Raw genomic sequence first — 108,124 nt, 5'->3', positions numbered from 1 at the left:
GGGTGGGGTGTGCCCCCCCCCCCCCCCCCCGGGGGGCGGTGGGGGGGGGGGGGCGGGGGGGGCCGGGCCGGGGCCCGCGCCGCAATCCCTTTCCCCGGGGCCCCCGCCCCCGCCCCCCTCCCACCCTCCTCCCTCCACCTCCCCACCCCTACCCCCTGCCCACCCCACCTCGTGGAGGGAAGAAGGAGAGCGGGGTCACGGGGGCGGGGCGCGGGGCCCACGGGTGGAGTGCCCCGGGGCGGCATGCCCGGCGCGGGTGCCGTGGGCGGGCTGGGGGTGGACGGCGACAGCGAGGGTGGCCGGGGAGTCGCCGGTCACGGCGACGTCCCCCACCCGGTCCGTACGCAACACCGTGGCGCCCAACGCACGCAGGTGATCGACCGTACGGGGCGACGGATGCCCGTACGGGTTGCCCTCGCCGCAGGAGATCAGGGCGAGTCGGGGCCGCAGGGCACCGGTCAGGTCCCAGTCCTGGTGGGCCGAGCCGTGGTGCGCGACCTTCAGAACGTCCACTCTTCCGAGGCGCCCCAACAGGGCTGACTGGGCGGGTGGTTCGAGGTCGCCGAGCAGCGCCATCCGCAGACCGCCGACCGACGACACCAGCAGTGCCACGCTCGCGTTGTTCGCACCCGGCGCGTCGACGGCCGCCCCGGGAACGGGCGACACCACCTCCCAGGACAACTCCGCGCCGGCCGAGCGCCGTTCACCCCGGCCCGCGCGCAGCAGTGGCACACCGGCCCCCGCCGCCCAGGCCCTCACGCGGGCCGCTTCTCCCGGCGGGTCGTCCAGGACCGTGCCCTCGACCGCACCCACCTGGCGCCCCCGCAACACCCCTGGCAAACCCTCGACATGGTCCGCATGGAAGTGCGTCAGGAGCAGCAGCGGCACGGTCGTGATGCCCAGCTCACGCAGGCACCGGTCGGCGGCGTCCGGGTCTGGCCCGGTGTCGATCACCACCGCGCTGTCCGCCACACCGGTCGCAAGGGCCAACATGTCTCCCTGCCCGACATCGCACATCGCCAGCCGCCACCCCGGCGGCGGCCAGCCCGTGGCGATCCGGGCCAGCTGCGGCGGGCGCAGCAGCACCCCCAACAGCACCACCAGCAGGACACCCGTCACCAACGCCCGGGCCCAGCGGCGACGGACGCCCACGCGACGGCCGGGCTCCGCCCGGCGGGGCAGCAGCAGCGGCGCCGCCCAGCAGGCCGCGATGGTCGCCAGGGAGACCGTCACCACCCCGAACCAGCCTCCGGGCCAGGACAGTTGCCCACCGGGCAGTTCGGCCCCGCGCCGACCGACGAAGGCCAGCCAGCTCGCCGGCACCCCGGCCGGCTCGGCCAGCAGCCGGGCCAGGGACGGGAAGAACGGCTGCAGCACGAGCACCCCGAAGCCGAGCAGCGTCGCCGGGGCCACCGCCAGCTCGGCCAGCAGGTTGCACGGCACCGCGACCAGGCTGATGTGCCCGGACAGCACCACCGTCACCGGCGCGCACAGCGCCTGCGCCGCCGCCGTCGCCGCCAGCGCGCCCGCCAGGTGGTGCGGCCAGCGCCGGGCCCGCAGGGACTCGGCCCAGTGCGGCCCCAGCACGAGCAGCCCGGCGGTGGCGAGCACCGAGAGCAGGAAGCCGAAGGAACGCGCCAGGTACGGGTCCAGCAGCACCAGGACCAGGACGGACCCGGCGAGCGCCGGTACGGCCTGGCGGGGCCGGCCGGTGGCCAGGGCCAGCATGCCGATCAGTCCCGTGCCCGCCGCCCGCAGCACGCTGGGTTCGGGACGGCAGACCGTCACGAAGGCCAGGGTCAGCGCCGTACCGGCCAGGGCACTGGTGCGCAGCGACAGCCCCGACAGCGCGGCCAGCCCGCGCCGCTCCGCTGTGCCGGCCTGCGCCGGTGCGCCCAGCAGCACGCCGAGGACGATCGCCAGGTTGGCCCCGCTGACGGCCACCAGGTGCACCAGGTCGGTGGCACGGAAGGCGTCCACCAGGTCGTCGGGCAGTCGCGAGGTGTCGCCGACGACCAGCCCGGGGAGCAGCCCGCGCGCGTCCGGCGGCAGCCCGTCGCTGGCCGTGCGCAGGCCTTCGCGCAGCCGCCCGGCGATCCGCTGCGGCAGGCTCGGCGGTGCGAGCTGCCGGGGCGGACCGTGGACGAGCAGCAGCGCCGCCGACCCGGTGTCGTAGCCCTCTCCCACCGGCCGCACCTCGGCCTCGACGGCCAGCCGCTCGGACGGCAGCACCCGCAGCCAGGAGTCGCTCTCCGGCCCGCGGACCATGACCGTCACCGGGGTGTGCGTCCGGGTGGCCCGGCCGTCCGGGAGGACGGTCGTGCGGTCGGCCACGGCCTCGACGGTGAGAAGGGTCTGCCCGCCGGTGGTGCCGCCCCGGGAGGTGTGGACCTTCGGGTCCCCCGCGACGGTCAGCTCCGCCTCGACCGCCGTGGCGGGTGTGCCCGGGGCGCGCGGCGGCGCCTGCTCGGCCGCGCGGGCGAGCTCCGGCAGCGGACCCCGGTGCAGGTCGGCGGTGTGCAGCGGGGTCGCGATCGCGGCCGCCGCACCGGTGAGCAGGACGGCCGCCAGCGCCACTGCTGCCCCGCGCCGGGGCAGCAGGCCCGGCCGGACGAGCAGCAGCACGGCCGCGAGCACGGCGACACCGGCCGACAGCAGGATCAGCGGCTCGGACCCTGGTTCCACGGGCAGGAGCACCGCCGTGACCAGCCAGGCCGAGACGGCAGGCAGCAACAGTCGGAAGTCGGCACCCGAGGAGCGGGTGCGCGGGAGCGGCGCGGTGGTGGCGGACACGGCGGTACCTCCTTTCGGCATCGACGACAGGGCCGGCAACGAGGCCGGGGAAGGGAAGGAAAGGGAAGGAAACGGAAGGACGTCAGAGTGTGAGGAGCGGACGGAGCTCGGCGAAGGTGCGGGCACCGATTCCGCTGACCTGCCGGAGCTGGTCGACCGAGCGGAACGAACCGTGCGAGGCGCGGTAGGCGAGGATGCGCTGGGCGAGGGTCGGGCCGACGCCCGGGAGGGCGTCGAGCTGTTCGAGGGTGGCGCGGTTGAGACTGACGGGTGGTCGGGGTGTACCGGCGCCGGGCAGTCCGCCGGCACCCCCGGGAGCGGGGACGGAGACGGGAACGGGCGCCTGCTCACCGACCGTGATCTGCTCACCGTCCATCAGGACGCGGGCCAGGTTGAGGCCCCGGGTGTCCGTCTCCGGCAGCGGACCACCCGCAGCCCGCAGCGCGTCGGCCACCCGCGATCCCCCGGGCAGGGTGTGCAGACCGGGCAGGTGGACCCGGCCGCCGACGTCGATGACGACGGCGGGCTCGGCACCCGGGCCCGCGGAGCCCGTCGGCGGCCCGGCCCCGCTGCCGGGCGGGCCGTCGGTGGCGGGCGGGCCCGACTCCGGCGGCGCCGACGCGGCCGCCAGCGCCGGAACGGCCACCGCCTCCGGCCGGGCCAGCCAGAAGTGCTGCACGGCATAGCCCACCGCGAAGAGGAGCAGGACGGCCAGCCCGGCCACCGCCCGCCGGTCGAGCGCCAGGGCCGAGGCGAACCGCAGCCGCGCCCCGGCGCCCGGCGGATCGGGCAGGTGCACCGGCTCGGGCGGACCCGCCCCCGGCGGCACTGCGGCGGGCGGTACGGCCGCCACCGGACCGCCCTCCGGCGGCTGAGCCGCAGTCGGCTCACAGCCCGCCGACTCACATCCCGCCGACTCACATCCCGCCGACTCACGGCCCGCCGGCTCGCGAACCGCCGGCTCGTCATTCGTCGGTAGCAGCGCCGCCATCCGCAGCCGTACCGTCTCGTCGATTGCTTGGCGCTTCGCCGCGCCCAGGCCCAAGGTCGTCATGGCGAGGACGCTAGGAGCACTTCGCGGAACGCGCGGAAATTTCCGACAGCCTGTGGAAAACCCGGGGGTTGTGGACAAAAACTGTCACTCACACGAGTGGCAGCGCCATCACACGATTGACCCGACCCCGACCCCGGCCCGCCCTCGCCCCCAGCCCGAGCCGCCCCGACCCTCCCCCACCCCGCTTCAGCGCGGCGCGACCACCACCGCCAGCAGCCCCGGCCCGACGTGCGCGCCGATCACCGCCCCGACCTCGCCCACGTACAGCTCCCGCAACCCCGGCACCCGCGCCCGCAGCCGCTCCGCGAGCTGCTCGGCCCGCTCCTCGGCGGCCAGGTGGTGGACGGTGATGTCCACCCCGCCCTCCCCCGAACGCTCGACCGCGATCTCCTCCAGCCGCGCGATCGCCCGCGACGCCGTCCGCACCTTCTCCAGCGGCTCGATCCGCCCCCCGGCCAGGTGCAGCAACGGCTTGACCGCCAGAGCCGAACCGAGCAGCGCCCGCGCCGCCCCGATCCGCCCGCCCCGGCGCAGGTGCTCCAGGGTGTCCACGTAGAAGAAGCCACTGGTCCCGGCCGCCCGCTCGGCCGCCGCCCCGGCCGCCTCCGCGAGGCCCAGCCCGGCCTCGATCGCCTCGGCCGCCGCCAGCACGCCGTACCCGAGGGCCATCCCGACCAGCCGGCTGTCCACCACCCGCACGGGCACCGGCGACTCGACGGCGGCCAGCCGGGCGGCCTCGACCGTGCCGGACAGTTCGCCGGAGATGTGCACCGACACGATCCCCCGCGCCCCAGCCTCGGCGGCCGCCCGGTAGGTGGCAGCGAAGGTCTCCGGGTTGGGCCGGGAGGTGGTCACCCGTTGCTTGCCGCGCAGCGCCTCGGCGACGTCCTTGGGGGAGATCTCGACGCCCTCGCAGCGGACCTCGTCACCGATCGCGACGCTCAGCGGTACCACCGTGATCCCGTGCCGGTCGAGCGCCGCCTGCGGCAGGTAGGCCGTGGAATCGGTGACAAGTGCGAGGTCGGAGGGCATGAGGCGGAGGTTACTCCCCGTTCGTCCGGGATGACAGCAGCTGTCCGCGCGCTCCTGGGCAGGCCCGGCCGCGCACGGGAATCAGCTCGCGGACGGCCCCGTGGAGGGCCCCGCCGACGGCTTCCGCAGCCGCTGCGCCAGCTTCGCCAGCGGATCGGCCAGCCCGAGGAGGTCCTCGGCGCTGGGCCGTCCCCGGCCGTCCGTCAGCCCGGCCCGGGCCGCACCGGCACCGGCACCGGCTCCGGCTCCGGCACCCCCGCCTGCCCCAGCACCCGCACCCGCACCCGCAGCGACACCGGCACCGCCCGCACCGCCAGTACCCGAAGCACCGGTAGCACCGCCCCCCGCCGTGTCCCAGTGCCGCAGCGCCCCGGCCTCGCTCTCGCACTCCTGGCTCAGCCGGCTCAGCTCGTCGTCCGCGAACCGGTGCATCCGGTCCTGGGCCGCCCACCGCATGGTCTCCGCGGCGTGGGTGATCCGCTCCGCGCGCTCCCGCAGTTCCGGCAGCTTGGCCGCGATCCGCGCGGTGTCCGGCTCGCGCTCCAGCACCCGCAGTTCGCCGTCCAGCTCGGCCGCGTGCGCGTCGAGCCGGGTGAGCAGCGCGAGGGACTCACCGAGCTGGCCGTCCTGCTCCAGCCCGCCCTCCAGCACCTGCCGGGTGCCGTCCAGCGAGGTCCGCAGCTTGAGGCGGACGGTGGCGATCTGCGCGGGCGGGCCGACCTTGGTGTACGTCTTCGCCTTGAGGGTGGCGGTCTCGACGGCGCGCCGGGCGTTGGTCTCGTGCTTCTCGACCTTCGCGGCGACGGCCTTGGCCGCCTTGACCGTACCGACCACGGCCAGGACGAGCGTCGCGATCCCGAAGAGCAGGACCAAGCCGATCATCACGCCGAACACGTCCATCGCGCGTCACCTTCCGCCGCCGTTTCGGCCCCCACCGGGCCCAACGCGGGCCGCACTGCCGTGGGTTCCACCGTAGCGGCCGTACCCGGACCCGGAAGGCCCGGAACGGACTCGGCGGACGGAGATCAGGGACAGATCCGGGATCTCCCCGAGGGCCCGGCCCGCACCCCACCTGCGCCCCCGCGCCCCACCTGCGCCCCGCGCCCCGAGCCCGCGCCCCGAGCCCGCGCCCCCGCGCCCCCGCGCCCCCGCGCCCCACCTCCACAGAACACCGGGCGGGCGCCCCGAAGGACACCCGCCCGATCAACTCCAACCCTGGACCCGAACCCAATCAGTCCCGATCCGGATCAGTTCCGCCCCCGAACCGACCTCAGCCGGTCACGATGTTCACCAGCTTCGGCGCCCGCGCGATCACCTTCCGCACCGCCGCGTCACCGATCGCCGCGACCACCGCCGGGTCCGCCAGCGCCAGCGCCTCCAGCTCCGCGTCCGTGATGCTCGGCGCGACCTCCAGCCGGGCCTTGACCTTGCCCTTGATCTGCACCACGCAGGTCACCGACTCGTCGACCACGTACGCCGGGTCCGCGACCGGGTAGTCGGTGTGCGCCAGCGACTCGCCGTGGCCCAGGCGGCGCCACAGCTCCTCGGCGATGTGCGGGGCCAGCGGCGCGACCATCAGCACCAGCTGCTCGGCCACGGCCCGCGGCGTGGAGCCGCGCTTGACCAGGTAGTTGTTCAGCTCGATCGCCTTGGCGACGGCCGTGTTGAAGCGCAGCCCGGCCATGTCGCCGCGGATGCCGTCGATGGCCTTGTGCAGGGCGCGCAGCGTCGCGTCGTCCGGCTCCTCCTCCGTGACGACCAGCTCGCCGGTGGTCTCGGACACGACGTTGCGCCACAGCCGCTGCAGGAAGCGGTAGGAGCCGACGACGGCCCGGGTGTCCCACGGGCGGGAGACGTCCAGCGGGCCCATCGACATCTCGTACAGGCGCAGGGTGTCCGCGCCGTACTCGTCGGCGATCTCGTCCGGGGCGACGGCGTTCTTCAGGGACTTGCCCATCTTGCCGGCCTCGCGCTTGACCGGCTCGCCCTGCCAGAAGTACTTGCCGTCGCGCTCCTCGACCTCGGCGGCGGGCACCGGGAAGCCGCGCTCGTCGCGGTAGACGTCCGCGGTGATCATGCCCTGGTTGAACAGCTTGTGGAACGGCTCGACGGAGGAGACGTGGCCCAGGTCGTGCAGCACCTTGTGCCAGAAGCGGGCGTACAGCAGGTGCAGCACGGCGTGCTCGGCACCGCCGACGTACAGGTCGGCGCCGCCGGCCGGCTTGGCCTCGGTGGGGCCCAGCCAGTAGCGCTCGTTGGCCGGGTCGGCCACCGCCTCGGCGTTGGTCGGGTCGACGTAGCGCAGGTCGTACCAGCAGGAACCCGCCCAGTTGGGCATGGTGTTGGTCTCGCGGCGGTACCTGCGGACGCCGTCGCCCAGGTCCAGCTCGACGTTGACCCAGTCCTCGTTGCGGGACAGCGGGGTCTCCGGCGAGGAGGCGGAGTCGTACGCGTCGTAGGTGCGCGGCGAGTAGTCGTCGACCTCGGGGACCTCGACCGGCAGCATCGACTCGGGCAGCGCGTGCATCACGCCGTCCTCGTCGTAGACGATCGGGAACGGCTCGCCCCAGTACCGCTGACGGCTGAACAGCCAGTCGCGCAGGCGGTAGTTGACGGTGCCCTCACCGATGCCGCGCTCGGCCAGCCAGGCGGTGGCGGCGGCCTTGGCGTCGACCACGCTCAGCCCGTCCAGAGACAGGGACGAGCTCGCGGACGCGGACCCGGAGCCGGACTGCGCCGAATCGCCCTCGGAGCGCACCGAGTTGACGATGACCGAGTCGTAGGTGTCGAAGGCGTCGTCCCACTCCGCCGGGTCCGAGCCGCGCCCGTCGGTGGGCTCGACGACGCAGCGCATCGGCAGCCCGAAGGCACGGGCGAAGGCGAAGTCGCGGTGGTCGTGGGCGGGCACGGCCATGATGGCGCCGGTGCCATAGCCCATCAGCACGTAGTCGGCGATGAACACCGGGACGGACTCGCCGCTGACCGGGTTGACGGCGTAGGCGCCGGTGAAGACACCGGTCTTGACCTTGGCCTCGACCTGGCGCTCGACGTCCGACTTGGCGGCGGCGGCGGCCCGGTAGGCGGCGACGGCCTCGGCGGGGGTGGCGGCGCCGCCGGTCCATTCGGCGGGCACGCCCTCCGGCCAGGCGGCGGGGACGATGGAGTCGACCAGGTCGTGCTCGGGCGCCAGCACCATGTAGGTGGCGCCGAACAGGGTGTCGGGCCGGGTGGTGAAGACGGTGATCTTCCCGCCGTCGACCGCGAAGTCGACCCGGGCGCCCTCGGAGCGGCCGATCCAGTTGCGCTGCTGCAGCTTGATGGCCTCGGGCCAGTCCAGCAGGTCCAGGTCGGCGATCAGGCGGTCGGAGTACGCGGTGATGCGCATCATCCACTGGCGCAGGTTGGACTTGAACACCGGGAAGTTGCCGCGCTCGGAGCGACCGTCCGCGGTGACCTCCTCGTTGGCCAGCACGGTGCCCAGGCCCGGGCACCAGTTGACCGGCACCTCCTTGGCGTACGCCAGGCGGTACTCGCCCAGCACCTCGTCGCGCTCACCGGCGGACAGTTCGGCCCAGGCGCGACCGCCCGGCACCTCACGCGCGCCGGACTCGAACTGGGCGACCAGCTCGGCGATCGGGCGGGCCTTGCCGGCCGCCTCGTCGTACCAGGAGTTGAAGATCTGCAGGAAGATCCACTGCGTCCAGCGGTAGTAGTCCGGGTCGATCGTGGAGATCGAGCGGCGCGGGTCGTGGCCCAGGCCCAGCCGGCGCAGCTGGTGGCGCATGTTGGCGATGTTGGCCTCGGTGGAGACCCGCGGGTGGGTGCCGGTCTGCACCGCGTACTGCTCGGCGGGCAGGCCGAAGGCGTCGTAGCCCAGCGTGTGCAGCACGTTGTGGCCGGTCATCCGCTGGTAGCGGGCGAAGACGTCGGTGGCGATGTAGCCCAGCGGGTGGCCGACGTGCAGGCCCGCACCCGAGGGGTACGGGAACATGTCCATGATGAAGCTGTGCGGCTTCGCGGCGACGTCGCCGGCGGCCGGGTCGGCCAGCTCACCGGTGGGGTTGGGGGCGTGGAAGGTGCCCTCCTTCTCCCAGATGTCCTGCCAGCGGGACTCGATCTCCGCCGCCAGCGCGGCGCTGTACCGGAACGGCTCGGTCGCGGTCTCGGCCGCGCCGGACGCAGGGGTCGTCTCGCTCATGGTCCTTCAAGCTCCATCGGTGTCAGTTGGCGAACCGCGACGCGGCCGACCGTGGACCCGTCCCACGACGCGGGCGGGGGCGGAAAACAAAAAATCCCCTCGCAGGAGGGGACGCCACGCCGACTCCGGCACCGCCCGAGGGCGCGGCCGGTCCTGGTCAGCGCGGCCGGCTAAGGAGCAGGCGCACGGTTCGCATGGGCTCAGGGTACCGCAAGCAGGTCAAGGGTCTCCTGGCCGTCCGCGCCGCCCCGCAGTCCCGCCGTCCCGCACCGCCTACGGCGCAGCCGCCCGCCCCGCCCCGCCGTCCCGCTGCCCCGCCGCACCGCCGTTCCTCAATCCGGCCGCCCCGCCGTCCCGCAGCCCCGCCGCCTCGAAGTCCCGCAGCGCCCTGGCCAGCCGCTCCGACTGCATCCCCGCCGCGAGCGAGCGCGCCAGCCCCGCCGTCCGGGCCGCCTCCCGCTGGTCGCCGAGCCGCCGGTGGGTCTCGGCCAGCCGGACCATCAGCAGCGCCTTGGAACGGGCCCGCCCCGGCCCGAGCCCGGCGACGGCCTCGGCGAGCAGGGCCTTCGCCATCCGGTGCTGACCGAGCGCCAGCCGCCCCTCCCCCACCATCCCGGCGAGGTCGGCCCGGGCCTCCTCGGTACCGGGGACGCCGTCGAGCTCGGCGAAGGCCCGGGCGGCGGCCTCCTCGGCTTGGTCGGCCTCGCCGCGGCGGCCGTGGGCGCGGGCGATCCGGCCGTACTGGCGGGCCCGCCCGGTGGGGCTGAGCGCGGCCCCGTGGGCGTCCAGGGCGGTGCGCAGCGCGGTGACGGCGTCCAGGCCGCGCCCGCCGCTGCCCTGGGTGGCGAGGGCCACCAGCGCGCCGAGCCCGGCGACCCCGAGCCGGACGTCGCCGCTGACGTGGGCGGCGCGCAGCGCGGCGACGAAGGCCCGCTGGGCGGCCGCGTCGTGGCCGAGGTCGAACGCGGCCCAGCCGGCCAGCCGGGCCAGCCTGCTGGCGGTGCCGTACAGTTCGCGGCCGAGTCGTTCGTCGTACGCGCCGAGTTCCAACAGCTTTGCCAGCATGGCGAGTTCGGCGCGGGTGGGGCCGAGGACGAGGCCGCCGCCGCAGGAGCGTTCGAGGCGCTGCTTGCTGCGGTAGGAGAGGCCGAGCTCACCGGCCAGGGTGGGGTCGACGCGCAGCGCGCCCTCGCCGCCGCCGACCGGCGGCGGCGGTGAGGAGAGCCGTTCGGCGGCGTGGTCGAGGTCGGCGCCGCGGAACAGGTCGGTGAGCCGGACCGGTCCGGCGTCGGTGGCGGCCTCGCGCAGCGCGGTCTGGGCGGTGTCGGCGGTCCACGGGTCGGTGAGCAGCCGGGGCGAGAGGATCTTGGCGCCGCGGTGGCCGCCCATCCGGCCCCAGAGCTGCTCGTAGGTGACGGCTATGCCGAGGGTGCGGCTGAGCACCTCGCAGACCGTCTGGTCGTGCGGGCTGCGCGGCACCATGCCGCGGTCGCGCCACTTGTACGGGGCGGTGGAGCTGATCGCCAGGCCCGGCGGGAGGGCGAGGCTCACCTCACGGGCGAGCCGTTCCGGACTCCAGCCGAGCTGGTGCAGTATCCGGGCCAGCTCCTCGTTCCGCCTTCGCTGCAGATCGGCCATGGCACGACGGTAGCGGTCTTTCCCTCCCGCCCGCCGGTGGCATGCACACAACGGCGAAGAGCCGCCCCCCGTAACGGGAGGCGGCTCTCTGTCACTGTGGAGCTATGGGGAATTGAACCCCAGACCTCTTGCATGCCATGCAAGCGCTCTACCAACTGAGCTATAGCCCCTTGACCTGCGATGTCGCCGGGTTTCCCGTCGTTTCCGTCCGGTTTCCCTCGGCGACATCGACTACTTTACACGGTCCTGGGCGTGCTCCTGAAATCCGTTTCCCGAGCCCACCACCGCCGGCCACGGCAGCCGGCACGGCCAACACCGCGCCACCCACGCCACCACCCGCGCCAGCCACCCCGTCAGCGCACCACCCGCACCAGCCACCCCCGTCAGCGCACCGCCCGCCGGCTCCACGCCGCGAACCCCGCCCCGACCAGCACCACCGCGCCGTTGACCGCCAGCGTCACCAGCAGCGCGTGCCCCGACTCCCCGGCCGGCGCCGGCAGGTCCACCTGCCCGAGGAACACCGAGCCGATCACCGCGACCCCGGTCATCTGCCCGAGCTGCAGGACGGTCACCGTCACCCCGCTGGCGTCGGCCGCGTCCTCCGGTGCCACCCCCGCCAGCGCCCGGGCGAACAGCGGGGCGTAGGCGCAGCCGGCGACCAGGCCGAGCGCGGCCGTCTCCACCAGCACCACCGCCCCGATCCCGTCGCCGCCGCCGAGCAGCACCCCCAGCAGCAGGTAGCCGCCGCCGAGCAGTACCCCGGCGAGCACCGGCAGCGGGCCGTGCAGCCGGCCCGGCAGCCGGTGCCAGCGCAGGCTGGCCAGGCCGAAGCCGACCGCGACGGGCGCCGAGCAGAGCCCGGCCCGCAGTGCGCTGTGGCCGAGGGCCGCCTGCTGGTGGAGGGCGAAGGTGAACATGAAGCCCGCGTAGGCGGCCATGATCGTGAAGAGTCCGACGGCGGCGGGGCGCAGCCCGGGGGCGCGCAGCACCCGGCCGGGGATCAGCGGCTGCCCGCCGCGCCGGGCGACCCGGCGCTCGACCGCCACGAACAGGCCGAACAGCAGCGCGCTGCCCGCGATCATCGCCCAGCCCCAGACCGGCCAGCCGAGCTCGTTGCCGAGCACCAGCGGCACCACCAGCAGGCCGAGCGCCGAGCCCAGCACCACCAGTCCGGGGACGTCGAAGCCGCGCGAGGCGTCACCGGGCAGTCTCGGCAGGAGCCGGGCGCCGGCCACCAGCAGCACCAGCCCGATCGGCACGTTGACCAGGAACACCGGCCGCCACCCGGTGCCGAACAGGTCAGCACTGACCAGCACCCCGCCGAGCACCTGCCCGAGCGCGACGCCGACGGCCAGCACCGCCGAGTAGAGGCCGATCGCCCGGGTGCGGGCGGCCCCGGTGAAGGTGCGCTGGAGCAGGCTCATCACCTGCGGCACCATCAGGGCCGCGCCCGCGCCCTGGAGCAGCCGGAAGGCGATCAGCGAGCCGGTGGTCGGGGCGAGTCCGCAGGCCAGCGAGGCGAGGGTGAAGGCGGCCAGGCCCAGTTGGAACAGTCGGCCGAAGCCGTACCGGGCGCCGAGGCGGGCGCCGGTGATGAGCAGGACGGCGTAGGCGACGGTGTAGCCGGCGATCACGAACTGCAGGGCGGCGCCGGAGGCGCCCAGGTCGGTCCGGATGGTCGGCACCGCGACGTTGACGATGGAGCTGTCGAGCACGGCCATGCACTGCCCGCTCAGCACGATCGCGAGGAGCGGCCCGGGCCGTGCGGCCGGTGCCCCGGTGGTGCCTGCGGCCGCGCTGGGCCGGGTCTGGAGGTCGGTCATGGCCACCAGCCTGGGGTGGCGCCGGTACTGGTGGTTAGAGCCTGCCGATCCTGGTACTGGCAGCACCTGTATCGCCCGCGCCCGCTGCGGCACGATGGACGGCATGACCGTGCTGGAGGAGCTCCCCGCCGCGACCGGCGGCCGTGAACGGCGGCGCACCGAGCTGGCCCGCTTCCTGAAGGCCTGCCGGGCGCGGGTCACCCCGGAGGACGTCGGCCTGCCGCCGGGGCTGCGCCGCCGCACCCCGGGGGCTGCGGCGCGAGGAGGTCGCGCAGCTCGCCGGGGTGGGGGTGACCTGGTACACGTGGTTGGAGCAGGGGCGGCCGATCAACGCGAGCGAGCAGGTGCTGCTGGCGGTGGCCCGGGCGCTGCGGCTGGACGGCACCGAGCGCCAGCACCTGTTCCGGCTGGCCGGGGCGACCTCCTCGGCGCTGACCCGGCCGGCCGCGCCGGAGCTGAGCCCGGCGATCCAGGTGATCCTGGACTCACTGGCGCCGCTGCCGGCGGCGGTCTCCAACACCCGGTTCGACGTGCTGAGCTTCAACCGGCCGTACCGCTCGCTGTTCGGCACCGAGCGGATGCGCCCGTCCCACGGGGTGTTCTTCAACAGCCTCTGGTGCATGCTGACCGCGCCGGAGTGCTGCAACCCGTGCGACAACCCGGAGGAGACCCTGCCGCGGATGGTGGCGGTGCTGCGCTCGGCGTACGGCCGGCACGTCGGCGAGCCGGCCTGGGAGGAGCACGTGCGGCAACTGTCGGCCCGCAGCGAGCTGTTCCGGGAGCTGTGGGACCGCCAGGAGGTGGCGCCGCCGAAGACCCTGCTGCGGATCTTCCGCCACCCGGAGCTCGGCGTGATGCGGCTGAACGCCACCTATCTGACGATGCCGGGCGTGCCGGAGTGCTACATCGTCGTGTACGTCCCGGAGGGCCCGGACGACCGCGAGCTGGTGGAGCGGCTCAACTCCCTGCCGCCGGGCGGCTGGCGGCACACCTGCAAGCCCTAAGCGCCGGGACCACGGGGCGCCGGTCCCCCTCCGGGCCCCCGCGGTCCCCGTCGTCCACGGAATCCACGGGAACCACAGAAACCACGAGAGGCCGCCACCCTCGGGTGACGGCCTCTCGAACTGCTGTGGAGCTATGGGGAATTGAACCCCAGACCTCTTGCATGCCATGCAAGCGCTCTACCAACTGAGCTATAGCCCCGCGACACTGGCGACCTGGCTCCGGAACTCCGATGTCCACGACCGCCGATGCGGAGTGGAGCTATGGGGAATTGAACCCCAGACCTCTTGCATGCCATGCAAGCGCTCTACCAACTGAGCTATAGCCCCGCACTCACCGGATCTCCCGCTTCCCTTCCGGGCCGCGTTCCTTCCCTGCGAACGAGGAAGACTCTAGCTGGTCAGGCCCGGAACTGCGAAATCCGCTCCTTCCGGGCCCCCTCGAAGCCTCCGTCACCGGCACCCGCGACGCCCCCGTCACCGGGTGCCTGCCGCCGAGCCCCCGTCGCCGAGTGCCGTCAGGTGTCGTCGCCGATCACCGGCTGCGGGAGCGTGCCCGCGTTGTGCTCCAGCAGCCGCCAACCGCGCGCCCCGCTGCCGAGCACCGACCAGCAGCAGTTGGACAGCCCGCCAAAGCACTCCCACAGGGGAGGCTCCAGGCCCAGCAGCCGCCCGAGCATGGTCCGGATGGTGCCGCCGTGGCTGACCACGACCAGGGTGCCGTTCTCCGGCAGCTTGGCGACCGCCTCCAGCACCACCGGCACCGAGCGGTCGGCGACCTCGGTGGACAGCTCGCCGCCACCGCGGCGCACCGGCTCCCCGGCCGCCCAGGCCGCGTACTCCTCCGGGTGGCGCTCGCGGATCTCGGCGTTGGTCAGGCCCTGCCAGGAGCCCGCGTACGTCTCCCGCAGCCCCTCGTGGTGCTGCACGTCCAGTCCGGTGACCGCGGCCAGCTCGTCGGCGGTGCGCCGGGCGCGCTTGAGGTCCGAGGAGATCAGCAGGTCGGGGCGCAGGCCGGAGAGCAGCCGGGCCGCCCGCTGGGCCTGCAGCACGCCCTGGCCGGTCAGGTCGATGTCCGTGGTGCCCTGGAAGCGCGATTCGAGGTTCCAGGAGGTCTGGCCGTGCCGCCAGAAGACGATGCGCGGGCCGCGCGCGTCCCTACTCAGTGCAGGTCCTCGGGCTTGCCGAAGTCGTCGGCCGGGGCGACGGCGTTGCCGGCGTCGTCGGTGATCGCGTCGGGGCGGTTGCGCGACTCCAGGGCGTCCGCGGGCAGCGGCAGCTCGGGGCAGTCCTTCCAGAGGCGGTCCAGCGAGTAGAAGGAGCGCTCCTCGGAGTGCTGGACGTGCACGACGATGTCCAGGTAGTCGAGCAGGATCCAGCGGCCCTCGCGCTCGCCCTCGCGGCGCACCGGCTTGATGTCCAGCTGCTCGCGCAGCTGGTCCTCGATCTCCTCGGCGATCGAGCGGACCTGGCGGTCGTTGTTCGCGGAGGCGATCAGGAAGGCGTCGGTGATCGACAGCACCTCGCTGACGTCGAAGGCGATGATGTTGTGCGCGAGCTTGTCGGCCGCCGCCTGGGCGGCGACGTTGATGAGCTGCTGGCTGTGGTCGGTGACGGTCACGGTGTTCTTCCGGCTCGGCGGCTTGGGGCGGCCCCCGCGCGGCGGCAGGGGTCGCCTTCCAGGATCTCACGCCGTCCCCGCGGCCTCGGAACGCTTTTCCGGGGCCGCGGGGGCGGGCGAGGGGCCGGAGCCGCTCCGCTACGGGGTCTTCGGCGGCTGGTAGTCCTTGCCGAGCACGACCACCAGGTCCGCGTTCTGGGCGTCGCCGACCTTCTTCACCGCCGTGTCCGGCAGCCCCAGGCTGGTCGCCAGGGACTTCGCCGCGCCCTGCCGGGCGTCGTCGGTGTAGCGGATCTCACTGGTGGCCTGCGGCGCGGTCTTGGCGCCGCCCGGGATGAAGGTCAGGCCCGAGTTGACGATCTGGACCTGGGCCGCGGCGCCCGCCGCGTCGTTGCCGGAGGCGTCCTGGAGGGAGACCCGGGCGGGGGCGTCGCCGGCCGCCGCGGACTTCACGGTGCCGCCGAGCACGTCCTTGACCTGCTTGCCGGCGGTGGCCTCGTCCAGGGTGCCGTCCGGCTTGACGGTCAGCGCGGTGGTGCCGAAGTGGCCGTCCTTGGCCTGCTGGGAGAGCTGGGCGAGCACGCCGGCCAGGGCGTCCTCGGGCAGCGAGGGGTCGAGCACCGCGTTCATCCGGTGCACGTCGTCCTTGGCGTCCTTGAACTGGGTCGGCATGGTGCGCACCACGGCGTCCATGACCTGGCCGAACCGGGCCAGTTGGGCGTCCCGGTTCTCGCCCGGGCCCTGGAGGGTGGCGTAGGCGACCGCGGCCTTCCCGCTGAGCAGGGTGTTCTTGCCCGCCGCGGAGAGCAGCTTGCCGTCCGGCTTGCCGCCCTCGTGGGTCTCGGCGTTGGTGTCCACCCGGACGCCGCCGAGCTGGGAGACCAGTAGTTCCAGGTACGGGGTGTCCAGCCGCCAGGTGCCGGCCACCGGGGCGCCGAGCACGGTGGACAGGCCGTCGCGGGTCGCCGAGGCGCCGATCGCGTCCATGGCCTGGCCGACCGTGGTCACCGGCGGGTCGCCCGGGCCGGGCAGCCGCAGCACGTCGGGCAGCAGCAGCACCGTGCCCTTGTGCCCGGAGGCGTCGTCGACCAGCAGCGCGCTGGACACCTTGCCCTGGAGGTCGCGCAGGTGGACGACGTTGACCTGCCGCCCGCCCGCCGCGGCGGCCGCGGTCGGCTTGTCCCCGGTGAACCACAGGTAGCCGCCGACGCCGCCGGCCGCGAGCGCCAGCACCACGCCGAGGCCGATCAGCCGGTTCTTGAGCTTGCGGCGGCGCTCGGCGCGCACCTCGCTGCGGGACTCGGCGAACTTCAGCCAGTCGATGACGTCCTCGGACTCCTCCGCCTCCTCGTCCACGAAGGTGAACTCGCCCGTCTGGTAGGAGTCCTTGGGCGCCCGGCCGCCGGCCTTCCCGGGCCGGGCCCCGGCCACCTGCTCGGAGGGCGCTTCCGCCGCGGCCGGGGTGGCCTCCGCGGCCGGCCGGGGGGTCCGGCGGCGCGGCGGCGGTACGACGGCGGGCCCCGCCGGGGCGGACGGCTCCGGGGCGGACGGCTGGGGCACGGTCGGCTGCGGCTCGGCGACCACCGGCGCGGCCTGGTACGGCTGCTGGTACCCCTGCTGCCCCTGGTACCCCTGCTGCTGGTAGCCCCCGTACGGGTCCTGCCCGTACACCGGCTGCCCGTACTGGTCGTACGTCTGCGGCTCGTACTGCTGCGGGTCGTACTGCTGCCCGTACCCCTGCTGCTGCGGGAACTGCCCGGTCTGCTGGTAGCCCTGGGCCTGCTGCCCGCCGTACGTGCCCTGCCCGTACACCGGCTGCCCGTACTGGTCGTACTGGTCGTACGCCTGCGGCTCGTACTGCTGCTCGTACTGCTGCCCGTACGCCGGGGGCTGCTGCTGCCCCTGCGGGTGTCCCTGACCCTGGCCCTGCCCCTGGTACGGCTGCTGGTACTGGCCGGTGGACCACTCCTCCGGCTGCTGCCCGCCGTTGCCGCTGCCGTTACCGCTGCGATCGGTCACGCCCGCTCCTGGCTCAGGTCCCGTGCGGCGCGTACAGCGCCCGCTTGTCGATGTAGCGGACCACCCCGTCCGGGACGAGGTACCAGACCGGCTCGCCCTTGGCGACCCGGTTGCGGCAGTCCGTGGAGGAGATGGCCAACGCCGGGACCTCCACCAGGGAGACCCCGCCCACCGGAAGCCCGGCGTCCGACAGAGTGTGCCCCGGACGGGTGCAGCCGATGAAGTGGGCCAGCGAGAAGAGTTCGTCCGAGTCGTGCCAGGACAGGATCTGGGCCAGCGCGTCGGCGCCGGTGATGAAGAAGAGGTCGGCGGCCGGGTGCAGGGCGTGCAGGTCGCGCAGGGTGTCGACGGTGTAGGTCGGGCCCTCGCGGTCGATGTCGATCCGGCTCACCGAGAACTGCGGGTTCTCGGCGGTGGCGATGACCGTCATCAGGTAGCGGTCCTCGGCCGGGGTGACCTGGCGGTCGCTCTTCTGCCAGGGCTCACCGGTCGGGACGAAGATCACCTCGTCCAGGTGGAACGCGCTCGCCACCTCGCTCGCGGCGACCAGGTGGCCGTGGTGGATCGGGTCGAAGGTGCCGCCCATCACTCCGAGGCGCTTCTTCACCGGTTCCGGTCCGCCGGGATTCCCGGCCTGCTCTCCCATGCCGCCACACCTTACGCGACGCCCGTTGCGGTGCGGGAACGCCCGTGTGGGGGTTGCCCGCAGATGCGTGAGGGAGCGGCCGGCGCACTGGCCGGACGCTCCCCGAGCCGTCCCGGGACCGGGCTCAGCGGTCCCGGTTGAAGCGGGTGGTGATGAAGAGCAGGAGCAGCAGGATGAACAGCGCGGCGCCGCCCGTCAGCAGCGGGTTCAGGCTGTCGTGGTTGCCCCCCTCGCCCTCGGCGAGCAGGTTCAGGACGGGGAGTGCGGCAGCAGTGCTCATGGTCGGCGGGACCTTCTCGGCTCGGTGAACGGACCTGGGGGGTGGTTCCGGGCCGGTGAGGGCCCATCCGTCATCGTACGGGGGGTTGCGCGGCAACCGCTCGGCGGCCCACCGCCGCTGACCGGGCGTGAGCGAACCGAGTGGGACGCGGCGGCTACTGGCCCCGGAAGGCGCGGGCCATGATCCAGACCAGCAGTCCGATCCCGACGAAGGAGGCGATCACGATGATCCGCAGGAACAGGCCCGGGCCGGCCTCGTCGGAGATGGGTGTGGCCAGGCTGACCAGCGCTTCGGTGGACATCTGAGGGACTCCTCGAACTGCTCGGTACCGCGGCCGGGTCCGGTCTCGGTTCTCCAGGGCATTCAGGGTAAACCGGCCTCACACCGGCACCGCCCACCGGCCCCCGCGCCGCGCCCGGCCCTCCGCCGGCCCGTCCCCACGCCGCCGCCGACCCCTCCCCCGGCGCCGCTCCGGCCGCCCCCGGGGACGAGTACGCAACCGCGGACGTTGCACAGGCAGTCGTTGCAGACGAGTCACTGCAGGCGAAGACCAGCGGGGGGCCGGGCGCTGCACCGGGACCGCCGTCGACCAGGAGGTACGCAGACCATGACCGACACGACCGCGAACGCACCGAGCCGCCGTCGCCAACGCTTCCCCGAGATCTCCACCCGGGCCTGGGAGCACCCCGCCGACCGCTCGGCGCTGGTCGCCCTGCGCCGGCTCTCCGGCTTCGACGACGTCCTCAGGAAGCTCGCCGGGCTGGTCTCCGAGCGCTCGATCCGGCTGATGTTCCTGGCCACCGCCGTGAAGACCTCCGAGCGCCAGTTCCCCGACCTGTACAGCATGGTCCGCGACGCCGCCTACGTGCTCGACCTGGAGCAGGTCCCGGACCTGTACGTCAGCCAGGACCCGACGGTCAACGCGTTCACCATCGGCATCGACACCCCGATCATCGTGGTCACCAGCGGCCTGGTCGAGCTGCTGGACGAGGAGGAGCTGCGCTCCGTCATCGGCCACGAGGTCGGCCACGCGATGTCCGGCCACGCGGTCTACCGGACGATGCTGATGATCCTCACCAACATCGCCACCCGGATCGCCTGGGTGCCGCTCGGCAACCTGGCGATCATGGCCATCGTCACCGCGCTCAAGGAGTGGTTCCGCAAGGCCGAGCTGTCCAGCGACCGGGCCGGCCTGCTCGCCGGGCAGGACCTCCAGGCGTCCATGCGGGCCCTGATGAAGCTGGCCGGCGGGCACAACCTGGCCGAGATGAACGTCGACGCCTTCCTGGAGCAGGCCGAGGAGTACGAGAAGGCCGGGGACCTGCGCGACGGCGTCCTCAAGCTGCTCCAGCTGCTGCCGCAGACCCACCCGTTCGCGGTGGTCCGGGTCGCCCAGCTCAAGAAGTGGGCGGAGAGCGACGAGTACCGCTCGATCATGGCCGGCGCCTACCCGCGCCGCACCGACGACCGGGACGCCTCGGTCGGCGAGCAGTGGAAGGCCGCCGCCGAGCACTACACGACCTCGGTGAAGGAGAGCAAGGACCCGCTGATGGGCCTGCTGCGGGACGTGGCCGGCGGCGCCGCGACCGTCGGCGGCAAGCTGCGGGACACCTTCACCGGCGGCGGCCGCAACGACTCGGGCCCCCGCAACGGCACCGGGGAGCACGGCGGCTCCGGGAACCGCACCGACGGCTGACCTCGGCAGGGAGCCTCCCCCGCCACCGCTCCGGCACCCACGGCCGGTGACCCGCCCGGGTCACCGGCCGCACTTCGTCCGGTACCGCTCAGCTCCCGGCCAGCACCCCGCACACCTGCCAGGCCGGCCGCGCGTGGTTGCCCGGGTCGACCGGCGTCGGCGCGGCCACCGCCGTGCCCTGCGCGGTGGCCAGCACCGGCTGCAGGAAGCCCGCCATCGAGGTGGTGCACGGCTCCGGGCCGGCCTGCAGCACCGCGTCCACCAGCCGCAGCTGCGCCTGCCCCAGGTCGACCCGGTCGAGCTGGAAGGTCAGCTCGCGCCGCACGGTCTCCAGGGTGACCGGGGCGCCGGCCGGGGCCCCGGCGGGCTTCAACGCGTAGACGAAGGTGTGGTCGGTGGTGATCTGCAGCGTCCCGCCGTCCGACTCGTCGACCCGCATCGCGCCGACCACCTTCACGGTGTCGGAGGCCAGCGCGACCTGCGCCGGGTCGAAGCGGACGATCCAGCCGGTCACCGCGTGGTGCCGGTCGTCCACCGGCTGGGCGACGCTCGCGTCGAACTGGGCCTGCTCACCGGGCGTGACGAAGACCCGCACGTCCGTGGTGGCGCCCTGGACCAGCGCCGCCGGCGTCAGCGAGGAGGCGACCAGGTAGCGCTGCACGGTGTCGAGGGCCTTGGTCACCTCGACCTTGCTGAAGTGCTCGGTGCCCGCGCCGCTCGGGGTGTTCAGTCCGGCCGCCCCGTCGCCGTATCCGGGCGGCAGCGCGGCGAAGGGGTGCGCCGGGTCGGCGACCGGGCGTACGGCCGAAGCCGGGCTCAACGCGACCAGGCTGACGGTCAGTTGACTGCCCTCCGGCCGGGCCGGGATCCCCTTGGGCGAGTTCACCCCGAAGTACACCGCGGCCCCGAAGGCCAGCAGGATGAGCAGCAGCAGGGCCAGCGCCTGACGCGGCACGCTGCCCAGCGGCCCGAGCCGCACCCGGGCGCGGGTGGCCTTGCCGAAGGAGCCCGCGAGCCGCTCCCGGGCGGACAGTTCCTGGATCCGGGCAGCCCGGACGAACGACTCGTCGAAGACGACGGACCGGAACTCGTCCTCATTGCCGGAACCGCCCTCGGGCGTACCCTCAGGAGGCTCGCGCGGGTCACCCATAGCACCAGGGTAGGCGCACACCGGGCCCGCCACGAGGGCCCCGGCGCAGATTGCCGGGAACGCTCCGTGACCACCGCCCCGGGGCGTGCGCCCCTGGACACGTCCCGGAGCCGCGCTACGGAGTCGACGCCACCAGTGACGGCTTGGCCGGCGCCGACCGGGGGTCCGCGCCCGGGCTGCTGCTGCCGGACTCCGGGCGCCGGGGCGCCCCCGAGGAGCCGCCCACGCCCTGGTAGACCGCCGCGACCGCCACCGCCACCAGGCTCACGCCCATGATCACGGCCAGCACCCAGGCCACCGGCCGGTGCCAGCGCTGCTGGGCCACGTACCGCCCGCGGGCCCGCACCGGGTCGTGGCGCCGGCCCCAGCGCCGGCCCTGGCGGCCGGCCGCCCGGCCCGGGCCCGACCAGGGGTCGGGGTAGAGGTGGTCCTCGTCGAGTCCGCTCGGGTACGGGCGCAGCTCCAGCGGCAGCCCGTCCCCGGCCGGCACGTCATAGCTCCAGCCCGGTCCCGCGGAATCCGGCTCGAACCGCGCCTCGGCGGCGGCGAGCTGCCGCTCCTTGGCGGTCGGCTCGTGCACGGCGGCGGACCGGACGAAGGCCTCATCGAAGACCACGGTGGCGAACTCGTCGTCCGCACCACCGTGGTCGGCGCCGTCGGGGTACGGCAAGCCCCCCACATCCTCAGCCACGGATTCAGCGTATTACCGGCCGGGCGATTTGTCTGTGGCTCCCGGCAGTTGGTCCGTCACACGTGTGACGACCGCCCCGCGCGGCGCCCTCACCCGGCGTCCGCGCCCCCGCCCACCGTCTGCGTCGCCTCGCCGCGGACATGCCCGTCACCAGTGACGATGTACTTGGTGCTGGTCAGCTCCGGCAGGCCCATCGGGCCGCGGGCGTGCAGCTTCTGGGTGGAGATGCCGATCTCCGCGCCGAAGCCGAACTCACCGCCGTCGGTGAACCGGGTGGAGGCGTTGACGGCCACCGTGGTCGAGTCCACCAACTGGGTGAACCGGCGGGCGGCGGCCTGCGAGGTGGTGACGATCGCCTCGGTGTGGCCCGAGGACCAGCGGCGGATGTGCTCCACGGCCGCGTCCAGCGAGGGCACCACGGCCGCCGCCAGGTCGTACGAGAGGTACTCGGCGCCCCAGTCCTCGTCGGTGGCGGGCACCGCGGTGACGCCGGTGCCCTCGGCGGCCTTGAGCACCGCCTCGTCACCGTGCACCGTCACCCCGGCCTCGGCCAGGGCGGCCAGCGCGAGCGGCAGGAAGGCGTCCGCGACGTCCTGGTGCACCAGCAGCGTCTCGGCGGAGTTGCAGACGCTGACCCGCTGCGCCTTGGAGTTCAGCAGGATGCCGACGGCCATCGCCAGATCGGTCCGGGCGTCCACGTACACGTGGCAGTTGCCGGTGCCGGTCTCGATCACCGGGACGGTCGAACCCTCGACCACGGTGCGGATCAGCGAGGCGCCGCCGCGCGGGATCAGCACGTCGACCAGGCCGCGGGCGCGCATCAGCTCCTGCACCGAGTCCCGGCTCTCCCCCGGGACGAGCTGGACCACGTCGGCCGGCAGCCCGGCCGCGACGACGGCGTCCCGCAGCACGGCGACCAGCGCGGTGTTGGAGCGGTAGGCGGAGGCGGAGCCGCGCAGCAGCACCGCGTTGCCGGACTTGAGGCAGAGCGCGGCGGCGTCCACGGTGACGTTCGGCCGGGCCTCGTAGATGATGCCGACCACGCCCAGCGGCACCCGCACCTGACGCACGTCCAGGCCGTTCGGCAGGGTGTAGCCGCGCACCACCTCGCCGACCGGGTCGGCCAGGCCGGCCACGTCCCGCACGTCCGAGGCGATCGCGGCGATCCGCTCGCCGGTCAGGCTCAGCCGGTCGACCACCGACTCGGCCGTCCCCGCCGCGCGGGCCCGGGCCACGTCCTCGGCGTTGGCCGCGACGATCTCGGCGCTGCGGGCGACCAGCGCGTCCGCGATCGCCAGCAGCGCGGCGTCCTTGGCCCGGCGCGGCAGCGGGGCGAGCGCGGCGGCCGCCTCCCGGGCACGGCGCGCTACGGCGAGGACGGGGCTGTCGGCGGTGGCGAGGTCGCTGGTCATGCCGCAAGGGTAGCGACTGCACCCGCTCCGCCGAGCCGTCATTTCGCCGGGTGAGACGGCGCACGGACGGCTCCGCGCGCCCTCGGTACGCGGTACGCCCCACCTCAGTACGGGGAGCACCCCGCCCTCGGTACGGGTGCACCCCACCCTCGGTACGCGGTACGCCCCGCCCTCAGTACGGGTGCACCCCGCCCAGGTGCGGCGGCGGATCGCCGAAGCCCTCGGCGACCCGCTTGTGGTACGTCGCCCGGTCGACCACCTCCAGCCCGACGATCTCCCACGGCGGAAGGCTCGCGGTCACCTTGTGCTCGCCCCACAGCCGCAGCGCTATCGCCGCCGCATCGTGCAGGTCCCGGGCCTGCTCCCAGTAGCGGATCTCGGCGTGGTCGGCCGCGTAGCGGGCGGTCAGGAAGAACGAGTGGTCGTGCGCCAGCCGCTCCAGCGAGGCCCGCAGCGCGGACAGCGGCGTGGTCTGCCCGGCCACGCTCAGCACCACGTGCCACAGCCGGGCCTGCTCCGGCACGCTGGGCGGATCCGCCGCCTGCGCGCGCTGCGGCCGCAGCCGGCGCACCCCGCCGGACCCCTGCGACGGCGGACCGGCCGGCTCGGCGGGGCCGTCCCCGCGTCCGCCGTCGATGCTGGTCAGCCGCCGGCCCGCCGTCCCTCCGGTCAGCGCTGCCTCGCGCCTGCGTTCCACCGGCGGCCTCCTGTTCGGCGATCTCGTGTCGTCCCGCACCGGCCCGCCGGCCCCCGGCCGACCGGTACGGCTGCGCCCCTCCTCGCCCGCGGCCGGGCCGCTCCCGGTACGGAGCGGCCCACCGACCGCGCTGCGCCGTCCGGCCGCCGGCCGTAACGGCCGGTCAGCCGTGCAGAACGACCAGGTCGTCGCGGTGGACGACCTCCCGCTCGTACCCGGCGCCGAACTCCTGGGCCAGGTCGCGGGTGGACCGGCCGAGCAGGCGGGGCAACTCCCTCGCATCAAAGTTGACCAGTCCGCGAGCCACGATGTGGCCGTTTTCGGCAAGAAGGTCCACCGGATCACCCGCGGCGAACTCCCCGTCGACCTTGGTCACCCCGGCGGGCAGCAGCGAGGCGCCGCCGGAGACGACCGCCTCGACCGCGCCCGCGTCCAGGTGCAGGGCACCGCGCGGGCTGCTGGCGTGGGCCAGCCAGAGCATCCGGTCGGAGGTGCGGCTGCCGGTGCGCCGGAAGAGCGTCCCGGTGGGTCGCCCGGCCAGCGCGTCGGCGGCGTGGCTGGCGGCGGTGAGCACCACCGGGATGCCCGCGCCGGTGGCGATCCGGGCCGCCTCCACCTTGGTGACCATGCCGCCGGTGCCGACGCCCGCCTTGCCGGCGCTGCCGATCTGGATGCCGTCGAGGTCGTGCGGGCCGCTCACCTCGGCGATCCGGCTGGTGCCGGGCCGGGACGGGTCGCCGTCGTAGAGGCCGTCCACGTCGGAGAGCAGCACCAGCAGGTCGGCCCGGACCAGGTGGGCGACCAGTGCGGCCAGCCGGTCGTTGTCCCCGAACTTGATTTCGGCGGTGGCGACGGTGTCGTTCTCGTTGACGACCGGCATCGCGCCCATCGCCAGCAGCTGGTCCAGCGTCCGGTAGGCGTTGCGGTAGTGGGCGCGGCGGCTGGCGTCCTCGGCGGTGAGCAGCACCTGGCCGACCCGGATGCCGTACCGGGCGAAGGAGGCGGTGTACCGCGCGACCAGCAGCCCCTGGCCGACGCTCGCTGCGGCCTGCTGGCGGGCCAGGTCCTTGGGCCGCCTGTCCAGGCCGAGCGGGGCGAGCCCGGCGGCGATGGCGCCGGAGGAGACGAGCACCACCTCGGGCGCCCCGGGGCGGCTGCGCACCTTGGCGAGCGCGTCCACCAGGGCGTCCACCCGGTCAGCGTCCAGGCCGCCGGCCGCCGTGGTGAGTGAGGAGGAGCCGACCTTGACCACGATCCGCCGTGCGGTCAGCACCTCCTCCCGCAGTGAGTCCTCGCTCATCTCGCTGTACGCCCTTCCGGTGTGGTGCGGGTGCGGCGGGGCCCGGCCCGGCCGTCATGGCCGAAATCTACGCGATCCCCGCAGGTCGTCCCCAAGGGGTTTCACCGGCTGGACTCGCCCCGACCACCGGGCCGGACTCGGCCGAGCTGCTCAACTTCCAGGCCCCGCAGGCGAAGTGAGGGACCGTCACGGCAGAACGAAGCGGACGGCCCCGCCACCTCGACAGGTGGCGGGGCCGTCCGCTGCGCGGCGGGGCCGACTCAGTCGTCCTCGTCGCGGGTGGACTCAGTGGTCCTCGTCGCGGGCCGACTCAGTGGTCCTCGTCGTCCTCGATCGCGGCCTGCCGGCCGCTGGAGAGCGCCTCGAAGGCGAGGAACTCGGCCTCGGCCGCGTCCCGGCCCTTCTGCTTCTCGCGGCGGCGGTCGACCGCCGGGCGCTGGGTCTCCATCCGGTGGTCCTCACCGCGACGGCCGAGCATCTCGGCGCCGGCGGCCATGGTCGGCTCCCAGTCGAAGACGACGGCGTTCTCGTCCGGGCCGATGATGACGGTGTCGCCCTCGTGCGCGCCGACCTTCCACAGCCGGTCCTCGACCCCGAGGCGGGCCAGCCGGTCGGCCAGGTAGCCGACGGCCTCGTCGTTGCTGAAGTCGGTCTGGCGGACCCAGCGCTCCGGCTTGACGCCGCGGATGCGGTAGGCGCCGTCCTCCTCCTCGATGGTGAAGCCCGCGTCGTCGACGGCGGTGGGCCGCAGCACGATCCGGGTGGACTCCTCGACCGGCTTGGCGGCGCGCGCCTCGGCGACGATCTTCGCCACCGCGAAGCTCAGCTCGCGCAGACCCTTGCGGGAGGCGGCGGAGACCTCGAACACCTGGTAGCCGCGCTCCTCCAGCGAGGCGCGGGTCAGGTCGGCGATGTCCTGGCCGTCCGGGACGTCCACCTTGTTGAGCGCGACCAGGCGCGGGCGGTCCTCCAGACCGCCGTACTCGGCGAGCTCGGCCTCGATGGTCTCCAGGTCGGTCAGCGGGTCGCGGCCGGGCTCCAGGGTGGCGCAGTCCAGCACGTGCACCAGCACCGAGCAGCGCTCGACGTGCCGCAGGAACTCCAGGCCCAGGCCCCGGCCCTGGCTGGCGCCCGGGATCAGGCCGGGCACGTCGGCGATGGTGTAGACGGTGTCACCCGCGGTGACCACGCCGAGGTTGGGGACGAGGGTGGTGAACGGGTAGTCCGCGATCTTCGGCTTGGCGGCGGAGAGCACCGAGATCAGCGAGGACTTGCCGGCGCTCGGGTAGCCGACCAGGGCCACGTCGGCGACGGACTTGAGCTCCATCACGATGTCGCGGGACTCGCCGGGCTCGCCGAGCAGCGCGAAGCCGGGGGCCTTGCGGCGGGCCGAGGCGAGCGCGGCGTTGCCAAGGCCGCCGCGGCCGCCCTGGGCGGCGACGAAGCTGGTGCCGTGGCCGACCAGGTCGGCGAGCACGTTGCCCTTGCGGTCCAGCACCACGGTGCCGTCCGGCACCAGCAGGACGAGGTCGTCGCCCTCCGCGCCGGTGCGGTTGCCGCCCGCGCCCGGCTTGCCGTTGGTGGCCTTGCGCTTGGGCGAGTGGTGGTACTCCAGCAGGGTGGTGACCTGGGCGTCGACGGTCAGGATGACACTGCCGCCCTCACCGCCGTTCCCGCCGTCCGGTCCGCCGAGCGGCTTGAACTTCTCACGGTGGACGGAGGCGCAGCCGTGGCCTCCGTTACCCGCGGCGACGTGCAGTTCGACGCGGTCCACGAAGGTGGTCATGGTTGTGCCTCCAGTACGGGGAAGGGTTCTTCTACGTGAAGCGCGAAGGGTGGACCGGAGAATTCCGGCCCACCCTTCAGTGTGAGTCCTCAGCAGACTCGGGAGTCCGTTCGGACTCAGGCCTCGACGGCCACGATGTTGACGACCTTGCGGCCGCGACGGTTGCCGAACTGCACCGCACCGGCGGTCAGCGCGAACAGGGTGTCGTCGCCACCACGGCCGACACCGGCACCCGGGTGGAAGTGGGTGCCACGCTGGCGGACGAGGATCTCGCCGGCCGACACGACCTGGCCACCGAAGCGCTTCACGCCGAGGCGCTGGGCGTTCGAGTCACGGCCGTTACGAGTAGAGCTTGCGCCCTTCTTGTGTGCCATTTTTCGCTATCCCCTTACTTGCTGACCGAGTCGATGCTGGTGATGCGCACCGCGGTGTGCTTCTGACGGTGACCCTGACGACGGCGGTAGCCGGTCTTGTTCTTGTAGCGCAGGATGACGATCTTGTCGCCCTTGGTCTGGTCGACCACCTCGGCGTGAGCCTTCACGCCGGCCAGGACCCACGGGTCGGAGGTGACGGCGTCACCGTCGACGACCAGGATGGTCGAGAGCTCCACCGAGTCACCCGGCTTGGCCTCGATACGGTCGATCTCCAGCACGTCGCCGACGGCGACCTTGTGCTGGCGGCCGCCTGCGCGAACGATCGCGTACATGCGGTACCTACTTTCCCAACTCGGTCGGAACTCCCGACGCCAGCCACCTGGGTACGGACACAGGGGCCTCCCTCCGAACGCGCGCGCACAGGGCGCGGTGCTCTCGGAGAGGTGATGTGCTCGGGAGCGCGGCGTAGACACGCCGATGGTCAAGAATACGGACCGGCCGCCCAGGGGGCAAACCGGCCGGTACGGCCGGGGGGCGGGAAGGACTCCCGCCCCCGGCGTGGGCACTACTCGGCCGCCGTATCACCCTCGGCGGCCGCGGCCTTCTTGGCCGCCGCGCTCGTCCGCTTGGTCGCGGTCTTGCGGGCGGTGGTCTTCTTGGCCGCCGTGGTGGTCTTCTTGGCGGCGGTCTTCTTCGCGGCGGTCTTGCGGGCGGCCCGCTTCTTCGGCGCCGGAGCCTCCTCGGCGGGGGCCTCCGCCACAGGGGCCTCCTCCGCGGCGGGAGCCTCGGCGGCCTCCGCGGCCGGGGCCTCGACGACCTCGGCCTCCACGACGACGGTCCCGGCGGCGGCCTCCGGGGCCACCTCCGCGACAGGCTCGGCCGCGGCCTCGGCCACCGGCTCGGCGGCCGGGGCGGCGGCGGCCAGGGCCGCCTCCAGGGCCGCGTCGGCCTTCGCCTGCAGCACGACGATCTCGGCGGCCTGCGGGGCACCGGCCGGAGCCGTCGCCTTGCGCACCGCGCGGCGGCGCGGACGGCCGGCCGGAGCGGCGGCGGGGGCGGGAGCCTCGGCCACCGGCGCCTCCACGGCCTTCGGCGTCTCGACCACCACGGTCCCGACGGCCGGGGCCTCGACGGCCGGCGCCTCGACGCCCGGGACCTCCAGGGCCAGCTGGCCCTCGATCTCCTCGCGCACCGGCTCGGCCGGCTCCTCGACCGCCTCGGCGACGGCCTCGGCCACCGACCCGGCCTCGACGGCCTGCGGCTCCTCGTGGCCCGCGCCGCCCTTGCCCCGGCGACGGCGCTTGCCGCTGCCCGAGCCCGCCTCGACGGCGGCCGCCGGGGCGTGGACGTGGGCGCTCGGCTGCTCCATGTGCACGATCACGCCGCGGCCGTTGCAGTGCACGCAGGCCTCGGAGAAGGACTCCAGCAGGCCCTGGCCGACCCGCTTGCGGGTCATCTGGACCAGACCCAGCGAGGTGACCTCGGCCACCTGGTGCTTGGTCCGGTCGCGGCCCAGGCACTCCAGCAGTCGGCGCAGCACCAGGTCGCGGTTGGACTCCAGGACCATGTCGATGAAGTCGATCACGATGATGCCGCCGAGGTCGCGCAGCCGCAGCTGGCGCACGATCTCCTCGGCCGCCTCGATGTTGTTCCGGGTGACCGTCTCCTCCAGGTTGCCGCCCTGGCCGACGAACTTCCCGGTGTTGACGTCGATGACGACCATCGCCTCGGTGCGGTCGATCACCAGCGAACCGCCGCTGGGCAGCCAGACCTTGCGGTCCAGCGCCTTCATCAGCTGCTCGTCGATCCGGTAGGTGGCGAACACGTCCACCTCGGAGGTCCACCGCTGGAGCCGCTCGGCGAGGTCCGGGGCCACGTTGGAGACGTACTCGTGGATGGTCTGCCACGCCTCGTCGCCGGAGACGATGACCTTGGTGAAGTCCTCGTTGAAGATGTCGCGGACGACCCGGACGGTCATGTCCGGCTCGCCGTACAGCAGCGCCGGGGCGTTGCCGGTCGCGGCCTTCTTCTGGATGTCCTCCCACTGCTGCTGGAGGCGCTGGACGTCGCGGGTCAGCTCGTCCTCGGAGGCGCCCTCGGCGGCGGTGCGCACGATCACGCCCGCGTCGTCCGGGACGATCTTCTTGAGGATCTGCTTGAGGCGGGCCCGCTCGTTCTCGGGCAGCTTGCGCGAGATGCCGGTCATCGAGCCCTCGGGCACGTACACCAGGTAGCGGCCGGGCAGCGAGATCTGGCTGGTCAGGCGGGCGCCCTTGTGGCCGATCGGGTCCTTGGAGACCTGCACCAGCACGGACTGGCCGGACTTGAGCACCGACTCGATCCGGCGCGGGCCGCCGTGGCCCAGCGCACCGAAGTTGACCTCACCGGCGTACAGCACCGCGTTGCGGCCCTTGCCGATGTCGACGAACGCGGCCTCCATGGACGGCAGCACGTTCTGGACCTTGCCCAGGTAGACGTTGCCGACGTACGAGGTGGCCTGCTCCTTGTTGACGTAGTGCTCGACCAGCACGCCGTCCTCCAGCACGCCGATCTGGGTGCGCAGGCCGTTCTGGCGCACCACCATGACGCGCTCGACCGACTCCCGGCGGGCCAGGAACTCGGCCTCGGTGATGATCGGCACCCGGCGGCGGCCCAGCTCGCGGCCCTCGCGGCGGCGCTGCTTCTTCGCCTCCAGACGGGTGGAGCCCTTGATGGACTGCACCTCGTCCGGGTCGAACGACGGCTCGGTGGAGCGGCGGCGCGGCTCGCGCACCTTCACCACCGTGCGGACGCCGTCCTCGGTGGTCTCGGCGGTCTCGACGGCGCCGGTCTCACCGCTGCGGCGGCGACGGCGGCGACGGCGACGCGACGAGGACAGGCCGGCGGCCAGGTCGTCCTCGTCCTCCTCGTCCTCGTCGGCGACGGCCCGGGCCGGCTCCTCGACGGCGGGCTGCTCGGTCTCGACGGCCTCGGCGGCCTCGAAGTCCTCGGCCTCGCCACGGCGGCGGCGACGGCCGCCCCGACGGCGGCGGCGGGACGGACGGCCGTCCTCCCACTCGTCCTCGGCCTCCGGACCGGCGACGGGGGCCTCCACGACGGGCTCCTCGACGGCCGGAACCTCGACCGGAGCTGCCTTCACGGGGGCGGCCTTCACCTGGGCGGCCTTGGCCGGGGCAGCCTTGGCCTGCGCGGCCTTGGCCGGCGCCTCGGCGGCCGGCTTGCGGCGGTTCGGCTCGACCCGGGTGCGGACCCGGCGGCGGCGGCCGACACCGCTGTACTCGTACTCGTCCTCGTCCTGGCGCTCGGCCTCGACGGCCGGGGCCTCGACCGGCGCCGGGGCGGCGGCGGTCTGCTGCGGCTGCTGCTGCGCGGCGGGCGCGACGTAGGGGGCGGGCTCCTGGAACACCGGAGCCTGGAAGACCGCGGTGGCCGGGCGGACGGCGCGGCGGCGCACCCGGTGGTGCGGCTCGGCCTCGGCGGCCGGGGCGGCGACCGGCTCGGCGGCGGCCGGGGCCTCGGCGACGGCCTCGACGGCCTCCTCCTCGGCGGGCTCCTCCTCGACGGCGGGCTCCTCGGCCACCGGCTCCTCCACCGGGGCCTCGACCACCGGCGCGGCCTCGACCACACGACGGCGGCGCGGGCGGCGGGCCGGAGCGGCCGGGGCCTCCTCGACCACCGGCTCGGCGACCGGCTCGGCCACCGGCTCGGCCACCGGGGCGGGGGCGGCGGCCTCGGCCACCGGCTCCTCGACCGGGGCCTCGGCCTTCTTGCGGGTCCGACGGGCCCGAACGGGCTTCTCCGCCTTCTCCTCGGCCACCGGCTCGGCGGCCTTCTCCTGGGCCTTCGTCCCCTCGGCCTCCGGTGCGGTGACCACGATCGCGGTCTCCTCCGGAGCGCCGGCCGGGGCCTCGGCACGCTTGCGGGTCCGGCGGGCCCGGACCGGCTTCTCGGCCACCGGGGCCGCCTCGACGGGCGCCTCGGCCGCTGCGGCCGGGACGACCGTCGGCTCGGCCGGGACGACCGTCTCGGCCGTCTCGGCGGCCGCACCCTGCGGGGTGCCCGCCGGGCGGGACACCGCGCGGCGACGACGGCGCGGCGGCGCGGCGGACGCGCCCTCACCACCGGTCGCGGCGGTTTCGTTCTGTTCCGTGGCCGCAGCCTGCTGCGGGTCGGTGTTATCGAGCATGCGGGTGGATCTCCCGTCAGGCCCCCGGGCTCCGCATCCGGGCACGGCACGGCACCAGTGGGCGGCCGGCATCGCGAGGATGCTCGGGCCGGACCCTTTGACGGTGCCGCCGTGCGGACGCGAGGCCGCACAGGGGCTCGTAGTCTCGCTCGGCGCCCCGCGTTGCGCGGGGTGTCGAAAGTCTTCTGGTCTGACCAGTCTTCTGAGTTTTTCCCAAGCTGAGCCGTCCCCCAACCCCGGGTGGCTCCCGGACGGGGTCCCGAGCCCACCGACCGTCCTGGTCGGCGGGCCCCGAGTGGCCAGCCTGTGCTGCGACGACGCTCGCTCCCCTGGGGAGCCGCGGCAACCCTGGAGGACCGTCGGGGCCAGTGAGGCACTGGACCCGGCCTCCGCCCCCTAGGCGGACGCGGTAGCGCGCGGCCCGCCGGCCGTTTCTCAGCCGGCCGGGGCCGCGGCGCGGTCGAGCGCCAGCGGGTCGGTCACCGTGCCGGACTCCTCGTCGAGCGGCCCCTGCGCCAGCCTGGTCACCTCTGCGGGGACCGGCGGCGCCAGGTCGGCCGTCGCACGGAGACCGGACAATACGTCGTCGGGTCGTACGGCGGGTGTGGCGTGTCGTACTACCAGGCGCAGTATCGCACAGGGACGGCCCGTCCGAACATCGCGGCCGGTTCCGACCGCCGTGTCCGCACCGCCGTCGACCTGCGGCTCGACGGCTTCGAGCGCCGCCACCGCACCGCGCGCGTCGAAAACCCGCACGCCGTTCTTGGTCCGGCGCTCGACCTCGACCTTCTCCTCGGCCAGGAACACGCGGACCGCCTCGGCGGCCTCGGCCGGCTCGACGCCGTCCAGGCGCACCAGCCACTCGGAGGCCTCCAGGCGCTCCACGAAGTTGGGCGTGCGCACCTCGACCGCGTCGGTCACGTCCAGTCCGTCCGGCAGCGACTCGTCCAGCTGCGCCCGCAGCTGCTCCGGGTCGCGCACGGCGGCCAGGCCGATCTCCAGGTACTCCGCCTCGCTCGCCACCCCGGTCGGGGCGGCGTTGGCGTAGGACACCTTCGGGTGCGGGGTGAAGCCCGCCGAGTAGGCCATCGGAACGGCGGACCGGCGCAGGGCGCGCTCGAAGGCGCGCTGGAAGTCACGGTGGCTGGTGAAGCGGAGCCGGCCGCGCTTGGTGTAGCGGAGACGAATCCGCTGCACCGTCGGCGCGGGCGGCGGACCGTCGGGCGTACGGCGTGCCAGGGTCGCTCAGTCCTTAGTCAGTTCTCCCCGTCCGGCGCGGCGCAAACCCGCCACTGTCCGGACTCTGTCACCCCAAAGGGTACGCGCCCCGCCGCCCCACTCGCTCCGCCCCTGGTCAGCCGCCCACCACCGACCCCCGCCCGGACCACTCCGGCCGGGGGCCGAGCGCCCTGCCCCGACTACTTGTTGACGACCGACAGCGGCAGCAGCTTCTTGCCGGTGGGGCCGATCTGGATCTGGGTGTCCATCTGGGGACAAAAACCGACAGGGCCACATCCGGCGCCCGGCTGCCTCGTTGGTCGGGCTGTGAACACGGAATCGATGCGGCCCGCACCGCAGGCGCACTGGCGCGAGAACGACCTCGCACTCCGCGACGAATTGCTGAAGGAGGAAGAGCGACTGCCTCGAAATGCACCTCGCGCTCTCCTGTCGGTGAGGCTCTCGGCCTTCACCACCGACACCACATCGCCGGTACGCCAGGAACTCGATCTACGGCTACTGGCCCGGGAGCGCGGTTTCCGCGTCGTCGGGGTCGCCAGTGACCTGAACGCCTCCGCGACCCGGGTCCCGCCGTGGAAGCGTCGGCAGCTCGGCCGCTGGCTGAATGACCGGGCCCCCGACTTCGACGTCCTGCTCTTCTGGAAGCTGGACCGCTTCGTCCGCCGTCTGACCGACCTCGACGTCATGATCGCGTGGTGCGCGGACCACGGGAAGAACCTTGTCTCGAAGCACGAGGTCATCGATCTGTCCACGGCCGCGGGCAAAGAACTCGCCAAGGTGATCGGCAGTGTTGCGGAGCTCGAGGCAGGAGGCACCAGCACGCGCATCACCAGTCTCTGGGCGTACGCGAAGACCCAGTCCGACTGGCTTGTCGGCAAACCCCCCTACGGCTACACGACGAACGCCGCCGGGAAGCTCGTCGTGGAGGCCGCAGCCCACCGCGTGCTGCGCTGGTGCTACGGCGCGGCTCTGCGCGGGGTCTCGGCACGCCGGATGGCCGCGGTGCTCCTCCGAGCCGGGATCCCCACCGGCGGCGGAGGACGGTGGACTGCCGCAACGCTCTTGCGGCGGTTGCGGAACCCGGCGCTGCGCGGGTGGCGGGTCGAGATGGACACGGAGGCACGCACCCGCCGGTCGAGAATCGTGCGCGACCGAAACGGCGACCCTGTCCGGGTGGCAGAACCGATCTTCAGCGAGCCGGAGTGGCAGGCGCTGCAGGCGGCCCTCGCCAGCAGGGCCACCCCTCAGCCGCGCCGGAGCCCTGGCGGCGCGACCGAGTTCCTGGGAGTCCTGGTGTGTGCCGACTGCGACACCAACATGACGGTCCAGCGAACGCGGACAAATCAACGCACGTACGCCTATCTGCGCTGCCGCACCTGTCCGAGCGGAGGTCTGGGAGCTCCGCAACCGGGCGCCGTGTACGAAAGACTCTTCGCCGACGTCATGACCAGGCTGGGGGATCTTCCCGTCCACGTTCGGGAGTACCAGACCGGGACGGGCGGGGATGACGGGCCCACGCGACCCTGCTGGACACTGTCATCGAGCGGCGAGACCTTCCGCGACCGGTGGCACCGGGAGGGAACCGCGACGATGGCGGACGACCTTCGTCGGGCGCGGGTCGTCTGTCGTGTCCGTCGAACGAAGGTTTCCGGGCAGCGAGCGCCCGAGGTGGGGTTGGAGTTGGCCGTCCCGCCGGACGCGGAGGAGGGCCTGATCGTCAAGCGGGACGCGTTCGCGGACGGTCCCGTCGACGCCGTCGGCCCCGCATCGGGGCGGGGCCGACGGAACGGGCGCGGCGCTACTTGTTGACGACCGTCAGGGGGAGCAGCTTCTTGCCCGTCGGGCCGATCTGGATGTCGAGGCCGAGCTGGGGGCACACGCCGCAGTCGAAGCACGGCGTCCAGCGGCAGTCGTCGACCTCGACCTCCTCCAGGGCGTCCTGCCAGTCCTCCCACAGCCAGTCCTTGTCGAGGCCGCTGTCCAGGTGGTCCCAGGGCAGCACCTCCTCGTAGGAGCGCTCGCGGGTGGTGTACCAGTCGACGTCGACGCCGGTGCCGGCCAGGCCCTTCTCGGCGGCGAGCATCCAGCGGTCGTACGAGAAGTACTCGCGCCAGCCGTCGAAGCGGCCGCCGTCCTCGTAGACCGCGCGGATGACCGCGCCGATCCGGCGGTCGCCGCGGGAGAGCAGGCCCTCGACGATGCCGGGCTTGCCGTCGTGGTAGCGGTAGCCGATGTTCTTGCCGTACTTGCGGTCACCGCGGATGGAGTCGCGCAGCTTGGCCAGGCGGGCGTCGGTGGCCTCGGCGGACAGCTGCGGGGCCCACTGGAACGGGGTGTGCGGCTTGGGCACGAACCCGCCGATGGAGACGGTGCAGCGGATGTCGTTCTGGCCGGTGACCTCGCGGCCCTTCTGGATGACGTTCTTCGCCATCTCGCCGATCTGGAGCACGTCCTCGTCGGTCTCGGTGGGCAGGCCGCACATGAAGTACAGCTTCACCTGGCGCCAGCCGTTGCCGTACGCGGTGGCGACGGTGCGGATCAGGTCCTCCTCCGACACCATCTTGTTGATCACCTTGCGCATGCGCTCGCTGCCGCCCTCGGGGGCGAAGGTGAGGCCCGAGCGGCGCCCGTTGCGGGACAGCTCGTTGGCGAGGTCGATGTTGAAGGCGTCGACGCGGGTGGACGGCAGCGACAGGCCGATCTTGTCCTCGGTGTAGCGGTCGGCCAGCCCCTTGGCGATGTCACCGATCTCGGTGTGGTCGGCGCTGGACAGCGACAGCAGGCCGACCTCCTCGAAGCCGGTCGCCTTGAGCCCGCGTTCGACCATCTCGCCGATGCCGGTGATGCTTCGCTCCCGCACGGGGCGCGTGATCATGCCGGCCTGGCAGAAGCGGCAGCCGCGGGTGCAGCCGCGGAAGATCTCCACGGACATCCGCTCGTGCACCGTCTCCGCGAGCGGGACCAGCGGCTGCTTGGGGTACGGCCACTCGTCCAGGTCCATCACGGTGTGCTTGGACACCCGCCACGGCACGCCCGGGGCGTTCGGCACGACACGGGCGATCCGGCCGTCGGCCAGGTACTCCACGTCGTAGAACTTCGGCACGTACACCCCGCCGGTGCGCGCCAGGCGCAGCAGCAGCTCGTCGCGCCCGCCCGGGCGGCCCTCGGCCTTCCAGGCGCGGATGATCTCCGTGATGTCGAGGACGGCCTGCTCGCCGTCGCCGATCACCGCGCAGTCCAGGAAGTCCGCGATCGGCTCCGGGTTGAACGCCGCGTGGCCGCCGGCCAGGACGATCGGGTCCTCGTCGGTGCGGTCCTTGGCCTCCAGCGGGATGCCGGCCAGGTCGAGCGCGGTCAGCATGTTGGTGTAGCCGAGCTCGGTGGAGAACGACAGCCCGAACACGTCGAAGGCCTTGACCGGGCGGTGGGCGTCCACCGTGAACTGCGGCACCTGGTGCTCACGCATCAGCGCCTCGAGGTCCGGCCAGACGCTGTAGGTGCGCTCGGCCAGCACGCCCTCGCGCTCGTTCAGCACCTCGTAGAGGATCATGACGCCCTGGTTGGGCAGCCCGACCTCGTAGGCGTCGGGGTACATCAGCGCCCAGCGGACGTCGCAGGCGTCCCAGTCCTTGACGGTCGAGTTGAGCTCGCCGCCGACGTACTGGATCGGCTTCTGGACGTGCGGGAGGAGGGCCTCCAGGCGTGGGAAGACCGATTCGACAGTCATGTACTAGGAACCCTTACGACGTGATTCGGTGCCGCGAGTCGGCACGGGAGGGGTGACCCTCAAGGGTAGCCCAATCCGGGGAACGACCCGCCCGGGGCGGTCGCCCGCCGGTGCGCCCCGGCGCGGTCGGCGCCCGCCGGTGACCGCCCCGGCACGCGCGGTGCGCGCCCGCCGCCCGGCCCGGTCCGCCGTTGACACGCCCGGAACGCCCGTGCGGTACTGACAGGGCCCTGCCCAAGGCCCTGTACCCCTTCCGGAGACGGGAGTTGGGTCGTACGCTCGGCCAACGCCGACTCCCCGGCGGCCCGCTCGCCCCAGCACGCCCTCCCCCGTCCCCGCGCGGCCCCCTCCCCAGGCCCCGCGGAGCCCGTCCCCCCGGCCCGCAGGCCGCGTCCGGCGGCGCGGCACGCCCGCGCGCCCCGGCGGCCGTGCGACCGGTCGCAAGGAGAACCATGACCGACACCGGTCGGCGGGTCCGGCCCCTGGCCCTGCGCGCCCCCGACGCCCGGCCGGCCCGCTACCCGACCGCGGCCCAGGCCGAGAGCGCGGCCCGCCGCCTCGCCCTGCGCCACCCCGACCGCTGCCGGCTGCGCGAGGTGGGCCGCTCCCGGGCCGGGCGCCCGCTGCTGCTGCTCTCGGTGGACCGCGGGCCGCGCGCCGCCCTGGTGGTCGGCGGCCCGCACCCGAACGAGCCGATCGGCACCGCCGCCGCCGTCCGGCTGGCCGAGGTGCTGCTGGAGCACCCCGCCCGGCCCGGCCTGTCCTGGCACCTGCTGCTCTGCCTGGACCCGGACGGCGCCGCCCTCAACGCCGGCTGGCTGGACGGCCCGCTCACCATGCGCCGCCACTACGAGCACTTCTTCCGCCCCGCCTTCGAGGAGCAGCCGGAACTGCTGCCCGCCCCCGACTCCGGCCGCCCGCCGATGCCGGAGAGCCTGGCCCTGACCGGGCTGATCGACGAGCTGCGCCCGTTCCTGCAGTGCTCGCTGCACGGGGTGGACTTCGGCGGCGCCTTCGTCCAGCTGACCGGCCCGGTGCCCGGCCTGGCCGAGCGCTTCGCGCGCTCCGCGGACCGGGCCGGCATCCCGCTCGACGTGGACTCCTACGACGCGGTCGGCTGGTCCAGCCCCGCTCCCGGCACCTATCTGATGCCGCCGCCCGGCAGCGCCGGCACCCCCCGGGCGCTGCCGGACGAGCCCGAGCTGTCCACCTGGTCGTACGCGGCCCGGTACGGCGGGGTGACCGCCGTCCTCGAGGTCCCGATGTGGGCCGTGGACGCGGTCGGCGACGCCCGGATCCATCCGGCCGGGCCGCGGGCCGTCGGCGAGGCGGCCCACGAGCTCACCCTGCGCACCGAGCAGTTGGACGCGCTGCTCGCCCGTGTCCCGGGCCAGGCCCGGGAGGCGTACGGCCCGCTGGTGCGCACCGCCGAGTTCAACCTGGCGGTGGCCCCTCGGATGGCCGCCGAGTGGCTGGAGCTGTGGTGCCCCGGCCCGCTGAGCGCCGCCCGGGCGACCACCGCCGGGCTGGTCGCCGCCCGGCTGCCGCTGCGGGTCGCCTCGGTCCTGCTGCGGCTGCTCGCCGACGCCCGCGGCCCGGCCGCCGAGGCCACCCGGGAGCGCGCCCGCGCCGTCGTCGCGGACAGCCTGGACCGGCTGCGGCACCGCTTCGGTGCCCGTTGGGTGCCGGTCCAGGAGCAGCTGGCCCACCAGACCCGGGCGGTCCTGGCCGCCGCCGACTGCCTGCTGCAAGTCACCTGACGCAGCGTCAACTCCCGCTCCTGGCAAGGCGAAGGGCCGGCCCGGAAGGATCCGGACCGGCCCTGGACTGACGCCCTGGACTGACGGCCCTGGACTGACGGCCCTCGACTGACGGCCCTGGGGAGCCGACAGCCCCAGCGAGCCGACGGCTCAGGCCGCTATCGGCCGCTGGCTGCGCACCGCCTGGAGCAGCCCGATGCCGATCCAGACCGCGAACATCGAGGAGCCGCCGTAGGAGACGAAGGGCAGCGGGATGCCCGCGACCGGCATGATGCCCAGGCACATCCCGATGTTCTCGAAGGCCTGGAAGGAGAACCAAGCGATGATCCCCGCCGCCACGATCGTCCCGTACAGGTCGGTGGCCTGGCGGGCGATCCGGCAGGCCCGCCAGAGGATCACGCCGACCAGCGCGATGATCGCCAGCGCCCCGACGAAGCCCAGCTCCTCACCGGCGACGGTGAACACGAAGTCGGTCTGCTGCTCCGGCACGAACTGCCCGATGGTCTGGGTGCCGTGGAACAGCCCCTTGCCGGTCAGCCCGCCCGAGCCGATCGCGATCCGGGCCTGGGCGGTGTTGTAGCCGACGCCGTTGGGGTCGAGCTGCGGGTTGGCGAAGGCGGCGAAGCGGTCGATCTGGTACTGGCTGAGCAGCCCGAGCTTCCAGATCGCGATGCTCCCGCTGACGCCGAGCGCCAGGATGCCGAGCACCCAGCGGTTGGCGGCGCCGGAGCCGAGCAGGATGCCGAGCACGATCGCGGACATCACCATGACGGACCCGGCGTCCGGCATCAGCAGCACCAGGCCCATCGGCAGGCAGGCCCAGATCAGGCCTCGGAACACCGCCCGGTGCGAGGGGAACTCCCGCTCCCCCGCGTCGACCTGGTCCGACAGCACGACGGCCATCGCCAGCAGGATGGCGACCTTCGCGAACTCGGCCGGCTGGACGGAGAAGCCGCCGCCGAGCTGGATCCACGAGTGGGCGCCGTTGACGGTCGAGCCGATCGGGCTGAGCGTCGCCAGCAGCAGCAGGATCACGCCGACGTAGACGAAGGGCACCAGGGTGCGGACCCGCCGGGCTCCTATCGCTATCACCACGGCGCACAGCACCAGGCCGATCACGAAGTTCGTCAGGTGCCGGTAGAGGAAGTACTGCGGGTCCCCGTGGGTGAGGTTGTCGCGCCCGCGGGTGGCCGACCAGACCAGCAGTGAGCCGACGAGCGAGAGGGCGAGGCCCGCCAACAGCAGTATCCAGTCCAGCCGCCAGAGCGGGGAGTCCTTGGCCAGGGCCTTGGAGACCCCGCTGCGCTGCGGGGTCAGCCGCAGCTGCCGGTACGAGCCGTAGGAGGTCATGCCCGTCCCCTTCCCGGGCGGTTCGGTTCGAGGGCCGCGGCGGCCGCGGTGTACGACGCCGGGCTGTCGGCCGGGGGTGCCGGGTCGAGGAAGGCCGCCGCCGGGGCGGCGTCCGCCTGCGCCGGGGCGGCGTGACCGGCCGCTACAGCCGCTACGGCCGGGGCGAGCGGCGCGAGCTGCGCGCTGGAGGCCCCCTGGGCCGCACCGGCGTCGTACGAGGCCGGCTTGATGATCGCGGTGCCGTCCGGGTTGAACTTCGGCAGCTGGCCCTGCGGCGTGGGCAGCAGCGCCTTGCTGTTGTCGATGTTGCCCTTGTCGTCCACCCCGTACAGCGCCTGGTAGATCCGGCGCACGGCGTCGCCGGAGCCGCCGGAGCCGGTGCCGCCCTGGCTGATCGTCATGACGACGGCGTAGTCCTTGCTGTACGTGGTCAGCCAGGAGGTGGTCTGCTTGCCCTCGACCTCGGCGGTGCCGGTCTTGGCGTGCAGCTCGATCTTGTTCTGCGGCCAGCCGGCCCCGGCGAACTTCCAGGCGGCGGTGCCGCTGGTGATGACGCCGGCGGTGGCCTGGTCGATGTAGCTGAGCAGCTTCTGGTCGCCGGGGAACTTGGCGTCCTCGTGCGGGGCGATGTCACGGACGAGGTCCCCGCCCGGGCTTATCACCGCCTTGGCGATGGTCGGCCGGTAGAAGGTGCCGCCGTTGGCCAGCGCCGAGTAGATCCGGGCCATCTGGACCGGGGTGACGAGGGTGTCGCCCTGGCCGATCGCGAAGTTGACGGCGTCACCGGCGCGCATCTGGTAGCCGTCGACGCAGTTCTCCCGGGCGATCTGGTCCGAGAAGCTGTTGCCGCCCTTCTGCGCCTGGGCGCACCAGGCGTCCTTGTTGTTGTCGTAGAAGGACTGCTTCCACTGCCGGTCCGGCACCCGGCCGGGGACCTCGGCCGGCAGGTCGATGCCGGTCTTGGCGCCGAGGCCGAACTCGTGGGCGGTCTTGAAGAACCAGTCGCCCGGGTTCTTCGGCTTGATGCCGCCGTCCTTCATCCACTGGTCGTACGCCAGGCCGTAGAAGACGGTGTCGCAGGAGACCTCCAGCGCCTTCTCCAGGGAGATGGAGCCGAAGTTCTCGCTCTCGAAGTTCTTGAACTCGCGCCCGCCGATGGTGAGGCTCTTGGGGCACGGGTAGCTGCCGTCCAGCGAGTAGCCGGCCTGCACGGCGGCGGTGGTGGAGACGACCTTGAAGGTCGAGCCGGGGGCGGACTGACCCTGTATGGCCCGGTTCAGCAGCGGGAAGTTGGAGTCCTTGCTGGTCAGCGACTGGTAGTCCTTGCCGCTGATGCCGCCCACCCAGAGGTTGGGGTCGTAGGTCGGGGCGCTGGCCATCGCGACGATCCGGCCGGTGTGCACGTCCATCACGACGGCGGCGCCGGAGTCGGCCTCGTAGTTGCGGTTGGTGACCTTGTCGAAGGTGTTCCGGGCGTCGGTCATGGCCTGCGCCAGGTTGTCCTCGACGACCTTCTGCACCCGGGCGTCGATGCTGGTGACCAGGTTGTTGCCGGTCTGCGGGGCGACGGTGCCGGCGGTGCCGATCACCCGGCCGAGGTTGTCGACCTCCAGCTTGGTGATGCCGGCGGTGCCGCGCAGGTCGCGGTCGTACACCGACTCCAGGCCGGCCCGGCCGATCTGGTCGGCCGGCAGGTAGCGGTCCAGGCCGCTCTTGTCGGCGGTCTTGCTGACCTCGTCGTCGGTGACCGGCGAGAGGTAGCCGAGCACCTGGGCCATGTTGGCGCCCTCGGCGCCGGTGTAGCGGCGTACGGCGGTGGGCTGCGCGGTGACCCCGGGGAAGTCCTCGCGGCGCTCCATTATCTGCATCGCCTGCTGGGTGGTCGCCTCCTTGGTGACCGGGATCGGCTGGTAGGGAGAACCGTTCCAGCAGGGCTGCGGGGTCTTGGCGTCGCAGAGCCGGACCTTCTCCTGGACGTCCTTGGCAGGCATCCCGAGCACGTCGGCGAGCCGGCCGAGCACCCCCTTGCCGCCGTCCTTCTGCTGGAGCAGCGAGGTGCGGCTGACGGAGACCACCAGCCGGGTCTCGTTGCCGGCCAGGATCCGCCCGGAGGCGTCCAGGATCTCGCCGCGGACGGCCGGTTCGACCACCTCGCGGATGTGGTTGCCGGTCGCCTTGGCGGTGTACTCCTTGGCGTTGCGGATCTGCAGGTACCAGAGCCGTCCGCCCAGGGTGGCGAGCAGCGACAGCACCAGGATCTGCAGCACCACCAGACGGATCGTCACCCGCCGGGTACGGCCGGTCTCGGGGATGTTGCTCACGTCTCGTGCGCTCCAGGGGTGCGGGAGGGTCAGGAGGTCTGGGGGCGGGCCTGGACCGGCCGGCTACGGGCGTCGGGCGAAGCCGGGCACGCGCCGCTTCTTGTACGACGGGCCGCTGGAGACCTCGCGGGTGGTGCGGTAGCGGGCCAGCGTGCCCAGACCCGGGCCGCCCTCGTCGTCGTCGCTGGCGGCGGACACCGGGTCGCGGCCGAAACGGCGGCCGAACAGCATCACCAGCGGCACCACGAACGGGGCCAGCAGCAGGTCGTACAGCAGGGCGCTGATCACCAGGCCGCCGAGGCCGACGTGCCGGGCCGCGGTGTCGCCGACCAGGGCGCCGACCATCGCGTACAGCAGGGTGGAGGCGATCGCCGCGGCGCCGACCACCAGCAGCGCGCTGGAGACGGAGCGCTGGCGGCCGTGCTCGGGGCGCAGCAGCCCGGCGGCGTAGCCCATCAGGCAGAGCACCAGGGCGTAGCGGCCGATCGCGTGGTCGGAGGGCGGTGCGAGGTCGGCCAGCAGGCCGGCCGAGAAGCCGACCAGGCAGCCGCCGGTCGGCCCGTAGACCATGGCCAGGCCGACCACGACGAGCAGCAGTATGTCCGGGGTGGCTCCCGGGAGCTGGAGCCGGCCGAGGACGCTGACCTGGAGGATCAGGCCGAGCAGGATCAGGACGGCGGAGACGGGGATGCGGGCGAGGCGCATGGCTCAGTTCCCCCCAGTGGGCTTGGCGGGCGGGGCGGCGGGCGCGGAGGCCTGCGGCTGGGCGGGCGCGGCCGGGGCCTGGCTCTGCCCCGGGGTGGGGGCGGGCGGCAGCACGGCGTCGCGCGGGTCGGTGCGCGGGGGCACGACAACCACGCCGACCAGGTCCAGCCGGGTGAACTGGACGAAGGGCTCGACCAGGACGGTCTTGGTCAGCTGGCCGGCGTTGGCCTGGACCTCGACGACCTTGCCGACCGGGACGCCGGGCACGAACGGGCGGCCGCTCTGCGAGCCGAAGGTGACCAGCCGGTCGCCGGTCTTGACCTGGGCCTTCCCGTTGAGCAGGGAGACCTTCATCGGGCTGTCGCCGCCGCCGGAGGCGAAGCCGATCTCGCCGCTGCCCTCCAGCCGGGTGCCGGCCGAGAAGCCGGGGTCGGAGGCGAGCAGCACGGTGGCGGTGGTCGGGCCGACGGTGGTGATCCGGCCGACCAGGCCCTGGCCGTTGATGACGGTCATGTCGCGGGTGAGGCCGTCGTCGCTGCCGGCGTCGACGGTGATGGTCCAGGAGAAGCCCTGGGCCGGGCCGATCGCGATGACCTGGGCGGCCTTGACGGTGTAGCCGCCGGCGCCGGCGGTGCGCAGCAGGTCGTCCAGCTGCTTGGTGCGCCCGGTGGCCATGTCGGAGGAGGCGAGCTTCTGCCGCAGTTCGGTGTTCTCGCGGGCGAGCTGGTCGGTGCGGCCGCTGTCGGTGGCGGCGTCGCGGAAGGCGCGGACGGTGTTCGCGACCGGGTCCACGACGGTGGCGGCGCCGCGCTCGACCGGGCCGAGAACCTTCGCGGCGGCGTGCCGGGCCGGGCCGAGCGGGGAGTCCTCACCGCCCTTGATGTCCACGGTGATGAGCGCGAAGGCGACGGCCACCAGCAGGATGAGCAGCAGCCGGCTCTCTCGTGTGTCCCTCACGGTGCTGGTACTGCCCCTTCGTACCTGGCGGCCGCCCGGGGCTGTGGGGCCCGGGCGGCGGCCCGTTCAGTTGAGTCTCGGAATGGTCGTCGTGGTGCTAACGGCGCGGAGAGGCGTCCAGTACCTGCTGGAGCGCCTCGAACTCCTCGACGCACTTGCCGGAGCCGAGCGCGACGGAGTCGAGCGGGTTCTCGGCGATGTGGATCGGCATGCCGGTCTCGCGGCGCAGCCGCTCGTCCAGGCCGCGCAGCAGGGCGCCGCCGCCGGTGAGCACGATGCCGCGGTCCATGACGTCGCCGGCCAGTTCGGGCGGGCACTGGTCGAGGGTGGTCTTGACCGCGTCGATGATCGAGTTGACCGGCTCGTCGATGGCGGCGCGGACCTCGGCGGCGGAGATGACGACGGTCTTGGGCAGGCCGCTGACCAGGTCGCGGCCGCGGATCTCGGCGTGCTCGTCCTTCTCGCCCTCCAGGCCGAAGGCGCTGCCGATGCTCATCTTGATCTGTTCGGCGCTGCGCTCGCCGAGGAGGAGCGAGTACTCCTTCTTGATGTGCTGGACGATCGCGTTGTCCAGCTCGTCGCCGGCCACCCGGATGGACTGGGCGGTGACGATGCCGCCGAGGGAGATGACGGCGACCTCGGTGGTGCCGCCGCCGATGTCGACGACCATGTTGCCGGTGGCCTCGTGGACGGGCAGGCCGGCGCCGATCGCGGCGGCCATCGGCTCCTCGATGATGTGGACCTGGCGGGCGCCGGCCTGCGAGGAGGCCTCGATGACGGCGCGGCGCTCGACGCCGGTGATGCCGGAGGGCACGCAGACCACGACCCGCGGGCGGGCCAGGTAGCGGCGGCGGTGGATCTTGAGGATGAAGTAGCGCAGCATCCGCTCGGTGATCTCGAAGTCGGCGATCACGCCGTCCTTGAGCGGGCGGATGGCGACGATGTTGCCGGGCGTGCGGCCGATCATCTTCTTGGCCTCGGCGCCGACCGCCAGGATGCCGCCGGTGTTGGTGTTGACCGCGACGACGGACGGCTCGTTGAGGACGATCCCCTTGCCCCTGACGTACACCAGCGTGTTGGCTGTTCCGAGGTCGATCGCCAAGTCGCGGCCGATGAACGACAGGTTGCTCGCCATGGGGTGTGGGTGCCTTCCCGGGCTCGGAGTTCTTGAGGGTGGACGGATGCGCGCCCACGCTTGGGCGGAGACCAGCTGAGCTGCCGTACCGGGCCCTTGAGTCGCGTCCATCGTAGTCACGCCGCACGGCACGGACATCGACGCGGGGCATACCGTCCATTGTCCGGAGCGTGATCGCTTCTCCGAGCATTGGGACGCCGTGTCGGCGTTCCCAGTTCCCTATTTCACGATAAGAATGCCCCGGCCGGGCCAATGGTCCCGACCGGGGCGGTGCGAAGGTCCTGCCGGGCGTGCCGCCCGCCGGATCAGGCGTGCGCGGGGAAGAAGATCTTGATCTCGCGCTCGGCGGACTCCGGGGAGTCGGAGGCGTGGATCAGGTTCTCGCGGGTGATCGTCGCGTAGTCGCCGCGGATGGTGCCGGAGCCGGCCTCCAGCGGGTTGGTGGCGCCGGCCAGCATCCGGATGCCCTTCACGACCTCCTCGCCCTCGACGATCATCGCGATCGACGGGCCGGAGGTCATGAACTCCAGCAGCGGCTCGTAGAACGGGCGGCCGACGTGCTCGGCGTAGTGCGTCTCCAGGGTCTCCCGGTCGAAGGTGCGCAGCTCGACCGCGGTCAGCTGCCAGCCGGCCTTGCGCTCGATGCGGCTGATGATCTCGCCCGCCAGGCCGCGGCGGACGGCGTCGGGCTTGAGCAGGACGAGAGTGCGCTGGGACACGGTGCGTCTCCTGGTGATCTGGTACGACATGCGGTATGGGGCAGAGGTTACCTTGCGTGAACGACCGGTCGGTCGCGCCCCCGACCGGGGTCAGGCGGCCTGGGCCCCCGACCGGGGCCACACGGCCTGGACCCCCGACCGGGGTCAGGCGGCCTGGGCCTCGGCGGCGCGGGCGGCCTTGAACTCGTCGACCTTGCGGCCGTAGTGCACCGAGCACCACCACAGGCCGGCGAAGACCACGCCGAGGCCGAACATGGTCGGCAGGACGAAGCCGCTGGCGATCAGGCCGATCTGCAGCGCCCAGCCGATCTGCACCGCGCCGGGGCGGTTGATCATGCCGCAGAGCGCGATGCACAGCGCCATCGCGATGCCGCTGACGATCCACACGGTGGCCGTCGAGACGCTGGAGAGCTGCATCGCGACCAGCGCCGCGAACATGATCAGGAGCGCTTCGCCGATCAGCGTCGAGGAGCAGAGCGTCCTCATGTCACTTCCTCCCGAGCAGCAGGCGGGCCTCGCCCACCGTGATGACCGAACCGGTGACCAGCACCCCGGCGCCGCCGAGGTCGCCCTCCTCCTCGGCCAGGGTGACGGCCGCGGCGATGGCGTCGTCGAGGCGGGGCTCGACCTGGACGCGGTCGTCGCCGAAGATCTCCACGGCCAGGGCCGCGAGGGCGTCCACGTCCATGGCGCGGTGGGTGGAGTTCTGGGTGATGACGACCTCGGCCAGGATCGGCTCGAAGGCCTCCAGCACGCCGGCCACGTCCTTGTCCCCCGAGGTCCCGATCACGCCGACCAGGCGGGTGAAGCCGAAGGACTCGGAGATCGCGGCGACGGTGGCCCGGGCGCCGTGCGGGTTGTGCGCGGCGTCCAGGATGATCGTGGGGCTGCGGCGGACGATCTCCAGGCGGCCCGGCGAGGACACGCCGGAGAAGCCCTGGCGGACCTTGTCCACGTCCAGCTGACCGCCGCGGGCGCCGCCGACGCCGAAGAAGGCCTCGACCGCGGCCAGCGCCAGCGCCGCGTTGTGCGCCTGGTACTCGCCGTGCAGCGGGAGGAAGACGTCCTCGTACTCCTCGCCGCCGAGCCCGCGCAGCGTCACCAGCTGGCCGCCGACGGCGAGCTCACGGCGGATCACGCCGAACTCCAGGCCCTCGCGGGCGACCGTGGCGTCCACCTCGACGGCCCGGCGCAGGATGACCTGGGCGGCGTCCAGCTGCTGCTGGGCGACCACGGCGACGGCACCGGACTTGATGATCCCGGACTTCTCGACCGCGATCTCGCCGGTGGTGTTGCCGAGCTTGTCGGTGTGGTCCAGCCCGATCGGGGTGATCACGGCCACGGCGGAGTCGATGACGTTGGTGGCGTCCCAGGAGCCGCCCATGCCGACCTCGACCACCCCGACGTCCACCGGCGCGTCGGCGAAGGCCGCGTAGGCCATGCCGGTGAGCACCTCGAAGAAGGACATCGGGACGGGCTGGGCGGCGTCGACCATCTGCACGTAGGGCTCGATGTCGCGGTAGACCTCGACGAAGCGCTCCGGGCTGATCGGGAGGCCGTCCAGGGTGATCCGCTCGGTGACGCTCTCCACGTGCGGGCTGGTGTAGCGGCCGGTGCGCAGCTCGAAGGTGTTGAGCAGCTGCTCGATCATCCGGGCGGTGGAGGTCTTGCCGTTGGTGCCGGTGATGTGGATGGAGGGGAAGGACCGCTGGGGCTGGCCCAGGATGTCCATCAGCGCCTCGATCCGGTCGAGCGAGGGCTCCAGCTTGTTCTCCGGCCAGCGCTTGGAGAGCTCCAGTTCGACGTCGCGCAGGGCGTCGCCGGTGCTGTCGTCGGAGGGGCGGAGGGTGTACGGATTCGGGTCGGCCTTGTCGCTCACGACCACAGTCTACGGAGCGGCGGCGGCCCGGCCCCACAGGGCGAGGGGTACGGCGCCGACGGGACGGCGGCGCGGCGGGCGACGGGTGAGAACGGCCACTTTGCCCCGTCTTTGCCTTACTTCTTGAGTTTGCTCCCTTTACTATCGATTTGGCGAGTTTTGACGGCAATGGAGCATCGATTCGCAAGCCATAGGAGCCAACAGCCTTTGATCATGAGGAGCACTGCGCCATGCCCGACGCCCTGCACGACTGGATCGTGCTCCGCCAGGACGCCGTCGTCTGGTTCGCCGGACTGATCTCCCTGGCCCTCGTCGGCTACCTGGCCCTCGTCTTCGGACGCTTCCTCGTGTACTGGGCCGGCTCCCGCCACGCCTTCCGGCACAACCGCCCCTCCCCGCCCGGCGACCCCGCCACCCTCCAGTGGCACCTGGTCATCCCCTGCCGCGACGAGGAGGCCGTGGTCACCCAGACCCTGGACGGCCTGCGGGCCAGCGCGCCCGAGGCCCACCTCTGGGTGATCGACGACGACAGCGAGGACGCCACCCGCGAACTCGTCCTCGCCGCCGCGGCCCGCGACCCGCGGATCCACCTCGTCCAGCGCCGCCGCCCGCACGCCCGGATCGGCAAGGGCGCCGCGCTCAACGCCGCCTACCGCGAGATCTCCGCCTGGCTCCCCGAGTCCACCGACCGCTCCGAGGTGGTCATCGGCGTGGTCGACGCCGACGGACAGCTCGACCCCGGCACCCTCGGCCAGGTCTGCAACCCCGAGGCCCTCGGCCGCCCCGACACCGGCGCCGTCCAGATCGGCGTCCGGATGCGCAACGCCGACGACGAACGCCCGCTGCCCGGCCGCGGCCGCACCGCCAACGCCCTCGCCCGCACCCTGGTCCGGATGCAGGACGTCGAGTTCCAGGCCAACAACGCCGGCATGCAGCTGCTGCGCCGCCGCACCGGCAGCGTCGGCCTCGGCGGCAACGGCCAGTTCGTCCGGCTCACCGCCCTCGACTCGCTCACCACCGAGGAGGGCCGGGCCGGCCGCCCCTGGCCCGAGCGCGCCCTCCTGGAGGACTACGAGTCCGGCCTCGAGCTGCGCCTGGCCGGCTGGCGGCTCACCCACGTCACCGAGGCCCAGGTCTCCCAGGAGGGCCTGATCTCCCTGCGCCGCTTCCTCACCCAGCGCACCCGCTGGGCCCAGGGCAACATGCAGTGCCTGCGCTACACCGGCCGGGTGCTGCGCTCCCCGCACTACCGGGCCTGCGGCAAGGCCGAGGTGCTCTACACCTTCCTCCAGCCGGTGGTCTGCGTCCTGCTGGTGCTGCTGTTTCCGCTCTCGCTCGCCATCACCGCCGCCGGGCTGGTGCTCTTCCCCGCCGAGACCATCGAGTTCCAGCTCCGGTTCGGCCCGTGGATGCTGCTCGCCTTCGTGCTCGCCACCCTGCCGATGGTGTTCTGGGGCCTCGCCTACCGCAGGGCCGTCCACCCGGACCGCAGTCGGCTCACCGGACTGCTCTGGGGCGTCCTGGTCTGGCTCTACGCCTACCACCTCTTCGTGGTCGCCGCCCGGGCCGCCGTCCGACTGCTGCTCGGCCGCAACGGCTGGGCCAAGACCCGGCGCAACGCCGAGAAGGTCGCCGTCGGCGCCCCCACCGCGCTCGAATCCTGAACCCCCACTCCCCGCCCCGCGCCGCCTCCCCACCCCCGCGCCGTCCTCCCGGAGCCCCCGCATGAGCATGTGCCTGCCCCCGAACAGCGTCGCCGTCGTCCTCGGCACCCGCCCCGAGCTGGTCAAACTCGCCCCGCTGATCCACGAACTCGGCGAGGCCACCCGGCTGGTGCACACCGGCCAGCACTGGGACGAGGCGATGTCCGGCCGCTTCCTGCGCGACCTCGACCTGCCCGCGCCCGAGCTGCTCACCGGCGTCGGCGGCCGGCCCCGGGCCGGGCAGATCGCCCAGTCCCTCGGCCAGCTGGACGCCGCCTTCGCCGAGGACCGCCCCGCCGCCGTCGTCGTCCAGGGCGACACCAACGCCACCCTCGCCGGGGCGCTGGCCGCCAACGCCCGGGAGATCCCGCTGGTGCACGTCGAGGCCGGGCTGCGCAGCTACGACCGCGCGATGCCCGAGGAGCACAACCGGGTGATGGTCGACCACGTCTCCGACCTGCTCTGCGCCGCCACCGAGGACAACGTCGCCAACCTGCGCGCCGAGTCCCTCGACCGGGGGCGGATCGCGCTCACCGGCAACACCGTCGTCGAGGTGGTCCGCCGTCAACTGCCCGACGCCGACGCCCGCGCCGCGCTGCTCGCCGCGCACGGGCTGCGCCCGGACGGGTACGTGCTGGCCACCGTGCACCGCCCGGAGAACACCGACACCGCCGAGGCGCTCGGCGCCGTGCTCGCCGAGCTGGACCGGATCGCCCGGGCCGGCACCCCGGTGCTGTTCCCGATGCACCCGCGCACCCGGGCCGCCGTCGAGCGCTTCGCCCTGGGCGCCCTGCTGGAGCGCCTGGCCGTCACCGAACCGGTCGGCTACGGCGACTTCCTGGGCCTGGCGAGCCACGCGGCGCTGCTGGTCTCCGACTCCGGCGGCGTACAGGAGGAGTGCACCGTGCTCGGCCGTCCGCTGCTGGTGGTGCGCCGCTCCACCGAGCGCCCGGAGGCCGTCGACGCCGGCTTCGCCGCGCTGGTGCGGCCCGGCGAGGAGCTCGGCGAGCTGGCCCGCGGCTGGCTGTCCGACACCCCCGAGCGGCTGGCCCGGCTGGCCGCCACCCCGAGCCCGTACGGCGACGGCCGCGCCTCGGCCCGGATCGCCGCACTGACCGCCGCCCTGGCCGAGGACGCCGGGGCCGGGGACGCCCTGGCCGAGGACGCCGGGGCCGCCGACCGCGCCACCGTCCAGGCGGCCCCGCTGGCCGCATAGGGACTCCTGACAGCCGGACTGGTGGGTCAGACCCCGGCCCGGGCCTCCGGGACGTGCGCGGAGCCGCCGTGCCGACGGCGCAACTCGGCCGTGATCTCGGCCAGTTCACCCTCGGGCAGCAGCGGCAGCATCATCGCGACGCCCTGCAGCAGACCGCCGAGCAGGAAGGTGGTGTCCGCCGTCGCCGCGACCAGGCCGCGGACCTCGGCCACCCGGCCGTCCGCGACCGCCTCGATCAGCTGGGCCGCGTTCGCGCTCTCCTCGTCCACCTGGACGGCGGCGCTGTCCTGCGGGGCCCGACGGGCCATCGCCCGCAGCACCCGGTCGCCGACCTCGGGGGCGTACGCCTTGCGGACGGCCTCGGCGGCGATCCAGGTGAGCAGGGTGGTCACCTCCCGCTCGGCGTTCTCCGTCATCAGCAGGTCCAACTCGTGGTCGAACGCGAGCTGGTTGCCGTGGCGGAAGGCGAGCAGCAGGGTCGCCGCCCTGGCCTTGGCCTCCTCGACCGCCTCGGCAGGCAGTTCCTGGGCCAACTCCTCGGTCACCACCACCACGCCATGCCTCCCGTCCGTCGCTCAGCAGGAACGCTCAGCAGAAACACCTTCGGAAACTTCGAGCACACCGTACACATCCGACCTGGAAACTTCTGCGAACGCGCGCGGGCAAGACCGGAATCAATTCGCTCGGAATAGGACCTCACCCGGTCCAGGATGAATATTCGCCGGAAGGGAGCAATGTTGCTGCTCTATTAGGCGTAGCGGCCGTTTCGGCGGACCCGGCGAAACGGCGCGCCACAAACGAACGCGCGCCGTCACGAGCGCGCCGGAAGCGGACCCGCCGGAAACGGGCGCCGCGGAAAACGCCGAGGGGCCGCACCCCGCGCGTCGCGGGATGCGGCCCCCGAGGGGCGGTGCGGGCTCAGCCCTGCGGCAGCGCCGCGAGCTGGGCGGTGATCCGGGCGATGTCGGCCTCGGCGGCCTCCTGGCGGCCCCGGATCTTGGCGACCACCTCGTCCGGCGCCTTGGCCAGGAAGGCCTCGTTGCCGAGCTTGGCGGTGGTCTGGGTCTTCTCCTTCTCGGCGGCCGCGAGGTCCTTGGCGAGGCGCTTGCGCTCCGCCGCGACGTCGATGGTGCCGGAGAGGTCCAGCGCGACGGTGGCACCGGCCACCGGCAGCGAGGCGGTGGCCGCGAAGCCCTCCTCGGGGACGGTCAGCCGCAGCAGCGAGCGGATCGCGTCCTCGTGGACGGCCAGCACGGTGCCGGCCAGCTCCAGCTGGGCCGGGACGCGCTGCGCGGGCTGCAGGCCCTGGTCCGAGCGGAACCGGCGGACCTCGGTGACCACCTGCTGCAGCGTGGCGACCTCCGACTCGGCGGCCGCGTCGCGGTAGCCGCTGTCCTTCGGCCACTCGGCGACGACCAGCGACTCGGCGCCGGTGAGCGTGGTCCACAGCGCCTCGGTGACGAACGGGACGACCGGGTGCAGCAGCCGCAGGGTGACGTCCAGGACCTCGCCCAGGACCCGGCGCGAGGCGTCCGCCTGCGGGCCGCCCTTGGCCAGGGTGGTCTTGGAGAGCTCGACGTACCAGTCGAAGACCTCGTCCCAGGCGAAGTGGTACAGCGCGTCCGAGAGCTTGGCGAACTGGTAGTCCTCGTACAGCCCGTCCACCTTGGCGACGGTGGCGTTCAGCCGCGACAGGATCCAGCGGTCGACCGCGGTCATCTCCTCGGGCGCCGGCAGCGGGCCCTCGGTGGTGGCGCCGTTCATCAGCGCGAAGCGGGTCGCGTTCCAGATCTTGTTGCAGAAGTTGCGCGAGCCCTTGACCCAGTCCTCGCCGATCGGCACGTCGGCGCCCGGGTTGGCGCCGCCGGCCAGGGTGAAGCGGACGGCGTCGGCGCCGTAGGCGTCCATCCAGTCCAGCGGGTCCACCGCGGTGCCGGAGGACTTCGACATCTTCTTGCCGAACTCGTCGCGGACCAGACCGGTCAGCGCGACGGTCTTGAACGGCGCCTCGCCGTCCATCGCGTACAGGCCGAACATCATCATCCGGGCGACCCAGAAGAAGATGATGTCGTGGCCCGTCACCAGGACGTCGGTCGGGTAGAACTTCTCCAGGTCGGCGGTCTTCTCCGGCCAGCCCAGCGTGGAGAACGGCCACAGGCCGGAGGAGAACCAGGTGTCCAGGACGTCCGGGTCCTGGTGCCAGCCCTCGCCGGTCGGCGGCTGCTCGTCCGGTCCGACGCAGACGACCTCGCCCTCGGGGCCGTACCAGACCGGGATCCGGTGGCCCCACCAGAGCTGGCGCGAGATGCACCAGTCGTACATGTTGTCGACCCAGTCGAAGTAGCGGCGCTCCAGCTCCTTCGGGTGGATCTCCACCTTGCCGTCGCGGACGGCGTCGCCGGCGGCCTTGGCCAGCGGCTCGACCTTGACCCACCACTGCAGCGACAGCCGCGGCTCGACCACGGTGTGGCAGCGCGAGCAGTGGCCGACGGCGTGCATGTACGGGCGCTTCTCGGCGACGATCCGGCCCTGCTCGCGCAGCGCGCCGACGACGGCCGAGCGGGCCTCCATCCGGTCCAGGCCGAGGAAGGGGCCGTGCACGGTGATCGCACCGCGCTCGTCCATCACCGTCAGGTTCGGCAGGTCGTGGCGCTGGCCGATGGCGAAGTCGTTCGGGTCGTGCGCGGGCGTCACCTTGACGGCGCCGGTGCCGAACTCCGGGTCGACGTGCTCGTCGGCGACGACCGGGATCTCCCGGTCGGTCAGCGGCAGCTTGATGGTCCGGCCGATCAGGTGCTTGTAGCGCTCGTCGTCCGGGTGGACGGCCACCGCGGTGTCGCCCAGCATCGTCTCGGCCCGGGTGGTGGCGACGATGATCGAGTCGTCACCGTCGCCGTAGCGGATCGAGACCAGCTCGCCCGGCGTGTCCTCGTGCTCCACCTCGATGTCGGACAGCGCGGTGAGGCAGCGCGGGCACCAGTTGATGATGCGCTCGGCGCGGTAGATCAGACCGTCGTCGAACAGGCGCTTGAAGATGGTCTGGACGGCCTGGGACAGGCCCTCGTCCATGGTGAAGCGCTCGCGCGACCAGTCCACGCCGTCGCCGAGGCGGCGCATCTGGCCGAGGATGCGGCCGCCGTAGCTCTTCTTCCACTCCCAGACCTTCTCGACGAAGGCCTCGCGGCCCAGGTCGTGGCGGGAGAGGCCGGCCTCGGCGAGCTGCTGCTCGACCTTGTTCTGGGTCGCGATGCCCGCGTGGTCCATGCCGGGCAGCCAGAGCGTCTCGAAGCCCTGCATCCGCTTGCGGCGGGTCAGCGCGTCCATCAGCGTGTGCTGGAAGGCGTGACCCAGGTGCAGGACGCCGGTGACGTTCGGCGGGGGGATGACGATCGTGTACGCGGGCTTGTCGCTCTTCGCGTCCGCGGTGAAGTAGCCACGCTCCACCCAGCGCTCGTACAGCTCGCCCTCTACGTCCGCGGGGGTGTAGGTCGTCGGGAGGGTTGCCGCATCGTCCCCGGTGGTGCTCACGGGGCGCTGGTTCGTCGTGTCGGTCACGACGCACAGTTTACGTAACCGGGGGCGCTGGTTACGAACCGCTTTCGGTCCGCGGACTCGGCCGGTCCGGGCGCTCCCGCCGCCGGTGCCGTGCGGTAGCGTGCCCGGGCACTCGTCCGGGTGACCGGGCGTGCACGGACATACCCATACGAGGATCGGCCGCGGGTGCGGCGGGGGAGCACGAGGACACATGTACGGCCAGGGACAGGGACAGCAGTATCCGCCGCCGCAGGGCCAGCCCTACGGCGGCCAGCCCTACGGCGCGCCGCCGCCACAGCAGCCCTACGGCGCCCCGCAGCCCCAGTACGGGTACCCGCCGCAGCAGCCCTACGGCGCCCCCCAGCCGCAGTACGGCGTGCCCCCGCAGGGCCCGTACGGCCAGCCGGGCTACCCGGCGCCGCCGCGCAAGGGCAAGGGCGGCCTGGTGGTCGGCCTCGTCATCGGCGCCCTGGTGCTCGGCGGCGGCGGCTTCGCCGCCTGGAAGTTCCTCGGCGCCGGCAGCGACTCGGGCGGCCAGTACAAGCTCAGCGCGCCGCAGACGCTGCTGGACGGCTACGTCCAGAAGTCGGCGAAGGAGGAGGCCGCCGACATGAGCAAGCCCGAGGTCGCCAAGATCGGCACCGACCTGCACGGGCTGGGGGCCAGCTACAGCAAGGGCGCCGACGTCAAGAACATGGACTCGCTGTCGATCCTCGGCATCTACGGCTCCCTCAACGACCCCGCGCAGATCATCGCCGACTCCAAGAAGGAGAGCGGCGGCCTGACCTGGTCCACCCCGATGACCGACTTCCCCGCCAAGGACGGCCACGCCTCCGACGGCAAGCTCAGCTGCGGCGTCGCCAGCATCATGGGCAAGCCCGGCCCGACGGTCTGCGTCTGGGCGGACAAGTCCACCTACGGCCGGGTCACCTTCAGCCACCTCAGCCTGAGCACCACCGGCAGCACGGGCGGCAGCGACTCGGGCCTCACCGCCGACCAGGCCGCGGCCAAGACCCGCACCATCCGCGACGCCATGAAGGTCGCCCGCTGACCCTGAACCCCCGCCCGGCCTCCCCGTAGCAGCAGCACAGCAGCAGCACCACCGCAGCAGCACCGCACCGCCGGCACCCCCGGCGGTCTCCCCGCGCGACGTCCCAGAAAGGGCCCCGCATGTCCGACCAGAACCCGTACGGGCCCCCGCCGCAGCCCGGGTACCCGGCGACGCCGCCGCCGGCCGCCCCCGGCTACGGCGGCGTCCCGCCGCAGGCCCCGCCGCCCGGCTACCCCGCACCCGGCGGGCCGGAGGCCGGCGGCTACCCGGGTTACCCGGGCTACCCGGAGGGCGCGCCCGGGGCCTACCCCGGTTACGGCGGGTACGCGCCGGTGCCGCCGCGCAAGTCGCGCCGCACGCTGTGGATCGTGCTCGGCACCGTCGGCGCCGTGCTGGTCGTCCTGATCGGCGTGTTCGGCTACCTCGCCTGGAACGTGACCAGCGGCACGGGCACCCAGAAGCTCGTGATGCCGGCGACCTTCAAGGACCTCAAGGCCAACGACGACCCGGCGGTGACCGGGAAGCTGCAGGACGAGCTGACCTCCAAGATCGGCCAGGGCGACGGCAACTGGAAGCCCACCGGCGTCGCCGGGGTGTACCAGGACTCGGACTCCACCCCGCAGCTGATCGCGGTCGGCGTCTACGGCAAGGTGCTGCTGCCCAAGCAGGAGCTGGACCAGATGTTCGCCGGCTTCTCCGGCGCGGGCGGCACGATCAGCGGCCGGCACTCGGTGGACCCGGGCCCCAAGGGCGGCCAGATGGACTGCGCCACCTCGCAGAACGGCGAGACGAAGCTGTCGCTCTGCGCCTGGGCCGACAAGAGCACCGTCGTCATGGTGCTCAAGGGCTCCGACGACGGCACCCAGCCCGACATCGACAAGCTCGCCGCCGACACCCGCGACCTGCGCGCGGTCGCCGAGGTGCCCAAGTAGGCCCGGCCGGACGGCAGTAGCGAAGGGGCCCCGCACCGGATTCCGGTGCGGGGCCCCTTCGCTGCCGCGGGCCGCAGGCCGTCGGCCCGGGCTCGGACTCGGACTCAGGCGCTCTTGTCGCGGCGCTCGCGCTTAATCATGTCGCGCGGGACGAGGGTGGGGATGGCGTGCTTGGAGACGACGTCCCCGGTGACCACCACGCGGGCGACGTCCTGGCGCGAGGGGACCTCGTACATCACGGACATCAGCACCTCCTCCATGATGGCCCGCAGACCGCGCGCGCCGGTGCCGCGCAGGATCGCCTGGTCGGCGATCGCCTCCAGCGCGTCCCGGGAGAACTCCAGCTCCACGCCGTCCAGTTCGAAGAGCTTGCGGTACTGCTTGACCAGCGCGTTCTTCGGCTCGGTGAGGATCTGCAGCAGCGCCTCGCGGTCCAGGTTGTGCACGCTGGTGATCACCGGCAGACGGCCGATGAACTCGGGGATCATGCCGAACTTCACCAGGTCCTCGGGCATCACCTGGCGGAAGTGGTCGCTGGCGTCCGACTCGCGCTTGGAGCGGATGTTGGCGCCGAAGCCGATGCCCTTGGCACCCGCGCGGCCCTCGATGATCCGCTCCAGGCCGGCGAAGGCACCGCCGACGATGAACAGCACGTTGGTGGTGTCGATCTGGATGAACTCCTGGTGCGGGTGCTTGCGCCCGCCCTGCGGCGGCACCGAGGCGGTGGTGCCCTCCAGGATCTTCAACAGCGCCTGCTGCACGCCCTCGCCGGAGACGTCGCGGGTGATCGACGGGTTCTCGCTCTTGCGCGCGACCTTGTCGATCTCGTCGATGTAGATGATCCCGGTCTCGGCCTTCTTGACGTCGTAGTCGGCCGCCTGGATCAGCTTGAGCAGGATGTTCTCGACGTCCTCGCCGACGTAGCCGGCCTCGGTCAGCGCGGTGGCGTCCGCGATCGCGAAGGGGACGTTCAGCATCCGGGCCAGGGTCTGCGCCAGCAGGGTCTTGCCGGAGCCGGTGGGGCCCAGCAGCAGGATGTTCGACTTGGCCAGCTCGATCGCGTCCTCGCGGCCGTTGCCGCCGCTACGGCCGGCCTCGCCCGCCTGAACCCGCTTGTAGTGGTTGTAGACCGCGACCGACAGCGCCTTCTTGGCGAGGTCCTGGCCGACCACGTACTGGTCCAGGAACTCGTAGATCTCGCGCGGCTTCGGGAGCTCCTCGAAGCGGACCTCGGAGGTCTCGGCGAGTTCCTCCTCGATGATCTCGTTGCACAGGTCGATGCACTCGTCGCAGATGTACACGCCTGGGCCGGCGATCAGCTTCTTCACCTGCTTCTGCGACTTGCCGCAGAACGAGCACTTGAGCAGGTCGCCACCGTCTCCGATGCGTGCCACGAGGTGCTTCCCCTTCGCCAGGGGCCCCGCGGGGGTTCCGGGGCCTGGTGCTGTGGACCGTCCGCGCCGACGGCGCTCGGTCTCGCTATCCGACGGTACTCTGCCGGGCCCGTGATTCCGTCCTCTTCGCCGGGTCTGCCCTACGCCCTGGGCGAATTGATACCGAACAGATGCCGTGACAGCGCCCGCCGACGGGTCGGGGCGGGGCGCGCAACCGGGTGCGCACCCCGCCCCGACGGTGCCGGCCTCAGGAGGTCAGCGAGGTCTTGCGGGTGGAGATGATCTGGTCCACCAGGCCGTACTCGGCGGCCTCCTCGGCGGTCAGGATCTTGTCGCGCTCGATGTCGTCGCGCACCTGCTCCACCGACCTGTTGGAGTGCTTGGAGAGCATCTGCTCCAGCTGCTCGCGCATCCGGAAGATCTCCTTGGCCTGGATCTCCAGGTCGGACACCTGGCCGCGGCCGGTCTCGGTGTACGGCTGGTGGATCAGGATGCGGGCGTTCGGCAGCGCCATCCGCTTGCCGGGGGTGCCGGCGGCGAGCAGCACGGCCGCGGCGGAGGCCGCCTGGCCCATGCAGACCGTGGTGATGTCCGGCTTGACGTACTGCATGGTGTCGTAGATGGCCGTCAGGGCCGTGAACGAGCCGCCGGGCGAGTTGATGTACATCTGGATCTCGCGGTCCGGGTCCATCGACTCCAGGCACAGCAGCTGCGCCATGATGTCGTTCGCCGACACGTCGTCGACCTGCGAGCCGAGGAAGATGATGCGCTCCTCGAACAGCTTGGCGTACGGGTCGTACTCGCGGATGCCCTGCGTGGTGCGCTCGACGAAGCGCGGGACGATGTAGCGACCCTCGGCGCGCATGTCCTCGACGCGGGCCTGGGCGGCCGACAGGCTGGGGATGTTCATGGGGGTTCTTGTCCTCCGGGGCGTTGTGGCTGTGGTCTCGTGGGCCGGGCCGAGGCTCAGGCGCCCGTGCCGCCGCCGCCGGGGACGTCCGCGGCGCTGTGCATGATCGCGTCGATGAGGCCGTACTCCAGGGCCTCCTCGGGGGTGAACCAGCGGTCGCGGTCGGAGTCCCGGGTGATCTGCTCGAAGGACTGGCCGCTGTGGAAGGCGATCAGCTCGGACATCCGCTTCTTGGTGCGGAGCAGCTGCTCGGCCTGGATGCGGATGTCCGTGGCGGAACCGCCGAGGCCCGCGGAGGGCTGGTGCATCAGGATGTTGGCGTTCGGCAGCGAGAAGCGCTTGCCCTTGGCGCCGGCGGTCAGCAGGAACTGGCCCATCGAGGCGGCCATGCCCATCGCGATGGTGACGACGTCGTTCTTGATGTACTGCATGGTGTCGTAGATCGCCATGCCCGCCGAGATCGAGCCGCCCGGGGAGTTGATGTAGAGGAAGATGTCCTTCTCGGGGTCCGCGGCCAGCAGCAGCAGCTGCGCGGTGATCTTGTTGGCGATGTCGTCGTCGACCTGCTGGCCGAGGAAGATGATCCGCTCGTTGAGCAGCCGGTTGTAGACCTGGTCGCCCAGGCCGCCGAGCACGTCACCAGAGGCGGCGTGCGGCGCCATCGGGCCCATCTGCATCTGCGGGAACGTCACTTAGCCACCTGCTCAGTCGATTTGGACGGCCGCCGGGCGGCCGTCACGGTGTCGCACAGCTTCCGGGTATCACGTCGTGATTGTTGCTGTCCAAGGACCCTAACGCGCAGGCCCGGCCGCAGAATCCCTCACGCAGAACTGTTCGCTGTGAGCGCAGGGTCGCGGGGGCACCCGGGTGCCCGGTGGGACGACGACGGGCCCGGACACCGTACGGCGTCCGGGCCCGTTGCAGCGCCTCAGGGGGCTACCGGGGCACTCAGGCCTCGGTGCTCTCCTCGGTCTTCTCCTCGGCGGCGGCCTCGACGGTCTCGGCCGTCTCGTCCTCGTCGTCGAAGTTGATCTCGTTGCCCTCGGTGTCGACGACCTTGGCGGCCTCGACCACGGTGGCCAGCGCCTTGCCGCGGGCGACCTCGCCGACCAGCAGCGGAACCTGGCCGCCCTGGACGACCTGCTGGGCGAACTGGTCCGGGGTGAGGCCGGAGCCGGCCGCACGGCGGATGAGGTGCTCGGTGAGCTCCTCCTGGTTAACACCCAGCTCCTCGTTGGCGACGATCTGGTCCAGGACGAACTGGGTCTTGATGCCCTTCTTCGCCTGCTCCTCGATCTCCGCCTCCCACTCCTCGCGGGTCTTGCCCTGGGTCTCCAGGTAGGTGTCGAGGTTCAGGCCCATCGGCTCGAGCTGGTGGTGCTCGAGGTTGTGCTTGCGGGTCTCGATCTCGTCCTTCAGGAGCTTCTCGGGGTACTCGATCTCAACCAGCGCGAGCAGGGCGTCGAGGACCTTCTCCTGGGCCTGGGTGGCCTGGTCGTACTCCTTCATGCGCTCCAGGCGCTTGCGGGAGTCGGCACGCAGGTCCTCCAGGGTGTCGAACTCGCTGGCCAGCTGGGCGAACTCGTCGTCCAGCTCCGGCAGCTCCTTCTCCTGGACGGCCGTGACGGTGACGGTGACCTCGGAGGTCTTGCCCGCCTGGGTGCCACCCTTGAGCTCGGTCTCGAAGGTCTTCTCCTCGCCGGCCGACAGGCCGAGCACGGCCTCGTCGATGCCGTCGATGAGGCGGCCCGAGCCGATCTCGTAGCTGACGCCCGTGGCGGTGCCGTCGTCCGGCACCTCGCCGTCGACCTTGGCGATCAGGTCGACGACCACGATGTCGCCCTCGGCGGCGGCGCGCTCGACGTCCTTGACCGAGGAGAAGCGCTCGCGCAGCTGCTCGAGGGACTTCTCGATGTCCTCGTCGGAGACGGCGATCGGGTCGACGGTCACCTCGATGGAGGAGAACTCCGGCAGGGTGATCTCCGGACGGATGTCCACCTCGGCGGTGAACTTCAGGTCACCGCCGTCGGCGATCTTCTCGACACCCTCGATGTTGGTGATGTCGGGCTGGCCGAGGACCTCGATCTTGCCCTCGTCGACGGCCTGCGTGTAGAAGCGCGGCAGGGCGTCGTTGACGGCCTCCTCCAGCACGGCACCACGGCCGAAGCGCTGGTCGATGACGCGAGCCGGGATCTTGCCCTTACGGAAGCCCGGAACCGTGACCTGCTGGTTGATCTTCTTGTACGCCGCGTCGAGGCTGGGCTTGAGCTCCTCGAAGGGCACCTCGACGGTGAGTCGAACCCGGGTCGGGTTCAGAGTCTCGACGGCGCTCTTCACGGTTAGGTCTCCTAGGGGCTTGCGGTCAGGTTGTCTCCGCCCGTCCCGCACGCCCGGCCGGAGCCGGTACGGGTGGGTCGGACGAGACGGGCGATGGGCGGTTGGAGCTGCATCTCCCGTGTGGGTGGACGGTGAGCTTGACTCCTCGCCCTCGGGCGGTTGACCTGGGTTGACGCCACAGGGACTACCGCCAGCGCCCCATCCTACCGGTACCACGAAAGGCGGACGCCAGGCGCCACCGTACCGCCCGAACAGAACAGGGCCCCGCCCCGGTGGGCGAGACCCTGCCGCACTGTCGGGGTGACCGGATTCGAACCGACGGCCTTCCGCTCCCAAAGCGGACGCGCTACCAAACTGCGCCACACCCCGTGGTGCCGAGAGGAAGCGTACACGCCGGGCCTGTACGGCTCGTCGACTTATTCGGGGCACGGCGGGAGCGGCGCGGAAGGGGGCGTGCGCGGAATGCGGTGTGCACGGGAGGGACCGGAGCGGGTACGCTGTCTCCCGAACTTCCGGCCGGGAACGGTCGGCGGCTTCGCGCGGGTGTAGCTCAATGGTAGAGCCCTAGTCTTCCAAACTAGTCACGCGAGTTCGATTCTCGTCACCCGCTCTTCCGGCCCGGCCCCGGTGCGCCCAGCGCACCGGGGCCGTCGGCGTTCCCGGGCCCGGGCGGCGCCTCAGAGCCCCAGCCGGGCGGCCCGGGCGGCGGCCCGGTCGAGCAGCAGGTGGACGTCGCCCTCCCGGGTGGTGGGGCGGTCGTTGTACTCGTCCGGGGAGCGCGCCGGGCGGCCGGTGGCGTGCAGCACCTCCATCAGCTGGACCCGGCCGGCCCGCACGGTCGCCGGGGTGCCGTAGCCGTACGCCAGGACGGCGGCCTGGGCGCCGAGCAGGCAGACCCGCCCGGCGGTGTCCCACATCGCGCCCTGCAGCCAGCCGTGGGCGCCGATGTAGCGGGAGGCGAGCCGCAGGTGGTCGGCGGCGGTGACCGGGACGGGCCGGGCGGGGCGGCGCAGCGCCCGGTCGAGCAGGGTGGCCCGGGGCTCCGGGTGGCCGGCGTGCCAGGGGCGCAGGGTGCTCCCGTAGCGGCAGACGTACGGCCCGGGGGTGCGCGCGGGGGCGGGCAGCGAGGCGAGGTAGGCCTCCACCTCGGCGACCAGGCCGGAGCCGTCCGGGCCGGCGAGCAGGTCCGCCAGGGCGGCCGGGTGGGGCGCGGGGGGCGTCGGGGCGGTGCGGGCCATGCGGGCTCTCCAGGGCGGGCGGCTGTCGGTTCCGCTCCCCAAAGTGGGGCATACCAGACAAATCCGCGACCGCAGGGAGAAGGCGTCCGCACGGTTTCCCGCACGGCGGTCGGGCCGATAGCCTCGGCGGCGTTCGAGCGCAGTTCGAGCGCGACCCGTGGCGCCGCGCTCCCGAAGTGGAGGAGTCCCGTGGGTCCGCAGGAGCGACTGGCCGTCATACAGCGCTGTGTGATCCGGGAGATGGCACGACTGGGCCAGGACTTCCACCCGGACGGCGAGGTGGTGCGCGGCCCCGGGACCACCGCGGTGGCGGTGCGCGAGCACCCGGGGGAGGACGGCGGCGCCGGGCACGTGGACCTCGGCTTCGTGCTCCACCTGGGCCGGGCGGACGCCCCGGTGGTGTGGGACTGCGCGCCCGGCCTCGGCAAGACCGAGGAGGAGAAGCTCGCGAACGCGGTGAAGCTGTGGGCGACCACCACCGCCTCGGTACTGGTCGAGCTGGCCGACGGGCGCGGGATCCACGCCGACCGCCCGAACCTGCCCGAACTCCCGGGCTGGCGGGCGGTGCAGGGGCCGGCGGCGGTGTTCGGCTTCGGCAACGAGCACCTGGCGGCCTGGCTCGCCGAGCACCGGGTGCTGTCCGCGCTCGCGCCCGCCCTGGAGCGGGAACTGAGCGGGCCGGGGCCGGTCGGGGTGAAGCTCTTCCTGGGCGGGAAGGCGGGCGACGACGTCGCCGAGGTCCGGGTGGGCGGCGAGGTGTCGGAGGCGGCCTCCGCGGCGCTGCGCGCGCTGGACTGGCCGCGCGGCGAACGGCTGTGCTGGGCGCGGCTGTTCGTGCTGCTGACGGCGGAACGGGCGGCGGCCGCGGCCACGCCGACGGGCGCCCCGGCACCCGTGCCGGTGCGTGCCCCGGCCCCGGCGGCGGCGCGCGCCCGGGGTCTGTTCGCCCGCTGGCGGGAAGCCCGGAGGGCCGGCCGGTAGGCCCCTGGCGGAGGGCGTCCGGCCCTGCCGGTCAGCCCCCCGTGATGCTGGAGATGCTGTGCGCCAGGTTGGCCAGCAGGGAGTTGATGGAGGTCGCCATCGTGGTCTCGTGCAGCATGAAGCCGAACAGGGCGGCGACGATCGCGTGCGGGATCTTCAGCTGCTTGTTCCGGATGAAGATGATGCACAGGATCGCGAACAGGACCAGCGCGGAGACGGAGAGTGCCACCCGGACTCACTTCCTCGTTTCATAGCGTGGCGCCGCCGCCCGGCGGCACCTGCGAAGCCGGACCCCGGCCTGTCCGACGGTCCCGAGGCGGAATCGCGGACCGTCCGGCGCAGCGCCGGCGGAGGTGCACGCACCGGCCCGCTGTCTGGTGTGCCGCACGTGTCGCCCCCCATCCCCCGAATCCTGAACAGTCCCGCCCGGACTCAGTGTGGTCGACCGTGCCGATTGCGTAAAGGTCTGACAGTCAGCCCAACGCCGACATCCTGCGATGCGGGACGAGTTTCCGCCGACCGGGACGATAGCGGAGCCGTTCTGACGAATCGTCGGCGGGGCGCTGCTGAGCGGCCGGGAAACGCCCGGGGGCGCGGAGCGGAGGTCGCGGATCCGCTCAGCCGACGGGCCGTCCGATATGGCCGAAGATCAGCTGCCAGGCTTGACACGACGGCACTGCCGGTGGCACATGACGCGGGCCCGCGCGCGAGTGCCCGCCCCGAGCCGAAGGGGCGCGCCGGTGCCGAAAGGGTGGGCCCCTCCTGCCCGTCGGCGGGCAAGGAGGGCGAGCGAGGAGGCCCGAGGAACGAGGGCATCGGAGCGACGACCGTCGGCACCGGATCCGAGCGCCCCGGAGGCGAGCGGGTGAGTAGCAGCGAGCGGGCGAGTCCCCGCCCCGAGCCGAAGGGGCGCGCCGGTGCCGAAAGCGAGGAGCGAGGAGGCCCGAGGAACGAGGGCATTGGAGCGACGACCGTCGGCACCGGATCCGAGCGCCCCGGAGGCGAGCGGGCGAGTAACAGCGAGCGGGCGAATATCAATCGCGCCAGAGCAGCAGCACGGCTCGGTCGTCGTTGATGTCCCGGGCGACCGTCTCGATCAGCGCGCCCGCCGCGCCCGCTCCGCTGCCCGGGGCGCCGCCGGGGACCAGCCGGTCGGCCTCGCCCATCAGCCGGTCCATGCCCTCGGCGAGGTCCCGGCCGGGCGCCTCGACCATGCCGTCGGTGCACAGCATCAGCACGTCGCCCCGGTTCAGCCGGCCGCGCACACCGTCGAACTTGGCGCCGTCGTAGATCCCGAGCAGCGGGCCCTCGGCCTCCTTGACCTCCCAGCGCCCCTCGCCGGCCAGCCGCTGCATGCCCGGCAGGTGCCCGGCCGAGAGCAGTTCGTACTCGCCGCTGTCCAGGTCCAGCACCAGGTGGACGGCGGTGGCGAAGCCCTCCTCCCAGGACTGGCGCAGCAGGTAGCCGTTGGCGGCGGGCAGGAAGTCGTGCGCGGGCAGCGAGCCGACCAGGCCGCCGAAGGCGCCGGACAGCAGCAGCGCCCGCGAGCCCGCGTCCATGCCCTTGCCGGAGACGTCCGCGAGGACCACCTCCAGCAGCCGCTGGCCGGGGCCGGTGCGGGCGGCCACCACGAAGTCGCCGGAGAAGGACTGGCCGCCGGCCGGGCGCAGCGCCATGTCGGCGTGCCAGCCGGCCGGCAGCTCGGGTACCCGGCTCTGCACCCGCAGCCGCTCGCGCAGGTCGAACAGCATGGTGGAGCCGCCCCACCAGGGGACGCCGACCCGGGCCCGGAACTGGGCCAGCAGCAGGCCGCCCACCCCGGCGGCGCCGACCACCAGGGCCGCGCCGGGGGTGACGCCGTAGACGTAGGCCTCCGGGTTGTCGCTGGCGACCCGCTGGCCGGTGTGGATCACGGACTCGGCGGACAGCCCGAGCGCGGCCAGCGCGTACAGCACCACCAGGGAGCCGGGGCGCAGCAGCAGCGCTCCCGCCAGGATCGGCAGGACCAGGGTGGTGGGCGGGGCCCAGTCCGGGATCCAGATGTTGAGCAGGATCATCAGCGGGACGAGCAGGGCCAGCGCGCAGAGCACCGGCCAGTCGGCGGCGCCGCCGCGGAAGTAGTCCACACCGGCCGTGCGCAGCCTTCGACGGGCCCGGCGGAGCGTCTTGCGCAGCCGGGCCGTCACGGGCTCGGACGCCGGGGCGGCGCCGGGCCTCGTCGCAGTCGTCTGGGGCGGTGCGCCCGGCGGTCTGCCAGCCATGGGGTCCGACCCTATCCACGGGTACGGCCCGGCGTCGACGGCCCGGGGGCGGGCGGTGGCCCCGGCGCGCGGGCCGCTCAGCGGGTTTCGGCCGATCGGGCCGGTGGCGGGCGTGCCGTCAGGAGGCGTGCGCCGGTTGGGCGCAGGGAGCCCGCGGGCAGCGCGTGCGCCCCGCGTGCGCGACCGCGGGTGCGCGGTCGCCTGTGGCCGACGACACAGGCGCCGGGCGACGTACGGACGGCGACGGCCGGCCGCACGGGAGGGTGCGGCCGGCCGTCGGTGGCGGGTGGATCAGCCCTGGGGGTGGTGGGCCGGGATCGGCGGGAGCTCGCCGGTGGTCTCGTACTCGCTCAGCATCTCGATCCGGCGGGTGTGCCGGGCCTCGCCGCTGTAGGGGGTCTTGAGGAAGACCTCGACGAACTCGGTGGCCTCCTCGACGGTGTGCATCCGCCCGCCGATGGAGATGACGTTGGCGTTGTTGTGCTGACGGCCGAGCTCGGCGGTCTGCACGCTCCAGGCCAGCGCCGCACGGACGCCCTTGACCTTGTTGGCGGCGATCGCCTCGCCGTTGCCCGAGCCGCCGATCACGATGCCGAGGGCGTCCGCGTCGGCGGCGGTGCGCTCGGCGGCGCGCAGGCAGAACGGCGGGTAGTCGTCCTCGGCGTCGTAGATGTGCGGCCCGCAGTCGACCGGCTCGTGGCCGGCCCCCTTGAGCCACTCCACGAGGTGGTTCTTCAGTTCGTATCCGGCATGGTCGGAGCCCAGGTACACGCGCATGCCATGAGTGTGGCATGCGGGTGCGCCCGGGCCCGACAACGGGGCCCGGGTCTCAGCGGCGGCCGAGCAGCTTCCAGGCGAGCGGCAGCGCGCCGGCGGCGAAGGCGGCCTTGAGCGCGTCGCCGACCAGGTACGGGTAGAGGCCCAGTTCGGCGGCGCGGGCCAGCGGGACGTGCAGGCTGAACGCCAGGTACGGGACGCCGACCGCGTAGATGGCCAGGCTGCCCAGCCCCATGGTCACCGCGGTGTTCAGCGGGGACCGGTCGGCGCCGCGACGGGCCAGCGCGCCGGTCAGGGCGGCGGCGAGGACAAAGCCGAGCACGTAGCCGAAGGACGGCATGGCCCAACCGGAGGTGCCCTCGGCGAACCAGGGCAGCCCGGCCGCGCCGGCCAGCAGGTAGAGCGCGAGCGAGGCGACGCCGCGGCGGGCGCCGAGCGCGGTGCCGACCAGCAGGGCGGCGAAGGTCTGGCCGGTGACCGGCACCGGCGAGCCGGGCACGTTGACCGACAGCTGAGCGGCCACGCCGGTCAGCGCGGCGCCGCCGACCACCAGGGCCAGGTCGCGGACCTGGGTGCCGAGGCGGGTCGAGGCGACGGGCAGCAGGTCGGCGAGGACGGCGCGGCGCGCTATCGGGGTGGTGGCAGTGGCCATCGGGGCTCCTCCGTGGGGTCCAGGTGAGTGAACACCTGTGAACCTACGCGGTGATCCACTGCGCCGGCCCCACGGTTTCGGACAAAGCACCGCCCACGAAGCTTGTCGGATCCGACTCCTGGCGACTCTCGGCGACCATAACGACACTCATGGTCACCGCCCGGTCCGCATGGTGGTCCCGTGGCGGACATCGTTGGCATGAGCAGCGGGGGCCCCGGATATTGGACAGCTCATGCCGCATTCCGCACAGTCTGGATCCACCTCTATGGCCCCCACCTCCGCGCCCCCGGCGCGCGGGACCACCGACGCTCCCCCGCCGTCCGGTGGCCAGCAGCTCAGCCACGGACTCAAGCAGCGCCACCTGTCGATGATCGCCCTCGGCGGTGTCATCGGCGCCGGCCTGTTCGTGGGCTCCGGCGCCGGCATCGCGGCCGCCGGGCCGGCCATCATCCTGGCCTTCACCCTCTCCGGCCTGCTGGTCATGCTGATCATGCGGATGCTCGGCGAGATGTCCGCCGCCCGCCCGGCCTCCGGCTCCTTCTCGGTGCACGCCGAGAAGGAGATCGGCCCCTGGGCCGGGATCACGGCCGGCTGGATGTACTGGGTGATGCTCTGCTGCGGCGTCGCCGCCGAGGCCACCGCCGCCGGGAAGATCGTCAACGGCTGGATACCCGGGGTCTCCGCCTGGGTCTGGGTCGCTCTGTTCATGGTCTTCTTCTGCGCCAGCAACCTCACCGCGGTGAAGAACTTCGGCGAGTTCGAGTTCTGGTTCGCCACCGTCAAGGTCGCCGCGATCATCGCCTTCCTGGTCATCGGCGGGCTCGGCGTCGCCGGCGTGATCGGCCCCGGCGCCCCCGGCAGCACCAACCTCACCGGCCAGGGCGGCTTCCTGCCCACCGGCGTCAGCGGACTGATCGTCGGCCTGCTCGCCTCGGTCTTCGCGTACGGCGGCCTGGAGACGGTCACCATCGCCGCGGCCGAGTCCGACGACCCCAAGAGGAACGTCGCCAACGCGGTGCGCACCGCCGTGTGGCGGATCGCGATCTTCTACATCGGCTCGATGGCCCTGGTGGTCACCCTGGTCTCCTGGAAGGACCCGTCGGTCGTCGCCGACGGCCCGTACGTCACGGTGCTGCGCCACCTCGGGGTGCCCGGGGCCGGGACGATCATGGAGGTGGTGGTGCTGATCGCGCTGCTGTCCGCGATGAACGCCAACATCTACGGCGCCTCCCGGATGGCGTACTCGCTGGTCGGCCGCGGCCAGGGCCCCAAGGCGCTGACCAAGGTGTCCGGCGGGGTGCCGCGCCGGGCCGTGCTGGCCTCCTGCCTGTTCGGCTTCGGCGCCGTGCTGGCCGCCAAGTTCTGGCCGGACACCGTGTTCACCTGGCTGATGAACACCACCGGCGTCGCCATCCTGGTGGTCTGGCTGTTCATCTGCATCGTCCAGCTGCGGATGCGCCGCCGGCTGGAGCGCGAGGCGCCCGAGCTGCTCACCGTGAAGATGTGGGGCTACCCGTACCTGACCTGGGTCGCGATGGCCGCCGTGGCCGGCATCCTCGCCCTGATGACCACCACCGAGGGCAACCGCCAGCAGCTGTACGCGGCCGGGGTGCTGGTCGCCCTGCTGAGCGCGGCCGGGCTGCTCAAGCAGCGCCGGGACGCGGCCGCGGGACGCTGACGGCACGCACGGCGAAGGCCCGGTACCGGGCCTTCGCCGTGCGTGCCGGGGCCTACTCGAAGGACGGGCCGGCCGTCCGGGTGCGCTTGATCTCGTAGAAGCCCGGGGTGGAGGCCACCAGCAGGGTGCCGTCCCACAGCCGGGCCGCGGCCTCGCCCTTGGGGGCCGGGGTGACCACCGGGCCGAAGAAGGCGACCCGCTCGCCGTCCGCGCCCTCGACCGCGATCACCGGGGTGCCGACGTCCTCGCCGACCAGGGTGATGCCCTCCTTGTGGGAGGCGCGCAGGGCCTCGTCGTACGCGTCGGTGCCGGCCGCGTCCGCCAGCTCGGCGGGCAGGCCCGCGGCCACCAGGGCGGCCTCGATGGTCTCCCGGTTCTGCGGCAGGCCCTGGTTGTGGAAGCGCAGGCCCAGCTCGGTGTAGAGCCGGCCCAGCACCTCGTCGCCGTGCTGCTCGGCGGCCGCGATGCAGACCCGCACCGCGCCCCAGGCGTTGTCCAGCAGCTCGCGGTAGCTCTGCGGCAGGTCGCGGTGCTCGTTGAGCACCGACAGGCTCATCACGTGCCAGCGCACGTCGACCGGACGCAGCTGCTGGACCTCGATCAGCCAGCGGGACGTCATCCACGCCCACGGGCAGGCCGGGTCGAACCAGAAGTCGGCGGTCTTGCGCTCAGCGGCAGTCGTCACTGGGTCTCGTCCTTCGTGAGGTGTTCCGAGGCAGCGGGGCGTCGCCCCACCAGAACCCCAACACCCGCCCGCCGCCGCTGATTCCGGCCCCGGCGCGGCGGCCTGTGCAATGGTACCGGCCGGGGCGGGCGTGAAAGGATGCCCCTGCGTGCGCGACCCACCGACCGCGCACGGAACCGCAGCATCCACGCACGCACCACCGTGCGGGCCGGACAAAGGAGTACCGCCGTGCCGGGCAAGAACCTGAGCCGCGAGGAAGCACAGCAGCGAGCCGGCGTCCTGGCCGTCGACGGCTACACGGTCCGGCTGGACGTGACCTCGGCCCCCGACCCGGCGGCCGCCACCTTCCGCTCCACCACCACCATCGCCTTCCGCTGCAGCCGGCCCGGCGCCGCCACCTTCCTCGACCTGCTGGCCCCCGCCGTCCGCTCGGTCACCCTCAACGGCCGCGCCCTGGACCCGGCCACCGCCTACGACGGCGCCCGGGTGCACATCGACGGACTGGCCGCCGAGAACGTCCTCACCGTCGAGGCCGACTGCGCCTACAGCCGCACCGGCGAGGGCCTGCACCGCTTCGTCGACCCCGCCGACGGCGAGACCTACCTCTACACCCACTACGAGCCGGCCGACGCCCGCCGGGTGTTCGCGACCTTCGAACAGCCCGACCTCAAGGCCCCGTTCACCTTCACGGTGACCGCCCCGGCCGCCTGGGACGTGCGCTCCAACGCCGTGCACGAGCACGTCACCACCCAGGGCGACGCCCGCACCTGGGAGTTCGCGCCGACCAGGCCGATCTCCACCTACCTCACCGCCGTGGTGGCCGGCCCGTACCACGTGGCCACCGACCACTACAGCCGCGAACTCGCCGACGGCACCACCCTGGAGATCCCGCTCTCCGCGATGTGCCGAAAGTCCCTCGCCCCGCACTTCGACGCGGAGGAGATCCTCGGCGTCACCAAGCTCGGACTCGACTTCTTCCACGAGGAGTTCGACTACCCGTACCCCTTCGGCAAGTACGACCAGGCCTTCGTCCCCGAGTACAACATCGGCGCGATGGAGAACCCGGGCTGCGTGACCTTCAAGGAGGAGTTCGTCTTCCGCTCGAAGGTCACCGACGCCGCCTACGAGTCCCGCGCCAACGTCGTCCTGCACGAGATGGCGCACATGTGGTTCGGCGACCTGGTCACCCCGCGCTGGTGGGACGACCTGTGGCTCAAGGAGTCCTTCGCCGACTTCATGGGCTCCTACGGCCTGATCGGCGCCCGCACCCGCTACTCCTCCGCCTGGGTCACCTTCGCCCACCAGCGCAAGGCCTGGGCCTACCGGCAGGACCAGTTCCCCACCACCCACCCGATCACCGCCGACATCCGCGACCTCGAGGACGCCAAGCTCAACTTCGACGGCATCACCTACGCCAAGGGCGCCTCCGTCCTCAAGCAACTGGTCGCCTACGTCGGTTCGGAGGCCTTCTTCGAGGGCGCCCGCCGCTACTTCAAGCGGCACGCCTTCGGCAACACCGAACTCGGCGACCTGCTGGGCGTCCTGGAGGAGACCAGCGGCCGCGACCTCAAGAGCTGGGCCGCCGCCTGGCTGCAGACCGCCGGCGTCAACGCGCTCACCCCGCAGGTCACCACCGACGCCGAGGGCCGGATCACCGAACTCGCCGTCCTCCAGGACGGCACCGCGGACGATTCCGCGACTCCGCCGCGTGGCCTCCGCCCGCACCGGATCGCGATCGGCCTGTACGACCGGGACCCGGACGGGGCCCTGGTGCGCACCGAGCGGATCGAGCTGGACGTCACCGGCGCCCGCACCGTCGTCCCCGAGGCCGTCGGCCGCCCGCGCCCGGCCCTGGTCCTGCTCAACGACGAGGACCTCACCTACTGCAAGATCCGCTTCGACGCCGACTCGCTGGAGACCCTGCGCACCGGCCTCGGCGACATCCGCGACGAGCTGGCCCGGGCGCTCGCCTGGTCCGCGGTCTGGAACCTCACCCGGGACGGCCTGATGCCGGCCCGCGACTACGTCGCCCTGGTGCTGCGCTTCGCCGGCCAGGAGGGCAACATCGGCGTGCTGCAGTCGCTGCACGCCCAGGCCAAGACCGCCGTCGACCTGTACGCCGCCCCCGAGTGGCGCGCCGAGGGCGCCCGCCGGCTCGCCGACGGCGCCCTGCGCGAGCTGCGCGGGGCCGTCCCCGGCAGCGACCACCAGCTCGCCTGGGCCCGCTTCCTGGCCCAGACCGCCGGCGGCGCCGAGCACCTCGGCCTGGTCCGCGGGCTGCTGGCCGGCAGCGCCCGGATCGACGGCCTGGAGGTCGACCAGGAGCTGCGCTGGGCGCTGTGGCTGGCCCTGGCCGCCGCCGGACAGGCCGGTGACGAGGAGCTCGCCGGGGAGCTGGCCGCCGACAACACCGCCGGCGGCAAGCGCCAGTACACCCAGTGCCTGGCCGCCCGGCCCACCCCGGAGGCCAAGGCCGCCGCCTGGTCGGCCGTGATCGACTCGGACGAGCTGCCGAGCGCCCTGGTCGAGGCCAACAGCGCGGGCTTCGCGATCCCCGCCCAGCGCGACCTGACCGCCCTCTACGCGGCGCCGTACTTCAAGCTGCTGGAGAAGGTCTGGGCGGAGCGGACCATCGAGATCGCGATGCGGATCGTCGGCGGCTTCTTCCCGATCGCCCAGACCGACGAGCACACCCTGGCCGAGGCGGACGCCTGGCTGGACGGGCACCCGCAGGCCGCGCCGGCGCTGCGCCGGCTGGTGCTGGAGCGCCGGGACGACCTGGCCCGCGCGCTGCGCGCCCAGGCCTGCGACCGGGCCTGACACCACCCGGAGGGGCCCGCCGACCACGTGTCGGCGGGCCCCTCCGGCATTCCGGTCGGGGCCGGGCCGGTGCCGGGTCGAGGCTGCGGCCGGGGTCAGTCCCGGCGCAGGCCGGGTCAGTCCCGGCGCAGGCCGCGGTCGAGGGCGGCGATCGCACTGCCCTTGGCGTCGTCGCCGTCCAGGGACCAGACCATCACCCCGGCCAGATCGTTCCAGCGCGCGTAGCGGGCCTTCTGGGTGAGCACCTCGGCGGTGTCGTAGCTGTAGAAGGTGGAGCCGTCGTACTTCCAGGACGCGCCGTGGTCACGGTCCACGTACACCGTGCCGGGCAGCGCGTTGAGCTCGGCGTAGGAGTGGTCGGGGGCGGCGGCGGTGGCGCCCTGGTGGAGGCCGCCGCGCCCGCCGGGGGCGACGCCCGTCCAGCCGTGGCCGTACAGCGGGGCGCCGAGGACGAGCTGGCGGGAGGGCAGGCCGCGCTCCTGGTAGTGGGTGACGGCGGCGTCCGCGCTGCGCTGCCGGGCGTCCGGGTCGGCCGGGTCCGAGTAGAGGTTGGCCTGGTGGTCGGTCGGGCCCTTGCCCTCCCAGGGGCCGTGCAGGTCGTAGGTCATCAGGTTGAGCCAGTCCACCGACCGGCTCAGCTCGGGCAGTTCGAGCCGGTCGGCGACCGTCTCGTTGGCGGCGACGGCGGCGGTGAGCAGGTAGTGCCTGCCCTTCCGGCCGCTCAGCGCGTCGAGTTGGCGGCGGAACTCGGCCATCAGCAGGGTGTAGTTGCGGCCGTCCTCGGGGCGGACCACGTTGCCGGCGTCCCCGCCGCCGCCCGGGTACTCCCAGTCGATGTCGATGCCGTCGAAGACGCCGGCGGCCGCGCCCGCGCCGCCCTCCGGGGAGCCGGGCAGGACCGGGAGGTCGCCCTTGAGGTAGAGGTCGATGCAGGAGGAGACGAACTTCTTGCGGGCGGCGTCGGTGGCGGCCGCGTCCGAGAAGTACTTGGACCAGCTCCAGCCGCCCAGCGAGATGACCGTGCGCAGCTGCGGGTTCTTCGCCTTGAGCTTGCGCAGCTGGTTGAGGTGGCCCTTGAGCCGCTGGCCGGGGGCGTCGGCGACGCCGTCCACCGATTCGGCGGCGGAGAAGGCGCGTTGGTAGTCGTCGTGGGCGTCGCCCTGGCCGGAGTCGTTGCTCTCGAAGCAGGTGCCGTCCGCGGAGACGTTGCCGAAGGCGTAGTTGATCACGGTCAGCCTGGCGGCTTGGCCGGAGTCCTGGACGCGCTTGGCGGAGCTGTCGGCGCCCCACTGGGTGAAGTAGCCGACCCGCTGGCCCTTCGGTCCGGGCCCGTGGTGGCCGCTCTGCGCGGCGTTCGCGGCGTTCGCGGCGGTGGGGGCGACGAGCGGGGCGACGAGCAGGGCGGCGACGGTGGTGGCGGCGAGCAGGGCTGAGGCGCGAGTGGGCATACCGGACCCGTTCTCTGAGGCGGCGTCAAATGGTCTGGACCAGATGGCACAGAGGTTTAGTCCATCGACGGCCGACCGCACAAGGGGACGTCCGCTTCCGGTGCAGCATGCAAAAGGGCCGGACCGCGTGGTGCGGTCCGGCCCCTTCGGGTGCTAGCGCGGAGCTCAGCCGATCAGCGAGCGCAGCACGTACTGCAGGATGCCGCCGTTGCGGTAGTAGTCCGCCTCACCGGGGGTGTCGATGCGGACGACCGCGTCGAACTCCTTGTCACCGGCCTTGACCTTGACGGTCTTCGGGGTGCGGCCCTCGTTGAGCTCGGTCACGCCGGTGATGGAGAAGGTCTCCTCGCCGGTCAGGCCGAGGGACTCGGCGTTCTCGCCCTCCGGGAACTGCAGCGGCAGGACGCCCATGCCGATCAGGTTCGAGCGGTGGATGCGCTCGTAGGACTCGGCGATGACGGCCTTGACGCCGAGCAGCGCGGTGCCCTTGGCGGCCCAGTCGCGGGACGAGCCGGAGCCGTACTCCTTGCCCGCCAGGACGACCAGCGGGATGCCGGCGGCCTGGTAGTTCTGCGAGGCGTCGTAGATGAACGACACCGGGGCGTCGGCCTGGGTGAAGTCGCGGGTGTAGCCGCCCTCGGTGCCCGGCGCGATCTGGTTGCGCAGACGGATGTTGGCGAAGGTGCCGCGGATCATGACCTCGTGGTTGCCACGGCGCGAGCCGTAGGAGTTGAAGTCACGCTTCTCGACGCCGTTGGCGGTCAGGTACTGCGCCGCCGGGGTGCCCGGCTTGATGTTGCCGGCCGGGGAGATGTGGTCGGTGGTGACCGAGTCGCCCAGCTTGGCCAGGACGCGGGCGCCGGCGATGTCGGTCACCGGGCTCGGGGTCTTGGCCATGCCCTCGAAGTACGGGGGCTTGCGGACGTAGGTGGACTCGGCGTCCCACTCGAAGGTGTTGCCGGTCGGGACCGGGAGCGACTGCCAGCGGTGGTCACCGGCGAAGACGTCCTGGTAGCCCTTGTCGAACATGGCCTCGTCGATGGAGCCGGCGACGGTGTCGGCGACCTCCTGCTCGGTCGGCCAGATGTCGGCGAGGAAGACGTCGTTGCCGTCGGCGTCCTGGCCCAGGGCGTCCTTGGTGATGTCGACGTTCATGTTGCCGGCGAGGGCGTAGGCGACCACCAGCGGCGGGGAGGCCAGGTAGTTCATCTTGACGTCGGGGTTGATCCGACCCTCGAAGTTGCGGTTGCCGGAGAGCACCGAGACGACCGCGAGGTCGGCCTCGTTGACGGCGGCCGAGACCTCCTCGGGCAGCGGGCCCGAGTTGCCGATGCAGGTGACGCAGCCGTAGCCGACCAGGTTGAAGCCCAGCTTCTCCATGTACGGGAGCAGGCCGGCCTTCTCGTAGTAGTCCATGACGACCTTGGAGCCGGGCGCCAGGGTGGTCTTGACCCAGGGCTTGACCGTCAGGCCCTTCTCCACGGCCTTCTTCGCCAGCAGGGCGGCGCCCAGCATGACGGAGGGGTTGGAGGTGTTGGTGCAGGAGGTGATCGAGGCGATCACGACCGCGCCGTTGTCGATCTCGTAGGTCGAGCCGTCGGGGGCGGTGACGGCGGTCGGCTTCGAGGCCTCGGCGGAGTAGGTCGGCAGCGCCTCGGCGAACCGCTCGGCGGCCTCGGCCAGGATCACGCGGTCCTGCGGGCGCTTCGGGCCGGAGATCGACGGGACGACGGTGGAGACGTCCAGCTCCAGGTACTCCGAGTAGACCGGCTCGTGCGCCGGGTTGTGCCAGAGGCCCTGCTCCTTGGCGTACGCCTCGACCAGGGCGAGCTGCTGCTCGTCGCGGCCGGTGAGCTTGAGGTAGTTGATGGTCTCGGCGTCGATCGGGAAGATCGCACAGGTCGAGCCGAACTCCGGCGACATGTTGCCGATGGTGGCGCGGTTGGCCAGCGGGATGGCGCCGATGCCGTCGCCGTAGAACTCGACGAACTTGCCGACCACACCGTGCTTGCGCAGCATCTCGGTGATGGTGAGCACCAGGTCGGTGGCGGTGGTGCCGGCCGGCAGCTCGCCGGTCAGCTTGAAGCCGACGACGCGCGGGATCAGCATGGAGACCGGCTGGCCGAGCATCGCGGCCTCGGCCTCGATGCCGCCGACGCCCCAGCCCAGCACGCCCAGGCCGTTGACCATGGTGGTGTGCGAGTCGGTGCCGACGCAGGTGTCCGGGTAGGCCTGGCCGCCCCGGACCATGACGGTGCGGGCCAGGTGCTCGATGTTCACCTGGTGGACGATGCCGGTGCCCGGCGGGACGACCTTGAACTCGTCGAAGGCGGTCTGGCCCCAGCGCAGGAACTGGTAGCGCTCCTTGTTGCGGCCGTACTCGATCTCGACGTTCTGGGTGAACGCGTCCTTGGTGCCGAACTTGTCGGCGATGACCGAGTGGTCGATGACCAGCTCGGCCGGGGCCAGCGGGTTGATCTTGGCCGGGTCGCCGCCCAGCTCCTTGACGGCCTCGCGCATGGTGGCGAGGTCCACCACGCAGGGGACGCCGGTGAAGTCCTGCATGATCACGCGGGCGGGCGTGAACTGGATCTCCTGGCTCGGCTGGGCGTTCTCGTCCCAGCTGCCGAGCGCGCGGATGTGGTCGGCGGTGATGTTCGCGCCGTCCTCCGTGCGGAGCAGGTTCTCCAGCAGCACCTTGAGGCTGTAGGGCAGCCGCTCGGAACCCTCGACGGCGGAGAGCTTGAAGATCTCGTACGACTCGTCGCCCACCTGCAGCGAGCTGCGGGCGTCGAAGCTGTTCGCGGACACGACTGACTCCTTCTGGGTGCTTCGTGCGATATCCGGCCGCCACGCTGGTAAGGTCAGCCTTACTTAGGCTTACCTTGCCGCATCGCCGGTGAGCGCCTCTCGGCAAGTATCTTGATGTCGAGATATATCGTAAGGGGCAGTTATCTCGATGTCGAGATAAACCTTAGTGCATGCCGCCGTGATCACCACCGCAGGCATGCCCCGACGCGTTTCGGTGCAGGTCAGCGGCCGTCCGGGCCGCGGCGCTTGCGCTCCAGCCGGATCAGCCAGACCGCCCCCGCCACGATCGCGGCAGCCACCAGCAGCACCGCCACCAGCTCACCGCCGGAACCGCTGATCGGCTCGGGAGCGACGTCGGCCAGCAGGGTCGTCGTCCTCATACCTTCACCTCCTTTCCTCCGGTCCGCACCCGGTCCGCCTCCGGGTCCGGGGGTCGGGCCCGGAAGCGGCCCCGACTTTCGCCCAGGCCCCGACTTTCGCCCAGGCCTCGGCCCTCGCCCAGGCCGAGCAGCAGCACCAGCAGCACCGGGAACTCCAGATACGCGTGGTAACTCGCCAACGCCGCGTACACCGAGCGGCCCTGGGCGTAATCCACGGCGAACAACACGGCCAGCAGCGCGCCCGCCGCCACCCCCAGCGCCCACGCCCGGCCGCCCCGCAGACCCGGCACCCGGGCGTCGAAGCGCTCCGCCGCCTCCGGCGCGTACCGCGGCAGGAACCACACCCACACCACGTAGTGCATCGACTGCAGGAAGGCGAACACCGCCAGGAAACGCAGCCCCACCTGCGGCGTCAGCCAGCCCGGCGGGGTGTAGACCGCCGCCAGCCGGTCCGTCCAGCCGCCCGGGCGCTGGGACAGCCAGCCGTCCAGCCACCCGCTCAGCAGCAGCGCCGGCACCAGCAGCACCCAGCCGCACTGCAGCACCAGGAACGCCGCACGCCCCCGCGCCAGCCTGCGCGACCACTCCGCCAGGAACAGCAGCGGCACCACGTTGTGCAGGTGCGCCAGCACCACGAAGTGGTACGCCGGGAAGGCCAGCGAGGCCGAAGCCGCACCCACCAGCCCCGCGCCCGCCACCGCCAGCAGCACCGGACGGCCGCGCAGCCCGTACCGGCAGGCCGCCGCCAGCAGCCCGTACGCCAGCAGGATCTCCGCCGACCGGGACAGCCACGACGCCGGCAGCAGCCGGCACACCACGATCCCGGTCACCAGCACCAGCAGCAGCCGCACCAGCGGACCGGCCAGAACCGCCGCGAACCGGCCCGCCACGTAGCGCAGCTCCAGCACGTTGTGCAGCAGGCCGAACACCGCCAGCCCCAGCACCGCCAGACCCGTCGGCGCGCGCAGCGCCAGCACCAGCGCCACCACCGCCGCCAGCGCGAAACCCGCGAACGGCGCTCCGCCCAGCCGTACCGCCGGACCGGGCGCGGGCCAGGGCCCCGCCGTGGCGCCCGCCCGTACCCCCGTGCTCGCCATGCTCCCCCTCCCCGTGGCACGATCCCCGCCGTGCGCTACCCGGTCGCCCTCGCCCTCACCCTGCTGACCGAGACACCCGTCTACACCGCCGCCCTCACCCGGATCGGGCCCGTGCGCCCCCGGCGGGCGGCGGCCGCCGGCGTGCTCGTCAACCTGGTGACCCACCCGCTGCTCTGGTGGACCCTCCGGCACTGGACCGACGGGCCCGCCGCAGCGTACTGGACCGGCTTCGCACTCAGCGAGATCGCGGTCTGCGCCGCCGAGGCCCTGCTGCTGTGCCCCCTCGCCGGGCTGCGCCCGCGCGACCCGCTGCCCTGGATCGCCTCCGGCACCGCCAACGCCACCTCCCTGCTCGCCGGGCTGCTGCTCGGCGGCTGACCTTCGCCCCGGGAGTGTCCCGGGCGGTCCGGCCGCGTTAGCAGGGTGACCGTCGCCCTGCCCGTGGAAGGCCCGACCGATGCCCGCTCCGCTCGCCGCCGCCCTGCTGCCGCTGGCCCTGCTCGTCCCCGCCGCCCCACCGGTCTCGATCGTGGAGGCGGCCTTCGACCCGGCGACCGCCTTCGTCCCGCCGGCCGCGGTCAGCTACGCCGAGGACCTCGTCCCGTACGGCTCGCACGCCCGGATCGTCACCGACCGCTCGGAGCCCGGGCGGACGGTGCTCACCCTGACGGTCACCGGGCTCGCCCCCGACCACGAATTCCCGGTGCACCTGCACACCGGCACCTGCGGGGCCGACCCGGCCGCCTCCGGGCCGCACTACCAGGACGCGGTCGACCCGGTGCAGCCGTCCACCGACCCGGCGTACGCCAACGACCGCAACGAGCTGCGGCTGGTGCTGCGCACCGACGCCGGGGGCGAGGGCACCGCCACCACCGCGGTGGACTGGCAGCCGCGGCCCGGCGAGGCGCGCTCGCTGGTGCTGCACGCGGGCACCCCGGCCGGCCCGCACGCGGCGGGCGACCGGGTGGGCTGCGTCAAGCTGGACCGGTAGCGCCGGCCCCTCACGAACCGAGGGTGGCGACCAGGACCGCCTTGATGGTGTGCAGGCGGTTCTCGGCCTGGTCGAACACGATGGAGTGCGCCGACTCGAACAGCTCGTCGGTGCACTCCAGCTCGGTCATCCCGGTCGCCTCGTACATCTGCCGCCCGACCACGGTGCCGAGGTCGTGGAAGGCGGGCAGGCAGTGCAGGAACTTCACGTTCGGGTTGCCGGTGGCCCGGACGGTGTCCATGGACACCTGGTACGGCTCGAGCAGCGCGATCCGCTCCGCCCACACCTCCTTGGGCTCACCCATCGAGACCCAGACGTCGGTGTAGAGGAAGTCGGCGCCGGCCACGCCCTCGGCCACCTCCTCGGTCAGCGTGATCCGGGCGCCGGTGCGCCCGGCCAGCTCCTGCGCCGCCTTCTGCACGTCCTCGGCGGGCCACAGGGCGCGCGGGGCGACGATCCGGATGTCCATGCCCAGCAGGGCGCCGGTGACCAGCAGCGAGTTGCCCATGTTGGAACGGGCGTCGCCGAGGTAGGCGAGGGCGACCTCGGTGAGCGGCTTCGCGGTGTGCTCGGTGACGGTGAGCACGTCGGCCAGCATCTGGGTGGGGTGCCACTCGTCGGTCAGGCCGTTCCAGACCGGGACGCCGGCGTGCTCGGCCAGCTCCTCGACGATCTCCTGGCCGTGGCCGCGGTACTCGATCCCGTCGAACATCCGGCCGAGCACCCGGGCGGTGTCCTTGACGGACTCCTTGTGGCCCATCTGCGAACCGGACGGGTCCAGGTAGGTGGTGGTGGCGCCCTGGTCGTGCGCGGCCACCTCGAAGGCGCAGCGGGTGCGGGTGGAGGTCTTCTCGAAGATCAGCGCGAGGTTCTTCCCGCGCAGCCGGGGCTGCTCGGTGCCCGCATACTTGGCGGCCTTGAGCCCGGCCGCGAGGTCCACCAGGAAGCGGAACTCCTGGGGAGTGAAATCGAGCTCCTTGAGGAAGTGCCTGTTCCGGAGGTTGAAGGCCATGCCGGGCTCCTGGGGTGACGGGGCTGGGGGGAAAGTGGCAAGTGTATACGACGCTCGGAATTTCTATACGGAATGGGGGTGAAGGAGGGGAAGCCCCGGGTGGGACTTCCCCTCCTTCGCCCACGGCTGGGGCGCGGCTACAGCCGGGGCGTGCCTACAACCGGGGGTCGACCGGCTCCGACTCCAGGGCGAGCACCGCGAACACCGGCTCGTGCACCCGCCACAGCGGCTCCCCCGCCGCCAGCCGGTCCAGCGCCTCCAGGCCCAGCGCGTACTCGCGCAACGCCAGCGACCGCTTGTGGCCCAGCGAGCGCATCCGCAGCCGCTCCAGGTGCTCGGTGTAGTCCGGGCCGTAGACGATCCGCAGGTACTCCCGCCCGCGGACCTTCACACCCGGCTGCACCAGGCCGCCCGGGCGGCCCTCGCCCCGCACCGTCCGCACCACCGAGGCCAGCGGCTTGACCACCATGCCCTCGCCGCCCGCCATCGTCAGCTCCTCCCACCAGGCGGTGGCGGCCGCCACCGAGGCCTCGTCCCCGGTGTCCACCAGGACCCGGCCGGTGCGGTGCAGCACCGGCGACGCCCCGTCGTCGGCCGCGACCAGGCGGTCGATCAGGGCCAGGTGCTCGTCGTGCGGGCGCACCGCCAGGTTCACCCCCTCCGCCGCCAGCAGCTGGAACGGCGCCAGCCGGATGCCCGACAGGCCCTCGGTCGGCCAGCAGTAGCGCCGGTACGCCTCGGTGAACGCCCGGGCGTCGGCGGCGCGGCGGCGCTGGCGGGCAGTCAGCTCGCCGAGCTCCAGCCCGCGCGCGACCGCCTGCTCCAGCGCCGACAGCACCTCCGGCAGGGCGGCGCCGGCCGCCGCGCCGACCGCGGCGTACTGGCGGCGCAGCAGCTCCACCGCCTTCAACGACCACGGCATCAGCTCGGCGTCCAGCAGCAGCCAGTCGCTGCCCAACTCCTCGAACAGGCCCGACCGTTCGGCCGCCGCCCGGACCCTGCCGAGGACCGCGTCGGTCAGCTCGTCGTCGTCGAGGAAGGCCCGCCCGGTCCTGGTCCAGATCGCCCCCGGGCCGGCCACCCCGAAGCGCCGCTCCAGCGCGGCGGCGTCCCGGGCGACCAGCAGCACCGCGCGCGAGCCCATGTGCTTCTCCTCGCACACCAGGTGCCGGACCCCGTCCGCGCGGTACGCGGCGAAGGCCTCCTCCGGGTGCTCCAGGTAGCCCTCCCGGCGGGAGGTCGGGCTCGGCGCCATGGTCGGCGGCAGGTAGGCGAGCAGCCGCGGGTCCAGCGCGAAGCGGCTCATCACCTCCAGCGCGGCCGCCGCGTTCTCCTCCCGCACCGCCACCCGGCCGTGCAGCGCGGTCTCCACCACCCGGCGCCCCGCCACGTCGGCGAGGTCCAGCGGACGGCCCTCCCGGGCGCCCGGCGCGTCGGTCAGCAGCGGACGCACCGGGGCGTACCACTCCCGCTCCGCGTCGACGCTCACCAGCTCGCGCTCCGGGTAGCGCAGCGCGGTGAGGCTGCCGCCGAAGACGCAGCCGGTGTCCAGGCAGATGGTGTTGTTGAGGAAGCTCGCGCTCGGCACCGGGGTATGGCCGTAGACCACCAACGCCCGGCCCCGGTACTCCTCCGCCCACGGGTAGCGCACCGGCAGGCCGTACTCGTCGGTCTCGCCGGTGGTCTCCCCGTACAGCGCGTGCGAGCGCACCCGGCCGGAGGCCCGGCCGTGGTAGCGCTCCGGCAGGCCGGCGTGGCAGACCACCAGGGCGCCGCCGTCCAGCAGGTAGTGGCTGACCAGGCCGCGCATGAAGGCGCGCACCTCGGCCCGGAACTCCTCGCTCTCCCCGGCCAGTTGGTCCAGCGACTCCTGGAGGCCGTGCGAGACGGTGACCTTCTTGCCGTCCATCGCCCGGCCCAGCTTGTTCTCGTGGTTGCCCGGCACGCAGATCGCGTGACCGGCCGCCACCATGCCCATCACCAGGCGCAGCACACCCGGGGTGTCCGGGCCGCGGTCGACCAGGTCGCCGACGAACACGGCCGTGCGGCCCGCCGGGTGGACGGCGTCCACCGGGCGGCCCTCGGCGTCCCGGGCCAGGGTGTAGCCGAGGCGGGTCAGCAGGGTCTCCAGCTCGGAGCGGCAGCCGTGGACGTCACCGACGATGTCGAACGGGCCGGTGAGGTGGCGCAGGTCGTTGTAGCGCTTCTCCAGCTCGATCACGGCGGCCGCCACCTCGGCCTCGCCGCGCAGCACGTGCACCTTGCGGAAACCCTCGCGCTCCAGGCCCTTGAGGGACCTGCGCAGCTCGCGGTGCTGGCGCGGGACGACGTGCGCGGGCAGCTGGCGGTCCGGGCGGGAGCGGTTGCGCTCGGCGCACACCCCCGGCGGGACGTCCAGCACGATCGCGATCGGCAGCACGTCGTGCGCCCGGGCGATCGCCACCAGCTGGCGGCGGGCCTCCGGCTGCACGTTGGTCGCGTCCACCACGGTGAGGCGGCCGGCGGCCAGGCGCTTGCCGACGATGTAGTGCAGGAGGTCGAAGGCCTCGGCGGACGCCGACTGGTCGTTCTCGTCGTCGGCCACCAGGCCGCGGCAGAAGTCGGAGGAGACCACCTGGGTGGGCAGGAAGTGGCGGCGGGCGAAGCTGGACTTGCCCGCGCCGCTGGTGCCGATCAGGACGACGAGGGAGACGTCGGTGACGGGGAGGCGGCGGGGGGCGGGGGCCTGGTCGGGGGTGTGGTCGGGGGTCCGGTCGGGGGCGGGGGCCTGGTCGGGGGTGTGGGTCGCGTCCTCGGTCATCGGGTCTCGCCTCCTTCGGGCGTGGTGGTGGTTGCGGGGTCGGTGGTGGTGGCGGGGGCGGTTACGGCGTGGGTGTCGGTCGTGGTTGCGGTGTCGGTGGCGGTGCGGAACAGGGCGAGCTGGGTCGGCGGGCCGAGCTCCGGGTCCTCCGGGCCGACCGGGCGCAGCTCCACCGTGTAGCCGTACGCCGCCGCGACCTTCCCCGCCCAGGCACCGAACTCGGCGCGCGACCACTCGAAGCGGTGGTCGGCATGCCGGGTCCGGCCCGCCGGCAGGCTCTCCCAACGGACGTTGTACTCGACGTTGGGCGTGGTGACGACCACCGTCCTCGGGCGGGCCGCGCCGAACACCGCGTACTCCAGGGCCGGCAGCCGCGGCAGGTCCAGGTGCTCGATCACCTCGCACAGCACCGCCGCGTCGTACCCCTTCAAGCGGGCATCGGTGTACGTCAGCGCACCCTGCACCAGCGTCACCCGTGCCGCCAGCCGCTCGGGCAGCCGCTCCAGGTGCAGCCGGCGCTTCGCCGCCTGCAACGCCCGCGCCGACACGTCCACCCCGAGGATCTCGGTGAACCGCGCGTCCTTCATCAGCTCACCGATCAACTCGCCCTGGCCGCAGCCCAGATCGGCGACCCGGGCCGCGCCGCCGTCGCGCAGGGCGGCCAGGATCGCGGCGCGGCGCTGCTCCGCGAGGGACGGCGGCCGGGGCTCCTGCCGGCCGTCCGGCCCGTCCGGGACGGGACCGGCAGCCCCCTGCCCCTCCTCCTCGGGCCGGTCGTCGACCGCGTTGTCGATCTCCTCGACCTCGCGGTCGTCCGCCTCGGCCAGCCGGGCCAGCTCCAGGCGCTCCATCGCGGCCCTGGTCAGCGACCAGCGCCGGGCCAGGTAGCGGCGGGTGATCAGGGCGCGCTCCGGGTGCGCCGCCAACCAGCCCTCACCGGCGGCGAGCAGCTTGTCCACCTCGTCCGGGGCGACCCAGTAGTGCTTCGCACCGTCCAGCACCGGCAGCAGCACGTACAGCTGCTGGAGCGCGTCGGCCAGCCGCACCGACTCCGAGGCGAGCACGACCCGCACGTAGCGGGACTCGCCCCACTCCGGGAAGGCCTCGTCCAGCGGGACCGCCGTCGCCTCTACCCGCCAGCCCAGCGGCTCGAACAGTCGGGCCACCATCGCCGGACCGCCGCCCTCGCCCGCGCCGTTCGCGGGCACCGCGGGCAGCTCGATCCGCAGCGGGCGGACCAGCCCCGGCAGCTCCGGACGAGCCGGGCAGGCGCCCTTCATCGCCGAGCGGAACACCGTCCGCAACGCCACCGCGAGCAGCGAGGACGCGGCGTACGGGCGGTCGTTGACGTACTGGGAGAGCGCGAAGTCGGGCGAGCCGCCGCGCCCCCTGCCGTCGCCCCGGCCCTTGCGGACCAGCGCGATCGGGTCGATGTCCAGCAGCAGCGCCGCGGTGCAGGCCTCGTCCTCCGCCCGGGGGTAGAAAACGTGAGCCTCACCGTGCGACGTCGTGAACCGCTGGACCTTGCCGGGATGCTTGTGCAGCAGGAACCCGAGATCCGTCGCCGGGCTCTCGGCGCTGCCGGTAGTGGAAATCGACATGAACACCCGGCCGAGTATTGCCCAGCGGGAGACGTCCGAGCACCGGGTTTTCCCGCCCCGCGCGGCGCCGGCCTGCGGGTCCGACCCGCCTGTCCGGACGATGGGCGTGTTCGGCGGCCGGGCCCCCCATTGGTTAACGTGCACGGTGTGACTGCTGAATCCACCTCCCTCACCAAGGGCGCCGTGGCCGCCGGCCTGGCCACCATCGCCGCCGACGGCACCGTCCTCGACACCTGGTACCCCGCCCCCGCGCCGGCCGCCGAACCCGGCCCGGCCGGCACCGTGCGCCTGACCGCCGAGCAGGCCGAGGCCGAGCTCGGCACCGGCGCCGCCGAAGCGCTGCGTGCCGACGCCCGCCGCGGCGTCGAGGTGGTCGCCGTGCGCACCACCATCGCCTCGCTCGACGAGAAGCCGCTCGACACCCACGACGTGTACCTGCGTCTGCACCTGCTCAGCCACCGGCTGGTCCGGCCGCACGGCCTGAACCTGGACGGCATCTTCGGCCTGCTCGCCAACGTCGCCTGGACCAGCATCGGCCCCGTCCCGGTCGACCGGGTCGAGCAGGCCCGCCTCGCCGTCCGCGCCCAGGGCGGCCAGCTGGCCGTCTACGGGATCGACAAGTTCCCGCGGATGACCGACTACGTCGCCCCCAGTGGTGTGCGCATCGCCCACGCCGACCGCGTCCGGCTCGGCGCCCACCTCGCCGCCGGCACCACCGTGATGCACGAGGGCTTCGTCAACTTCAACGCCGGCACCCTCGGCACCTCGATGGTCGAGGGCCGGATCAGCGCGGGCGTCGTCGTCGGCGACCACAGCGACATCGGCGGCGGCGCCTCGATCATGGGCACCCTGTCCGGTGGCGGCAAGCAGGTCGTCTCCGTCGGCGAGCGCTGCCTGCTCGGCGCCAACGCGGGCATCGGCATCTCGCTCGGCAGCGACTGCGTCGTCGAGGCCGGCCTCTACGTCACCGCCGGCACCCGGGTCACCACCCCGGACGGCACGGTGGCCAAGGCCGTCGAGCTGTCCGGCCAGGACAACCTGCTGTTCCGCCGCAACTCGCAGACCGGCGCGGTCGAGGTCATCGCCCGCTCCGGCTCCTGGGGCGGCCTGAACGCGGACCTGCACGACCACAACTGACCTGTGGGGCAAGGCTGTTGGGTCGAGGGGCCCGGCGCGGGTGCGCCGGGCCCCTCGGCTTGTGCGGCCCCTTCGGCTCGTGCGGCCCCGGTGGCCCCGGTGGCCCGGGCGGCTTGTGCGGCCACGGTGACTACGGGCGGCGGTGGCGCCCCGGCGCCTTCCGTGGCCGCGGCGCTGCGTACGGAGGCCGCCGTACGCCGTCGCCCTCGATCCCGTGCAGGATCCGCTGGGCGACCGCGTAGTCCTCGGCCACCGCCTCCGGCAGCCACTGGAAACCGTCCCAGCGCACGATCAGCCGTGGCCCGTCCCGCCCCACATGGGCACCTCGCGGCCCCCCACCGCCAAGCGGCACCGCCCTCAACTGTCCCACCGGCCGCAGCCGTTGCTCCCGCCGCTCGGCCCACGCCGCCAGCGGTTCGTCCTCGTCCATCGCCCCAGTCTGGCCCGCGTACGCCGACCACCGACAGCCCCGTCACCCGACCGGGGGACCTCCGGCCCGTACGGACACCGGTCGCCCCCACGCTCGTCAGCGGCCGTCAGTGGCTTTCAGTAGCTGTCAGTGGCTGTGCAGGACGACGAGTTGACGGGTCGCCCTGGTCATCGCGACGTAGCGGTCGACCGCGCCCTCGACACCGTCACCGAACGCCTCCGGATCGACCAGGACCACCAGGTCGAACTCCAACCCCTTGGCCAAATCCGGGGTGAGCGAACGGACCCGCGGCCGCTCCCGGAACCCCGGATCGCCGATGACGCAGGCGACGCCCTCGTCGTGCTCGGCGAGCCAGGAGTCCAGGACCGCCGGCAGCTCCGCCACCGCACCGTGCCGCACCGGCAGGCCGCTACTGCGCACCGAGGTCGGCACGTTGGCGTCCGGCAGCGCCGCCCGGACGACCGGTTCGGCCTCCGCCATCACCTCGGCCGGCGTGCGGTAGTTGATGCTCAGCGAGGCCATCGTGGTGCGGTCGAGGCCGACCCGGTCGAGCCGCTCCTGCCACGACTCGGCGAAGCCGTGCCTGGCCTGGGCCCGGTCCCCGACGATGGTGAAGCTCCGGGACGGGCAGCGCCGCAGCAGCATCTGCCACTCGGCGTCGGTCAGCTCCTGGGCCTCGTCCACCACGATGTGGGCGAACGGGCCCGCCAGCGGCTCCGCGTCGGCGGCGGGCAGCGCGTCCTCGTCGAGCAGGGTGTCCTGGAGGTCCCGGCCGCGCAGCATCGTGACCACGCCCTCGCCGTCGTCGTCGGCCTGGATCAAGTCGCCGATCACGTCCGCCATCCGCTCGCGCTCGGCGGCCGCCGAGGCACGCCGGCGCTGTCGGCGCAGGGTCGCCTCGCGGTCCCCGAGCCGCTGCCGGGCCGCGTCCAGCAGCGGCAGGTCGGAGACCGTCCACGCCTGCGGGGCGTGCTTGCGCTGGAGCGCGCGGACCTGCTCCGGGGTGAGGTGCTGCGCGCACATCCGCAGGTAGGCGGGCACCGACCAGAGGTCACCGACCAGGTCCGCCGCCTCCAGCAGCGGCCACGCCCGGTTGAGCGTGCCGACCAGCTCCCGGTCCTGCCGCAGCGCACGACGGAACAGCTCGGGAGAGACCTCCTCCTCGTCGTCCTGCTCCAGCCGGTCCAGCAGGATCGCCACCAGCTCGTCCCAGATCTGCTCGCGCGCCTCGTTGTGCGGGGTGCCCGGATCCGGGGCGTCGAAGGCCTCGGCCCAGTCCTGGGCACTCAGCCGCAGGTCCGCCCAGGGGGTGCTGACCAGCAACTCCTCGGTCGGCGGCTCCTCGTAGAACCGGACGGCCTTCTCGATCGCCCGCACCAGCTCCACCGAGGACTTCAGCCGCGCCACCTCCCGGTCCGCCTCCTCCGGCGCATCCGCGCCCTCGGGTACCAAGTCCCGCAGGGTGCAGGTGCGCACGCCCTCCTCGCCGAGGCCGGGCAGGACGTCGGCGACGTAGTTCAGGTAGGGCTGGTGCGGGCCGACGAACAGCACCCCGCCACGGCGGTGGCCGAGGCGGGGGTCGGCGTACAGCAGGTAGGCGGAGCGGTGCAGGGCCACCACTGTCTTGCCGGTGCCGGGGCCGCCGTCGACCACCAGGGCCCCGCGCGAGCCGGCCCGGATGATCGCGTCCTGGTCGGCCTGGATGGTGGCCAGCACGTCCCGCATCCGGGCCGAGCGGTTGCCGCCCAGGCTGGCGATGAACGCGGACTGGTCGTCCAGCGCGGCATGCCCGGCGAGGCCCTCCGCGGTGAACACCTCGTCCCAGTAGTCGGAGATCCGGCCTCGGGTCCAGCGGTAGCGACGGCGGCTGGCCAGGCCCATCGGGTCCGCGTGAGTAGCCGCGAAGAACGGCTCGGCGGCGGGCGAGCGCCAGTCGACCAGCAGCCGCCGACCCTCGCTGTCGGTCAGCCCGAGCCGGCCGATGTACAGCGGCTCGGCGCCGTCCTCGGCGACGATGCGCCCCAGGCACAGGTCCAGGCCGTAGCGGCGCAGGGCGCGCAGCCGGCCGCTCAGCCGGTACACCTCGAGGTCGCGGTCCATCGCCGCCTGCCCGGCACCCCCGGGGGCGCGGCGCACGGCGTCGAGCTGGTCGGAGAGCTCGGCGATCGCCCGGGCCAGGCTCTCCGCGATCGCCGCGAAGTGCCGCTCGTCGGCCGCGACGAGCGCGGGGTCGGCCTTGGCGGACAGCCGCTCGGGGAGGTCGAAAGCGCTGGTGGTCAGGGGGTTCATGGCATCAGCTCCGATCTGAGGCCTGCGATTGTGCGCCATCCCGGGGGCCTTGCCGCAAGACCCCCGGTGCGCTATATGTTGAGAGTGGCAAGGGGTGGGTTCTCCCCCTTTCTCCCTTCTCTGGGCTCTCGCATCGGGCCTCTCTCCTGCTCTTCGGGCGCCCGGCGCGGCGTCGGCGCCGCGCCGGGCGCCCCGCTCTTGTTCCTCACCGGTTCTCTGGGGCCCTCCCCCCTCCCCCCTCCCCCTCCGCCCTCCTCCCGCCTCCCGCCTCCCGCCTCCCGCCTCCCGCACGAATAGTCATGAAACATACGCAGGCCGTCGATTGCTGATCACGCTACCCAGGCAGCGGGAGGGAATCCGTCCTCCTGACTGTCCAGCAGCCGGCGGACCACAGTCACGGTGAGCACCGCCCGCTGCGCCATCCGGATCAGCGCGATCCAACTCCCCTGTGCCCACGTGTCGCAGCGCATCGCCGGCCGTTTGACTTCAAGCGCGCTTGAACCGCTTGCCTGGCCACATGAGCCCAGCACACCTGCTCCGTCGGCTGCCCCGAGGCTACCGACCACTCTTCGCCCACCGCCCGTTCCGGCGCCTGCTGCCCGCAGTAGCGATATCCGACCTCGGCGACGGGATGAGCGTGGTCGCGGTGGCATGGCTGGCGGTACAGATCTCCCCGCCCGGCGCGGGCGGCCCGCTGATCGGAGCCGCAGTCGCCGCCTACATCCTGCCGGGCGCCATCGGCGCACTGCTGCTGGGCCGATGGCTGCGCTCCCTTCCCGCACAGCGGTTGATCCGCGCGAACGCCTGGACCCGCGCTCTCTTCCTCGGCTGCATCCCCCTCTCGTGGGCGCTCGGCATACTCCACCCTGCTCTCTACCTCACGCTGCTCGCCGGCTCATCCCTCCTGCACGCCTGGGGCGGCAGTGCCAAGTACGCTTTGGCCGCCCAAGTCCTCCCTGCCGAGCAGCACCTGGCGGCCAACGCACTGCTCAGCGCCAGCACCTGTGCGTCCACGATCGTCGGCCCAGCACTCGCCGGAGTCCTCGCGGCGGCAATCGCCCCGGCCTGGATCATCGGCCTGGACGCCCTGTCCTTCGCCGCACTGGCCTTCCAGAGCGCGCGCCTGGGCGAGCCGGACCCTCCGGCGCCCGCCGGACCTGCCCCCGACACCCGACCGGGCGGAGGCCTGCGCCTCCTACGCGCCCGGCCCGAACTGCTCGGCCTGCTCGCGGTGACCTGGCTGTTCAACCTGTTCTACGGACCCGTCGAAGTTGCCCTGCCCCTGTTCGTCGCCCAAGACCTCCACGCCGGCGCGGGGGCCCTCGGCCTGTACTGGGCCGCATTCGGCATCGGAGCGGTCATCGGCACCCTGGCCGTCGGCACTCTGCGGAACCTGCCGCTGTGGCCGGTCCTGCTGTGCATCATCGCCGGTCACGGCCTGGCCATGCTGCCCTTCGGACTCCACGCACCAGCAGTGCTTTCCCTCGGGGGCTTCGCCCTGGCCGGTGTGATCTACGGCCCCTACAACGCCCTGGCCTTCAAACTGTTCCAGGACCACACCCCGACAACCCTCCTCACCACCGTCCTCGCCCTGCGCGCATCCGTCCTACTGACAGCGTCGCCCGTCGGCGCGGCACTGGGCGGCCCTCTCACCACCGCCCTTGGGGCCCGCCAAGTGCTGACCGGCACAGGCATCGCCATGATCTTCGTCGCCGCCTTCGCTGCAGCACTACGGATCCGCAGCACGAAACGGCACCGGATCCGCACCCATGCACTCCCAGCCGGCGGCCCACGCCCCTAGCCGAGGCCGTGTTGCAGCGGCAACCCCGGATCACTCGAGAGGCTTACGGCGTAACGGAGTTGGACCGCATCGGGTGGTGCGCGGTGACCGGTTGCCGGAACGGTTCGTTGGTCGGTGCGGCACACCGCACCGCCGATCCGAAGAGGTCCCTGTCATGTCCGAACCCTCTGCCACGCCGCCGTTCCCGAGCAGCCCGACCGGCTCGGCCACCGGCGACTCGGCCGGACCCGCGACCCCCAAGACCCTGCTCGAGCAGATGCAGGAACTGCTCGCCTCGGTGACCGCGGACCTCGCCGCACTCCAGTCCAACACCCGGGACATCGCCCCGGCCGCCGCCTATCCCGCCGTCAACGACACCTCCGACTCCGCGTCCGGCACCCGGTAGTCCGGCGCCCGCTCCTCCTCCGTCGGCCCGCCCGCACCCGGCGGGCCGAGCCGGACCACCAGTAACGGCGCGCCCTGACCGTCCGGTTCCGGCTCCGGTTCCGCGCCGCCGAGCACCGAGCGCTCCGCCGCTTCGCCCCGCCCGGTCGCCTCGCGCAATCGCGCGGCCACGTCCTTGCACTCCGACACCGCATCGACCCCGTCGATGCACGTCCAGTACAGGCTCTCGGTGTCCGCGCCACAGGCCAGCACCACGAGCGTCTCCCCGACCTCCCGCAGGAGCTCCTCCAGCGCCCCCAAGGTCGCCGCCGTTTCGCCGAGTTCGGTGAGCCGACCGGCCCTACCGCCGCTCACCAGGGCGTTCGTGGCGACGGACCGCTCCAGGCAGACCGCCGCATGGGCGCCCGCCTCGGAGAGCTGCTGGCCGAGGCCCGTCAGCTCGTCGCTCTCGGACTCCGCCAGCCGGGCGCCCACCGCCTCGGTGAGCAGCGCGGCCTGCCGCGCCTCGGCCAGCACGTCCGGTACGTGCCTGGCCTCGGCCAGGGCGTGCCGGGCCGTCTTGATCAGTCGCAGTGCCTCCATGGCCCCCGCTCCTTCCGCTCGTCGTCGCCGTCGACCAGCACCTCCGCCGGGGCGGTGGGGTGGTCACGGGGAGAGCGTGCGGGGAGGGCGGGGTGGGACGCATCCACCCTTTCTAAAGCTGTGGAAAACCCGGGGGCTGTGGATAACTTCTGTCCCTCACAAGGATGATCAGCCCTTGTCAGGATTGACGTCAGCCGCTTCGCCCGGCACCGGGAAGCGGTGCTCGTTGCGCTCGATCTTGGCCGCGAGCGCCTCCAGCGGGTCCACCCCGACCGCCGTGCAGAACTGCATCAGGTACGCCAGCACGTCCGCGACCTCGTCGCGCACCCGGTGGGCCCGTTCCGGGTCCGTCATCACCGCGGCGGCCTGCTCCGGTGTGAGCCACTGGAAGATCTCCAGCAGTTCCCCGGCCTCCACGCTCAGCGCCGCCGCCAGGTTCTTCGGCGTGTGGTACGGCTCCCACCGCCGGGCCGCCGCGAAGTCCACCAGCCGCTGCCGAAGCTCCTCCAGCGTCGGCTCCCCGACCGACCCGACCGACCCGGCCGACCCGGACACCCCAGGCACCCCGGCTGCCCCGGACACCCCGGCCGACCCAGCCGCCCCAGCCGCCCGGTCCGCCGCCGACTCCCCCGACCTCGTCACTCGCTCGTTCACGCCCCCAGGTCTACCCCATCCGCTCCCCCAGCCGCAGCGGAGCCTCCCCCACCCCCCGCGTCCACCGGGCCCTCCTCCCCGCGCGCGTACTGCACCGGCACCCGGGCCGTCTCCGGCCGCAGCACCGTCGACCCCGTCGCCGGGTCCCGCCGGCACTCGACCAACGCCACCGCCCCCGTCCGCTCCCCGCCCGCCCCGAACGCGTCCCGCGCCGCCGCCGGCTCCTGGAGCGCGGCCACCACCCGCAGCTGGTTGCGCCCCGCCATGTCCCGCGCGAGCCGCAGCAGCGAGGCGGTCTGCTCGGTGGCGAGCCCGGCCCCGAGGTCCTCGGCGAGCACGGTGAGCTGCCGGTGCGCCCACGGCACCTCGGCGGCCACGTCGAGGTCGAGCACCCCCGCCCCGGTCAGCAGCACCGCCGCGAAGGCGAGGTGGCGCAGCATCCCGTCGGAGGCCTGGTCGGCGCCGGTGCGCCCGAGCACGCCCTCGTCGAAGACGGCCAGCACCCGGCGCCCCGTCCGGCTCTCGCGCTCGGCGAGGGTGAGGCCGAGCAGCGGGTGGGGCGCCGCCTCCTGGACGGCCCGCAGCAGTTGCCCGTACCGGCGCGGGCACTCGTGGGCGAGCCGGTTGATCAGGGCCGAGATGTTGGCGGCGTTGCTGCGCAGCCGGGCCTGCGGGTCGGCTCTGGCCCAGCCCCGCATCAGGGCCGGGACGGGGTGCAGCGGGAAGACCTCGCGCAGTGCGGTGAGCAGGTCCTCGGCGGCGGCGAGGACGAGCCGTTCGCCGGTGGAGGAGCCGGCGACCCGGAGCGGCAGTTGGGCGGTGATCATGGTGCTGCTGGGGAACGGCGCCCGGATGTCCCCCTGCCGGGTGTCGTTGTGCCAGCAGACGTTGACGCGCCCGTTGCGGACGTCCTGTTCGCCGGTGTCCACCAGGGTCCGCCCGTCGAGGGTGAGCGACTCCCGGGCGATCCGGACCGCGCCGTCGGTGCGGATCACCAGGTCGAGCCGGATCCGGCCGCGCGGCGAGCGGACGGTGCAGCCGAGGATGACGGCGTCGCGCCCGTGCGGCACGCACCCAGCGAGTCCGCCGCGTACGGGCGTGGCGAGCGGGCCGGTGCGGTCGGGCAGCCCGTCCAGGGAGTCGGGGATCTCCTCGCCGAGGGCGAGCCGGGACAGCACGGCGAGCGCGTCGAGGGCGTTGGACTTGCCGACCCCGGCCGGCCCGTGCAGCACGGTGAGCGGCGCTAGCGGCAGGACGGCCCGCCGGTAGGACTTGAAGGCGGTGAGCCGCAGTTCCTCGACGGTGGGGCGTGGCACTGGCGGCCGTTCGGGGCCGGGGGCGTCGGGGCGCAGTTGGGCCGGCCCGGCGGGCGCGGCGGCGTCGCGGTTCACCCGTCGGACGTTAGCCGCAGCCCGACGGGGCGAAACGTCCCTGCTCACCAGATTCATCCCTACGTGGCGGCCCGTCTCGCGCCGCTGACCCAGGGCGGTCCGCCGCTACGGCCGCCGGTACGCGGCCACCGTCACCGAGGCGGTCACCTCGACCGGCTCGGGCAGTTCGTCCAGGGCGGCGGCGAGCCGGTCGGGGTCGGTGTGCCAGGCGCTCGGCCCCATGCCGACGACGGTCCGCACGTCCTGGGCGGAGAGCCGCAGGGTGAACTCGACCGGCTGCCGGCCGGCCGGCGTGAGGTAGGGGCCGAGCTTCTCGTCGATCCGGCGCTGCTTCTCCTCGTCCACCGACAGCAGGCCGAGGGCGGCGACGAGTTCGCGCAGGTGGCGGGCGGTGGGCGAGACCAGCAGCAGGGTGCCGCCGGGGCGCAGCACGCGGCGGATCTCGGGTCCGTTGCGCGGGGCGAAGACGTTGAGGACCAGGTCGGCGGAGGCGTCGCGCAGCGGCAGCGGGCGCCAGGCGTCGCAGACCACCGCGCCGATCCGGGGGTGGGCCCTGGCGGCGCGGCGCAGCGCGTACTTGGAGATGTCGAGGGCGGCGCCGACCCGGCCGGGCAGGGTGTCCAGGACGTGGGCGAGGTAGTGGCCGGTGCCGGCGCCGAGGTCGGCGACCAGGCCCCGCGAGCCGTCCGCTCCGCCGTCGGCCGCGTCACTCACCGCCCCGTCACTCGCCGCCCCGTCACCCACCGCCGCGGCGGCCGCCGCGGCCAGGGCGTCGGCGATCGGCCGGTAGTGCCCGGCGGCGAGGAAGTCGGCGCGGGCGGCGACCATGTCGGCGGTGTCGCCGGTGCCGGTGTGGGCGTCACCGGCGAGGAGGCTGACGTAGCCCTGCTTGGCGAGGTCGAAGCTGTGCCCGGCGGGGCAGCGCAGGCTGCGCTCGTGCCGGGTGAGGTCCTGCGCGCAGTGGGGGCAGGCCAGGTAGGGCTCGATGTCCTGCAGCAACGTTCCGTCTTCTCTCGCCGTTCGGCCCCGGCCGGTCGGGGGCGCCAGCCAGCCTAACCACCCCGGCCGGTGGTCGGCCGCCCCGCCGGACCGACACCGACACCGACCCCGCGCGCCGCGGCCCGCGCAGCACTGCCCACGCACCGCGGCCCACGCACCGCGGCCTGCGGCCCACGGCCCGGACCCGCCCGCCCTGGTCCACAAGGCACGCCCTAAACCGGAGCCCGCCCCCGCGACCGCTCCGCCGCCACCCGCAGGGCGAGCCCCGCGAGCGCCTCCGGCGCCCCGGGCCGCCCGCGCGCCCCGGGGAAGGCGTTGACGTCGACGATCACCGGCTCGTCGGCCCCGTCCAGCAGGTCGACCCCGTACACCTCCAGCCCGAACACCTCGCCCACCCGCAGGGCGAGCGCGGCCCGCCGGGCGGACGGCTGCCATTCCTCCGCCGCCCCCACCCCCTCGTCGCCGACGGAGAGTTCGGACCGCCGCCGAGCGGCGAAGACCTGTCCGTCGACCACCCAGAGCTTCTGGTCCCAGCCGCTGCCCCGGTAGTACCGCTGGGTGACGACCTCCTCCTGCGGCCAACGCTCGGCGAGTTCCCGCAGCCGGGCCGCGCCGTCGACCAGCGCGACCAGGTCGTGGCGCCGACTGTGCCGGCTCTTCACCACGAACGGGCAGTCCTGGTAGGTGAGTTCGCCCAGCGCGCCGGCCGTGAACGTCGCCGCGAACGGCAGCCCGGCGCCCCGGGCGAGCGCGGCCATCCGCACCCGGTCCTGGCAGAGCCCGGTGGCCGCGGCCGAGTTGACCACCGCCGCCCCGCGCCGCTCCAACTCCCGGGCCAGCGCGAGTGCTTGCGGCGTACGCGCCTTGAGCAGGTAGACATCGGCGAGCGCTCCCCGAGGAACGCGGCCGCCGTCGAGCGGGACGGCCTCCACCCGGCAGCCGCGCCGCTCCAGCACCCCGGCGGCCGCCGCGAGCAGCGGGTGCCCGGGGTTGCCCGTGATCAGTGCGACCCTCACCGCAGCCCGCCGTCCACCAGGTCGCTCCGGCCGTACTCCTCGCCGCCGGCCGGAACCAGCGCGGGCATCGACACGGCCGTACCGCTGCGCGCGAGCCGCAGCACCGCCCGGGCGACCCGCTCCACCGCCTCGGGCACCTGCCGGAAGCTCGGGAAGTCGTTGACGTCCACCACCACCGGCCCGTCCGGCCCGAGCAGCACGTCGACGCCGTACAGGTCGAGCCCGAACACCTCGCCGACCTGCGCGGCGATCCGTGCCACGCTCGCCGGCAGCGGCACCGGCCGCTCGCGCACGCCCTGCCCCGGGTGCAGCGGCGATTCCCGTTCGGTCGCGAAGAGTTCGCCGTCGACGCAGTACACCTTGAGGTCGGTGCCGCTGTTGGGCACGTACGGCTGCGCGATCAGCAGTCCCTCCCCGGCGAGTTCGGGGCCGAGGCCGATCAGGTCGTCGGGTCCGGCCACCAGTCGTACGCCCCGCCCGGAGCTGCCGTCCGCGGGTTTGACGACCAGCGGGTACTCGGCGGCCGGGATCTCGGCGAGCCGCTCCCAGCGGGCGGCTGCGTAGGTGACCGGGGTGGGCAGGCCGCGGGTACGGGCGATCACCGAGGCGAGCGCCTTGTCCCGGACGCCGCGGATCGAGCGGACGTCGTTGACGGTGGTGAGGCCGACCGCGGCGGCCGCCTCCAGCAGGGTGAGCCCGGGTCCGCCGGAGACGGTCTTGAGCACCCAGGCGTCGTGGCTGCCGGCCCGGACCGCCTCGGAGATCGCCAGCAGCGAGTCGCCGGGGCGCAGCACGTCCACCCGGTGCCCCCAGCCGGTGAGTTGACGCGCGACGTCCAGTGGCATGCCGTCCCGCCGGTAGTGCTCCTCCACCAGAAAGCAGAGCCTCATGGGCCTGACTTCCCCCTTGCCTCGCCGAGTGCGGATGTCCGCCGTCCCCCTCGGCAGAGCTGTGAAGGCATCAGCTTGCCCGGCGTACACGCACAAGATCGCCGCGAGCGGGTAAGCGTTCGGCAACAATCGAACGCCGGTCCGCCGCACAAACCGGTGGCGCGCCACCCCGGCCCCTGCTTTGATGCACGCCGTGACTTCTGCTGATCATGCTCCGGCCCCTGCCCTGCTCGACGGGATCGAGCGTTACTACGACGCCGTGCCCCGCAGTGCCGCCACCGCGGAGGACTTCGGCCCGCTGACGCTGTTCGTCCGCCGCGGCGAGACCGGCTGGCACTACTACGCCCGCCCCACCCCCGGCCACGGCGGCCCGGCCGCCACCGCCGACGACGTCCGCCGGGTGCTGGAGCGGCAGCGGGAGCTGGGTCTGCCGGAGGCCTTCGAGTGGGTGGCCGAGCGGAACCCCGAGCTGCGCGCGGCGGTGGAGGCGGCCGGCCTGGCGGTGCACGAGCACCCGCTGCTGGTGCTCGGCCCGCAGGACGCGACGGCCCCGGCGCCGGCGCTCCCGGAGCAGGTGGAGGTACGGGTGCTGGCCGCGGACGCCCCCGAGCTGGCCGACGCGGTGGCCGTCCCGCACGTGGCCTTCGGCACCCCGGGCACCGCCACCGGCAGCGCGGGCGCGGCCGAACTGGCCGTGAGCGCGGCGACGTTGACGTCCGACGGCGGGGTGGCGCGGATCGCGCAGCGGATCACCGACGGGGTCAGCGTGCTGGCGGCCGCGCTGGAGGGCGGCGACGTGCTCTGCGCGGGCCAGCACAACCCGGTGGGCCCGGTCACCGAGGTGGTCGGGGTCGGGACGCTGCCCTCCGCCCGGCGCCGCGGGCTGGCCCTGGCGGTCACCGCGGCCCTGGTGGCGCACGCCCGCGCCAACGGCGTGCGGACGGTGTTCCTGTCCGCCACCGACGAGGACGTCGCCCGGATCTACCGCCGGGCCGGCTTCCGCCCGTTCGCCACGGCCCTCATCGCGGAGCCCGCCGCAGCGGACTCCCCGGCCTAGACCCGCACGGCACAGGCACAGGCACAGGCGCAGGCGCAGGCGCAGGCGCAGGCGCAGGCGCAAGCACGGGCAAGGCCACCGGACGGACGGGGACGCGGCTCAGTCGTCGTCCTCGTCCTCGTCCTCCGCCCCCGTGACGCCCTCCCCCTCGGCCTCGTCGACCACCCAGGCCGCCAGCCGTTCGGCGACCCCGGACACCCCCAGCCGCCCTTCCCGGATGGCCCGGGAGAGGCTGCGCACCTCGCGGGCGGTGGTGGCGACGGTGCAGCCGCTGGCGACGAGGTAGGCGTAGGCGACGGCGGTCGCGAAGAGCTCGTTGGTCTTCTCCAGGGCGGGCACCCGGATCAGCTGGTGCATCAACGCGGCCGCGCGGTCCTGGGGTTCGGGGTAGACGGAGATGTCGAAGATCTCGGCCTGGTGCCGGGTGACGGCCGCGAGCAGGGAGCCGTAGTCGGTGACCTGCGGGTCACCGGGCGTGTACTGCTCGGCGGTCATGAGCAGCCACGAGAGGTCGACCTCCAGTTTCAACGGCGCACGTCCTGGAGCTCGCCCGAGTCCCCGAACTCGGCGAGGAACGACGCCTCGTACTCCTTCATGAACTGTGCGGCGGCGTCGATGAAGGCCCGTCCCGACTCACCCATGTCCTGCTGGACCAGGCGTTCGATGTACTGGTTCATGCTGATCCCCTGCTGCTCCGCCCGTTCCCGGGCCATCTCGGCGGTCGTGGCGTCCACTCGGACGTTCAGCTGCTTCTTGCCCATGCCGTTCAAGCTAGCGCCGAAGTGCTAGCACAACAAGGGCGCACGCACACCGCCCGCACACCTGCCGCACGCCCCCACGCAACCCCTCCGTCACCGAACCGCCAACCGAACCGCAAACCGAGCCGCCCCGCGGACGCCTGCCGAGCCGCTCACCCACCCGCTCCCTACCCCGCCACGGCCTCCGCCACCCGGACCCGCCCGTGCCCGCCGCCGATCGACCCCGTCCCCGCCCCGCCCCCGCACGGATCCGGCACGGCCCCCCGACCCAACCGGGTCTGACTTGAAGAGTCCTGCACCATCCGGGACTCTGAACTCTCCTGAGCGTTCCCCGAGCGGCACCGACCGGTTTTGTGGAGGCCGGCAATGACAGCCATGTTCGACCAGGAGCTGCGCGAGCAGCTCGCCCAGGCCCGGCAGGACCTCGCGGCGGCCCGGGCCGAAGGGGACGCCGACGGCGTCCAGGCGTACGAGGGCCGGGTCGCCTCGCTCCTACGGCTCGCCGCCCAGCACGGCATCGACCTTCCGCACAGCGCCGACGAAGAGGAGCGCAACGAGTAGCGCGCGCCCCGCCCAACGCCGAGGAGGCGGCACCCCGTGACGTACGGGGTGCCGCCTCCTCGGCCGTTCCGGGCGTTCGAAGACCGACGGGGTCAGACCCCGGTCGGCTCCAGGATGGCCACGCACTCGAAGTGGTGGGTCATCGGGAACAGGTCGAAGGCCCGCAGCGAGACCGGCCGGTAGCCGCCCTCGCGGAAGAACCCGAGGTCCCGGGCGAGCGCCGCCGGGTCGCAGGCCACGTACGCGATCCGGCGGGCCTCCAGGCCGACCAGGTGCGCGACGGTCTCACGTCCGGCGCCGGCCCGCGGCGGGTCCAGCACGATCAGGTCGGTGGCGGTGATGCCGGTGCGCGGCAGCAGCGTCTCGACCCGGTCGCACTCGATCCGCACGTTGTCCAGCGCGGCCAGGTTGTGCCGGGCGTCGACGACGGCCTGCTTGGCCGACTCGATGCCGAGCACCGCGCCGTCCTCGCCGACCCGGTCGGCCAGCGCGCCGGCGAACAGGCCGACGCCGCAGTACAGGTCGAGCGCGCTCTCGCCCCACTGCGGGTCCAGACCGTCCAGCACCGCGTCGACCAGGGTGTCCGGCGCCTCCGGGTGGATCTGCCAGAAGCCGCCGTTGCTGACCCGCCAGGTGCGCCCGGCGGCCCGCTCGCGGACGAAGCCGCGCCCGTGCACCTTGTGCACGTCGCCCTGGTCGTCGATCCGGGCGATCGACACCGGCTTGTCCAGCTCGACCAGCGGCAGCTGGGCACCGTCGCGCGGGGTCAGCACCACCTGGCGGTCCGAGGAGCCGGACGCGGCGACCACCTCGACGCTCGCCACCCCCGGCCAGTCGCGGGACTCGATGCCGAGCTCGGTGACGCCCTCGGCGGCGATCAGGCAGCGGTCGATCACCTGGACGCCGTGCGAGCGGTGCTTGCGCAGACCGACCTTGCCGGTCTCCGCGTCCACCGCGTACTGCACCCGGGTGCGCCAGGCCGGCACCTGCCCCGGCGCCAGCTTGCCGCCGACCGGCTCGATGCTGCCGTCCCAGCCGGCCTCGGCCGGGGTCAGCCCGGCGAGCTTCGCCAGCTGCTCGGTCAGCACCGCGGCCTTGAGCTTGCGCTGCCCGCCCGGGGTGACGTGCTGCCAGTCGCAGCCGCCGCACTTGCCCGGCCCGGCGAACGGGCAGGGGGCCTCGATCCGGTCCTTGGCGGGCTCCAGCACCTCCACGGCGTCCGCGCGCAGGAAACGCGAGGTGGTGGTGCCCTCGGTCACCTGCGCGACCACCTTCTCGCCGGGCAGCGCGTGCCGGACGAACAGCACCCGCCCCTCGTGCCGGGCCACGCAGTGCCCGCCGCCGTGCGCGACCGGGCCGACCTCGACCTCGTAGCGCTCGCCGACCAGCGGGTCCCCGGTCGGCGCCTCCGCCCGCCGCGGCCGCGCCGCCCCGGTGGCCGCACCGCGCAGCGCCTTCGGCGGCCGCACCGCCTGCTTGCGCGGCGCCTTCCGGGCGGCCCCGGCCGCGCCCTTCCCGTCCTGGGCGGGCTTCCCCTCGCGAACGGCCTTCCCGTCGCGAACGGCCTTCTCGCCCCGGACGGGCTTCTCGCCCCGGGCCGGCTTGGCGGCCCGTACCGGCTTCTCCTCCGGGGCCTCCCCCGGCACGACCGGCGCGGTGCGCGCCGTCAGCCCGTCACGGTCGGTGGCCTCCGGCCGGTGCGGCTTGCCCCAGCGCGGCCGGGCCACCTGCCCGGGCTGGGAGCCGCCCCGACGGGCGCCCTTGCCCTTGCCGGAGGCGCCGGAGGAGCCCGAGGAGCGGGGCGGAGTGTTGCGCGTCACTGGGAGGAGTCCTTGCTGCGGTCGGAGGTGGCACCGGCGTTGGAACCGGCACGGACGGAATCCTTCGACTTTACGGCCTTCGGCGCCCTCGGCTCGCCACGGCGGACGGATCCGGGCGCCGACCAGGCCTTCTGCGGCCTGCGCCGCTCCGAGGACTCCAGCTGCCACGGCACCGAGGTGACCATCACCCCCGGTTTGAACAGCAGCCGCCCCTTGAGCCGCAGCGCGCTCTGGTTGTGCAGCAGGTGCTCGTACCAGTGGCCGACCACGTACTCCGGGATGTAGACCGCGACCACGTCCCGCGGGCTGCTGCGCCGCAGGTTCTTCACGTAGTCCAGGACCGGCCCGGTGATCTCGCGATAGGGCGAGTCCAGCACCTTGAGCGGCACCTCGATGCCGCGCTCGTCCCACTCCCGCCGCAGCGCCGCCGTGTCCGCCGGATCGACGTTGACGGTGACGGCCTCCAGGGTGTGGGCGTGCGCCAGCCGGGCGTACGCGAGGGCGCGCAGCGCGGGCTTGTGCAGCTTGGAGACCAGCACGATGGCGTGCACCCGGGTGGGCAGCACCACGTCGTCCGGCTCCTCGGCCGCGATGAGCTCCGCGGAGACCCGGTCGTAGTGGCGCCGGATGCCCTTCATCATCACGAACAGCACGGCCATCGCGGCGATCGCGATCCAGGCGTGGCCGATCTTGGTGACCAGGACGACGATCAGCACGGCCATCGTCATCACCAGGCCGAATCCGTTGATTGCCCGGCTGCGCTGCATGTGCCGCCGCTTCGCCGGATCGGTCTCGGTGCGCAGCAGCCGGGTCCAGTGCCGGATCATGCCGGACTGGCTCATGTTGAAGGAGACGAAGACGCCGACGATGTAGAGCTGGATCAGCCGGGTCGGGTCCGCGTTGAAGGCGATGATCAGCAGGATCGCGGCGATGGCCAGCAGGATGATGCCGTTGGAGAAGGCCAGCCGGTCGCCGCGGGTGTGCAGCTGGCGGGGCAGGTAGCGGTCCTGGGCGAGGATCGAGCCGAGCACCGGGAAGCCGTTGAAGGCGGTGTTGGCGGCCAGCACCAGGATCAGGCCGGTGACGGCGGCGACGAAGTAGAAGCCGGGGGTGAAGTTGTTGAAGACGGCCTCGCTGATCTGTGCCAGCGCCGTCTTCTGGTGGTAGCCGGGGCCGGAGCCGACCAGCTGTTCGGCCGGGTTCTCGGCCATCTGCACACCGGTGAGCCGGGCCAGCCAGATGATGCCCATGAACATCACCACGGCGATGCTCGCCATCAGCAGCAGCGTGGTGGCCGCGTTCCTGCTCTTCGGCTTGCGGAAGGCCGGCACGCCGTTGGAGATGGCCTCGACGCCGGTGAGCGCGGCGCAGCCGGAGGAGAAGGACTTGAGCAGCAGGAAGACCAGCGCGAAGCCGGAGAGCGAGTCGTTGCCCGGGGTGGCGGCGAGGTGGAAGCCGGAGCTCTCGGCGGGCATGGACTGGCCGAGCACGAAGTGCCGGAAGACGCCGTAGCCGACCATGCCGATCACGCCGGCCATGAAGGCGTAGGTGGGCACCGCGAAGGCGGAGCCGGATTCGCGCACCCCTCGGAGGTTCATGCCCATCAGCAGCACGACCACGACCACCGAGACGATCATCTCGTGGCCGCGCAGCGCCGGGACGGCGGAGACCACGTTGGCGACGCCGGAGGTGGTGGACACGGCGACGGTGAGCACGTAGTCGACCATCAGGGCCGCGGCGACGACCAGTCCGGCCGCCGGGCCGTGGTTGACGGTCGCCACCTCGTAGTCGCCGCCCCCGCTGGGGTAGGCGTGCACGTTCTGCCGGTAGGAGGCGACAACGGCGAGCATCACGACCGCCACCACGACGCCGATCTGCCAGGAGAAGTGGATCGCCGAGACGCCCGCGACGGAGAGCGTGAGCAGGATCTCCTCAGGGGCGTACGCGACCGAGGAGAGCGCGTCCGAGGCGAAGACGGGCAGCGCGATCCGCTTGGGGAGGAGCGTCTCCCCGAGTTTGTCGCTGCGCAGGGCGCGCCCGATCAGCAGGCGTTTCGGAAGGTCAGTCGGCATAGGCACGTTAAGGAATCGTAGGGGTTTCCCGACGTGGCTTGCGCCGTTCATCCCCCCCTTCGTCGCGACTGTGTTCGGTGGACCGGCTAGCGTGTCGGATACGAGTCGGTGGGCAACACTCTGGTTGTCGAGCGGAGTCCGGCCGACGCCCCACGAGAGCCCTCGCCCCGGAACGCCCGGGCGGGAAAGGGAGATGAACGGTGTTTGCGCAGGTCAAGACCCCTTCGGGACGGGTGAGGTAGCGCCGGTGCACATCGTCATCATGGGCTGCGGCCGCGTGGGCTCCGCCCTCGCGAGAACGCTGGAGAAACAGGGCCACTCGGTGGCCGTGGTCGACCAGGACCCGACCGCCTTCCGTCGGCTGGGCGCCGGGTTCAACGGGCGCCGGGTGACCGGGGTCGGTTTCGACCAGGACACCCTGCGCGAGGCGGGCATCGAGGAGGCCGGCGCCTTCGCCGCCGTCTCCAGCGGTGACAACTCCAACATCATCGCCGCCCGGGTCGCCCGGGAGACCTTCGGCGTCGAGAACGTCGCGGCCCGGATCTACGACCCCCGCCGCGCCGAGGTGTACCAGCGCCTGGGCATCCCGACCGTGGCGACGGTCCGCTGGACCGCCGACCAGATGCTGCGCCGACTGCTGCCGAGCGGCGCCGAGCCGCTGTGGCAGGACCCGAGCGGCAGCGTGCAGCTGGCCGAGGTCGCGTACCACCCGGACTGGGTGGGCCAGCGGATCAGCCGCCTGGAGGAGGCGTCCGGCGCCCGGGTGTCGTTCGTCACCCGGCTCGGTGAAGGGATGCTCCCCTCGCCGCAGATGGTGGTGCAGGAGGGCGACCTGGTGCACGTGATGCTGCGCCGGGCCGACCTGACGGCGGTCGAGGCCGCGTTCGCGCAGGGGCCGAAGGAGGAGGGTCACTGATGCGGGTCGCCATTGCCGGAGCCGGTGCCGTGGGTCGCTCGATCGCGGGCGAGCTGCTGGAGAACGGTCACGAGGTCCTTCTGGTCGACAAGAACCCGAACGCCATCTCGGTGGAGCGGGTGCCCATGGCGGAGTGGCTGCTGGCCGACGCCTGCGAGATCACCTCGCTGGACGAGGCGGCGCTGCAGCGCTGCCACGTGGTGATCGCCGCGACCGGTGACGACAAGGTCAACCTGGTCGTGTCGCTGCTCGCCAAGACCGAGTACGCGGTGCCGCGGGTGGTCGCCCGGGTGAACAACCCGAAGAACGAGTGGCTCTTCAACGAGTCCTGGGGCGTGGACGTGGCCGTCTCCACCCCGCGCCTGATGTCCGCGCTGGTCGAGGAGGCGGTCAGCGTCGGCGACCTGGTCCGCCTGATGCGGTTCAGCCAGGGCAACGCCAACCTGGTCGAGCTGACCCTGGCCGGCGAGGCCGAGCTGGTCGGCACCCGGGTGGGCGACGTCTCCTGGCCGCAGGACACCGCGCTGGTGAGCATCATCCGCGAGGGCCGGGTGCTGGTGCCGGCCAAGGACGACACCCTGGAGGGCGGCGACGAGCTGCTCTTCGTGGCCGCGCAGGAGCGCGAGGAGGAGCTGGAGCAGCTGCTGTCGGCGACCTCCGGCGCCCAGTAGGCAGCGCCCGGCCGAGCGGCGCGCGGCGAACGCGAGTACGGCCGAGGGCCCGCACCCCCTGAACGGGGGTGCGGGCCCTCGGCCGTACGGTGCGCGCGCAGTGCGGTGCAGTGCAGTGCGGGGCGGTGCCGGGCGCGGGAGGAGCGGCTACTTGGCCGGCTCCTCCTCGTCCTCGTCGACCGGCGCCTTGATCGGCGGCGGCGCCTTGAGCAGGATCTGCCAGGTGACGTACATCGCCAGCAGCAGCGGCGGGATGCCGAGGGCGACCTTCAACCAGCCGAGCAGGTTGACGTTGTGGGTGAAGTACAGCGGGAAGAGGATCACCGGCTTGAGGCCCATGATCACCACCCAGGCCCAGGTCGCCTTGGTGTAGGCGGCGAGCCGGCCCGGGTTCTCCTTGCGCCAGGTGAACATCTCGCCGGTGATCGGGCCGAGCATCACCCCGATCATCGGCCAGCGCACCACGGCGGAGACCGCGAGGGCGGTGCAGTAGCCCACGCTCCAGAGCAGGCCGGGCAGGTAGAAGTCCTCGGCCTTGCCGCTCTTCATCGCGATCCAGGCGCCGAGGGCGACGCCGAACACGCCGCTGAAGGCGTGCTGGATGGTCTCCCGCCGGGCCAGCCGCGCCACCACGAACAGGGCGCTGAGCCCGAGCGCGGCCCAGGCGGCGGCGCTGACCTGGTGGGTGAGGTTGTAGGTAACGATGAAGACCAGGCCGGGCAGCGTCATGTCGATCATGCCGCGCACGCCGCCGAAGGCCTGCAGGACGGTATCGGCGGCCTCCTTGGAGGCGGCCTTCCGAGCGGCCTCGTCGGCCGCCGGGTCCAGGGGCCGCTCGGCGGCCGGCGCGGTGCCTTCGATCGACCGGGCGAGTCCGTCCACCGCCTCGGCGGCGGCGGTGTCCTGCCAGGCCGCCACGTCGGCGGCGTCCAGGTCGATCCGGGCGGCGGCGTCTCCGCCGGGGTGGTTGCTCACGCTCATTCGCTCCCGTGTCCGACCGGACGCAGTTCGTAGCGGGGGTTGAACAGCACGCGGCGCCCGCGTGCGTGACTGATCCGGCCGCTGGCGACGAGCCGGCGGCCCGGTTCTATGCCCGCGATCGAGCGGCGGCCCAGCCAGACGACCTCCAGCGCCTCGGTGCCGTCGAAGAGCTCCGCCTCCAGGGCCGGCACCCCGGCCCGCGGGCGGAGCGTCACCGTGCGCAGCGTGCCCGCGACGGTGACCAGCTGCCGGTCGGCGCAGCCGGCGATCGGCGTGCAGCCGGACTCGGCGGCGATCTCCTGGCGCAGGTCCTCGGCGTCCAGTTCCTCGGCCGAGGTGGTCAGCCGACTGAGCATGCGGCGGAATCGCCCCGGCGGCTGGCCACTGCTGTTGTCACCACTCATGTCGGCAGGGTACCGGTTTCGGCGCCCCCGGCGGCAGGCGTCGCCCGCGCCGGGAGCCCGCCAGGAGCTCGCCGGGAGGCCGCCGGGGAGCCGCCGGTCAGCTCTCGAAGCGGTAGCCCATGCCCGGTTCGGTGATGAAGTGGCGCGGGTGCGAAGGGTCGCGTTCCAGCTTGCGGCGCAGCTGGGCGAGGTAGACCCGCAGGTAGTTGGTCTCGGTGCGGTAGGCCGGGCCCCACACCTCCTGGAGCAGCTGGGTCTGGCTGACCAGCCGGCCGGTGTTGCGGACCAGGACCTCCAGCAGGTGCCATTCGGTGGGCGTGAGGCGTACGTCGGTGCCGTCCCGGTTGACCTTCTTGGCGGCGAGGTCGACGGTGAAGCTCTCGGTGACGACCAGCGAGTCGTCCTCCCCGGCGACCGGCTCGGCCCGGCGCACCGCGGCCCGCATCCGGGCGAGCAGTTCGTCCATCCCGAAGGGCTTGGTCACGTAGTCGTCGGCGCCGGCGTCCAGGGCCTCGACCTTCTCGTCGGAGGCGTGCCGGGCCGACAGCACGATGATCGGCACCCGGGTCCAGCCGCGCAGGCCGCGGATCACCTCGACGCCGTCCATGTCGGGCAGGCCCAGGTCGAGGACGACGACGTCGGGATGGCGGGCGGCGGCCAGTTCCAGCGCGCTCGCCCCGTCATGGGCCGCGTCGACCTCGTACTTGCGGGCCTTGAGGTTGATCACCAGTGCGCGGACGATCTGCGGTTCGTCGTCCACGACGAGGACCCGGGTCATTTACGGGCTCCGCCTTTCGGGCTGTCGGATCTTACGGACTGTTGTCTCGGCTGTGCGTACGGCGTGGTTTGTGCGTACGGCGTGGTTGCGCCGGGTCTCAGGTGATCAGTTCGGAGAGCGGGTCGTGGCCCTCGCCGCCCGGCGCGTCCGGGCCGGGCCGCTCCGGCGGCCGTTCCACGGCGGGCAGGCTGACGACCATGGTGAGGCCGCCGCCGGGGGTGTCCTCGGCGGTGACCGTACCGTCCATGGCCTCGACGAACCCGCGCGCCACCGCGAGGCCGAGCCCGACCCCGGCGCCGCGCGGCGCGTCCCCGTAGCGCTGGAAGGGGGCGAAGATCCGCTCCTTGGCGTCCTCGGGGACGCCCGGTCCGCGGTCCACGATCCGCAGCTCGACCCGGCCCGGCCGGCCCGGCTGGTGGAGGGCGTCGGCCTTGACCAGCACTCTGACGCCCTCCGGGCTGTACTTGACGGCGTTCTCGACCAGGTTGGCCAGCGAGCGCTCCAGCAGTCCGCCGTCGGCGCGGATCATCGGCAGCGTCTCCGGCACCTCCAGCCGCACCGACTCCGGCGGGACGCCGCCGAGCGCGTACGGCACCACCTCGTCCAGGTCGGTCTCCTGGATCAGCGGGGTGACGGTGCCGGTCTGGAGCCGGCTCATGTCCAGCAGGTTGTTGATCAGGTGGTCGAGGCGGTCGGCCCCGGCCTCGATGCCGGCCAGCAGTTCGGCCTCGTCCTCCGGGTCCCACTGCACGTCGGCCGAGCGCAGCGAGGTCACCGAGGCCTTGATGCCCGCCAGCGGGGTGCGCAGGTCGTGCGAGACGGCGGCCAGCAGGGCGGTGCGGATCCGGTTGCCCTCGGCCTCGCGGCGGGCCGCGGCGGCCTCCCGGGCCAGCCGGCGGCGCTCCAGCACCACGGCGGCCTGGGCGGCGAACGCCCCCAGCAGGCGGCGGTCGGTGCCGGGCAGCACCCGGCCGCGCAGCACCAGGGCCAGGCTCTCCCCGACCGGGACGTCCACGTCGGCCTCTTCGGGGCGCCCGGGCGGGTGCGGCCCGGCGGTGGCGACCGGCACCCAGCCCCCGGTGGGCTCCGGGCGCTCCAGCAACGCGGCGCTCTCCTGCCCGAAGGTCTCCCGGACCTGCTCCATCAGCGCGGTCAGCACGCCGTCCCCGTTGGGGGCGCCGCGCAGCACCGTGCCGGCCAGCGCGCTGAGCGTCTGCGCCTCGGCCTGGGCGCGGGCCGCCTGGTGGGTGCGCCGGGCCGCCAGGTCCACCACGGAGGCCACCGAGCAGCCGACGATGGTGAATATCGCCACCGCCATGATGTTCTGCGGCTCGTTGATGGAGAAGGTGTGCAGCGGCGGGGTGAAGTAGAAGTTCAGCACCGAGGAGCCGACCAGCGCCGAGCCGATGGCCGGCAGCAGGCCGCCGACCAGTGCCGCGCACACCGTCAGCGACAGGAACAGCAGCATGTCGGTGGACAGGCCCAGCCCGCCGATGGTGGTCAGCACCAGTGCCAGCACCGGCGGGCCGACCAGCCCGACCAGCCAGCCGGCGATGGTCCTGGTCCGGCCCAGGTCGGTGATCCGCCGCACGGGTATCTTGTTGCGCCGCCCGTGCCCGGCGTGCTCGTGGGTGACCATGTGGACGTCGATGTCCCCGGCCTTCTGGGTGACCAGGGTGCCGACGCCCGGCCCGTACACGTACTGCCAACGGGGCCGGCGGCTGATGCCCAGCACGATCTGGGTGGCGTTCACCCCCCGGGCGAAGTCCAGCAGCCCGTCGGCCGGGTCGTCGCCCAGCACGTTGTGGAAGGAACCGCCGAGGCTCTCCACCAGCGCGCGCTGCTCGATCAGCGTCTGCGGGGAGCCGGAGCCGGCCAGCCCGTCGGAGCGGGAGATGTGCACGGCCAGCAGCTCGCCGCCGGAGACCCTGGCCGCGATCCGGGCGGCCCGGCGAATCAGCGTCGCCCCCTCGGGACCGCCGGTCAGGCCGACCACGATCCGCTCCCGGGCCTGCCAGGTGCCGACGATCCCCTGCTCGGCGCGGTACTTCTGCAGGTACTCGTCGACCCGGTCCGCGGTCCACAGCAGCGCCAGCTCGCGCAGCGCGGTCAGGTTGCCCGGCCGGAAGTAGTTGGCGAGCGCGGCGTCGATCTTCTCCGGCATGTACACGTTTCCGTGCGCCAGCCGCCGCCGCAGCGCCTGGGGGGACATGTCCACCAGCTCGATCTGGTCCGCCCGGCGGACCACCTCGTCCGGGACGGTCTCGCGCTGGCGCACCCCGGTGATGCCCTCGACGGCGTCACCGAGCGACTCCAGGTGCTGGACGTTCACGGTGGAGATCACGTCGATCCCGGCCGCGAGCAGCTCCTCGACGTCCTGCCAGCGCTTCTCGTTGCGGCAGCCGGGCACGTTGGTGTGGGCCAGCTCGTCCACCAGCGCCACCTCCGGGCGGCGGGCCAGCACGGCGTCCAGGTCCATCTCGGAGAACCGGGCGCCCCGGTGCACCACCTGCTGCCGGAGCACGACCTCCAGTCCGGCCACCAGGTCCGCGGTCCGTCGCCGGCCGTGGTCCTCCACGAACGCCACCACGACGTCCGTGCCACGCTCCTGCCGCCGGTGCGCCTCGGCGAGCATGGCGTACGTCTTGCCGACCCCGGGGGCCGCCCCGAGGTAGATGCGCAGCCTGCCTCGTCCCATGAGCACCATTCTTGATCCGGCTCTGTCCGGGAGCCACCCCCGGACACCTGTTCCCCCTGCCTTCGAGACTACGGCGTGGGCGGCGGTATTCCGCTGATCGGTGCACTGATCAGGCGGTTTTAGCGGCATATTGACGGAGGAGCAGCCACTCGGCGGGGGTCGGCCAGGGGGCCGCCGGCCCGGCCCAGCCCGGTTTTCCGGGAAACGCGAAAAGGCCCACCCGGTAACCCGGGTGGGCCTTCTCTGAATGATTGTTCGGCGGCGTCCTACTCTCCCACAGGGTCCCCCCTGCAGTACCATCGGCGCTGTGAGGCTTAGCTTCCGGGTTCGGAATGTA

Annotated in this window: 87 protein-coding genes, 5 tRNA genes and 1 rRNA gene; 21 read left to right on the top strand and 72 right to left on the bottom strand. The window is 73.2% G+C overall.

Annotated features, from left to right (window positions below; all coding sequences use genetic code 11):
* Positions 1-195: 195 nt before the first annotated feature.
* The 8 genes from ACIQWA_RS17825 to ACIQWA_RS17790 form a co-directional block, all read right to left on the bottom strand.
* Entirely contained in the window at positions 196-2,793 is a 2,598-nt protein-coding gene (locus tag ACIQWA_RS17825) for a ComEC/Rec2 family competence protein (RefSeq protein WP_402483497.1), read from the bottom strand.
* 82 nt (positions 2,794-2,875) lie between these two features.
* On the bottom strand, positions 2,876-3,646 hold the full coding sequence (locus ACIQWA_RS17820; protein WP_402483494.1) for a helix-hairpin-helix domain-containing protein: 771 nt from the start codon (positions 3,644-3,646) through the stop codon (positions 2,876-2,878).
* Between the two features lie 387 nt (positions 3,647-4,033).
* Entirely contained in the window at positions 4,034-4,879 is an 846-nt protein-coding gene (locus ACIQWA_RS17815) for a DegV family protein (protein ID WP_402483492.1), read from the bottom strand.
* A gap of 81 nt (positions 4,880-4,960) precedes the next feature.
* Positions 4,961-5,779: a hypothetical protein gene (locus ACIQWA_RS17810; protein ID WP_402483489.1), complete on the bottom strand. Its 819-nt coding sequence runs from the start codon at positions 5,777-5,779 to the stop codon at positions 4,961-4,963.
* Positions 5,780-6,149: 370 nt separating this feature from the next.
* A complete protein-coding gene (leuS, locus tag ACIQWA_RS17805) occupies positions 6,150-9,077 on the bottom strand; it encodes a leucine--tRNA ligase (RefSeq protein WP_402483486.1) in 2,928 nt (975 codons plus the stop codon).
* Positions 9,078-9,350: 273 nt separating this feature from the next.
* Positions 9,351-10,715, bottom strand: a complete 1,365-nt coding sequence (locus ACIQWA_RS17800) for a hypothetical protein (protein WP_402483483.1) — start codon at positions 10,713-10,715, stop codon at positions 9,351-9,353.
* A gap of 97 nt (positions 10,716-10,812) precedes the next feature.
* Positions 10,813-10,885, bottom strand: a tRNA-Ala gene (locus ACIQWA_RS17795).
* Between the two features lie 213 nt (positions 10,886-11,098).
* The gene (locus tag ACIQWA_RS17790; RefSeq protein ID WP_402483480.1) at positions 11,099-12,538 is read right to left on the bottom strand and encodes an MFS transporter; all 1,440 of its coding nucleotides are present in this window, start codon (positions 12,536-12,538) and stop codon (positions 11,099-11,101) included.
* Between the two features lie 290 nt (positions 12,539-12,828).
* Between ACIQWA_RS17790 and ACIQWA_RS17785 the strand changes: the two genes are divergently transcribed.
* Positions 12,829-13,542, top strand: a complete 714-nt coding sequence (locus ACIQWA_RS17785) for a helix-turn-helix transcriptional regulator (protein ID WP_402483478.1) — start codon at positions 12,829-12,831, stop codon at positions 13,540-13,542.
* A 126-nt stretch (positions 13,543-13,668) separates the two neighbouring features.
* Here the strand turns inward: ACIQWA_RS17785 and ACIQWA_RS17780 are convergent.
* The 8 genes from ACIQWA_RS17780 to ACIQWA_RS17745 form a co-directional block, all read right to left on the bottom strand.
* A tRNA-Ala gene (locus ACIQWA_RS17780) sits at positions 13,669-13,741 on the bottom strand.
* A 55-nt stretch (positions 13,742-13,796) separates the two neighbouring features.
* A tRNA-Ala gene (locus tag ACIQWA_RS17775) sits at positions 13,797-13,869 on the bottom strand.
* Positions 13,870-14,057: 188 nt separating this feature from the next.
* Positions 14,058-14,705 carry a histidine phosphatase family protein gene (locus ACIQWA_RS17770; RefSeq protein ID WP_360228988.1) on the bottom strand — a complete coding sequence of 216 codons (648 nt, stop codon included), beginning with the start codon at positions 14,703-14,705 and terminating at the stop codon, positions 14,058-14,060.
* A complete protein-coding gene (rsfS, locus tag ACIQWA_RS17765) occupies positions 14,702-15,160 on the bottom strand; it encodes a ribosome silencing factor (protein WP_350505427.1) in 459 nt (152 codons plus the stop codon). The genes ACIQWA_RS17770 and rsfS overlap by 4 nt, the downstream gene beginning before the upstream one ends.
* 138 nt (positions 15,161-15,298) lie before the next feature.
* Entirely contained in the window at positions 15,299-17,179 is a 1,881-nt protein-coding gene (locus ACIQWA_RS17760; protein ID WP_402483475.1) for a LytR C-terminal domain-containing protein, read from the bottom strand.
* 13 nt (positions 17,180-17,192) lie between these two features.
* Positions 17,193-17,825: a nicotinate-nucleotide adenylyltransferase gene (gene nadD, locus ACIQWA_RS17755; RefSeq protein WP_360228853.1), complete on the bottom strand. Its 633-nt coding sequence runs from the start codon at positions 17,823-17,825 to the stop codon at positions 17,193-17,195.
* Positions 17,826-17,949: 124 nt separating this feature from the next.
* Entirely contained in the window at positions 17,950-18,105 is a 156-nt protein-coding gene (locus tag ACIQWA_RS17750) for a hypothetical protein (protein WP_350525618.1), read from the bottom strand.
* A 154-nt stretch (positions 18,106-18,259) separates the two neighbouring features.
* Positions 18,260-18,406, bottom strand: a complete 147-nt coding sequence (locus ACIQWA_RS17745; RefSeq protein ID WP_360228856.1) for a hypothetical protein — start codon at positions 18,404-18,406, stop codon at positions 18,260-18,262.
* A gap of 306 nt (positions 18,407-18,712) precedes the next feature.
* Between ACIQWA_RS17745 and ACIQWA_RS17740 the strand changes: the two genes are divergently transcribed.
* Positions 18,713-19,801, top strand: a complete 1,089-nt coding sequence (locus ACIQWA_RS17740) for a M48 family metallopeptidase (RefSeq protein ID WP_402483470.1) — start codon at positions 18,713-18,715, stop codon at positions 19,799-19,801.
* Positions 19,802-19,889: 88 nt separating this feature from the next.
* On the opposite strand, the gene ACIQWA_RS17735 is transcribed toward ACIQWA_RS17740, so the two are convergent.
* The 10 genes from ACIQWA_RS17735 to ACIQWA_RS17690 all read right to left on the bottom strand — a co-directional run bounded on the left by ACIQWA_RS17735 (position 19,890) and on the right by ACIQWA_RS17690 (position 32,594).
* Positions 19,890-20,951 carry a hypothetical protein gene (locus ACIQWA_RS17735; protein WP_402483467.1) on the bottom strand — a complete coding sequence of 354 codons (1,062 nt, stop codon included), beginning with the start codon at positions 20,949-20,951 and terminating at the stop codon, positions 19,890-19,892.
* Between the two features lie 115 nt (positions 20,952-21,066).
* Complete coding sequence (locus ACIQWA_RS17730) at positions 21,067-21,642, bottom strand: hypothetical protein (protein WP_402483464.1); 576 nt, start codon at positions 21,640-21,642, stop codon at positions 21,067-21,069.
* 89 nt (positions 21,643-21,731) lie between these two features.
* A complete protein-coding gene (locus tag ACIQWA_RS17725; protein ID WP_402483461.1) occupies positions 21,732-23,054 on the bottom strand; it encodes a glutamate-5-semialdehyde dehydrogenase in 1,323 nt (440 codons plus the stop codon).
* 172 nt (positions 23,055-23,226) lie between these two features.
* Positions 23,227-23,751 (bottom strand): hypothetical protein, encoded by a 525-nt coding sequence (locus ACIQWA_RS17720; protein WP_402483458.1) that lies wholly within the window; start codon positions 23,749-23,751, stop codon positions 23,227-23,229.
* 163 nt (positions 23,752-23,914) lie between these two features.
* On the bottom strand, positions 23,915-25,051 hold the full coding sequence (gene proB, locus ACIQWA_RS17715; protein WP_402483456.1) for a glutamate 5-kinase: 1,137 nt from the start codon (positions 25,049-25,051) through the stop codon (positions 23,915-23,917).
* A gap of 310 nt (positions 25,052-25,361) precedes the next feature.
* A complete protein-coding gene (obgE, locus tag ACIQWA_RS17710; RefSeq protein ID WP_360228876.1) occupies positions 25,362-26,837 on the bottom strand; it encodes a GTPase ObgE in 1,476 nt (491 codons plus the stop codon).
* A 116-nt stretch (positions 26,838-26,953) separates the two neighbouring features.
* A complete protein-coding gene (gene rpmA, locus ACIQWA_RS17705; protein WP_030058248.1) occupies positions 26,954-27,211 on the bottom strand; it encodes a 50S ribosomal protein L27 in 258 nt (85 codons plus the stop codon).
* A gap of 14 nt (positions 27,212-27,225) precedes the next feature.
* Positions 27,226-27,543, bottom strand: coding sequence for a 50S ribosomal protein L21 (gene rplU, locus ACIQWA_RS17700; protein ID WP_030233759.1), 318 nt, complete (start codon positions 27,541-27,543; stop codon positions 27,226-27,228).
* A 233-nt stretch (positions 27,544-27,776) separates the two neighbouring features.
* Positions 27,777-31,397, bottom strand: a complete 3,621-nt coding sequence (locus tag ACIQWA_RS17695) for an Rne/Rng family ribonuclease (RefSeq protein WP_402483452.1) — start codon at positions 31,395-31,397, stop codon at positions 27,777-27,779.
* A gap of 435 nt (positions 31,398-31,832) precedes the next feature.
* Positions 31,833-32,594 carry a TIGR03936 family radical SAM-associated protein gene (locus ACIQWA_RS17690; RefSeq protein ID WP_360228882.1) on the bottom strand — a complete coding sequence of 254 codons (762 nt, stop codon included), beginning with the start codon at positions 32,592-32,594 and terminating at the stop codon, positions 31,833-31,835.
* A gap of 348 nt (positions 32,595-32,942) precedes the next feature.
* On the opposite strand from ACIQWA_RS17690, the gene ACIQWA_RS17685 reads away from it, so the two are divergent.
* Positions 32,943-34,445 (top strand): recombinase family protein, encoded by a 1,503-nt coding sequence (locus ACIQWA_RS17685; RefSeq protein WP_402483449.1) that lies wholly within the window; start codon positions 32,943-32,945, stop codon positions 34,443-34,445.
* On the opposite strand, the gene ACIQWA_RS17680 is transcribed toward ACIQWA_RS17685, so the two are convergent.
* Positions 34,435-36,363 (bottom strand): TIGR03960 family B12-binding radical SAM protein, encoded by a 1,929-nt coding sequence (locus ACIQWA_RS17680; RefSeq protein WP_402483446.1) that lies wholly within the window; start codon positions 36,361-36,363, stop codon positions 34,435-34,437. The two genes, ACIQWA_RS17685 and ACIQWA_RS17680, sit on opposite strands and share 11 nt — an antisense overlap.
* A gap of 452 nt (positions 36,364-36,815) precedes the next feature.
* On the opposite strand from ACIQWA_RS17680, the gene ACIQWA_RS17675 reads away from it, so the two are divergent.
* Positions 36,816-38,123: a M14 family zinc carboxypeptidase gene (locus ACIQWA_RS17675; protein ID WP_402483443.1), complete on the top strand. Its 1,308-nt coding sequence runs from the start codon at positions 36,816-36,818 to the stop codon at positions 38,121-38,123.
* Between the two features lie 150 nt (positions 38,124-38,273).
* On the opposite strand, the gene rodA is transcribed toward ACIQWA_RS17675, so the two are convergent.
* The 8 genes from rodA to ACIQWA_RS17635 form a co-directional block, all read right to left on the bottom strand.
* Positions 38,274-39,473: a rod shape-determining protein RodA gene (gene rodA, locus ACIQWA_RS17670; protein WP_402483440.1), complete on the bottom strand. Its 1,200-nt coding sequence runs from the start codon at positions 39,471-39,473 to the stop codon at positions 38,274-38,276.
* Positions 39,470-41,794 carry a penicillin-binding protein 2 gene (mrdA, locus tag ACIQWA_RS17665; protein ID WP_402483437.1) on the bottom strand — a complete coding sequence of 775 codons (2,325 nt, stop codon included), beginning with the start codon at positions 41,792-41,794 and terminating at the stop codon, positions 39,470-39,472. The genes rodA and mrdA overlap by 4 nt, the downstream gene beginning before the upstream one ends.
* A 63-nt stretch (positions 41,795-41,857) precedes the next feature.
* Positions 41,858-42,499 (bottom strand): rod shape-determining protein MreD, encoded by a 642-nt coding sequence (gene mreD / locus ACIQWA_RS17660; RefSeq protein WP_360228897.1) that lies wholly within the window; start codon positions 42,497-42,499, stop codon positions 41,858-41,860.
* Positions 42,500-42,502: 3 nt separating this feature from the next.
* Positions 42,503-43,456 (bottom strand): rod shape-determining protein MreC, encoded by a 954-nt coding sequence (mreC, locus tag ACIQWA_RS17655; RefSeq protein WP_360228900.1) that lies wholly within the window; start codon positions 43,454-43,456, stop codon positions 42,503-42,505.
* A 97-nt stretch (positions 43,457-43,553) separates the two neighbouring features.
* The gene (locus ACIQWA_RS17650) at positions 43,554-44,579 is read right to left on the bottom strand and encodes a rod shape-determining protein (protein WP_360228991.1); all 1,026 of its coding nucleotides are present in this window, start codon (positions 44,577-44,579) and stop codon (positions 43,554-43,556) included.
* Between the two features lie 317 nt (positions 44,580-44,896).
* Positions 44,897-45,310: a nucleoside-diphosphate kinase gene (gene ndk / locus ACIQWA_RS17645; protein ID WP_396235982.1), complete on the bottom strand. Its 414-nt coding sequence runs from the start codon at positions 45,308-45,310 to the stop codon at positions 44,897-44,899.
* 144 nt (positions 45,311-45,454) lie between these two features.
* On the bottom strand, positions 45,455-45,796 hold the full coding sequence (locus ACIQWA_RS17640; protein ID WP_402483434.1) for a DUF4233 domain-containing protein: 342 nt from the start codon (positions 45,794-45,796) through the stop codon (positions 45,455-45,457).
* Position 45,797: 1 nt separating this feature from the next.
* Positions 45,798-47,189 (bottom strand): folylpolyglutamate synthase/dihydrofolate synthase family protein, encoded by a 1,392-nt coding sequence (locus ACIQWA_RS17635; protein ID WP_360228909.1) that lies wholly within the window; start codon positions 47,187-47,189, stop codon positions 45,798-45,800.
* 230 nt (positions 47,190-47,419) lie between these two features.
* Here ACIQWA_RS17635 and ACIQWA_RS17630 point away from each other — a divergent pair, with 230 nt between their 5' ends.
* Together ACIQWA_RS17630 and wecB are read left to right on the top strand one after the other, a co-directional pair.
* Positions 47,420-48,853, top strand: a complete 1,434-nt coding sequence (locus ACIQWA_RS17630; RefSeq protein WP_402483430.1) for a glycosyltransferase — start codon at positions 47,420-47,422, stop codon at positions 48,851-48,853.
* 61 nt (positions 48,854-48,914) lie between these two features.
* Complete coding sequence (gene wecB / locus ACIQWA_RS17625) at positions 48,915-50,108, top strand: non-hydrolyzing UDP-N-acetylglucosamine 2-epimerase (protein WP_402483428.1); 1,194 nt, start codon at positions 48,915-48,917, stop codon at positions 50,106-50,108.
* 26 nt (positions 50,109-50,134) lie between these two features.
* Here wecB and ACIQWA_RS17620 read toward each other — a convergent pair whose 3' ends face one another.
* Positions 50,135-50,662 (bottom strand): hypothetical protein, encoded by a 528-nt coding sequence (locus ACIQWA_RS17620; protein WP_402483425.1) that lies wholly within the window; start codon positions 50,660-50,662, stop codon positions 50,135-50,137.
* Positions 50,663-51,026: 364 nt separating this feature from the next.
* Positions 51,027-53,663 (bottom strand): valine--tRNA ligase, encoded by a 2,637-nt coding sequence (locus ACIQWA_RS17615; protein WP_402483421.1) that lies wholly within the window; start codon positions 53,661-53,663, stop codon positions 51,027-51,029.
* Between the two features lie 190 nt (positions 53,664-53,853).
* On the opposite strand from ACIQWA_RS17615, the gene ACIQWA_RS17610 reads away from it, so the two are divergent.
* Together ACIQWA_RS17610 and ACIQWA_RS17605 are read left to right on the top strand one after the other, a co-directional pair.
* Positions 53,854-54,693, top strand: coding sequence for a hypothetical protein (locus ACIQWA_RS17610; RefSeq protein WP_402483419.1), 840 nt, complete (start codon positions 53,854-53,856; stop codon positions 54,691-54,693).
* Between the two features lie 119 nt (positions 54,694-54,812).
* Complete coding sequence (locus ACIQWA_RS17605) at positions 54,813-55,625, top strand: hypothetical protein (protein ID WP_402483416.1); 813 nt, start codon at positions 54,813-54,815, stop codon at positions 55,623-55,625.
* A 104-nt stretch (positions 55,626-55,729) separates the two neighbouring features.
* Here the strand turns inward: ACIQWA_RS17605 and clpX are convergent, their stop codons facing one another.
* From clpX to ACIQWA_RS17580, 5 genes are all read right to left on the bottom strand, one after another.
* The gene (clpX, locus tag ACIQWA_RS17600; protein ID WP_030283761.1) at positions 55,730-57,019 is read right to left on the bottom strand and encodes an ATP-dependent Clp protease ATP-binding subunit ClpX; all 1,290 of its coding nucleotides are present in this window, start codon (positions 57,017-57,019) and stop codon (positions 55,730-55,732) included.
* Between the two features lie 247 nt (positions 57,020-57,266).
* On the bottom strand, positions 57,267-57,929 hold the full coding sequence (locus ACIQWA_RS17595; protein WP_402483413.1) for an ATP-dependent Clp protease proteolytic subunit: 663 nt from the start codon (positions 57,927-57,929) through the stop codon (positions 57,267-57,269).
* 56 nt (positions 57,930-57,985) lie between these two features.
* Positions 57,986-58,600, bottom strand: coding sequence for an ATP-dependent Clp protease proteolytic subunit (locus tag ACIQWA_RS17590; RefSeq protein ID WP_329931219.1), 615 nt, complete (start codon positions 58,598-58,600; stop codon positions 57,986-57,988).
* Positions 58,601-58,877: 277 nt separating this feature from the next.
* Positions 58,878-60,266, bottom strand: a complete 1,389-nt coding sequence (gene tig, locus ACIQWA_RS17585) for a trigger factor (RefSeq protein WP_402483410.1) — start codon at positions 60,264-60,266, stop codon at positions 58,878-58,880.
* 295 nt (positions 60,267-60,561) lie between these two features.
* Positions 60,562-60,635 (bottom strand) — tRNA-Pro (locus tag ACIQWA_RS17580).
* 170 nt (positions 60,636-60,805) lie between these two features.
* On the opposite strand from ACIQWA_RS17580, the gene ACIQWA_RS17575 reads away from it, so the two are divergent.
* Positions 60,806-60,876 (top strand) — tRNA-Gly (locus ACIQWA_RS17575).
* 67 nt (positions 60,877-60,943) lie between these two features.
* On the opposite strand, the gene ACIQWA_RS17570 is transcribed toward ACIQWA_RS17575, so the two are convergent.
* Positions 60,944-61,504 (bottom strand): hypothetical protein, encoded by a 561-nt coding sequence (locus tag ACIQWA_RS17570; RefSeq protein WP_402483407.1) that lies wholly within the window; start codon positions 61,502-61,504, stop codon positions 60,944-60,946.
* Between the two features lie 240 nt (positions 61,505-61,744).
* Here ACIQWA_RS17570 and ACIQWA_RS17565 point away from each other — a divergent pair, with 240 nt between their 5' ends.
* On the top strand, positions 61,745-62,485 hold the full coding sequence (locus ACIQWA_RS17565) for a DUF6348 family protein (protein WP_402483405.1): 741 nt from the start codon (positions 61,745-61,747) through the stop codon (positions 62,483-62,485).
* Positions 62,486-62,516: 31 nt separating this feature from the next.
* Here the strand turns inward: ACIQWA_RS17565 and ACIQWA_RS17560 are convergent, their stop codons facing one another.
* From ACIQWA_RS17560 to ACIQWA_RS17545, 4 genes are all read right to left on the bottom strand, one after another.
* Complete coding sequence (locus ACIQWA_RS17560; protein WP_188304780.1) at positions 62,517-62,714, bottom strand: hypothetical protein; 198 nt, start codon at positions 62,712-62,714, stop codon at positions 62,517-62,519.
* An 805-nt stretch (positions 62,715-63,519) separates the two neighbouring features.
* Positions 63,520-64,746 (bottom strand): PP2C family protein-serine/threonine phosphatase, encoded by a 1,227-nt coding sequence (locus ACIQWA_RS17555; RefSeq protein WP_360245093.1) that lies wholly within the window; start codon positions 64,744-64,746, stop codon positions 63,520-63,522.
* Positions 64,747-65,037: 291 nt separating this feature from the next.
* The gene (locus ACIQWA_RS17550; protein ID WP_360245096.1) at positions 65,038-65,523 is read right to left on the bottom strand and encodes a ribose-5-phosphate isomerase; all 486 of its coding nucleotides are present in this window, start codon (positions 65,521-65,523) and stop codon (positions 65,038-65,040) included.
* Positions 65,524-65,575: 52 nt separating this feature from the next.
* On the bottom strand, positions 65,576-66,175 hold the full coding sequence (locus tag ACIQWA_RS17545; protein ID WP_402483399.1) for a biotin transporter BioY: 600 nt from the start codon (positions 66,173-66,175) through the stop codon (positions 65,576-65,578).
* Between the two features lie 265 nt (positions 66,176-66,440).
* On the opposite strand from ACIQWA_RS17545, the gene ACIQWA_RS17540 reads away from it, so the two are divergent.
* Entirely contained in the window at positions 66,441-67,853 is a 1,413-nt protein-coding gene (locus ACIQWA_RS17540) for an amino acid permease (protein WP_402483398.1), read from the top strand.
* A gap of 52 nt (positions 67,854-67,905) precedes the next feature.
* Here ACIQWA_RS17540 and ACIQWA_RS17535 read toward each other — a convergent pair whose 3' ends face one another.
* On the bottom strand, positions 67,906-68,538 hold the full coding sequence (locus ACIQWA_RS17535) for a DsbA family protein (RefSeq protein WP_402483395.1): 633 nt from the start codon (positions 68,536-68,538) through the stop codon (positions 67,906-67,908).
* A 228-nt stretch (positions 68,539-68,766) separates the two neighbouring features.
* Here ACIQWA_RS17535 and pepN point away from each other — a divergent pair, with 228 nt between their 5' ends.
* Positions 68,767-71,358: an aminopeptidase N gene (gene pepN, locus ACIQWA_RS17530; RefSeq protein WP_402483392.1), complete on the top strand. Its 2,592-nt coding sequence runs from the start codon at positions 68,767-68,769 to the stop codon at positions 71,356-71,358.
* A 116-nt stretch (positions 71,359-71,474) separates the two neighbouring features.
* Here the strand turns inward: pepN and ACIQWA_RS17525 are convergent, their stop codons facing one another.
* From ACIQWA_RS17525 to ACIQWA_RS17510, 4 genes are all read right to left on the bottom strand, one after another.
* Positions 71,475-72,806, bottom strand: coding sequence for a glycoside hydrolase family 18 protein (locus ACIQWA_RS17525; RefSeq protein ID WP_402483390.1), 1,332 nt, complete (start codon positions 72,804-72,806; stop codon positions 71,475-71,477).
* A gap of 165 nt (positions 72,807-72,971) precedes the next feature.
* Positions 72,972-75,617, bottom strand: a complete 2,646-nt coding sequence (gene acnA, locus ACIQWA_RS17520) for an aconitate hydratase AcnA (protein ID WP_360245108.1) — start codon at positions 75,615-75,617, stop codon at positions 72,972-72,974.
* Positions 75,618-75,838: 221 nt separating this feature from the next.
* Positions 75,839-75,997: a hypothetical protein gene (locus ACIQWA_RS17515; RefSeq protein ID WP_360245111.1), complete on the bottom strand. Its 159-nt coding sequence runs from the start codon at positions 75,995-75,997 to the stop codon at positions 75,839-75,841.
* Positions 75,994-77,094 carry a hypothetical protein gene (locus ACIQWA_RS17510; RefSeq protein ID WP_402483387.1) on the bottom strand — a complete coding sequence of 367 codons (1,101 nt, stop codon included), beginning with the start codon at positions 77,092-77,094 and terminating at the stop codon, positions 75,994-75,996. Before ACIQWA_RS17510 ends, ACIQWA_RS17515 begins: the two co-directional genes overlap by 4 nt.
* A gap of 30 nt (positions 77,095-77,124) precedes the next feature.
* On the opposite strand from ACIQWA_RS17510, the gene ACIQWA_RS17505 reads away from it, so the two are divergent.
* Both ACIQWA_RS17505 and ACIQWA_RS17500 read left to right on the top strand, forming a co-directional pair.
* A complete protein-coding gene (locus ACIQWA_RS17505) occupies positions 77,125-77,472 on the top strand; it encodes a hypothetical protein (protein ID WP_402483384.1) in 348 nt (115 codons plus the stop codon).
* Positions 77,473-77,551: 79 nt separating this feature from the next.
* Positions 77,552-78,085 carry a superoxide dismutase family protein gene (locus ACIQWA_RS17500; protein ID WP_402483381.1) on the top strand — a complete coding sequence of 178 codons (534 nt, stop codon included), beginning with the start codon at positions 77,552-77,554 and terminating at the stop codon, positions 78,083-78,085.
* Between the two features lie 10 nt (positions 78,086-78,095).
* Here the strand turns inward: ACIQWA_RS17500 and argF are convergent, their stop codons facing one another.
* From argF to ACIQWA_RS17485, 3 genes are all read right to left on the bottom strand, one after another.
* Positions 78,096-79,097, bottom strand: a complete 1,002-nt coding sequence (gene argF / locus ACIQWA_RS17495) for an ornithine carbamoyltransferase (protein WP_402483378.1) — start codon at positions 79,095-79,097, stop codon at positions 78,096-78,098.
* Between the two features lie 154 nt (positions 79,098-79,251).
* Positions 79,252-81,897 (bottom strand): polynucleotide kinase-phosphatase, encoded by a 2,646-nt coding sequence (locus ACIQWA_RS17490; RefSeq protein WP_402483375.1) that lies wholly within the window; start codon positions 81,895-81,897, stop codon positions 79,252-79,254.
* On the bottom strand, positions 81,894-83,504 hold the full coding sequence (locus ACIQWA_RS17485; RefSeq protein WP_402483372.1) for a 3' terminal RNA ribose 2'-O-methyltransferase Hen1: 1,611 nt from the start codon (positions 83,502-83,504) through the stop codon (positions 81,894-81,896). The genes ACIQWA_RS17490 and ACIQWA_RS17485 overlap by 4 nt, the downstream gene beginning before the upstream one ends.
* Before the next feature lie 141 nt (positions 83,505-83,645).
* Here ACIQWA_RS17485 and dapD point away from each other — a divergent pair, with 141 nt between their 5' ends.
* Positions 83,646-84,635 (top strand): 2,3,4,5-tetrahydropyridine-2,6-dicarboxylate N-succinyltransferase, encoded by a 990-nt coding sequence (dapD, locus tag ACIQWA_RS17480; protein WP_402483369.1) that lies wholly within the window; start codon positions 83,646-83,648, stop codon positions 84,633-84,635.
* Between the two features lie 130 nt (positions 84,636-84,765).
* Here dapD and ACIQWA_RS17475 read toward each other — a convergent pair whose 3' ends face one another.
* Complete coding sequence (locus tag ACIQWA_RS17475) at positions 84,766-85,065, bottom strand: DUF6087 family protein (protein WP_402483366.1); 300 nt, start codon at positions 85,063-85,065, stop codon at positions 84,766-84,768.
* A 126-nt stretch (positions 85,066-85,191) separates the two neighbouring features.
* Positions 85,192-87,354 (bottom strand): RNA polymerase recycling motor ATPase HelR, encoded by a 2,163-nt coding sequence (helR, locus tag ACIQWA_RS17470; protein ID WP_402483363.1) that lies wholly within the window; start codon positions 87,352-87,354, stop codon positions 85,192-85,194.
* A 517-nt stretch (positions 87,355-87,871) separates the two neighbouring features.
* On the opposite strand from helR, the gene ACIQWA_RS17465 reads away from it, so the two are divergent.
* Together ACIQWA_RS17465 and ACIQWA_RS17460 are read left to right on the top strand one after the other, a co-directional pair.
* Positions 87,872-89,155: an MFS transporter gene (locus ACIQWA_RS17465; RefSeq protein ID WP_402483360.1), complete on the top strand. Its 1,284-nt coding sequence runs from the start codon at positions 87,872-87,874 to the stop codon at positions 89,153-89,155.
* A gap of 154 nt (positions 89,156-89,309) precedes the next feature.
* Complete coding sequence (locus tag ACIQWA_RS17460) at positions 89,310-89,540, top strand: hypothetical protein (RefSeq protein WP_360245778.1); 231 nt, start codon at positions 89,310-89,312, stop codon at positions 89,538-89,540.
* Here the strand turns inward: ACIQWA_RS17460 and ACIQWA_RS17455 are convergent.
* From ACIQWA_RS17455 to ACIQWA_RS17430, 6 genes are all read right to left on the bottom strand, one after another.
* Complete coding sequence (locus ACIQWA_RS17455) at positions 89,492-90,121, bottom strand: DUF6099 family protein (protein ID WP_360245781.1); 630 nt, start codon at positions 90,119-90,121, stop codon at positions 89,492-89,494. The genes ACIQWA_RS17460 and ACIQWA_RS17455 overlap by 49 nt on opposite strands.
* A 168-nt stretch (positions 90,122-90,289) precedes the next feature.
* On the bottom strand, positions 90,290-90,676 hold the full coding sequence (locus ACIQWA_RS17450) for a nucleotide pyrophosphohydrolase (RefSeq protein WP_402483357.1): 387 nt from the start codon (positions 90,674-90,676) through the stop codon (positions 90,290-90,292).
* 95 nt (positions 90,677-90,771) lie between these two features.
* On the bottom strand, positions 90,772-92,166 hold the full coding sequence (locus ACIQWA_RS17445) for an AAA family ATPase (RefSeq protein ID WP_402483355.1): 1,395 nt from the start codon (positions 92,164-92,166) through the stop codon (positions 90,772-90,774).
* 105 nt (positions 92,167-92,271) lie between these two features.
* Complete coding sequence (locus ACIQWA_RS17440) at positions 92,272-93,165, bottom strand: putative RNA methyltransferase (RefSeq protein ID WP_402483353.1); 894 nt, start codon at positions 93,163-93,165, stop codon at positions 92,272-92,274.
* 212 nt (positions 93,166-93,377) lie between these two features.
* Positions 93,378-94,181, bottom strand: a complete 804-nt coding sequence (locus ACIQWA_RS17435) for an alpha-L-glutamate ligase (RefSeq protein ID WP_360245793.1) — start codon at positions 94,179-94,181, stop codon at positions 93,378-93,380.
* Positions 94,178-95,071: a RimK family alpha-L-glutamate ligase gene (locus ACIQWA_RS17430; protein WP_402483349.1), complete on the bottom strand. Its 894-nt coding sequence runs from the start codon at positions 95,069-95,071 to the stop codon at positions 94,178-94,180. The genes ACIQWA_RS17435 and ACIQWA_RS17430 overlap by 4 nt, the downstream gene beginning before the upstream one ends.
* Before the next feature lie 184 nt (positions 95,072-95,255).
* On the opposite strand from ACIQWA_RS17430, the gene ACIQWA_RS17425 reads away from it, so the two are divergent.
* Positions 95,256-96,128, top strand: coding sequence for a GNAT family N-acetyltransferase (locus ACIQWA_RS17425; RefSeq protein ID WP_402483347.1), 873 nt, complete (start codon positions 95,256-95,258; stop codon positions 96,126-96,128).
* A 99-nt stretch (positions 96,129-96,227) separates the two neighbouring features.
* Here ACIQWA_RS17425 and ACIQWA_RS17420 read toward each other — a convergent pair whose 3' ends face one another.
* The gene (locus ACIQWA_RS17420) at positions 96,228-96,656 is read right to left on the bottom strand and encodes a fic family toxin-antitoxin system, toxin component (RefSeq protein ID WP_188305350.1); all 429 of its coding nucleotides are present in this window, start codon (positions 96,654-96,656) and stop codon (positions 96,228-96,230) included.
* Entirely contained in the window at positions 96,653-96,889 is a 237-nt protein-coding gene (locus tag ACIQWA_RS17415; protein ID WP_360245801.1) for a toxin-antitoxin system HicB family antitoxin, read from the bottom strand. The genes ACIQWA_RS17420 and ACIQWA_RS17415 overlap by 4 nt, the downstream gene beginning before the upstream one ends.
* A 363-nt stretch (positions 96,890-97,252) precedes the next feature.
* Between ACIQWA_RS17415 and ACIQWA_RS17410 the strand changes: the two genes are divergently transcribed.
* Positions 97,253-97,447, top strand: coding sequence for a hypothetical protein (locus ACIQWA_RS17410; protein ID WP_360245804.1), 195 nt, complete (start codon positions 97,253-97,255; stop codon positions 97,445-97,447).
* A gap of 92 nt (positions 97,448-97,539) precedes the next feature.
* On the opposite strand, the gene ACIQWA_RS17405 is transcribed toward ACIQWA_RS17410, so the two are convergent.
* A complete protein-coding gene (locus ACIQWA_RS17405; RefSeq protein ID WP_360245825.1) occupies positions 97,540-98,835 on the bottom strand; it encodes a class I SAM-dependent RNA methyltransferase in 1,296 nt (431 codons plus the stop codon).
* Between the two features lie 428 nt (positions 98,836-99,263).
* The gene (locus ACIQWA_RS17400; protein WP_402483846.1) at positions 99,264-101,339 is read right to left on the bottom strand and encodes an APC family permease; all 2,076 of its coding nucleotides are present in this window, start codon (positions 101,337-101,339) and stop codon (positions 99,264-99,266) included.
* 247 nt (positions 101,340-101,586) lie between these two features.
* Between ACIQWA_RS17400 and ACIQWA_RS17395 the strand changes: the two genes are divergently transcribed.
* Both ACIQWA_RS17395 and ACIQWA_RS17390 read left to right on the top strand, forming a co-directional pair.
* On the top strand, positions 101,587-102,255 hold the full coding sequence (locus ACIQWA_RS17395) for a TrkA family potassium uptake protein (RefSeq protein ID WP_360245810.1): 669 nt from the start codon (positions 101,587-101,589) through the stop codon (positions 102,253-102,255).
* The gene (locus ACIQWA_RS17390; protein ID WP_360245813.1) at positions 102,255-102,926 is read left to right on the top strand and encodes a TrkA family potassium uptake protein; all 672 of its coding nucleotides are present in this window, start codon (positions 102,255-102,257) and stop codon (positions 102,924-102,926) included. The genes ACIQWA_RS17395 and ACIQWA_RS17390 overlap by 1 nt, the downstream gene beginning before the upstream one ends.
* 147 nt (positions 102,927-103,073) lie before the next feature.
* Here the strand turns inward: ACIQWA_RS17390 and ACIQWA_RS17385 are convergent, their stop codons facing one another.
* The 5 genes from ACIQWA_RS17385 to rrf form a co-directional block, all read right to left on the bottom strand.
* Positions 103,074-103,901, bottom strand: coding sequence for a DUF3159 domain-containing protein (locus ACIQWA_RS17385; protein ID WP_402483341.1), 828 nt, complete (start codon positions 103,899-103,901; stop codon positions 103,074-103,076).
* Positions 103,902-103,903: 2 nt separating this feature from the next.
* Entirely contained in the window at positions 103,904-104,311 is a 408-nt protein-coding gene (locus ACIQWA_RS17380) for an OB-fold nucleic acid binding domain-containing protein (RefSeq protein WP_360245819.1), read from the bottom strand.
* A 97-nt stretch (positions 104,312-104,408) separates the two neighbouring features.
* Complete coding sequence (locus ACIQWA_RS17375; protein WP_402483338.1) at positions 104,409-105,089, bottom strand: response regulator; 681 nt, start codon at positions 105,087-105,089, stop codon at positions 104,409-104,411.
* 97 nt (positions 105,090-105,186) lie between these two features.
* Entirely contained in the window at positions 105,187-107,787 is a 2,601-nt protein-coding gene (locus tag ACIQWA_RS17370; RefSeq protein ID WP_360245822.1) for a sensor histidine kinase KdpD, read from the bottom strand.
* A gap of 253 nt (positions 107,788-108,040) precedes the next feature.
* Positions 108,041-108,124, bottom strand: a 5S ribosomal RNA gene (gene rrf / locus ACIQWA_RS17365); the annotation flags it as partial.

Source organism: Kitasatospora sp. NPDC098652 (genome assembly GCF_044760155.1).
Lineage (GTDB): Bacteria > Actinomycetota > Actinomycetes > Streptomycetales > Streptomycetaceae > Kitasatospora.
Note: the sequence above shows the minus strand (reverse complement) of the source record. Positions and strands in the feature narration are given on the sequence as shown.

Coding starts and splice junctions, on each gene's coding strand:
- mreD (WP_360228897.1), bottom strand. CDS start 42,499: ATGCGCCTCGCCCGCATCCCCGTCTCCGCCGTCCTGATCCTGCTCGGC.
- proB (WP_402483456.1), bottom strand. CDS start 25,051: ATGAGCGAGGACTCACTGCGGGAGGAGGTGCTGACCGCACGGCGGATC.
- ACIQWA_RS17490 (WP_402483375.1), bottom strand. CDS start 81,897: ATGACCGAGGACGCGACCCACACCCCCGACCAGGCCCCCGCCCCCGAC.
- ACIQWA_RS17590 (WP_329931219.1), bottom strand. CDS start 58,600: ATGGGCCCGATGGCGCCGCACGCCGCCTCTGGTGACGTGCTCGGCGGC.
- ACIQWA_RS17370 (WP_360245822.1), bottom strand. CDS start 107,787: ATGGGACGAGGCAGGCTGCGCATCTACCTCGGGGCGGCCCCCGGGGTC.
- ACIQWA_RS17695 (WP_402483452.1), bottom strand. CDS start 31,397: ATGCTCGATAACACCGACCCGCAGCAGGCTGCGGCCACGGAACAGAAC.
- ACIQWA_RS17570 (WP_402483407.1), bottom strand. CDS start 61,504: ATGGCCCGCACCGCCCCGACGCCCCCCGCGCCCCACCCGGCCGCCCTG.
- ACIQWA_RS17745 (WP_360228856.1), bottom strand. CDS start 18,406: ATGTCCACCGAAGCGCTGGTCAGCCTGGCCACACCCATCTCCGACGAG.
- ACIQWA_RS17465 (WP_402483360.1), top strand. CDS start 87,872: ATGAGCCCAGCACACCTGCTCCGTCGGCTGCCCCGAGGCTACCGACCA.
- ACIQWA_RS17430 (WP_402483349.1), bottom strand. CDS start 95,071: ATGAGGCTCTGCTTTCTGGTGGAGGAGCACTACCGGCGGGACGGCATG.
- leuS (WP_402483486.1), bottom strand. CDS start 9,077: ATGAGCGAGACGACCCCTGCGTCCGGCGCGGCCGAGACCGCGACCGAG.
- ACIQWA_RS17545 (WP_402483399.1), bottom strand. CDS start 66,175: ATGGCCACTGCCACCACCCCGATAGCGCGCCGCGCCGTCCTCGCCGAC.
- ACIQWA_RS17460 (WP_360245778.1), top strand. CDS start 89,310: ATGTCCGAACCCTCTGCCACGCCGCCGTTCCCGAGCAGCCCGACCGGC.
- ACIQWA_RS17410 (WP_360245804.1), top strand. CDS start 97,253: ATGACAGCCATGTTCGACCAGGAGCTGCGCGAGCAGCTCGCCCAGGCC.
- ACIQWA_RS17515 (WP_360245111.1), bottom strand. CDS start 75,997: ATGAGGACGACGACCCTGCTGGCCGACGTCGCTCCCGAGCCGATCAGC.
- ACIQWA_RS17400 (WP_402483846.1), bottom strand. CDS start 101,339: ATGCCGACTGACCTTCCGAAACGCCTGCTGATCGGGCGCGCCCTGCGC.
- ACIQWA_RS17425 (WP_402483347.1), top strand. CDS start 95,256: ATGCACGCCGTGACTTCTGCTGATCATGCTCCGGCCCCTGCCCTGCTC.
- ACIQWA_RS17475 (WP_402483366.1), bottom strand. CDS start 85,065: ATGGACGAGGACGAACCGCTGGCGGCGTGGGCCGAGCGGCGGGAGCAA.
- argF (WP_402483378.1), bottom strand. CDS start 79,097: ATGGCCTTCAACCTCCGGAACAGGCACTTCCTCAAGGAGCTCGATTTC.
- ACIQWA_RS17725 (WP_402483461.1), bottom strand. CDS start 23,054: ATGACCAGCGACCTCGCCACCGCCGACAGCCCCGTCCTCGCCGTAGCG.
- ACIQWA_RS17790 (WP_402483480.1), bottom strand. CDS start 12,538: ATGACCGACCTCCAGACCCGGCCCAGCGCGGCCGCAGGCACCACCGGG.
- ACIQWA_RS17375 (WP_402483338.1), bottom strand. CDS start 105,089: ATGACCCGGGTCCTCGTCGTGGACGACGAACCGCAGATCGTCCGCGCA.
- rpmA (WP_030058248.1), bottom strand. CDS start 27,211: ATGGCACACAAGAAGGGCGCAAGCTCTACTCGTAACGGCCGTGACTCG.
- ACIQWA_RS17380 (WP_360245819.1), bottom strand. CDS start 104,311: ATGAGTGGTGACAACAGCAGTGGCCAGCCGCCGGGGCGATTCCGCCGC.
- nadD (WP_360228853.1), bottom strand. CDS start 17,825: ATGGGAGAGCAGGCCGGGAATCCCGGCGGACCGGAACCGGTGAAGAAG.
- ACIQWA_RS17810 (WP_402483489.1), bottom strand. CDS start 5,779: ATGGACGTGTTCGGCGTGATGATCGGCTTGGTCCTGCTCTTCGGGATC.
- ACIQWA_RS17605 (WP_402483416.1), top strand. CDS start 54,813: ATGTCCGACCAGAACCCGTACGGGCCCCCGCCGCAGCCCGGGTACCCG.
- ACIQWA_RS17735 (WP_402483467.1), bottom strand. CDS start 20,951: ATGGGTGACCCGCGCGAGCCTCCTGAGGGTACGCCCGAGGGCGGTTCC.
- helR (WP_402483363.1), bottom strand. CDS start 87,354: ATGAACCCCCTGACCACCAGCGCTTTCGACCTCCCCGAGCGGCTGTCC.
- ACIQWA_RS17525 (WP_402483390.1), bottom strand. CDS start 72,806: ATGCCCACTCGCGCCTCAGCCCTGCTCGCCGCCACCACCGTCGCCGCC.
- ACIQWA_RS17750 (WP_350525618.1), bottom strand. CDS start 18,105: ATGAGCACTGCTGCCGCACTCCCCGTCCTGAACCTGCTCGCCGAGGGC.
- ACIQWA_RS17510 (WP_402483387.1), bottom strand. CDS start 77,094: ATGGCGAGCACGGGGGTACGGGCGGGCGCCACGGCGGGGCCCTGGCCC.
- ACIQWA_RS17550 (WP_360245096.1), bottom strand. CDS start 65,523: ATGCGCGTGTACCTGGGCTCCGACCATGCCGGATACGAACTGAAGAAC.
- ACIQWA_RS17595 (WP_402483413.1), bottom strand. CDS start 57,929: ATGAACATCCCCAGCCTGTCGGCCGCCCAGGCCCGCGTCGAGGACATG.
- ACIQWA_RS17455 (WP_360245781.1), bottom strand. CDS start 90,121: ATGGAGGCACTGCGACTGATCAAGACGGCCCGGCACGCCCTGGCCGAG.
- ACIQWA_RS17390 (WP_360245813.1), top strand. CDS start 102,255: ATGCGGGTCGCCATTGCCGGAGCCGGTGCCGTGGGTCGCTCGATCGCG.
- wecB (WP_402483428.1), top strand. CDS start 48,915: ATGAGCATGTGCCTGCCCCCGAACAGCGTCGCCGTCGTCCTCGGCACC.
- rplU (WP_030233759.1), bottom strand. CDS start 27,543: ATGTACGCGATCGTTCGCGCAGGCGGCCGCCAGCACAAGGTCGCCGTC.
- obgE (WP_360228876.1), bottom strand. CDS start 26,837: ATGACCACCTTCGTGGACCGCGTCGAACTGCACGTCGCCGCGGGTAAC.
- ACIQWA_RS17540 (WP_402483398.1), top strand. CDS start 66,441: ATGGCCCCCACCTCCGCGCCCCCGGCGCGCGGGACCACCGACGCTCCC.
- ACIQWA_RS17815 (WP_402483492.1), bottom strand. CDS start 4,879: ATGCCCTCCGACCTCGCACTTGTCACCGATTCCACGGCCTACCTGCCG.
- ACIQWA_RS17415 (WP_360245801.1), bottom strand. CDS start 96,889: ATGGGCAAGAAGCAGCTGAACGTCCGAGTGGACGCCACGACCGCCGAG.
- ACIQWA_RS17610 (WP_402483419.1), top strand. CDS start 53,854: ATGTACGGCCAGGGACAGGGACAGCAGTATCCGCCGCCGCAGGGCCAG.
- ACIQWA_RS17680 (WP_402483446.1), bottom strand. CDS start 36,363: ATGACTGTCGAATCGGTCTTCCCACGCCTGGAGGCCCTCCTCCCGCAC.
- rodA (WP_402483440.1), bottom strand. CDS start 39,473: ATGACCTCCTACGGCTCGTACCGGCAGCTGCGGCTGACCCCGCAGCGC.
- ACIQWA_RS17630 (WP_402483430.1), top strand. CDS start 47,420: ATGCCCGACGCCCTGCACGACTGGATCGTGCTCCGCCAGGACGCCGTC.
- ACIQWA_RS17565 (WP_402483405.1), top strand. CDS start 61,745: ATGGCACGACTGGGCCAGGACTTCCACCCGGACGGCGAGGTGGTGCGC.
- ACIQWA_RS17800 (WP_402483483.1), bottom strand. CDS start 10,715: ATGGCCGATCTGCAGCGAAGGCGGAACGAGGAGCTGGCCCGGATACTG.
- ACIQWA_RS17555 (WP_360245093.1), bottom strand. CDS start 64,746: ATGGCTGGCAGACCGCCGGGCGCACCGCCCCAGACGACTGCGACGAGG.
- ACIQWA_RS17640 (WP_402483434.1), bottom strand. CDS start 45,796: ATGAGGACGCTCTGCTCCTCGACGCTGATCGGCGAAGCGCTCCTGATC.
- ACIQWA_RS17500 (WP_402483381.1), top strand. CDS start 77,552: ATGCCCGCTCCGCTCGCCGCCGCCCTGCTGCCGCTGGCCCTGCTCGTC.
- ACIQWA_RS17675 (WP_402483443.1), top strand. CDS start 36,816: ATGACCGACACCGGTCGGCGGGTCCGGCCCCTGGCCCTGCGCGCCCCC.
- ACIQWA_RS17740 (WP_402483470.1), top strand. CDS start 18,713: ATGACCGACACGACCGCGAACGCACCGAGCCGCCGTCGCCAACGCTTC.